This is a genomic window from Actinomycetota bacterium (assembly GCA_030682655.1).
In the GTDB taxonomy this organism is placed as follows: Bacteria; Actinomycetota; Coriobacteriia; order Anaerosomatales; family JAUXNU01; genus JAUXNU01.
Genome location: JAUXNU010000151.1, coordinates 1 through 98,599, shown reverse-complemented (window position 1 = coordinate 98,599; position 98,599 = coordinate 1). Strand labels below are relative to the sequence as shown.

Here is a 98,599-nt window from a genome sequence, read left to right as displayed (position 1 = left end):
CTCGAAGAGCTGGGCGTCGACATCGTCCTTGGACACGGGTACATCCATGCTTCGGCACCGCATGGTCTGCACTCTGCGAACGTGACCCTGGACTTCCCGAGCGTCGGCGCGACGGAGAATCTCCTGACCGCTTCGGTGCTTGCGTCTGGAACGACTGTGATCGAGAACGCGGCGCGCGAACCCGAGATCGCCGATCTCGCGGCTTTCCTGAACGGCATGGGCGCGCGGATCGAAGGGGCAGGCTCGCCGGTGATTCAGATCGAAGGCGTGGACCGTCTGCACCCTGCTGACCACCGCGTTGTGGGAGACCGCATCGAGGCAGGTACGTTCGTGATCGCCGGAGCGATCGCCGGGGGTCCCGTCAGGGTACGGGGTTTCGATCCCTCGCACCTCGACATACTGCTTGCCAAGCTTGTGCAGGCGGGGTGCACTGTCGAGCGGCACGAGGACGGCGTCACCGTCGCTCGCGGCGAAACACTCGCTGCTGTCGATGCACAGACCCTGCCGTACCCTGGGTTTCCGACCGACATGCAGGCGCAATTCATGGCGCTCATGACAGTGGCCGAGGGAAGCTGCGTGATTACCGAGAACGTCTTCGAGAACAGGTTCATGTTCGCCGATGAACTGAGCCGTATGGGCGCGGACATCCGCATCGAGAGCCATCACGCGCTCGTGAAGGGGGTGACGCGACTCTCGGGAGCGCCCGTTCGCTCCCCCGATCTTCGAGGAGGCGCGGCGCTTGTGCTTGCGGCACTGGTTGCCGAGGGCTATACGCAGGTCGCCGACGTCCACCACATCGACAGGGGATACGAGCGATTCGTCGAGAAGCTGCGGTCTATCGGAGCCGACATCGAACTGCACGAGGACGACGAGCGACCGTGACGAGGGACATGACAGAAGGGGACCGCCCGATGCTGGACAAGCATGCAATCGAGGAGATCATCCCGCACAGGACTCCCTTCCTGCTCGTGGACCGCGTCGAAGACATGGTTCCCGGCGAGCGGGCGGTCGGCTTTCTGGACGTTCGGGAGGACGCATTCTGGGTCCCGGGCCACTTTCCCGACTACGCCGTCATGCCAGGCGTTCTCGTCGTGGAGGCGATGGCGCAGGTCGGTGCGGTTGCCCTGCTCTCGCTTGCGGAGAACCGAGGGAAGCTTGCGTTCTTCGGCGGGATCGATGGCGTCAGATTCAAGCGGCAGGTCGTTCCCGGCGAGACGCTGCGCATGGTCGTCGAGATCACCAAGCGTCGTGGGCCGATCGGATTCGGCACCGCGAGGGCGTTCGTTGGCGAAGAACTCGCGTGCGCTGGCGAGCTCATGTTTGCGATAAGATAGCGTGTCCCTGACTGGGGAGACAGGGCAACGACCTTCCCGACCGTCCGAACTGAGGGGTACTCCACATGGCACTCGATCAGCGTCTCGCCGACGGCACCGCAGTCCTTGGTGTGGTTGGCCTCGGCTATGTCGGCCTTCCGCTGGCTGTCGAGATGGGCAAGGCGGGACATCGTGTCGTTGGGTTCGACGTCTCGACGGAGAAAGTCGGTCTCGCCGGCGCGGGCACGAGCTACATCCCCGATGTCTCTGTCGAGGATCTGACCGCGCTCGTTGAAGCCGGCCTATTTGAGGCGACGACCGACTTCGCCCGCGTGTCCGAGTGCGACGCTTTGGCGATCTGCGTGCCGACACCGCTCGACGACATGAAGGAGCCCGACACGAGCTACATGGAAAGAGCGGCTGAGTCGATCACCCCGCACCTGCACGCTGACATGCTCGTCACGCTCGAGTCGACCACCTATCCAGGCACGACCGAGGAGATCATCCAGCCCATTATTGAGCGGTCGGGGCTGACTGTCGGCACCGATATCTACCTTGCGTTCTCACCTGAGCGCGTCGACCCCGGCAACAGGACGCACCAGACCAAGAACACCCCGAAGGTTGTCGGCGGGGTCACGCCAGCGTGCACCGCTCACGCTGTCGCACTATACGAGCGCTTCATCGACACAGTTGTACCTGTCAGTTCCACCCGCGCAGCCGAGATGACCAAGCTGCTCGAGAACATCTTCCGGAGCGTGAACATCGCGCTCGTGAACGAGCTTCTGGTGCTGTCCGAGCGAATGGGCATCAACCTTTGGGAAGTAATCGACGCGGCCAAGACGAAGCCGTTCGGCTTCATGCCGTTCTATCCCGGCCCAGGCCTTGGCGGTCACTGCATCCCGATCGATCCGTTCTACCTCTCGTGGAAGGCCCGTGAGTACGACTTCCATACGGAGTTCATCGAGCTATCCGGCAAGACCAACGAGTTCATGCCGTACTACGTCGTCCAGCGCCTGATGGACGCTCTCAACGGGCACCGCAAGGCACTTGGTGGTTCGCGCGTGCTCATCCTTGGCGTGGCGTACAAGAGCGACATCGACGACATGCGGGAGTCCCCGGCCATCAAGATCGCGGAACTGCTTCTCGCCAAGGAAGCCGACCTGGTCTTCCACGACCCCTACGTGGCGCGCTTCACCGTTGCCGGCGCGGAGATTCCCCGTGTCGACCTGACTGCCGAGGAACTCGCCGCCGCAGATGCGATTCTGCTGGTGACCGATCACTCGAACGTGGACTACGAGCTTGTTGCCTCCTCGGCGGCGCTGGTTCTCGACACGCGCAACGCTTTGAGAGCCCACGATGGCGACAACGTGGTCCGCTTGTAGGCAACGAGTCCTGCGTAACGGCTTCGTCACGGATGGTGCGAGAACCGCTCCGCTTATACAGACTGTGAAGGGATTCTCGCCCACCGAGGGGGAGTGGTCGCCCCGCAAAGGTCCTGGTCCGCCGCCGTGAGATGTGGTGTTCCTGTGACCGGGGGGCGCAGCGGCCATCAGATGCGTACAATCATCGACTGAGGAGACATGGGCAAGCACTCGGCGCGAGACAGCAAAGGTCTAGGCGGGCCACGCACGTCACACCGCACTGCGCGGCTCGATGACGCGCGTCCGGCTCCACCGCGTTCGCGCAAGCGAGGGCCTCTCGAGGAGTCGCCCGAACTGCCCGTTCACCGACAGCGTCGCAAGGGTCTGCGCAAGCGCGTGCTCGCCATCATCGGGCTTGCGCTGCTCGTGCTCATACTCGCCGGTGGCGTGTGGGCGTACGCCTTCATGCGCTCGATCAACAACGAGTTCCAGGACGATGTCGTCAAAGACGACAAGCTGGCGGAGGTTCTCACGAAGCCGGAGCCGGCGAAGCCGTTCACGATCCTTCTCCTTGGCAGCGATGTCAGGCCGGATGAGGAGGCAGCGCGCGCGGACACGATCATCGTGGCCAAGGTGGATCCCGAAGCGAAGCGCGTCTGGATGATCTCCATCCCGCGCGATACCCGGGTCGAGGTCCCCGGCTATGGAATCGAGAAGATCAACGCCGCCAACTTCCATGGCGGACCGGCGCTGGCCGTCGAAACCGTCGAGAAGTTCCTCGGCGTTCCGATCAACCACTACATGGAGATCGACTTCGAAGGCTTCCAGAGCATCGTCGACGCGCTTGGGGGAGTCTACATCGACGTCGACGTAGAGATCGATGACTGGAAGGCGGCGAGCCACAGCAAGCACCACAAGGCGAGCCACATCGATCCCGGATACCAGCTTCTCGACGGCGAGTACGCGTTGACCTACGTGCGAAGCCGCAACTTCCCGGACTCGGATTTCACCCGGATGCAACACCAGCAGGCCTTCTTCAAGGCGCTTGCGAAGCAGTCGACCCGTTGGGACAACCTGTTCAAGCTTCCCGGGGCCATCCGCGAGTTTGCGAAGGCCACAACAACCGACATGAGTGTTGGCAAGATGTTCGGGGTGGCGAGTGCCTTGCGAGGGCTCGCTGTGGATAGCGTGCAAACGGCCACCCTCGTGGGCGAGTGGCGGACCCCGTACGTCTGGACCGACGAGGAGCTCAAGGACCGTCTGGTGACGGCGTTCAAGGAAGGCGGGGACATCGAGACCGCCAAGGAGCCCGACCAGGCGAGTGAGATCAGACCGCAAGACGTGACGGTCACCATACGCAACGGCGGGGGCATCAGCGGAATCGCCGCACAGTGTTCCGACACGCTCAAGACCGCCGGGTTCGACGTGCGTGGGGTCGGCAACGCGAACCAGTTCGTCTATGACGAGACGCTTGTCGTCTACCGGGAGGGCGACGCTGCGGCCAACGCTGCGGCCAACGCTGCGGCTGCCGTGCTTCCGGCGGCCAAGGTGATTTCGAGCAGAGGGATGTATCTGTTCAACACCGACGTTCTCGTCGTTGTCGGAAAGGACTGGCCGGAGGCGTATGCCGCCGCCGGTGAGAGGGCCATCACGCAGTAGGTCACGGGTGTCGGCAGGGTGCTTCGCTCTCGCTGCTCGGAACGCCGCAGGCTATCGATACGACCGACGCACGATCTCTCCAAGAAGGCCGATGACGCGCCTGGCGAGTTCGTCGCGGCTGAACTCGCGCTCCGCGAGCGCTCTGCCCGCTGCCCCCATTGCGAGAGCCGACTCCGGATCGTCGGCGATCTGCTCGATCGCGTCGGCGAGTGCTGCGCCATCACCCGGTGGGACGAAGACACCGGCGCTTTCTTCCTCGACGAGTTCGCGTGTCCAACCCGGGGAGTTCACGATCATCGGACGACCGGTCGCGAGCCCGTCGAAGAACTTGTTGGGCGAGTTCGTCGCCAGAATCGGCAGATCCTTGAAGAGTGTCATCAGGACATCTGCTGTTCGGAGCAGGCGGGGTACCTCGCGTTTAGGAAGAGTCCCGGCCAGCACGAGGTTGTCGAGCCCGCCGTCCTCCTTGGCCTGCAAGAGGGTTGGAAGCGACTTGCCGTCGCCGGCGATGAGGAACACGATGTCGTCCCGTCCGCGCCCGGCAAGGATGCGGGCGGCTTCCGGCACCGAGTCTTCGAGCGCGTTGGTGGGTGCTATGGCCCCGGCGTAGCCGACAACGAACTTGTCGCCCAGGCTGAACCGCTCGACGAGTTCGGGGTCCTTGTCGCCGGGCTCGAAGAGGTCGAGATCGCAGGCGTTCGGAATCATGTGGACCCTTTCGGGGGCGATTCCGGTCGAAACGACCCCGTCGACCATACCGGGAGAAAGGGCGATGATCGCCTTCGCGCGCCGGTAGAGGAAGCGCTCGAGTGCGGTGCCAAGACGGGCGAGCAGGCTGTTCGGCCTGATCGCGCCTATCTGGATGGCTGCCTCCGGCCACAGATCGCGGACCTCGAACACGAAGGGCGCGCCGCGCAATGCCGCTGCGATCCAGCCGGGAATGCCGACAGTGAGCGGTGTCGATGTGGCGAACACCACATCAGGCCTGGGTCCGGTGACCGCAAGCCATGTGGCCCCGAACATGAACATCGCGAACGACCAGATTCGACGCGGGTAGCTCATGTAGTTCGAGTAGGTGATGTGCACAGAGCGCACGTCGATGCCGTCGATGGTCCCGCGGACGAACATCTTGCGTGAGTACTCCTCGGGCAGGCGCGAGCTGCTCGTCACCATGGTGACCTGGTGCCCGTCGTCCACCATGCGCCGTGCGAACTCGTATGAGCGGATGAGCCCAAGCGAGGAGTCCCGCGTCGCGAAGAACTGGTGGACGTACAGGACTCGCATGGCTACAGGTCGTTCGAGATCTGCAACCTGCCCCGGCCAACCGCCATGTACTCCAGCCCCGCCAAGGAGACGGCATCCGCATCGAGGATGTTTCGGCCGTCGAAGATGATGCCCGGGTCGGCCATCACGCTGCGCACACGAGACCAGTCGAGGCCTACGAACTCGGGCCACTCGGTGACGAGCACAGCAGCCGAGGCACCCTCGAGCGCTTCCCACACAGTGTCGACCCGGCTCGCGCCAGCGACGGGTATCTCGGCCGCGAGGGGGTCGTAGATGACGACATCGGCACCCTCCTCGGCGAGCAGGGGAACTATGTCGAGGGCGGGGGACTCGCGCACGTCGTCGGTGTGCGGCTTGAACGACAGGCCGAGGACGGCGACGCGGTGTCCGGTCATGTCGGGGATGCGGCGACGCAAACGCGTCACCGGGAGCAGGCGCTGGCGGTTGTTGACCTCGATGACGGCTTTGAGCAGGTTGAACTGGTAGCCGTGGAGTGTCGAGATGAAGTCGAGGGCGCGGGTGTCCTTGGGGAAGCACGAGCCGCCGTAGCCGATGCCTGCGCTGAGGAACTGCGAGCCGATTCGGGCGTCGAGTCCGATTCCATGCGAGACATCGTCGATGTCGGCGCCTACACGGTCGCACAGGTTGGCGATCTCGTTGATGAAGGAGATCTTGGTCGATAGAAACGCGTTGCTCGCGTACTTGATCGTCTCCGCGCTTGCGATGTCGGTTGCGACAATCGGGGCGTCGATGTCGGAGTACAGCGACTTCATGTCCTCGACGGCCTGCGGGTCCTCGGCGCCGAGCACGATGCGGTCGGTCTTGAACCAGTCTTCGACGGCGTGGCCTTCGCGGAGGAACTCGGGGTTGGAGCAGTACCGGATCGGCACCGCGGCATCTTGGAGGAAGCGTGCGCGGAGGTGCATGCCAGTCCCCGGAGGGACGGTGGACTTCATGACGAGCGTGATCGGCTTGGTCGCTGCCTTGGCGATCTCGGAGACCGCTGCCCGCACGTAGCTCAGATCGGCTGCCCCGTTGTCGGCCATCGGCGTACCGACAGCGATGATCACGATATCGCCCAGAAGCTCTGACCATCCGCCCTCGGGGGTTGAGAAGCTCAGGTTGCCGTCCGCAAGGCCTTTCGCCAGCACGTCTTCAAGTCCCGGTTCGTAGATCGGGCTCTTACCGTCGCGCAGCATGGCCACCTTGGACTCGTCGATATCCACGCCGGTCACATCGTGACCGGAAGCCGCGAGACACGCAGCCGAAACCAGGCCGACGTAGCCGGTGCCAACCACCGTCACTGACCAGGGCATTCGTTTCTCCATCGTCGGTTTCTCGAGGGCGCCAGGCGCCCCGGCTAGGGTATCACAGGGGGTAGGGGGTGTCAGCCGGGTGGTAACGTGTTTGCGGATAACCCGCGCGCCAGCGCTTACAGAGTACGGCAACCGCGCGCGTCGGTGTTGATGCGCGGGTTATCCACGTCCTGTGATCTCCCGTGCCGCTAACTCATGAAGGTGACCAGCCGCTCTGTCAGAGCCTCGGTGTCGTGGAGTTCGCACTCCCACACAACCAGAACCGTCCATCCGGCCTCGACGAGACGGCGGGCGTTCGCGGCGTCTCGATCCCGGTTTCGCTGGATCTTTGGAATCCAGTAGTCCTGATTCGACTTGGGCTTGCGTGTTCCCTCATGGCAGTCGTGGCCATGCCAGAAGCAGCCATGTACGAAGATCGCCTTCCCTCTTCCGACGAACGCAACATCAGGCTTGCCGGGAACATCACTCCGGTGAAGACGATAGCCCGTGTACCCGAGCTCCCGGAGGACCTTGCGCAGCTCCAACTCCGGCAGCGTGTCCTCACTGCGGATGCGGCGCATGTTCTCACTCCGGCTCATCGCCATGCGCGGTCCCTAGACGGCGAGATCAAGCGGCAAGTCGGACACGTCCTTCAGACGGTCACCGTCAACCATGACGGTTAGCATGTCAGCGGCGTCTTGCATGTCGAGTAACTCGAGGGTCTCCCGTAGCTCATAGAGCGCGAAGTGGTATACGCAATCGACGTCGCCGGTGCCCAAGGCAATGGACGCGAGCCTACTGGGAGTTGGCTCTGCAGTCACTACGACCACGTGCGGCAGCCGCCCCTTGCGATTGCGGACCAGGTTCAGCGCCTCTGACCTCGCGTTCTGTGCGCGGTCACTGCGGATGGTCCACTTGCAGGAGATGCTCGCATGCAGAAGGGGGAGGCCACCCTCCCTGCGCCTCAGACTCGCCAGTGTCGCGACACGGTCGTTCACCAGCAGGTGAGGGGTGTTGATCGTCTCGTCATCTTCCGTGTCTCTGACGATGACGACATCCGGAGTGATTGTGTAGTCACTTCCGAGCGCCGCCGCCAGCTCCGGGTCGCTCTTGGCGGCGTTGTCGAGGGCAACTAGATGGGAGTACTGCTCGTAGCGGGCGATCTCGAGCCGGTTGCGGCCTCTAACGTGCTGCACCTCCCATCTTCCGGGTCTCAGGTGTCCGAGCTTGAGGAATGTCTGCCTCACATAGTCGGCGCATAGCGACTCAAACTGGTGCCCGGAGGTCTGACCCGCTGCGCGTTTGCCAACGGTCTCTGCCTTCAGCAGATCCGCAATCCCCTTCGCAATCTTGATGCTCGTCTGGTTTGAGCCGTCGCTGTTGCTCGGTCGCCCTTGGAGGTCGACAGTCAGGCACGATTCCAGCAGAGCCTCGTGGAAAGCCCTCCTGGCCATGGCGAACTCAGCGCGTTCATACATCAGGCGACCTTGAAGCTACGTCTTGTGGACAACGCCTTGGCTATCTGCCGAGCCACGGCTTCCGCGACGGGCGGTGGGAAGGCATTGCCGATCTGCCGATACGTGGCTGTCTTGCGCCCTGCAAACTGCCAGTCATCAGGGAAGCCCTGCACTCGCGCGGTCATCCGCGTGGTTAGACGCGGCATACCCACGAAATCGGGATCTGGAGCTGCGTCCCACAATCCGCGTCCGTCCACACCCAGAGACTCCCAAGCGTGGCGGGCGCGTGTCGGACCGAGATCGGGTCCACCGTGCTTCTTGGACCCGCCGACTAGCGTCGGTGCGATGCTGTTCGCGCGCTTGCGCCATTCGTCAACAGCACGCCAGCCGTTTGCCCCCATGAGGTCGTGCAGGAGTTCACCCACTGTTGAGGGTTCGACCGTGTGGGGTACCGGCCATTCGAATCGATTTGCGATGTCCTTCCGGATCCCAACGAATACGACCCTTGGCCGCAGCTGAGAGACACCAAAATCGGATGCGTTGAGCAGACGCCACCCAGGCACATATCCAAGGCTGCTGAGTTGATGTTCAACCTTGTTGCGATAGTCGTCGAATACTGCGTCCAGAAGGCCGCGGACGTTCTCGAGCATTACGGCGGCCGGGCGGCACTCGTCGACTAAACGAATAGCCTCTGGGAACAAGTCACGCTCGTCGCGGGCGCCCAGCTGCTTGCCAGCCTTGGAGAACGGCGGGCATGGCACGCCACCCGCGAGAAGGTCCACGCCCTTGTACTCGGTCGCGTCAAACGCGCACAAGTCGCGCTGGATGACGTTCCAATGGGGCCGGTTCGCCCGAAGAGTCTCGCAAGCAACCGGTTCGATCTCCACTAGCGCGGAATGGTCGAACCCAGCCATCTCCAATCCAAACGCTTGGCCACCTGCTCCTGAGCAGATCTCAACCGAGTTGAAGTTCAAGGCGTGCTCCCCTTCCGCTGCATCCAGGTCAGATCCCAATCTAACTATCGTAGCAAGACTAGAGGGCTTGTCACGAAGTGGCATTCATTGGCCCAGCATATACGAACACATGTTCGTTTGCCAGCTTCCAACGGGTCCGCGTGCTGGACCGCGTGCTGGACGGTGGTTAACCCGGGCGTTATCGACGCGCGTGGCGCCTGCAGGGGACGGAGCGAGGGATCTACGGGATGGAAATCTCCACTTGTCCGCCACAAACCTGAGTGCCCCGCAAGATTGCGCCCCCAGATGCGCGACGGTAGTATTCGTCCTGTCGTATCAGCCGCGGCCGTCTGGCCGCGTTGTGCTGCAAGGGGGATCCGCGTGAGTGAAGGTGACTCCAAGAGTCGCACCGAGGGCGAAGCCAGCGAAGGCACGCTCTCGGGGATCGTCGGGTTCTTCAAGACCCGCGCAGGCATGGCCGTTCTCGCACTCGCGTTCGTGGCGTTGGTCGGCGCCGGTATCGCCCTGGCGATGCGGTCGGGAGACACCCCAAGCGGCTTCCCGAGTTCGCTTGAGTCCACCGACGGCACCGGCACAGCGGGTGCGGACACGACCGCCACGCCGGGCACCGACCCGGCGCAGATGGCCGACAATCCCGATGGCACCTCCTCGGACGGCAAGATCACGCCTCCACCCGGAGGGCCTCAGAACCAGCCCATCGCCAAGGAGGGCAGCGAGCTTGCAACGCTTACCGCGCCGCCCCCCAAGACTCTCGGGCTGCTGAAGCTTCCAGAAGGCTTCACATCGGCGGTCTATGAGATGACGTTCTCCCCCTACGGGTGGGGACCGGGCGGACCGACAAGCGGTCATCTTGTCGCCAAGATCGAGAAGTCGGTGGGCCGTAGCGGTCAGACGGACGAGTTCCGCGACATGACCGGCGCGAACGCCAGCCTTTGGACATCACCGATGGCTGCCGAGGTGATTGAAGTGGGCGGTACGTACGTCGGGACCGTCGAGGTTCGAGCCCGCGGCGATGTTGGTGCACTGTTCCTCACGGACGTCAAACCCAAGAAGTAGCGTCCAGCCGCATTGCCGGACTGGCGGGCTGGCGACGCGGTAGCGCGGATGGGCCGCTCGCGGATACACTGGACGGGCGAGCCCGACCGACAGCGGAGGACACACCGATGAGTGACTCGCGCGATGCGGCGCTGACGTTGAGCTGCGCTTGCCTGAAAGCGGCGCCCCGCCATACCCGACGAGTCGCCCCAGTTCTCCTGCACTTCGTGCTCCTGACAGCATTGCTCGTCTCGCTCGTCTGGGCACCGCCCGGTGCTGTTGCCGCGACCTGGCCGGACGGTGTAGCCAAGGTCGAGGTATCAGCCGAGCGAATCGCCGGACAGAACCGCTACGACACTGCGGTTGCGATCGCCAAGAAGGCGTATCCGGGATGGGCAGGCGTCAGACACGTGATCGTCGCCTCGGGCGAGGACCGTGCGGCGGCGGACCCTCTTGCGGCGGCAAGCCTCTCCTGGGCCTACGACGCGCCGCTCCTGCTTGTGAAGGCATCAGACACTCCGGCCGTCGTGGAATCGGCGCTGCGAGACATGGTCTCGGTGAACACGACCGTGACGGTTCACGTCGTAGGTGGCTCAAGGTCTGTGCCTTGGGCACGCATCAAGGAGATGCGTGCCATCGTGGGACGCGGCAGAATCGAGCAGCCCTGGCCGAACGGTACCCGTTATGACCTGGCACGGGGCATCGCGCTGCGAGTACGCGACATCGCGGCTCAGACCGGTCGCACCCGGCCCGGCACCGTGTTCGTTGCCAATGGCGCCGACGCAAACACGTTCTTCGACGCACTCTCCCTGTCTGCCGTATCTGCGGCCAGGGGTGTGCCGATTCTGCTTGTGGCTCGTGATTCGGTTCCCGGGCCTACCGCCTCGGCTCTCAGGTCGCTTGCGGCGACTGACGTGGTCGTGGCAGGCGGCACCGCGACGGTCTCGAAGACCACTGCCAGCGCCGTTCGCGCGAGTGCGCGTTGGTCAGGCGCCAACCGGTACGCAACCTCGGCCGAGATAGCGCGGGCAGCCGTGAAGCGCGGTCTCCTTGGGACAGCTGACGTGGCACTCGTGGCCAAGCTGCCCGATGCGGTGACGGGCGCTGCCCTGATGGGCCGCCTTGGTGGACCGCTGCTCCTTACTGAGACGCGGAACATATCGCAAGACCCGGCAAGGGTCCTTGGCGGGGCGTATGGGCCGGTTGGCCGGTGTCTGGTTCTGGGCGGATCTCACAGCGTCTCGAAGAGTGTGATGTCGGAGCTTGCAGGGGCGCCGGCAGCGCCGTTGTTCCTGTCGCCGGATTCGCGGACGGCCAAGAAGGGTCGAGTGAAGACCCGCCTTGGAGTCAACACCACGACGGTGGCGCTTTACGCCGGCACCAAGCTCGTGGGAACGAGGACGGCCGTGCCGTTTGCGACGGTTGATTTCGGGGCCATGGAGATGCCCAAGGACGGCGGGACGTTGAAGCTGGTGGCCGGGAATCCGGACGGCAAGAGCGGGTCGTCGACGAAGACGATACGACGCTTGTCGTATCCGGCGTCGACGAGCATCGTGATCGACAAGTCGGATTTCAGGCTCTACTGGGTGAAGAACGACGTGCTCGTGAGGGCATATCCGATAGCGATCGGCCGCGACGGCATGGAAACGCCGCCGGCGCTATGGAAGATTCTCGCGAAGTACCACACGAGCCCGACCAGCGTCTATGGACCGAGGAAGATGCGTCTGTTCCGGAAGAGCGGCTCCCGCTACGTCTATACGGCGTATGGGATACACGGCACCAACCAGGAATGGGTCATCGGCACGAAGGCGTCACACGGATGCATTCGCATGTACAACAAGGACGTGCTCGAGCTGTTCCCGCAGGTACCATTGGGCACGCTCGTTCAGACGCGCCAGTAGCCGCTTTGGCCGGAAGGGGCGCGCGATGCTATACTGCGACGTTGAACGGCCTGAACGTGTCGAAGTCGTAGTCTATTCGTAGCAGATTGGGTGAGTATGCTTTCCACTCAGGCGACACAGCGCCGTCTCTGGCGTCTCGTTAGGTTCGCGTGTGTTGCGGTTCTGATCTGCGCCACGCTTCCGACTCCCGCCCTCGCTGACCCCATCCGCCCCGCTTCGCTGCACATCGCCATCGATGCCGGACATGGCGGCGGCTACTCGGGCGCCTACTACGGTGGGACTGCCGAGAAGACTCTCAACCTGGCGATAGCCAAGAAGGTCGCCGCGACTCTCCGCTCGCGCGGATACCGCGTAACGCTCACGCGGTCGGATGACACCAAGGTCTACCGGGGCGGCGGCATCAAGACCTGGCTGTGGGACTCCAAGCTTGACGCCTACCGCTACTCCGATTGGCCAGCCACCGACTCGACCGACCGGCTTCGGCAGGATCTGCAGGCCCGTTGTGATGTCGCCAACGCGTCCGGCGCCGACCTCTTCGTATCCATTCACAACAATGCCGCCAGTTCCTCGGCTGTTGGAGCGGAATCGTACCGCGCGCCGAACGATCCCTTGGGAAACCAGTTCGCCGAGGACGTGCAAGACGAGCTGATCGACGCGACCGGTGCGTCCGACCGGGGTGTCCACTCGGCGAAGTTCTACGTGATCCGGTGGAGCAACATGCCAGCCGTGCTCGTCGAGTGCGGCTTCATGTCGAACTCGTCCGAGCTGTCGCGGCTTCGGTCGTCGTCGTATCAAGGCAAGGTCGCGCGCGGCATCGCCGACGGAATCGAGCGGTTCGCCGACAGGACTGTCGACGAGACGTTCGATCGCTGGTGGGGCGCGGACCGGTACGAGACGGCAGCCGCAGTCTCACGGGCCGGGTGGGATCGCGCTCCAGCGGTCGTCCTTGCGTCGGGAGTCAAGTTCGCCGACAGCCTCGTGGCCGCACCGCTCGCCACCAAGCTTGGGGGCCCGATACTGACGACCGGTGGCGACAAGCTGCCGAACGTGATCGCCGGCGAGATCAAGCGACTCGCACCCTCGCGGATAGTCGTCGTGGGCGGCCCGGACTCGGTGCCCGACAGCGTGGTGCGAGAGGCCGCGGCCGCGGCGGGACTCGATGTGAGCAAGCCGGCGCAGGTCCGCCGCATCGGGGGCAGGGACCGCTACGAGGTGTCCATGAACGTCGCCCGCGAGATGAGCAGCGAGCCTTCGACTGGGGTCGTTGTCGCATCTGGCGAGGTCTTCCCCGATGCGCTCAGCATCGCGGCCAGCGCCGCGCAGAAGGGCCAGCCGATACTGCTCGCATCGCGAGCCCGGCTCGCCCCACAGATCAAGGACTACATCGTCGGCGGCGACAAGCAGCGGCCGGTCACGGTCGTGGGTGGCACGACGACCCTGCCCGAGGCCGTGCTCGAGGGTATCGAGTACACGCGACTGGCCGGTGCCACGCGCTACGAGACCAACTGGGCGGTGTTCAACGCTCGCTACGACGAGGCCGCCCGGTTGAGACCGGTCATAGCGTCGTCCCAGGTGTTTCCCGATGCGCTTGTCGTAGGACCTCTCGCGGCTCGCGAAGGGCGGCCGATACTCCTTGTGGGCAAGAGTGCCATGCCGGGGTATGTTCGCCAGTGGGTCTACAATCGGCGTGCCGAGGAGATCGATGCTGTCGTCGCGGGTGGACCCGCTTCGATCTCGGCGTACATATCGAAGATGTTCGTGAAGATGGAGATGAACAGCTACTGATGGCCAGAGGCTCGCTTCGGCAGGCTCGTGGCCTCTGCTACCTGGAAGGACCCGGCTTGTGAGGTATCTCAGATATGACTGTAGTCGTGGTCGTGTGCGGCTTCTCCGCATCGTCCGCCTTGCACTTGCCGTCGCATTGTGCGCCGGCATCGGGATGACGGGTCCTGCTCCGGCGGTTGCGGCCGCATACCCCGACTTCACCTTCACCGGCTTTGGCTGGGGGCACGGTATCGGTATGAGCCAGTGGGGCGCAAAGGGCTGGGCCGAGCACGGCAAGTCCTGGGAGTGGATCTCTACGTACTACTTCCCGGGCTCGTATCTGGGCACGATCGGCGACCCAGAGATGTCCGTCTACCTCGACACATCACACGCGTTCAAGACGAGCTACACGCTCCGACCGTCCACAGGCAAGCTGCTCACGGTCGCCGGTACGGCTGGCCAGGCAGATGAGGCGGTCACCTTCACTGCCGCGAGCGGCAAGGTCAAGGCGACCGGCAGCAAGGGGACGAGCTTCGGCACGCTCGGCGACAAGGTGCGCGTGACCACCAACGCCTCGCCGAGGATCATCCAGGTCGCCGAGAAGTCCGGCTACCGCATGCTCGAGAACCGCTGGTACCGCGGCGACATGGAGTTGCGTGCCGGCACGAGCACCGTGCAGTTGCGCAATCTCCTCGGCATGGAGGGCTACATCAAGGGCGTCATTCCCGGCGAGATGGGGAGCGCTTCCTGGGACATGGATGCACTGAAGACGCAGGCCGTCATGGCGCGCTCGTACGCGTACTACGCCTACAAGGTGAACCGCGCGGTCGAGTGTGATACCGATGATCAGGTCTACGTGGGATACAGCTCAGAGAACGATACGCTGAACAGTGCTGTCGACGGGACGGCCGGCAAGGTCGTGAAGCACAGCAAGGCGCCGTCCACGTACGACAACGTCGTGCAGACGTTCTTCCACTCGAGCTCAGGCGGGCATACCGCCAAGATCGAAAACATATGGACGGGCACGGGATTCCCCTCGACGTCGTACCCCTACTTCGGTGGAGTCGACGATCCGTATTGCGATGACGCCGGAAGCCCGAACGACCCCTGGCCATCTGTGACGAAGGACGGCATGCAGATCGCCAAGGCCATCGCACCCAAGATCACGGGGGAGCCCTCCGGGGCCGGGAGCACGGTATGGGTGAAGTCGATCTCGATCTACCGCTTCCCGGACTCGGGATTCGTGAATACGGTGACCTTGACCTGGTCCAACGGTGCGAAGTCAACCGGAGTCGGCGGCTACACTCTTTCGAGCGCTCTTGGACTGAAGAGCCGCAAGTACTACGTGGGCGTACCGTACGATCGCATCGCCTACAGCGACCGCTACACAACCGCGGTCGAGGTCTCACGCAACCTGTATCCGACGGGGAGTCTGCCGCAAGCGGTCGTCATCGCCAACGGCGCTGATGCCAAGTATGCTGATTCGCTCACCGCGTCCGGGCTCGCAGGACTTGCAAAGGGGCCGGTACTCCTCGTCTACGCCGATGCGTTGACCAAGGACATGATCTCGGAGCTGACAAGGCTCAAAGGCCTTGGTGCGACGAAAGCCTACATCGTCGGGGGGACGGCCAGCGTCAAGCCGGTCGTTGCGAGCACCATCGCGTCGGTCTTCGGCTCTGCGAACGTTGAGCGCCTGGCCGGCAGCACGCGGTATGGTACCGACCGTTATGGGACCGCTGCGAGCGTTGCCATGAAGATGAAGGCGCTCGGAGCGGACGGGTCGATGGTGCTCGTAGCATCCGGCGAGAAGTGGACTGATGCGGCCATCGCGAGCGCGACGTCGGCCGGATCGGGACGCCCCGTCGTGCTGATCGCCTCGAGCAGACTACCCGCCGGTTCGGGGAACGTTCTCCGCGACCTCGGGGCCACGCAGTGCGCAGTCTTCGGCGGACCGAACACTATCGGTGACGCGGCGATGAAGCAGCTGTTGGCCGTGACGGGCGAGACTGCACCGGCGAAGCGGTTTGGGACGACAGGTACTCGCTACGACGTCGCGGTGCAGGCTGCGCGGTGGTGTCAGAGCTCATTCGGGTTCGTCGTCACCAAGGTGTACGTAGCGACCGGGGAGAGATTCCCGGACTCCGTTACCGGCGGCGTGCTCGCAGCGGCGAACAAGAACCCGCTGGTGCTGACGGCGACTTCGTCGCTGCCCCGCGCGACAGAGCTATACCTCGAGAGCTGTGCCGGCACGTGCGAACGTCTTGTGATCGTGGGCGGGACAGCGTCAGTCAGCGATGAGGTCGTGCGCCGGATCGCACAGGTGCTCGACTAGGTTGTCCTATCTCCGAGTCGTCGCGACATTTCGGGGTCCGTTGTCGCCCTGATTGGGGCGGCGCATCGCTTCTGCAAGGACTGCCCAAGGTTCAAGCAGAAAGAGCGCCGCCCCATGACCAATGATGATGCGCTGTACTTGTGTCGTCTGGAGTTGGACTTGAGAGCGATGCCAGATGGGGCAGCTCTCGCCGTGACTTGCCTAGTACATCGACTCTGCGATGTCGAGAAGCTCTCTGTATTTCAGCTTGTCGCTTGCCATGTTGTAGAGCATGTTTCCGTCGACCCAGACTACCGAAGAGCCGTCTACTCTGAGACCGCCTGAGAAGGTCCCATCTGCGTTCTCGGTGAGGGGAATGTTCACTGGGTCATGCGCAAGAGCTCTGAGGCCGTGCACCGACACCTCGATAAGGTACGTTGGCGATTCGTCCAGCGACATCAATCTATCGAGCTGAGCTGCCGCTTCTTCCGCACTGGCAAAGGGCGCCTCCGCGATCCAGAATGACTCATAGTGAAGGTCAGCGGATTTCTTCGACGTGGGCAGCTCCTTCCCCCCGTCAACATCTCGCACAACGACCTTCTTCAGCTTGCCGATCGCCTTCGCGGGCACCTTTGGCTTGAACGCAATCTGTTTCTGGGCCTCTTCGACCGTCGCAAACTCCGGAAACGTCTCATTGCCGGTCGGCTCGTACTTCGATGCTGAGGGGGCAGCTGGGCTGGACCCGACGTCCGCGGAGCCGCTTCCGCAGCCGACAATCGATACGACCAGAACCATTGCCGCCAAGACTGCTAGCTTCTTCAACTCACGCTGTCTGTTCACTTCGAGACCTCCAGAACTCGGGCTACTGTATGATGCAGTTCCACGCGTTCCCGCCTACCGTGAACGGGCGGTAGCCGATGTCATTGTCGTAGTATGCGATGGACGTCCAGTTCGCGTGCGTACCGGACAGCTTGCGATTCATCAGTCCGGAGAACGCTGAGTGATTATGATCAGTCACCAGCTTCCGTTCTGAGGCTGTGATGGGCTGTCCGACGTACCAGCCATACGGGGCCGAATCCACGCGACAAACGCCGTTGAAGTACACACACCAGTCACTGGGGGCACCGGTGGACGTCTGGTAGTTTGCTATCTTCACCGTATGCCACGCGCCGATGCTGGCCCTGCCGTGCTCTCGATACACTTGAGTGACCACCTTTGGATAGTCCTCATAGGCATGGAAGAACACCGGGCGCTGATCTCCGCTACCGGAGTAGATTGTGAACGCACCCTTGCAGAGACCGGCTTCGATGTAGTCATCCATCAGCCCTTCCCAGCCATCTGGGTTGATGTAGAACGAACTGACGTGATGCCCGCCAGGCTCATTCTCGGTCGTGAACCAGTTGTAGGCCCAGATGCTGCCCTGCATGCCCGCATACGACTTCGAGTACTGATAGCCAAGCACGTAGTGTGGCAGGCTCTCCTCCGCGAATGCATGCGTCACCGAAGACGCAAGCAGCAGAACAACGAGATGCAAGACGACAATAATGCGACGACTCATGGTTCCTCCCTTCGCTTGGACTGATACCCTTGGACTGATACCCCCCCCCGCATAGAATACGCCGATGTGGCGCTTGGGAATAGCCCTGTGCTTGAGTGAGATGCCAGTGAGATGCCAGTGAGATGCCTATTCGAGCGCGCTCTTTGGCGTGCCAAACGCTCTTGACCGAACCGATGTCTGTGCCCTTGGCCGATGGGCGTGCATCATTCTGAGAGAGCGGACCAAGCTGGAGTACATCAGCCGCCGCGACGGCAACGGGATGCTCGTTCGGCCGATTCAAGATCCTCGAAGCATCAATGGAATCGGCCTCACACAGGACGCATCCCTATGCCGTCGACTAAACCAGGAGCCCCCATGAGCTGCGCCCGACGGCCGCGTTCTGGAGCAGACGCTCGAATCGTGCAAGGTTCGCAGTGCGGTCTGCCCGTTCGGTGACGGCGCGGCGGTTGGGTTCGATGTGCTTCCCGGTCCGTGCTCGCTCAAGCGCGCCGATGAGAGCGTGCGCAAGAGTCTCCGGCGTTGGGTCGCCAACGAACGCCGCAGTATCCGGCGAAAGCCATTCGTGCAGCGTGGGGATGTCCGCTACCACCGGGAACGCGCCCGCTGCCATTGCTTCGAGCAGCGAGATCGGTGTTCCGTCAGACTCGGCTATCGACACCCAGACCGCGCTGTGTCCTAGATCCTCGGCGAGTGACTCGGGAGGCAGGAACCCGGGAAACTCGACGGCGTCGCCGATGCCGAGTCGCGCCACGGCTTCGCGCAGGCGCGGCTCCTCGGGCCCGCGGTCGTAGATGACGAGGCGCGCATCCGGGAATCGGTCAAGGACAGCCGGCATTGCTTCCACTGCGAGGTGCACGCGGTACAGCGGCTTGAGCTGCCGTGACGAGATGATGCGCGGTGCGCGATCGGCTTCGGCGAGCGGGACGAAGCGTTGTGGGTCGATGCCGTACTGGAACGTCACGATGTGCTCCGCAGGCGCTCCGACACGCACCAGCTCCTCGGCCATGTGCTCGGAACAGGCGTGGATGGTGTGCGCTCGCTGCAGCGCCTCGGGGAGTCGACGCAGATAGTCGTCGGGCAGGCGGTCGCGGTGGTAGACGTCGGATCCGTAGAGCGTGAGCACGACCGGCGACGGGGACAGAAGCGTTGCCGCGACCCCGTCGCTCATGAGCATCTGTACGTTGACGACATCGAAGCGCTCGCGCTCGAGCACCCGCCCGATCCTGCGATCACGTATGCCGAGGAGAGTGCGGTCGGAGAGCTTGAAGCGACGACCCTTGAAGGGGCGGACGTTGATGGTGCGCACGCCATCGACCTCGAAGCGGTCGCGGTTCGTGATGACCGTGACTTCGTGGCCGGCGTCGACGAGGTATTCGACGAATACGCGCGTATGGACGCTCCTCGAGACGGTCACGACTCCGATTCGCACTGGTGAACCTCCACGACGACCTCGGTCATGCGGCTAGCGGCGCAGGCGTGCCATGCCGCGGGCCGCTAACGTGCGGACGAACGCGCGCTCCTCGGCACGTACTCCACCGAACGCCACGAGCAGTGTCCCATAGACTGCCACACCGATGCAGACCTCGGCGATCAGCGCCCATAGCGTTGCGGGAAGGATGAGTGTGGTGCCCCAGACGACGGCCCCCATGCCCGCGGACGCGAGAGCGATGCGCACGAGGGATTCCCAGGGCAGCAGCCAGCGCATGTAGCGCCTCGACTGCAGCCAGGTCATGAAGAGGAGTATTCCGTAGGCGGCAACCGTGTTGATGGCCGAGGCCATGTAGCCGATTCGCGGCACCAGCACGATGTTCGCCGCCACGTTGAAGGCCGCTGCCACCAGAGTATTGACCATGATGAGCCGGGTCTTCTTGTGCATGCCAAGGCCCGTGCCCGCGATGTTCGCGAGCTGGCCGAGCATTGAGCCGGCAGCGACGATGGGAAGGACCGCGTACGCCTCGCGATAATCGGGGCCGGTGAACACTCGCATGAAGACCTGAGACGTGATCGTGAGCCCCGTCAGGAGGGGGAGCGTCAGCAGGGCAAAATAGCGCGTGAAATGGGTCTGCATCTGCTCCGCGAGACGCTGGCCCCGCTTCTCGTAGGCTTCGGTGAGCGACGGCATCATCGTGAGGATGAGCGGCATGGTCACGAGTTGCATGATCTTGTCGCCGAGGCTGTAGGCGACTGCGTATAGGCCGACCTCGGACGGCCCGCGAAAGGCCTGGATGACGAAGCGATCGAGCACGGCCAGCGCCCAGCCGGCTAGCCCGACGGGCACCAGCGGTGCGCCGTAAACGAGCATCTCGCGAAGCAGTGGCCGGTCGAGGCCGTGGGGGACGATGTCGCCTTCCTCGCGGACGGCCCGCAACATGAATGGCAGGAAGACCAGATTGCCGATCGCCGCTCCGGCGAAGATTCCAGTGGCGCCCCAGCCTGCGAGCACGAGTCCGACAGAGATCGCTGTGACGAGCAGCGTGACGCCGATCGAGAGCTTCGCGTACGAAGCGGAACGGTTCGCCGCACGGAGCACCTGCAAGAGAAGCCCCGCCCATGTGAAGGTGATGAAGTAGAACAGCGACATGGGAATGAGGCGCATAATCGCTGCGTCGATGTGTGCGGCACCGAGCCAGACACCGATCGCGCAGGCGAGGGCGAAGGCCACCAGCGACGTGAGCCCCGTCCAGATCACCGTGCTCAGAAACGCGTCCACCTTGCCCTTCTTGTGAGAGGGCCAGTAGAAGCGGACGGTAGATGACTGCAGCCAGCCCACCGAAACGGCGGCGACGAGCGAGGCGATCGGGCTGATCAGGTAGAAGGCACCGTAGTCGGCCTTGTCGATCCAGCGTGTGAAGATCGGGGTGGTGACCAGCGACGTAAGTGCCGGGATGAACCGCACGGGGATGTAGCGAGCGGCGTCGGAGCCGGCGGCACGCAATGCGCGCTCGAGAAGTGAGGTCTCAGGCTCCTCGGCGAGCCCGGTCGTGTCATCGGCGACGTCGGGTGCGTCGAGCGGCTCGGTTGCGTCGATCGGGCCCTGGTTCGGGTCTGGGGTCGTCACTCGTCCTCCACGTGTGCCGTGCATACCCGCCAAGGATAGCGGTTTGCCCGAAGTCGCGTCCTTAGGTGTTGCGCAACCGTTTGCCGAGGTCCGCGTAGAGCTCGACGAGTTTGGAGCGCTCGGCGTCCCAGTTGTACCGGGTAGCGGCTGCGCGTGCACTGGCCTGCAGCGCAGGCAAGTCGGCAACGACCTCTCGCACAGCGCGGGCGATGTCAGCGGGATCGGACACATCGCATATGCGTCCGATGTTGGTCTCGCGCGTGATCTGGGCGATCATGCGCATGTCGGAGGCCACGACCGGGGTACCGGCGGCCATCGAGTCGAAGAGCTTGTTCGGGGCGGTCAGCCGGTAGCTCTTAGAGAGCGGCTCGATCAGGACCGTCGAGACATGGCATTGCGCGAGCCGGGGGATGACCTCGGCAGCCGGCACCGCGCCGGCGAATCGCACCCGGTCGCCGAAAGGCTCGGCGGCCGCGCGCATGAGCGCTTCGTAGTCCGGCTGTGCGATGGGGCCGATCAGCTCGACCACATGATTGGCGGGCAGGTGGGCGAGGGACTGGATCAGCTGTACGGCTCCTCGGCCATGCTGGAAGACCGAGACGGCGGCGATGCGGATCTCTCCGGCGGCGTCGCGACATCCCCAGTCCCACGCGAGTTCTTCGTCAGTCCAGTAGCGCGGCACGTTCAGAAGGGTCATCGCGGTTCCGCCGAAGCGGTAGCGCGAGACGATCTCGTCCGTGTACGCCGGCGAGGCCGTGATCAGCGCGTCCGCGTGACGCAGCATCGTGCCCTCGTAGCGCACGAGCACCCGGCGCTTCGCATGCACCTTGTCGCGGGCGTGGCCGCTCCACAGCTCGTGGGAGTCGTAGACGACCAGACTGCGTTTGGATCCCAGCCGTGATGCGGCCAGACACGGGAACAGCGAATCGATGTCGTGTGCGTGGTAGACGTCGGCCGCCTCTGCGCGCAAGGGTGCGATGATGCTCCAGTAGGGGATCCGGCTTGTCTTGCGGATCCGATGCACCCGAATGCCGGCGACACTCTCTCCTGCAGGCACGTTCCCCTTAAGGTCGGCGACCACCGTCACCTCGTGGCCGGCTTCGACGAGAGCCTCGGCTTCGCGTCGGACTCGCCGGTCGTGGGTGAAGGCGTTATTGAGGCGCATGCAGATCCGCAGTTCGCTCACCGGCGCGTCACCGCCCCACTTGCCGAGGAGATGCTGTCGAGGACGCCGGCCAACTCGCGTGCCTGTCGGCGTCTATCGTACCGTGCGACGGCCTCCGGGTCGGGCGAGGGAAGCGCACCCGACGTCTTCGCGGCTGCGAGCTCGCGCAGGGCCGCATCGAGCCCGGGTGCGTCGTCGGTCGAGAGCACGAAGCCGCCGCCTGTCTCGCCGATGACGCGGGCGGGAAAGCCGTCCGTCGGGCCGATGACCATAGCGGTCATGCCGAGGCCGAGGTACTCGTAGAGTTTGGCGGGCGCGGTCGCCTCGGCGCCGGGAAGGTCCTCGACGAGTACCAGGCCGACGTCTGCGTGGGCCACGATCGCCAGTGCCTCGCGGTGCGGCCGGTACGCGTGGAAGTGCACGCGGTCACCTAGGCTGAGCCTCTCCACAGCGGTCTCGACGGATGAGGGCCACGTCCCGACGATGTCGAGACCGATCCGCGACGCCGGTCCGGCTTTGGTCGCGCACCGGGCCATGGCCTCGAGGAGCGGTGTCGGATCGGACTGCGCGAAGTAGATGCGGCCCATGAACGCGATTCGCAGCGGTGCTGCCGCATCGCGTGCCGGTTGTGGAAGGTCGCCGGGATCGAAGCCGTTAGGGATGATTTCCACACGTCCGGCCCCGAACGCGCGGGCCTCGTCAGCGATAGCGAGCGAAGTGCACGTGACCACGGTCGCCGCCGCGAGCGAGCGGCGTTCCTGCGCCCGGGAGATGGCGCGATGTAGGGGTGAGGGCACGACCGCGCCGGGATTCCGGTCCCAAGCGTCGCGCATATCAGCGACAAGCGGCACGCCGAGCCTGCGCGCTACATCCGCACCTGCGACGACGACCGAGTACGGAGGCCCGGTGGCGATGACGGCCTCCGCGCCGGAGTCGCGCCCCAGTCGTACTGCGGCGTCGGTCGCGGGTCCCTTCCAGAAGACGGCGTCGTCTGGTACGGTGACCCATCGTGCGAGGCGTCGCGAAAGCGACGGCTTGTGAAGCGCCGGTGTGCCTACGGCGGTGCGCTCGGGCGTGGCGTCGCGGGAGCTGCCGGCAGCTATCTCCTTGGCAGGTTTGATGAGCCGGGAGATGGCCGAGGAGACATGGCGGGCCGGTGTTCTGACGACCCGCACGGAAGCGGTCTCGGACGCGAGCGATTCGTCCAGCGGCCTACCGGGTACGAGCTCAGCGGCCACGACGACCGGTGTCCAGCCAGACTCGGGCAGGTAGCGGCTGAACTTTGCGACGCGCTGGACGCCCCCGCCTCCCGTCGGCGGGAACTCGTAGGTCATAATGAGGACGCAACGTGACATAGGCGGAGACGGCCCTCGGCCGCGAGGAGTTGTCGGTGACGCGCGGGTAGCTGCGCGATTCGGTCTGAGGATAGAAGAGAGGTTCGCTGTTGCGCAAGTCGGCTGAGGCAGGGTCTGCGGGGGATATTGCGACTCCCCGCATCGTCTCGACCGAGACGCTCCTGTGGCTGCTCGGAACGGTGATCGCAGGTGCGATCGCCGGCTACGCGGTGTCCCGTGGGACGACACTCGCGGTCGGGCTGCTCGGCATCGCCGCCGCCGGCCTCATCCTCTGGCGCTTCGAGATCGGTACCGTGCTGATGGTCGTGACGCTGCCGCTCGACATGTACGGCCGTGTGCTCTCCTCCGGCTCGGTCACCATCACCGCGTTCCATGTGATGCTCGGTCTCACGCTCGTCTCGTGGGCTGTCGCTCTCGCATGGCGCGTCGACGCCAAGGTGCGGTTCTCGATCGTCGACATCGGCATGGCGCTGCTGGTGCTGGCCGCGGTGTGGTCGTTGCCTTTCTCGCTCGATCGCCGAGACACGATCGTCGCGATTATCCGGCTTGCCTTCTTGTGGGCCTTCGTCCTGCTCTACGCCAACGCCATGAGCAGCCGGCGCGTGTTCGGCTGGGTCGCCAGCGCGCTGATGGTCACCGGAGCCGCGAGTTCGGCGTTCGCTCTCGCGCAGTACTTCTTGCCGGATTTCGACTACGGCAATGTCATCCAGGTCAGGCAGGGTGGCGTCGTGATGCGTCGCGTGGGCGCTCTGTTCGACGACCCGAACTACTTCGCGGGCTTCGCGAGTCTTGCATTCATCGTCGCGCTTGGGTACCTGCTCCACGCGCGCAGATCGCGTGTCGTGGCACCGCTGCTGGGATGCTGCGCTCTTTGTGGTGGCGCGGTGCTGGTTACCTTCTCCCGAACGGGATGGGTCGGCGTCGCTGTCGGGGCTGTGGTGCTCGTCATGACCGCGCCGCCCAAGCGCCGCCTGTGGCTGGTCATCCTTGGCGGGGTGCTCGTCGCTGCGGTGTTTGCGGCACGACCAGAGGCGATCATCGAACGCATCGCGTCTATCGGTGACGTTGGCGGGGACAACTCCATCGGCACCCGCTACTACATGGTCGGGTCCTCGGTGGAGATGATCCGTGACTACTGGACGTTCGGGACAGGGCTCAGCGCATACGATGTCGCGTTCCCGGCGTACCGTGCTGCCGGGACGCTGTCGGGCGTCATTCGCCCGCACCAACTCCCCCTCGCGCTGTGGGCGGAGATGGGGATGGCTGGCATCATCGCCGAAGTCGTGCTTGTGTGGACGCTGGTCAGGACGTTCGTGCGGCGCAGGCTGGCGTCCTGGACCGTTGCCGAATCGTTCGCTGCGGCGGGCCTCGTGAGCCTACTGGTGCAATCACTGTTCCAGTACTATCTATACTTCGACTACCTCTGGCTGTTCGTTGCCTTTGCGATTGCGGCAAATCGCCTCGCCGCTCGAGATGAGGAGACCGATCGTGTCAACTGAGACCACCGTTGCCAAGTGGATCGAGATCATACGCCGCCATTGGTGGGTCGTCGCTGTCGTGGCCGTTGTTGCCGCCGGAGTGGCCTTCGCCGTCGGGTCGAGCGAGACCATCACCTACCAGGCCAAGGCGACCGTGCGCGTGGACAACGTGAGCATCGCGAGCTACGCACGGTTGCCCAAGCCCGATGAGGTGATGTCGTTGGCCAAGACCGCCGAGTTGGCGGAGAAGGTCGCCGCAGTCGTCGGAGAGGATGCCGCGACCGTGAAGTCCGGGCTCAACGCGTTCACGAGCGGCAATCCCCAGGACAAGGTCGTCGTCACCTTCACCGGCCCCGAGCAGGACACCGCCAAGGAGATTGTCGACGCGGCTGCCACGGAGGTTGTTGCCGCCGAGAACGAACTTGCCCGGCCGGAGTATGAGCGCCTGCAGGCGCTCATCGACTCGTCGGAAGAGGCTATCGTGCAGCTCGAGAAGCACTCCTTGCCGGGCCAGACATCCGCAGCGAGTGCGTGGAACATCGAGCGCGCAATGCAGACGGATCAGGCCGCGCTCGACTTCATGAAGACCGCCTACACCTACCCCGGGGAGCCCTCGGTGTCCAAGACCGCAGTTGGGTCGAGCGCGGCGAAGAACGTCGCCGCGGGTGGACTCCTCGGTCTCTTCATTGGTGTGGTGTTGGCGGGCCTGCGCGAGCGCATGAGGCGTCCTCGTGCGGGCGCTGCGGGCTAGGCGACAGTGACACGCCCGGCGGACTCAGCGTCGCTGCGCGGCCTGGTGTTCACCAGGCAGTTTCCCAACCCCTCTCAGCCTCATCGAGGGACGTTCGTTGTCGAGCAGATGCGCGCGACCGACACCGATGTCGCGTGGCGTGCCATCGCCCCGGTGCCGTGGGTGCCGCGGGCACTTTCCGGGGTGTCTGGGCGACCCTATGTGACTGGTCCGGACACGATGTTCGGCTGGCATGTCGACCGCCCAAGGTACCCGGTCTTGCCGCGCCGCGCTCTCTATGCGACCGTCTCGGCGTCGATGGCGCGTGCGTCGGCAGCCGCTTTCGCGCGTGCGCTCGAAAGACACCGCCCCGACTTCGTTCACGCGCACGAGCTCTACCCGAGCGGCGCGGCGGCAGTCTCCTTGGCCGGTCGGACTGGTGTGCCCGTGATCGTCACCGTGCACGGTTCCGATCTGTACTCCAACCTCGCGAAGCCGTCATGGACGGCCGCTCTGTGCGATGCAGCGTCGCGCGCCGCAGCGGTGGTGTGCGTCGGGACGCAACTCGCCGAGGACTGCGTTCGCGAACTGGGAATCGCCCGAGAGCACGTCCGGGTGATCCCGGACGCATTCGACGACGGCATCTATGCTCCGTACGTGCGAGAGACGCACGGTGGACCCACGCGACTCCTCTCTATCGGTCGGCTCGTGCCCGAGAAGGGCCACGACCTGCTTCTCGAGGCTGTTGCCCGGATCATCACAGACGGGTCTGACATCGAGCTCCAAATCGTTGGAGGCGGCGCTCTCGAAGGGGACCTGCGCGTGAAGGCTGCCGCGCTCTCACTTGGTGATCACGTGAGATTTCTCGGTGCTCTCACAGGAGAGGCCATGTTGGCGGCCATGCATCGCGCCGACCTCTACGTGCAGGCCTCACGTCGCGAGGGGTTCGGACTGGCGCTCGTGGAAGCTATGGCGACGGGATTGCCGGCGGTTGCCACGGACAGCGGCGGCCCCGGCGAGATCCTGACGCCGGAGACGGGCGTCTTGGTCGTGCCCGGTCGGGTCGACGCCCTCGCCGAAGGGATCGAGCAGGCGCTCGATAGGCTCGGGACCTTCGATCCCGAAGCGATCTCACGCAGTGTGACCGCGCGTTTCGGACGTGCCGCTGTCGGCGCACAGCTGCTGGGCCTGTACCGCGACGTCGCCGGCGGGAAGGGGGCTTCCGATGGGTGACGTGCGTCCCTCCGTCGCGATGGTGCTCTCGAACGACGGTTCCGCCGACCCGCGGGTGGAGAAGGAAGCCCGTGCGCTCGTCGACGCGGGATGGGACGTGACCGTGGTCGCGTGGGACCGCTCGCAGACCCTCCCCGCCAAGGAGACACGCGCCGGTGGTTGGCGACTCCACCGAGTCGGGCCGGTCGCGCGTCATGGAGCGGGCCTGGGCAACCTCGATGCATACCAGCGGTTCTGGTCGGGGGCGACGGATGCCGTCGCGGATCTCGCTCCCCATGTCGTGCACTGCCACGACGCCGACGCCATCCCGGTCGGCACGCGAGCCGTGCGGCGACTCGATGGGGCGCATCTGGTCGTGGACCTGCACGAACTATATGCGCAAAGCAAGATGATCCCCCAGCGAGGCTGGAAAGGCATTGCGGCACGCGGGGCTGTGAAGTCGTACGAGCGCCGTGGCGTGCGCAGGTCTTCCCTCGTCGTCGTTGCGAACCCCGGACAGGTGTCTCTCGTCGCGGGTCTTGCCGAGGACGATCCACGGCTTGCGATAGTCGAGAACGCCCCCGAGCGCGATCGTTTCGAGCCCGCTAGCCGTCAGCGCGAGGCCGGCGATCCGTTCAAAGTCTGTTTCATCGGCCAGAAGCGAAGCGTGTCGCAGCTCGAGGCGCTCATGAGGGCGATCGAGCCGCACGCCGACATGAGCGCGCTGCTTGCAGGCGGAGGCACGGCGGCCGACGATATCGAACGGCTGGGAACCCGGTACGAGCGCGTCGAGACGCGCGGTCGGGTCGCCTACGACGAGATTCCCGCGCTCTACGAGGGATGCGATGTGGTCTATGCCGTCTACGACACGACGTACGGCAACTACCGGACGCACTTCCCGGTGAAAGCCATGGAGGGCATGGCGCTCGGCGTGCCGGTGCTCGTATCGAAAGGCACGTGGGTTGCTGACTACGTCGAGCAGCATGGCATCGGTCTTGCGGTCCGGGAGGGCGACCCCGACGGCATCGCGGACGCCCTTGTCCGGCTGCGCGACGATCCCGACGAGGCGGCACGCATGGGCGAGCGCGGCCGGGGAATCGTGGATGCGGGACTGAACTGGGAGGCCGCCTCGGCGCGCCTCATACGAGCCTACGAGGGTCTGCGCCCGTAGCCTTTGGAACCGGAGGACGCGATGGAAGCTCAGCGCCTAGACGTACCGGAAAGCGACCGAGCGCGGTACCTCGCGAGTGGGGCGCCCGTCCCGCGCGTGGTGATCGTCGCTGGCTCCGGGCTTGGTGCGCTCGGCGAGCTTGTCGAGGACGCACATACGATTCCTTTCGGCGACCTTGCGGGATTCCCGGCGACGGCCTCCGGTGTCGCGGGTCATGCGGGACGCATCGTCGGCGGCAGTGTGGATGGGGTGCCCGTCGCCGTGTTCCAGGGCCGAGTCCACCAGTACCAGGGTGTCAGCGCACATGGCGCGGCCTATCCTGCGCGGTTCGCTGCAGCGATCGGCGCGTCCACTCTCATAGTGACGAACGCGGCCGGAGGCGTGAGCGATCGCATGCGCAGTGGGGACATCGTGCTGATCTCGGACCACATCAACCTCATGGGTACGAACCCGCTCATCGGATGGCCCGGTCCCGAGGGCGGCGTGCCGTTCGTTCCCATGCGTGACGCATACGACCCCGGGCTGCGTTCCCTGGCGCGCGATGCGGCTGCCGAGGAGGGTGTGGCGCTTGTCGACGGGGTGTACGCGGGACTCCTTGGCCCGAGCTACGAGACGTCGGCCGAGGTCGCGTACCTGCGAAGCGTCGGTGCGGATGTCGTGGGGATGTCGACGGTCCCGGAGGTCACTTGTGCGCGGGCGCTCGGATTGGCCGTTCTCGGCTTCTCGCTTGTCACGAACGTTGCGGCGGGCGAGGGTTTGTCGCACGAGGAAGTGCTCGAGGCTGGTGCGCGCGCCGAGGCTGCACTCACGCGGCTGATGCTTGCTATACTACGCGAACTGTAACGCTGACCGCAGGGCGACGAGACGTCGCTCGCGAGTAGGGAGAACTGAAGTGGACTACGAAGTCAAAGATATGGGTCTGGCTGCGGCTGGCAAGGCGCGCATCGAATGGGCCGACGCCGACATGCCGGTGCTGGCGAGCATCCGCGAGCGCTTCGAGGTCGAGAAGCCGCTGGCCGGCATGCGAGTGAGCGCGTGCCTGCACGTGACGACCGAGACCGCGAACCTGATGCGCACGCTCAGGGCCGGCGGCGCCGACATCGTGCTTTGCGCCAGCAACCCGCTCTCTACGCAAGACGACGTGGCCGCCGCGCTCGTGCAGGAGTACGGCATCCGCACCTATGCCATCAAGGGCGAGGACAACGACACGTACTACGCGCACATCAACTCCGCAATCGACCACAAGCCGCACATCACGATGGATGACGGTGCCGATGTCGTGGGCCGCATCCATGCTGAGCGCACCGAGGCGCTCGGTGACATCATCGGCGGGACCGAGGAGACCACGACCGGTGTCATCCGCCTGAAGGCCATGACTGCCGACGGTGCTCTCAAGTACCCGATCGTGAGCGTCAACGATGCCATGACCAAGCACCTGTTCGACAACAGGTACGGCACCGGCCAGTCCACGATCGACGGCATCATTCGCGCCACCAACAGGCTCATCGCCGGCCGTACGGTGGTCATCTCCGGCTATGGCTGGTGCGGCAAGGGCGCTGCGATGCGCGCCAAGGGTCTGGGAGCGAGCGTCATCATCTGCGAGATTGACCCGCTTGCGGCACTCGAGGCCGTAATGGACGGCTTCCGTGTCATGCTGGCGGTCGAGGCCGCCAAGGAGTGCGACATCTGGATCACGGTCACTGGCGACATAAACGTCATCGACACGCCGATGTACGACGCCATGAAGGACGGGGCGATCATCTGCAACTCCGGTCACTTCAACGTCGAGATCAACATCGCGCACCTGCGCGAACACGCCGTGTCCGTGCGTGAGGTGCGCCCGCTCGTGGAGGAGTTCGTCCTCGAAGACGGCCGCAAGATCTTCCTGCTGGCCGACGGACGTCTCGTGAACCTCTCCTGCGCTGAGGGGCATCCTGCCAACGTCATGGACATGAGCTTCGCGAACCAGGCGCTTTCCGCTGAGTACATCGTGGCCAACGCAGCGTCTCTCGCGCCCGGCGTCTACCCGGTGCCCGAGGAGATCGACCAGGGGATCGCAGCTCTCAAGCTCGCAACGATGGGTGTGAAGATCGACACTCTCACGCCGGAGCAGCAGAAGTATCTGGCGTCTTGGCAAGAGGGCACCATCTAGATCGGTGACGAACCGGAGACCGCATGTCTCCGATGACAGATTCCGTACGACCAGGCAAGGAGCCGCAATGAGCATCGAAGACCGCATTCCGCGCACGATCTGGTGGGAAGACGGGAAGGTCAGACTGATCGATCAGTCCCGCCTGCCCCTTGTTGGCGACATTCTCGAGTGCGACACGCACACCGGCGTGTGTTGGGCCATCAAGGGCATGGCCGTGCGTGGCGCTCCGGCGCTCGGGGTGGCAGCGGCGCTCGGAATCGCGGCGTGGGCCCAGAACGAAGCCGAGGACGACTGGAGTACCGAGCAGTTCCTTGGCAGGCTCGAAGAGGTCGTGCAAGAGATCGTCGAGACCAGGCCGACCGCGATCAACCTGCTGTGGGGTGCGGAGCGCCTCAGGCGGCTTGCGTGGGGCAATGACGTGCTCCCCGTCTCCGACCTGCGTGCCATGCTCCTGGCAGAAGCGGAGAAGATGCTCGCCGAGGACGAGGAACGCAACCGCAAGCTTGGCGAGCACGGTGCCGAGCTGATCGAGCCGGGATCGAAGATCCTGACTCACTGCAATGCGGGGTCCTTGGCAACGGCGTACTTCGGCACCGCTCTCGGAGTGATCTACACGGCCCACGAGCAGGGCAAGATCGATCACGTTTGGATCGACGAGACGCGGCCGGTCATGCAGGGCGCCCGCCTGACGGCGTGGGAGCTCATGATGGCGGAGATCCCGTGCGCGCTCATCACCGACAGCGCGGCGTCGTGGGTCATGAACCTGCGCGATGAGGACGACAAGCCCTTCGTGGACGCGGTCATCGTCGGAGCGGACAGGATCGCGGCCAACGGCGACGTCGCCAACAAGATCGGAACCTACGGACTTGCGATTCTCGCGCACGAGCACAACATCCCGTTCTACGTGGCGGCACCGAGCTCGTCGGTGGATCTACTGACTTCTGATGGGAGCACCATTCCCATCGAGCAGCGCCCGGAGGAGGAAGTCACGGGTGTTACGTGGTCCTCGACGTTCGAATCTCCCACGCCCGAGGCGACCCGCGCGCTCGACGCGCTCACGGAGTTCGGTGACTACGAATTCGACCTGCCGCGGGGCCATGAGCTGCTGGTCACCCGACGCGGGGGTGCGTATCAGCTGGACGGTTGGGCCCGGATGGCGCCGTTGAACGTTCCCGTGTTCAACCCGGCCTTCGACGTCACGCCAGCTCGCTACATCACCGCCATAATCACCGAGCGCGGCGTTGCGCGACCGGACTACGAGATGTCTTTGGCGATGCTGTGCATGGGAGCGGGCGGCATCAACGAGGTCACAATAGACGGGTAGCCTCGTGGACGCTGCCGAACTTGCGCGGATCATCCTGTCCTTCGTGGCGATCGTCGGCGTGGGCTGGCTATTGCGCCGGTTCGGGGTCCTGAAAGCCGAGGACGCCCGCCCGATCAACAACGTCATCATCTACGCGGGATTGCCCGCGATGATTTTCCGCGCGGTGTACAACGCGTCGCTCGATCGGCAGCTTCTCGGCATCGCGGCGGTCGCCTGGGTCTGTTTCATCGCGATAGCGGCGCTCGCGTGGCTCGCGTGTTCTGCGCTGAAGCTGCCGCGCGTCGTGTGCGGGGGGTTCGTGCTTGCCGCGGCTCTCGGCAACACCGGCTATATCGGGTACCCGATCTCGCAGGCGGTCCTCGGCGACGCGGGCCTGGTGCAGGCCATCTTCTACGACGTGTTCGGCACGGTCGCGGCGCTCCTGTTCGTGGGCCTGTTCATTGCGGAGAGGTTCGGGTCGAGCGGGGAGCGCCCGATCAATCCGATCCGCGAGGCACTTGCGTTCCCGGCGGTCATCGCGCTTTTCGCAGGACTCCTTCTGCAGCAGGTCGCCGTTCCGACTTCTGTAAGCAATGCGATAGACGCGCTCGCCACACTGGTCGTGCCGCTCATCATGATTTCGGTCGGAATATCGCTGAGGCTGGGCACACTGCGTGAACATGCACTTCCCCTGGGTGCGCTCGCGCTGCTGCGCCTTGCGGTGGCGCCGGCCGTGGCGTGGGGGGTCGGCTCGTTCGTTCTGAAGGACCCGGCGGCTCTGAGGCTCGTCGTGCTCGAAGCAGGGGTGCCGTCGATGATGCTGACGCTGGTGATCGGTGCGCGATTCCGCCTCGATACGGACTTCATCGCCTCGGCGATACTCGTCACGACTGTCGCGTCCATCGCGACGATTCCGCTTTGGCAGGTGCTCGTCTCCTAGCGCCATGTGCCGGGAGGCTGCGTGAGCCTGCTCGAGGGTCTGCTCGAGACCATCTGTCCCACCCGGTGCGCAGGATGTGAACTACCGGGCTCATTGCTCTGCCTTTCGTGCAGAAACGCCGTCGCGTCCATCAACCCTGGGTACCCGTGCCCCCGGTGCGCTGCGCCATTCGGCTGGCTCGTGTGCACCGAGTGCTGGAACCAGGAGCTCGCGTTCGACGCGACGTGTGCGGTCGGCCTCCTCGAGCGTCCACTGTCCCGCGCCATCACGCTGTACAAGGACGGCGGCGAGCGCAGGCTCTGCCGCGTACTCGGTGAGCTGCTTTGGCACGCGGTCGAGTCCGCATCCCCGGGTTTCGACGCCCTGGTGCCCGTGCCCGCGTCGCGCGCGGCAGTCGTCCGTCGAGGCTTCGACCACGTCGCCCTCATCGCGCAGGAGGTTTCCCGCGCGAGCGGCATCCCCATCGTCTCGGCGCTTGAGCCCGGTCGCGCACGCGATCAACGCGGACTTGGCCGAGGAGACCGCCGCGCGAACATCGGCGGCTCGTTGTCGCTCGTGCCTGGCGCGCGCGTGCCCGCGAGTGTCCTCCTGCTCGACGACGTCATGACGACGGGGGCCACGGCAGACGCGGCCTCCAGGGTCCTGCGGTCGGCAGGCGCCGAGGCCATCGTGGTGGGGGTTGTGGCCCGCGCATGGTAGAATCCACGGTGCTTTCACTCGGGTCTGTGGTTGCGGGTCGCGCAAGCGATCCTAGTCCATGGTAGACGCGGCCGAAAGGACCCACGTAAGCCGGCGGTTTCGGCCGTCGCGCGAGCATGGCGCGTCTTAGGGGTAAGTCGTACCGTCCGGTCCAGCCATCCTGGCTGGCGGGCGAGAGGGCCGCTAGTGAGATCGCATCAAGCGAAAGCTCCGGTATGCGAGTGTGGGGTCAAAGACCAGGTCAGCCGGGTGAAAGCACCGAGACTGCCGTACGAAGGGAGCGAGATGCGCCGAATCGCGCTAGCAGTGCTGGTCGTGGTGATGTGCATGGGTCTGGGTGCTGTTGCGGGCTGCACCAAGAGCGAGCCCGTGGTCGTACTCGAGCCGCAGGTCGCACCCCCGACGATAGGGACAGCGGGCGTCCTGCGCGCTACGGTCGATCTCGACTACCCTCCCTTCGCGGGCACGGACAAGGGTCGCCAGGCCGGACTGGACATCGATATCGCGGGCGCGCTCGCTGCTGAGCTAGGACTTGAACTCGAGGTAGTCAACGCCAAGGACTGGGGTCTGCAAGAGTTGAAAGCGGGGAATGCCGACATCGCGATGTCGGTGCCGTTCACCGAACGTGCGATCACGGAATCCACTTTCGCAGGCACATACATCGACAATGGCCCCGGCTTCTTCGTTTCCGCCGAGGAGACAGGCTCGGTGGTCGAGACGCTCACGATCGACTCGGTCGGCGGCATGACTATCGGTGCGCAGAAGGGCTCGGAGGCGTTCTGGGCTCTCGAGTACGAGTACGGCGAGGGTGCCGCAGAGGCCTTCCCGACCCTTCGGGAGGCGCTCCAGGCCCTGTCGGACGGTTCGGTGGACGTCGTGTGCGGCGACGCGGTAGTCGCGGCCTACATCGCCCGGGACTACCCGACCGTGCGCTATGCCGGGCAGGCGGGCACTGCGACCGCTCTCGGAGTGGCGGTGGCTGTCGAGAACACGGAGCTCGAGGGGGCCGTGCGTCAGGCCCTGGATACTCTTGCCGCAAACGGCGTCCTAGATACGCTCCGCAAGAAGTGGGTCGGGGAGCTTCCTGAGTTGACGGTTGAGGAAGCATCGACGTCGTAGGAAGCCCGCCGTTTCTGTCGGTGCATAGAGCGCGGGTGTTTCTGCATATGCCGCCCGCGTTTTCACATCATTCACTCGATGGTGTATCGTTCGTAGTCGGTTATTCGTGGGCGTTCACACGTAGTGGAGTTCGCGTGGAGGCACAAGTCCTAGAGGAGGAAAGATGGAGAAAGCACGGAAGTTTCTCGCTCTTTCGCTGATTGTTGTTCTGGCGCTCGCCGTTCTTGGCGTAGCCGGTTGCAGCAGCGACGAGGGAACCAAGACCGAGGAAACCACCGAAGAGGCAACCGGCATCATGAGTGTCGATGACCTCAAGTCCGGCGACAAGGTCGGCGTGCAGTCCGGTACGACGGGCGAAGCATGGGCCAAGGAGAATCTGGTGCCCAAGGGCGTCGAGGTAGTGCCGTACAACGACGTTCTCGGTGCGTTCCAGGCACTGCAGGCTGGCGACGTGGTCGGCGTCATCAACGACATAACCATATCTCTCGACGTCGCCAAGGATCAGACGCTCGGCATCGAAGTCGTCGAGGAGATCGTGACCGACGAAGGCTATGGCTTCGCATTCAACAAGGAGAATTCCGCACTGCGTGACGCAATCAACTGGGGTCTGCAGGAGTGCGTGGCCGATGGTAGCTACGCCGAGATCTACGAGAAGTGGCTTGGCGAGGCTCCGATGTCCCTTCCGGACGCGAGCGGCTTCACGAAGCCGGCCGCCGAACTCAAGCTGATCGTTCCCGGCAAGATCATGGTCGGCTCGGACACATCGTTCCCGCCGTTCGAGAACGTTGAAGGCGACAAGATCGTCGGCTTTGACGTTGATCTCGCAACTGCGATTGGCGAGAAGCTCGGCGTTCAGGTCGAATTCAAGACATACAACTTCGACGCTCTGGTACCTGCGATGAAGGCCGGGGCGGAGTTCGACATGATCGCGTCGGGCATGACCTCCACGGGCGACCTGGGAGCGGAGCGCTCGCAGTCAGTCGACTTCTCCGAGATCTACATCTGGAACAATCAGTCGCTTACGGTGAAGAAAGCCGACTAGCACGTATCGGTTTGCTGGACTGCGGGGTCGGCGGTGTGACCGCCGACCCCGCAGTCTGATTGTCGACCCGCAGAGGCAGGTCCGTTGACTCGCAGGCAGCGCAGAACCCTCACCGTCGCAATCGCCGCGCTGGTTGTCGGGGTTCTAGCATGGCAACTGCTGACGATGCAGCGCCCCGACCGCGTGTTCTTCCGCAACACCGAAGCCACACGGGCGGCAGAGGCTCGCGAATCCGTGTATCGGCTCACCGAGCCCGAGGCGACCATCGGCCGCCTCGGAGACGTGCGCATCACTTCCGGCATCGAGAGCGGCGTAGTCGCGACTCTCGAACGGGTGCCTGCCGAAGAGGCCGGGGAGCAGCCGTCGTGGCGCGTTGTGGCGAGCGGGGAGAGCACACAGGCCGTCCGATTGAACGGCGACGTGTTCGACCAGGCGCCCTTGAGCGACGGCGATGTCCTGGTAATTGGGGACTACGAGATTCGCTTCGGCACGGGACCCGAAGGCTTCGCAGCGTTCTACGACTGGTGGGAGTCGTCCACCGTGACGCACCAGTTCCTGTCGCCGCAGGTTGCGCAAGAGTCATTCCCCATCATAGCCAAGGCGTTTCCCGTCTCCCTGGCCATCGTGCTCGTGTCTTTCGCTTTCGCGATTCCGTTCGGTCTGATCCTGTCGTTCATGAAGATGGCGAGGACGCGGTGGGCGCGATGGCCGGCGACGATCTACGTCGACATCATCCGAGGCACACCGCTATTCCTGCAGATTCTGCTCGTATTCTTCGGACTCCCGCTGATGCCGGCCTACAAGACGCTTACCGAAACGGTACCCTGGCTCAACCAGGCGGGCCTCTTCGGCATCACGAACACACTGTACATGCGTGCATACGTGGTTCTGAGCCTGAACTCCGCGGCGTACATGGCCGAGATCTTCCGTGCTGGCATCCAGTCGATTCACAAGGGCCAGATGGAGGCCGCGCGCTCTCTCGGGATGTCGACGCCGCAGGCCATGGCCTACGTCATCATTCCGCAGACCGTTCGGCGCATTCTGCCGACGATGATGAGTGAGTTCATTCTTCTGTTCAAAGACACCGCCTTGCTCGCTGCAGTCGGTTTGGCGGAGATGGCGCTCAAGGCCAAGGAGATTTCGGCCGCCAAGTTCAACACGACGCCATACATGCTTGCGGCAGGCTTCTATCTCGTGGTGACAATTCCGCTCGGGCGCTTCGTCGCTGGTCTCGAGAGTAGGCTCGCTGAAGCGGAGGGTGGCGGGGGCGGCGCGCGAGAGGCGCTCATGCCTGAACCGATCGAGTCCGAGCACGCGATAGCGCCCGGTGATTCGACTCCGAAGACTGTGGGTGATCGCCCGTGAGCAGTACGGTGAACTCCGAACCGGTGGTGCGAATCAAGAACCTGCATAAGCGCTTCGGCGACCTCGAAGTGTTGCGCGGAGTCGACATGGACGTCACCAAGGGCGAAGTGGTGGTTATCCTTGGCCCGTCAGGGTCGGGGAAGTCGACGTTGCTGCGATGCGTGAACCGGCTAGAAGAACCCACCGGCGGGGAGGTCTGGCTCGAAGACATCCAGGTCAATGCCCCAAAGACCGACATCAACGAGGTGCGCGAGCGCATCGGCATGGTCTTCCAGTCCTTCAATCTGTTCCCGCACCTCACTGCCAAGGGCAACGTCATGCTCGCGCAGCGTAGGGTGCTCGGCCGTTCCAAGGAGGAGGCCGATCGCATCGCGATCGAGCAGCTCGAGAGGGTCGACTTGGGCGACCGGGTCGACTACTACCCGTCGCAGCTCTCCGGAGGTCAGCAGCAGCGCGTGGCAATCGCGCGGGCGCTTGCGATGGATCCACACGTGATGTTGTTTGACGAGGTCACCTCGGCGCTCGACCCCGAGCTCGTTCGCGGCGTGCTCGACGTCATGAAGGAACTTGCTCGCGCCGGAATGACCATGCTCGTCGTGACACACGAGATGGGCTTTGCGCGCGACGTCGCGAGCCGCGCCGTATTCATGGACGAGGGCGTGATAGTCGAAGAGGGCACGCCGTCCGAAGTCTTCGACAACCCCCAGAACGAGCGCACCAAAGACTTCCTCGGCCATATCATCTGAGCTGGTGTGCTGGCCATCTCCGGCGGATTCAACTAACCTTTCCCGCGCACGCTCGTGTGCATCCGCTTGTCGAACGCGCGTGCTCCATAGCGTCGGGGCATGGGTATCTTCTTTGTCAGGACCGGTAACCAAGGAGGGCTCACATGAAGATGATCGTGAAGGGACGCCATATGGCGGTCACCCAGCCGATTCACGACTATGCCGAGGAGAAGATCGGCCGCTTGGGCAAGATCCTCGACCAGGACACGATGACGGTCGAGGTTGAGATCTACCACGAGAAGAACCCTTCGATCGAGAAGAACCAGATCGCCGAGGTCACTGTGTGGATCACGCGCGGGCCGGTCATCCGCGCCAAGGAAGCGTCAATGGACATGTACGCCGCCATTGATCTTGTCTCCGAGAAGCTTGAGACGCAGTTCCGCAAGTACAAGGGAAAGATGGCCGATCGTCACTCTCCCAAGGCCGCCATACCGCCGGTGCCCGCGCCGGACATCGGCGAGCCGGAGGCCGAGGAGCCAGCCATCGTGAAGACGAAATCCCTCGAGCTCAAGCCCATGACCCCCGAGGAGGCGATCCTGCAACTGGAGCTCCTTGGCCATGATTTCTTCGTGTTCACGTCGGCCGAAACGGAGACGGTCAGCGTTCTGTACCGACGCAACGATGGGGACTACGGCTTGATCGAGCCTCAGCTGAGATAGCAGGAGCGTTTGTCAGGGGCGGGGTGCCAGTCGGCGTCCCGCCCTTTTTGGTGCCGTGAGCTTAAGGAATGTGACCGCGCGAGGCTGTCGTTTCGGTTGACTTTCCCTTTGTCGCCCGAATACAGTGGGGCGAAGAGAATGCGCCCTCGGGGCTATGCGCAGACTGAATGGAGACAGCTAGAGTAGTAGTACATGAAGCAGGGAGCACTTGTGGACCAGGCATTGTCGCACGTCTCCATCGAGGAAATCGAAAAGCTTCTCGGGCAAGTCGCCGAGATCAAGGCTGCGCGCGTTGTGGCCTCTCCTGAGGGGAATATCCAGGAAGTCCACATCCTGGCGCTTCCGACCAAGTCGCCGAAGCAACTCGTGCGCGACATCGAATCCACGATCATGGCGCGATTCGGCATCCCCATCGATCACAAGAAGATCTCGATCGCGCAGCTCGGTCAGGACTCTCTCGCGCCTGAACCGAGCGCAGGGGTCGAGGCTCGCGCGCGCATCGTGACCATCAACGCCACCGTCACCGGTGTTCACGCGACGGTGTCCGTGACACTGGAGATCGAAGGCGATCACTACGTCGGGGATGTCGCCGGTCCGGCAAGCCGGACGGGCAGGCAGCGCCTTGTGGCGCTTGCGACCCTCAGCGCGGTCGAGCAGTATATTCATGGCGCGCACAGTTTCGCGCTGGAGGACGTAACCATCACACAACTCGGACGCGAGCATGTTGCTGTGTCTTGCGTTACGCTTGTCTCTCCATTGGGAGAGCAGTCGTACGCGGGATCCGCGCTCGTCCGGCAAAATGAAAACGACTCAATTGTCCGGGCCACGCTTGATGCAATAAACAGGCGTCTTGGCTTCTTGACAACCTCATAGCCCAGTTTGGGCCGACGCCGTGGTAATCGGTTTGAACACTGTCAGCACTGAAATGAGCGGAGCGGACAGGGTTCTTCCATCACTAGCGGAATGGGAGAAGACCGTGAATCCCGAGAGGGGGTCTTCTCAACATGAAGCGTATGATCGTTATTCTCAGCTCTCTGGCCGCTCTTGTTCTTGGTGGCGGCGCGTCTTTCCGTTGGTAGCTCGTCCCTGTTTACACGGCGTCGGCCCACCGAACTTCCTGTGATGAGTGCGCCGTTGAAGAACAGAGTACTCTCTTACACTGTGCTGGTTTCCATGGTCGCAACCGTTGCGGTCGCTGCTGTTGCACGCGACGGCGCAGTCCCTGACTGGCGGCTGACGCTCTTTCTCGGGGCACTGAGTTTCCTGGCGGAGTGTTTCGCGTTCCGTATCCCGTTTGGCGGGTCGGTCTCCCTGGCCTTTGCCATCGAGTTCGCTGCGGTGTTGCTGGGCGGACCACTCATGGGGGCAATAGTTTGCGTCTGCTCCGCCATTCCGCCTCAGGACATCGTGGCGCGTAAGCCGCCACTGCGCATGCTCTTCAACGTTAGCCAACTTGCACTGTCGGGCGTGGTGGCGGGCTTGACTCTGAGTGCGTTCGGGGTGGCGCCACTGCTCTTGCAGCCGACTCCGGCGCTGTCGCTCCAAATCCTCGTGGCCGCTCTTGCTGCGGCTGCTGTTCAGGCTCTCACCAACATGCTACTCGTGGCGGGCGCGATTTCGCTGTCGGCGGACGTACCGTTTCGTGAAGTCTGGCGGCAGAGCTTCTCGTCGTATTCAGTCAGTCTCGTCGTTCTCGCGCTCCTGGGTATTGTGTTGGCCCAATTGCTTCTGCTGGCTGGGCTCCCGGGAGCACTCCTCGTGGTCGTTCCCTTTGCTGTTTCGAGGCAGACCTTCCAGGTGTACAGGCACTTGTCGGAGTCCTACCGTGACACACTGCGCTCGCTCATCGCTGTTCTTGAGGCGAAGGATCCGTACACTCGCGGACATTCAGAGCGCGTCGCCTTCTATGCAAGGCAGATTGCAGACGGGCTCTCGCTAGGTCCCGAGTCGGTGCAGACTATCGAACTCGCTGCGCTCTTGCACGACATCGGCAAGGTCGGCGTCAGCGTCGCTACGCTTACCAAGCCAGCGGCTCTAACTTCGGAGGAGTATGGAGAGGTGAAGCTCCATCCCCTCAGTGGCGCCCAGGTGCTTGAAGGCATCGACTTCCTGGCGGAGGTTGTTCCCCTCATCGCCGCGCACCATGAGCGAATGGATGGTAGCGGATATCCGCTCGGACTTGTTGGTAGTGGGCTCCCTGAGGGTGCGAAGGTGCTCGCCGTGGCCGACACGTTCGACGCCATTACGTCGGACAGAGCCTATCGGCGGGCACTTCCGTTCTCAGAGGCAGCTGATGTAGTCCGCCGGGCGGCCGGTGACACCCTCGACCAGTCTGTTGTCGAGGCGCTCCTGGTCAGAGTCGACGCTGATGTCCTGGCGCGCGTACTTCGCGGGGATATCCGATGGGAGGCTCGCACATGACCCGACGTGCCCTGATCGCAACAGCCTTTCTGGTTCTCGGTGTTGGTGCCGTGGCCGTTGCCGCCAAGGCTGGCATCAGGCTCGCGGACTTGCCCGAGATTGGTCTCTTCGCTTTGTCGTACGCACTGGTCAGCGCGCTGCCGCTTCGCTTGTCGCGAGGAGGTGTCCTCCAGGCAGGTTGTGGTATTGCTGTAGCCTCCGTTCTTCTGCTGGGCATGCCTGCTGGTGTCGCCGCAGCGGGCGGAGGTGCAATCCTCTCATTCCTGCTGGGAATGGCCCTAGAGAGACAATCCGGCTTGATGCTTCTAGACTTCTCGAGGATTCCTCTCCTTGTCTTGGGCTTCGGCTACGCCGCAGAGGGACTCGGGTTTCCCCAGCGGCTACTTGAACCGAGTGTGCCTACGATGCTAGTCGCCCTAGTCCTGGCCGCTGCTTACGTTCTGGCCGATCTTGCATCCTATGCAGCACTTTGGGCTTTCGGTGAGGGTGAGGCTGTCTGGTCGTCCGTCAAGTCTCTCGTGCGGCTAGTTGGCGCAATGTACTTGGGGCAGGTCTCGGTTGGAATTGTTCTCGCTATCGTCTACCCAACCATGAACGTGGCGGGCGTGGCGGTGCTCGTCACTCTGATGATGGTAATGAAGCACGCGTTCGCCCTGCTGCTGCGGATTCGAACCGCGTACACGCAGACAGTCGGCGTTCTGGCCAGGCTTGCTGAGTTTGAGAAGATTGAGTTCAGTGGTCATGCGGAGAGAGTGGCGGAGCTTGCGACTGCCATGGGCAGGCGTCTAGGCCTGCGCCCGAAGCACCTTCAGAGACTCGGATTCGCCGCCTTGCTGCATGACATCGGGAAGATTCAGGACAGCGCCGGTGCGCATGACTGCCATTGGGAGACGGGTGCCAGAATTGTGGAGGGTGTTGAGTTCCTGGCAGACCTGGGGCCTGTCCTTGCGAATCACCACGCTGACTTCGAGGTGATGCAGTCGACCGGTGTTGACAGACTGCTCTCCCAGGTGATTCGTGTCGCGTCCGACTTCGATGAGTTCGCTGGAGGATACAGCGCCCCACAGGCACGCGCTGCGGATGTGCTTGGGGTGATTCGCGCAGGCTCGGCCGAGAAGTACGACCCGCGCGTCGTTGGGGCACTTGAGCGAGTCCTGTCTGCGGAACTGGACTGAGCTCGTGGAACTGCTCCTTCTGGGAATCCTTGTTGGCGTCGGAACGGGACTGGTCAGGTACCGGAGCATCGGTGGACTCGCGACGCACACTCTTAAGGGCGAGCGAGTGGTAGTCCTTGTGATGGTCATTCAAGGCGCCGTCCCAGTACTCGGGCGTTTCATGGGCATTGGTGACGGTGCAATCACGGCGCTCTGGGTGCTCATGACCACAAGCCTGCTGTTGCTTGCGATTGCGAATTCCGATCGCTGTTGGATGCTGCTCGCGGCCTGCGGGTTGGTTCTGAACATTGTCGTCGTGTCCGCAAACGGCGGCATGCCGGTTGACCTCTCGAGAATCGTGGACAGCCGGGTTACGACTGCACGGGCTAGACTCGACGAGTCGCCTATCCACGTGGAGGCCGACGAGAAGACGAATCTGGCGTTTCTCGGAGATCGGATTCCTGTGCCGCTAGGCCGTACCAGGCGTGGGCTTGTGAGTATCGGGGACTGCGTTCTCGCCATCGGGGCGATGCTCGTGGCGTACGACATGATGAAGGTTGCCGAGCACCCGTAGGGCGCGGGAGCCTCTGTCTACCTGACTGGGCGCCGAAGTGCTAGAATCCCTTTACCCCTCAGGTGACTCCCAGGGTGGAGGGCACATGCGCGAGCGGCTCAAGCACGCAGGAGTACCTGATTTCGGCCACATTCTCACACGCAGGAGGCTCGCTCGATCGATCGAGTGCACTCGTCCCCGCGTTCTGATCCTAGAAGCGCCGGGGGGATATGGGAAGAGTGTGCTGGCGGCGCAGATTGCATCGTCGGGTGAGTTCGGGTGTCCACTTTGGCTCGACATGCACGGAGAGCGCGTCACCGAGTCCGGCATCCTACGATTGCTTCTACGGGCCCTGGATAGTGGTGGACTGGCGGATTGCACGGATGATATCGATCCGAATGAGCTTGCGTGTGACTATCGGGAGCGAATCGTACGTGCGGTGCGCAGGTGCGATTCCGGTCTCTGTGTTGTCATCGATGACCTCGCGGCAATTGAGCTATCCGAGGGGCTTCTGGCCCTGCCGGAAATGGCGGCAACGCATGCGTCGCATGCGTTATCGATCATAATCACGTGTCGGCAAGTTCCTGATGACATACATGGCGTATTGCACCGGGCGATGCTTTTGCAGGCTGAGGACCTACGGTTGAGTCTGGAAGAGGCGTTGACCTTCGCAGGTATTCTTGGGCTTGATGCCCACGATCCGTCGTTCGTGCATCAGGTGTGGGAGGCTACAGCAGGGCAGGTCGCACTTTTCGGCCTGGTTCTCCGTCATGCGATCCTCCGGGGTACTTCCGAACTTGATGAATGCGGCTCCATCCGCGGCCTCAGTAGTCTTGTGATGCATTTGGTCTGCAGTCAACTGGATGACGAATCCCAGCTGTGCCTGTACGCGATGGCGCTTCTGCGTGACGGTTCATCGCAGGAGTTGCGATGTGTTCTGGGAAGACGCGAGCTGCCGAACCTTCGCAACATTGGGAGCTGTCTGCCCCTCGTGTGCGTGGGGGGGACAGCAGCAGCTGACCCCGTCGGTCATCGGTTCGTCGTGCATGACATCGCCCGATCGATTCTTGCCGGTGACCAGTGCGTCGAACGTCTGGGTGCAGAAGCCGCCCGGGTGTGGTCAAGCGCTCTAGAAATCCTGACAGCGCGAGGTGACTCCGAGCGCGCTGGACGACTGGTTCTGCAATCAAGTGATTGCGAGCGTGCGGCGGACTGGCTGGCAAGCTTCGGTGAGCGGTTGCTCTCCTCCGGACATCACCAACTGCTTCGTGAGCTGCTTGATGCCCTCCCACCGGGAGTGCTGGTGCAGCGACCCGCCCTACTGGTCCTGGAAGCCGCACTTCTGAGAGAGACCAACATGATTGACGAGGCGCGGAGCAAGGCTGTCGTCGCCAGGGCGCTTGCGGATTCGATGGGTGACGTCGCGACCACGGTTGATGCTCTGGACGTGATTGCGCGTGCCGACATGGACATGGGACGATTCGATGCCGCGCGAAGGACCCTAGCTGAGTTGCTGGGATTGTCGAACTCACAGGACGGCTCCTTTGACCCGCGTCGGGAGGCCAGGGTTCATCTGACTGCCGCTCTTGCCTCGACCTACCTTGGAGATGGACTTGCGGCGTCGGAACACCTCGCCAAGGCGGATGGAATCGCCAGCGAAACGATGGACGAGGGTCTCAGGTGCAAGGTCCATCTGCATGCGGCGAACAAGACCGCCCTGCTTGATGGTCACTTCTCAGCAGCGGGGAGACTCATGGCGGAGGTGGCGAGGGCACGCGCAGCACCGCTTTCGACGCGTGTTCTAGCGACGGGCAATCTAGGCGTGTGTCTGTGCGAAGCGGGCAGACTCGTGCGATCTGTCCAACACGCTGAACGAGCACTTGAGATGTGTCGCGGGCACGGGTTGGAAGTGTATGTGGGTGCATTCGACGGTGCCAGGGCGGGTGCGATCTTCGCCTTGGGTGAGCTGTCGGAGGGGATTTCGCTCATGAGGGAGTCGATTGTGCGAAGTCTCGAGCTTGATGACACTCATGCTGCGGCCTACAACCAACTGTACTGCTCAACCATGAGCCGTGCGCTGGGTGACGCGGAAGCCGCATTCTCTGATGCGGAGATTGCAGCGGAAGCCTTCTCAGCCGGCGGGTTCTTGGTGCACGAGTCACTCGCGAAACTGGAGATGGCTGCGAGCCGCCTTGCGATGGGAGACAAGCTCGGTGCAGCCACTCTGGCAAAGCAGGAGCGAGCGACAGCCTCTGCCGCCGATGCAGCCTACCACGTGCTCCGCGCCGACATGATCCTGGCGGAAGTCGCCTGTCGCGAGGGTCGCGTGACCGAAGCCGTCGCTCGCATTCTTGTGCACGAGGACTACATCCTCACCGAGAGCTCGAACTGGCAGATAGCGATGTACATCCGCGCGTTCCCGTCTCTCCTTGGCGTGTTCGCGAACGCGATCGACCCTGACCTACTGCCCGCTCATCTGCTTCGCATGGTCTTGCCGAGGGATGCCGAAGGCGCACTCCGCGCCGCGCGCGAGATCATGGACTCCGGGCGGTGGGCGCGGCTCGCGGTTCGCATCCTTGGCGAGAAGGAGCTGGCCAGATTCCTGGAGCGAGATGCGCTTCCGCGCTGCAGCGTGAAGATGTTCGGCGGCTTCGATGTGTCGATCGGGGAGCGCGTCGTTGGCGAGCGTGAGTGGAAGAAGCGCAAGGCGCGACTGCTGTTCGCGATGCTAGTTCTGCAGCAGGGGCGTGACGTTCCGCGTGACCAGGTCCACGACCATCTTTGGCCGGAAATGGATGCGACGCGCTCGCGCAACAACCTGTACGTCGTGTGGAGCGCGATGAAGGGCACCCTGACGCCAGGCGCTGGCAAGAACGATCCGTGTCCGTACGTCCAAAGCGTTGGGGGCGTGTGTCGCGTCGTAGGAGAGCTCGTGGAAAGCGACGTTGCGGAGTTCGAGGCGCTGCGCGCTGCGGCAGCTGCGGCTGGGCGGGCGGGAGATGCGACCAAGGCCCTCGCCGCGTACGAGCGCATCTCCGAGATATACCGAGGAGACCTTCTCCCCGGAGATCTCTACGAGGACTGGTTCAGCGAGTTTCGCGATCGCTATCGGCACGAGTTCGGAGACGCGATGCTCGCCGGAGCGCGCCTGCACGAAGCCGGAGGAGAGCCGGCGCAGGCACTGGGCCTTCTGCGACGGGGACTCCGGTACGACTCATGGCGCGAGGATATCTACCAGGCGGCACTGCGTTGTCAGATCGCGACCGGGCAGCGAAGCGCAGCCATCGACACGTACTTCGCATGTCGCAGCCGGTTGGTCGATGACCTGGGCATCGACCCTTCCTCGGAGACCACGCGCCTCTACCAGCAGGTTCTTGCGATGGAATGCGTCGCGTCCGAACCCGAAGAAATCGTCGAAAAGTGAGAGAACGTAAAGAGTCTGGATAGACTCACTTGCTACGTTGGCTGTGTCGGACGGGCATGCGGTTCGGCGACGGCGGTCAGAGCGGTTCGCCGGGTTCCCCGTGAGGGACATCGGCGCGGCGTGTGGTTTGGCCAGCAGGTGAGGAGAGGGAGACTCCTGAGGGGCACCGTGCATTCGGCCACAAGGCCCACCCGTGCGACCCGAGGGGCTGCTTGGAACCGCCGGATGCAGGCGGATCGCGGCGCGATCCGCCTGCATCTTCGTGCGCTCTCGAAACGCGAGTCGGGCCACACCCTGTGCTAGAATCTCTTGTGCTTCTCACCCCGCCGATCACCCGTGTATAGAAGGTGCGCATACATATGGCAAACATCCTTGCCAAGCTGCTAACGCTGGGAGAAGGACGGCAGCTCAGGCAGTTCGAAGGCTTGGTCGAGCAGGTCAACTCGCTTGAAGCCGAAATCCACGTTCTCTCCGACGATGCGTTGCTGGCCAAGACCGCGGAGTTCCGTCAGCGCGTGGACAACGGCGAGACACTCGACGACATACTCTGCGAGGCATTCGCAGTCTGTCGCGAGGGCGCGGTCCGCTCCCTCGGCATGCGACACTTCGACGTCCAGCTCATCGGCGGGATGGTGCTCAACAGGGGCATGATCGCCGAGATGAAGACCGGCGAGGGCAAGACGCTCGCTGCGACTCTGCCCGTATACCTCAATGCCTTGTCGGGCAAGAGCGTTCACGTCGTAACGGTCAACGACTATCTGGCCAAGCGCGACTCGGAATGGATGGGCAAGGTCTACCGGTTCCTTGGCCTGGAGGTCGGCCTCATCCAGTCGCAGATGGAGACGTCGAAGCGCTTGTCCGCCTACGCCGCCGACGTCACGTATGGCACGAACAGCGAGTTCGGCTTCGACTACCTGCGCGACAACATGGTCGTCCAACCGGACCATCGCGTGCAGCGAGGCCACAGCTTCGCCATCGTGGACGAGGTCGACTCGATTCTCGTCGACGAGGCGCGCACGCCGCTCATCATCTCCGGCGCAGGCACCAAGTCCGCCGACGCGTACAAGAACTTCGCCAAGGTCATTCCTCGGCTGAAGGACGAAGACGACTATGAACTCGACGAGGCCAAGCGGACTGTCGCACCGACCGAGGACGGCATCAAGAAGGTCGAGGACTGGCTCGGCATCGAGGACCTCTACTCCGATCCTTCGGGCCAGATGGTCAACCATCTCCAGCAGGCGCTCAAGGCGCAGTTCCTCTTCAAGAAGGACGTCGACTACGTCATCAAGGACGGCGAGATCCTCATCGTCGACGAGTTCACCGGCCGCCTGATGTACGGACGCCGCTACTCCGAGGGTCTGCACCAGGCCATCGAGGCCAAGGAGAAGCAGCACGTCCGCGAGGAGAACCAGACGCTTGCGACCATCACGCTGCAGAACTACTTCCGCATGTACGACAAACTCGCCGGCATGACGGGTACGGCGGTGACCGAGGACCAGGAGTTCCGCGAGATCTACAAGCTGCCCGTCATGGTCATCCCAACCAACCAGCCGATGATCCGCGACGACCGCAACGACCTCATCTACCGCAACACCGAGGCGAAGTTCCAAGCCGTCGCCGAGGAAGTCGTGGAGCGCCACGAGACCGGCCAGCCTTGCCTTGTGGGCACGATCTCGATCGAGAACTCCGAACGCCTGTCGCGCCTGCTCACCAAGCGGGGCATCACGCACAAGGTACTGAACGCGAAGTTCCACGAGCAGGAAGCGCACATCGTGGCGCAGGCAGGTCGCTTTGGCGCCGTCACCATCGCGACGAACATGGCTGGCCGAGGAACCGACATCGTCCTTGGCGGGAACCCCGATGCGCTCGTCGACGACCTGCTCGTCGAGCGTGGCATCCCTGCCGAGGACGCGACCGAGGAACAGCGTGCTGAGGCGTTCGCGTCTGCGAAGCGAATCTGCGATGCGGAGCACGTCAAGGTTGTGGAAGCCGGCGGGCTGGGGATCGTCGGCACCGAGCGCCACGACTCGAGGCGCATCGACAACCAGCTGCGTGGCCGTTCCGGTCGCCAGGGCGATCCCGGCCTGTCGCAGTTCTACCTGTCGCTCGAGGACGACCTCATGCGACTCTTCGGCGGCGACCGGATGGACCGCATCTCGTCGATGATGGAGCGCACGCAGATTCCCGAGGACATGCCGATTCAGGCGGGCCTAGTCTCCAAGGCGATCGAGAGCGCCCAGCGCCAGGTCGAGGCGATGAACTTCGCCGCACGCAAGCACGTGCTCGAGTACGACGACGTCATGAACAAGCAGCGCGAAGTCATCTACGGCGAGCGCAACCGAATCCTCGACGGCAAAGACATCCACTCCCGCGTCACGGAGATGATGCAGGAGACGATCACGCAGGCCGTCCTCGAGTTGTGCCCGGAGAAGGTCTATTCCGAGGAGTGGGACTGGGACGCCCTCGCGAGTTGGTTCCGCGATCTCACGGGAATCGATGGCGTGGTTGAGCGGCATCGCGCCGAGGCGGGGGACAACCCGCACGAACTGGCCGACGCGCTCGCCGAGGCAGCTTTGGAGACGTACGCCACCAAGGAGACCGATCTGGGCGCCGACTACGTACGTCAACTCGAGAGGCAGGTCATGCTCCGTGTGATCGATACACGCTGGATGGAGCACCTGCTCGAGATGGACTACCTAAAAGACGGCATCGGGCTGCGGGCGATGGGCCAACGCGATCCGCTCGTGGAGTACAAGACCGAGGCGTACGAGATGTTCGGAGACCTCGTCGCGACCATCAACGAGGACTTCCTGCGCACGATCATGCACATCCAGGTCGTTCGCGAGACGGCGCCCACGAGCCCGGTGCGCGATGTCTCGTATTCCGCGCCGTCCGAGCAGTCCATTTTCAGCGGCGCGACGCAAGCGGCAGAGCAGGCGGGGGTCAGCGGGCCGTCGCCGGAAGCGATAGCAGCCGCGTCTGCTGCCGCCGGAGGTCGCGCGTCCGTAGCAACCGTCGTCAAGGACAAGGACGATCCGTTCGCCGACGTGGGACGCAACGATCCTTGCCCCTGCGGCAGCGGCAAGAAGTACAAGAAGTGCCACGGAGCGACGGCGTAGCGGCACTGAACACCGTGCCGGAGATGCATACTCATCGGTATGCATCCATGGTATGCTACCTGCATGACAGAACGAGTCACCATCACCCTGCCCGATGACCTTGTCGCCGAGATTGACACACTCGCTGAGGCCTCCGGCTGCTCGCGCTCGAGCGTCATTCGCGAAGCGTCGGCCTCGTGGGTCGCCGGTGCTCAGGCTGAAGCCGCCAAGACACGCCGCCAGCACGCCGTCAACGACACACTCGCGTTCCTTGACGAGTTAGCAGAGCTCCCCGTGCACGATGAGCGCGCCGTGGGGGAGATCCTGCGCGAGATCCGCGGACCGCTCGATGGTGCACCGGGCGGCGACACCAGCGGTGAGGGTGGCCGCGCGTGAGCCCCGAGGTACTCGTCCTAGACGCGTCCGTCGGCGTGAAGTGGCTGCGGCGGGAGCCGGGTTCTGACGAGGCGCGAGAGCTTCTCGCGCAGCACGCCGAGGGCGTCGTGTGTGTGGTCGTCCCGGTCATCTTCGTCCACGAAGTGCTCGACGTGACACGCCGTCTCTACGGCGTCGCTCGCGCTTGCGGCCTGTGGGAACGCCTCGAGCACGACGAGATCACGGTTGTCGGGCTCGACTCCCGACTCGTTCGCGAGACGCTCGACATGGCCGAGGTACTCGGCTGCACCTTCTACGACGCGGCGGCTCCCGCGCTCGCTACGCGCGTGGGTGCTGTCCTCGTGAGTGCCGACCGGCGGGCGCATGGAGCGGTGGAGAGAGTGCGGCTCCTCGGCAGGTGAGAGGCTGCTACGCAGATTTCGTGCCTGGTGCGCGCACGTGCGATAGATTTCAGTCTTCCACGTACCGAAGACCGATGCCGTGCGTGCTACAATCCGTATGCTCCACACCCCTTCAGTGCGAACCAGTACAACCACTATGAGCAGGGAAAACGTGATCCAAGACCGAACAGTAGACATCTCGGCACTGCGCGAGCGCGTGGTCGCCATGGAGGAGTATCTTCGCGTCGAGGAGAAGCGCCCCGAGATCGCGCGTCTCGAGGAGCAAGCCGCTGTGCCCGGCTTCTGGGATGATGCCCAGGCCGCGCAGGCGCTCATGTCGCAGCTCTCGGCCGTGCGCGAGGACGTCAAGGCGTACGACGAGATCTGCTCGGCGCTCGCGGACATCGAGGTCGCCAACGAGCTTGCGCTGGAGGGCGACGATGACATGGCTGCCGAGGTCGAGGCCACCTTCTCCGGACTGCGCAAACGCGTGGACACGCTGGAACTTGCGTCCTGGTTCGCCGGTGAGTTCGACGCTGGCGACGCCATCGTAACCGTCATTCCGGGCGCGGGCGGACTCGAGGCTCAGGACTGGGCCGAGATGCTCATGAAGATGCTGTTCAAGTACGCGGAGTCGAAGAAGTGGAAGGTCGACCTCCACGATGCACCCCAGGGTGTCGAGATCGGCATCGAGCGTGCTCTCTTCACGGTGCACGGACGGAACGCCTACGGCATGCTGCTGTCCGAGATGGGCGTACACCGGCTCGTTCGCATCAGCCCCACCGATGAGAAGAAGCGTCGGCACACGACGTTTGCCAAGGTCGATGTCTTGCCCGTGCTCCCGGACGAGATCGTGGTCGACATGAAGGAAGAAGATTTACGCATCGATGTCTACCGATCGAGCGGTCCCGGTGGTCAGTCTGTCAACACGACCGACTCCGCGGTCCGGATCACGCATGTCCCCACGAGCATCGTCGTGACCTGCCAGAACGAGAAGAGCCAGATCAAGAACCGCGATACCGCGATGAAGATCCTCAAGGCGCGGCTTTACGATCACGAGAAGGCGAAGCGAGAGGCCGAGCTCGACGAGCTGCGGGGAGAAAAACAGGACATCGCCTTCGGCAGCCAGATAAGGAGCTACGTCCTCTATCCGTACCAGATGGTCAAGGACCACCGCACGAGTGTTGAGACTGGAAACATCAGCGCGGTGCTTGAGGACGGCGATCTCGACGACTTCATCGTTGGGTATCACCGGTGGCGCGTCGGGCGGGAGCAGGCGGCGTCGGTTGGGAACGAGAGTTAGATGCTTCTGCGCGCAGACTTGCACACCCACACTGTTGCGTCGGGGCACGCGTACTCGACGGTCACCGAGCTTGCGTCGGCGGCGCGGGCACGCGGCCTCGAACTCATAGCCGTCACAGATCACGGGCCATCGGTACCGCAGGGTGCTCATCCTTGGCATTTCTGGAACCTGAAGGTCATTCCGAGCGTGCTCGACGGCGTTCGCATACTCAAGGGATGCGAGGCCAATCCCTCGCCCGACAGCGACAACGGCATCGACATCCCCGACATCGTGCTCGAAGCACTCGATTTCGTCGCGGTCGGCTTCCACCCGCTCACCGGCTTCGACGATCGGGACCGCGGTAGGAACACCGAGGCCCTGTTGCGCGTGCTAGCGCACCCGCTCGTCGACATGATCACGCACCCGGGCAACGAGCAGGAGTTCCCGCTCGATCTTGAGGCGGTTGTTGCCATGGCGGCCCGCCACAGAGTCATCATCGAGCTCAACGACCACAGCTTCGACAGCATGGGCGCGCGCAACGGTTCGGCCGATCGCGAGCGCGAATTCGCTGCTGCCGCGCGTGATGCGGGCGTCCCGATCGCCATCAACTCGGACGCTCACTATCACCTTCACGTCGGCCGCTTCGACGCTGCGATCCGCGTTGCCGAGGAGCTTGGCCTGACCGAGGACCGGATCGTCAACCGCGATGCGGCTACCGTCCTTGGCCATCTGAATGCGCGTCGAACGAGGCCGTACCTGGACGCTGGCGGCGTCTGGACGAGTGCGGTCGAGAACCGGGGGGTGAGTGATGGTACCAATCCTTAAGCGACTGCGTCCGGGCCTCGTGCTCAAGCACCGCCCGGTCCGAGACTACGCGTGGATGACTCTCGGCATCCTGATCACCGCATGGGGCCTCAACGCGTTTCTCATCCCGAACCGTCTCGCCGCCGGCGGTGTCTCCGGACTCGCCACGGTGTTCTACCACCTCGCCAAAGCGCAGGGGCTGAACCTTCCCGTCGGCATTCAGATGCTCGCGATGAACCTCGTCCTGCTCGCGGTCGCCATACGCGCGCGCGGGTGGCGCTACGCTGCCAAGACGATCTACGGCATGGTGGCGCTTTCGGTGGCCATCGATGTCCTCGCGCCCTTCACGCCACACCTCGCCGCCGGAGACAACCTGCTGGCGGCCCTCTACGGCGGTGCGCTTGCCGGTGTCGGCATGGGGATGGTGTTCAAGTCAGGCGGCAACACAGGCGGGACCGACATCATCGCGCAGCTTCTGTCGTCGAAGGTGCCGCTCGGCGTCGGCCAGCTCATGCTGCTCGTCGATGCGGGCGTGACAGTGGTAGCCGCGATCGTGTTCGGTCCGGAGCTCGCGCTCTACGGCGCGGTAGCGATCTTCGTGATGAGCAACGCGATCGATCTCGTGCTCGAGGGCCTGCGTGTCGAGAAGGCAGCGTTCATCATCTCGGAGCATTCCGATCGCATCGCTGAAGCGATCAACAACGACCTTGGCCGAGGAGCCACAGCCATCTCGGCGCGCGGAGTCTACTCGAATCAGCCGCGCGAGATGATCTTCACGGTGGTGTCGCGCACGGAGATCGACGGGCTGAAGGCGATCGTGCATGCGGTCGACCCGACGGCACTTCTGATAATCTCAGACGTTCACGAAGCGATCGGCGAGGGTTTCAAAGAGATGGGAGTGTGACACATGGCCGAAGTGCCCGATGTCAGTGAGATCGAGGGCATGGCGGCCCGCATGCGCCGCGACATAGTCGAGATGCTCGCGCAGGCGGGTTCCGGGCATCCCGGCGGCTCTCTGTCCGCAGCCGACATCGTCGCGACTCTGTACTTCGGTGTGATGCGTCATGACTCCGCACGACCGGATTGGACCGAGCGCGACCGGTTCGTGCTCTCGAAGGGTCACGCCGCCCCGGTGCTCTACGCCGCTCTCGCCGAGGCGGGCTATTTCGGCCGCGACCATCTGGCGACCTTGCGCCAGCTCGGTTCGATCTTGCAGGGTCACCCCGACAGCAAGAAGACGCCAGGCGTCGAGGTTTCGACCGGCTCGCTCGGTCAGGGGCTGTCCATCGCCAACGGCCTCGCCCTTGGGTTGCGCGCGAACGGCAACCCCGCTTGCGTGTACTGTCTCATCGGCGACGGTGAGATGCAGGAAGGGCAGGTCTGGGAGGCAGCGATGCTCGCTGCGCACTACCGCCTGGACAGCGTCATGGCCATCGTGGACCACAACGGGCTTCAGATCGACGGCGCCTGCGAGGACGTCATGTCGCTCGGCGATATCGAAGCCAAACTCGGCGCGTTCGGCTGGAACGTCATCGGCTGCGATGGGCATGACGTAGAGGCGCTGCTGGCCGCCTTCGCCGGGGCCGCGGCCACGTCGGGAGTGCCGTCGGCGATCGTCGCGCGGACCGTCAAGGGCCGGGGCGTTTCGTTCATGGAGAACAACGCGGACTGGCACGGCAAGTGTACGAACGAGGACCAGACCCGCTGCGCGCTCGACGAACTCGCGTGCGTGCTCGCCAAGGAGGATGCAGCCGATGTCTAAGCGGGCCACCAGAGAGGCATTCGGTAAGACGCTCGTCGAGCTGGCCAAGGAGGGCGTGGATGTCGTCGCCGTTGAAGCCGACCTTTCTAAGTCCACGACGACGGCTGTGTTTGCGGCGGCCTATCCCGACCGGTTCTTCAACGTCGGAGTCGCCGAGCAGAACATGATCGGCACGGCGGCCGGGCTCGCCGTTGCCGGCAAGGTCGCGTTCACCGGCTCCTTCGCGGTGTTTGCGACTGGCCGTGCGTACGACCAGGTTCGCAATACCGTGTGCTACTCCGGACTTGACGTGAAGCTTGCGCCGACCCACGCGGGGGTGACCGTTGGCCCCGACGGCGGGTCGCACCAGATGCTCGAGGACCTCGCGCTCATGCGCGTGCTGCCCGGAATGCGCGTGCTCGTGCCGGCCGACTTCAACGCGGCTCGTGCTGCGATTCGCGTCGCGGCGACCACCCCAGGGCCCTTCTACATCCGCCTTGGGCGTGCGGGCGTATCGGAAATCTACGCCGAGGACTTCAACTTCGAACTCGGCAAGGCGTACGTGCTGCGGGAGGGTAGCGACGTGACCCTTGCAGCATGCGGAGTGATGGTCGAGCAGGCGCTGCTCGCGGCGGACACTCTGGAGACTGCGGGCGTCTCGGCGGAGGTGATCGACGTCGCAACCATCAAGCCTCTCGATATGGAGACGCTGCTGTCCTCGGCACGTAGGACAGGCGCCGTCGTCACGTGCGAGGAGCATTCGATCATCGGCGGCTTGGGTTCGGCGGTCGCGGAGCTGCTCGGTGAGTCCGCTCCGGTTCCGTTGCGCCGCATCGGTGTCAGAGACGTGTTCGGGACCTCCGGCGACCCCGTAGCCCTCATGGCGCACTTTCGGCTGACCGCAGACGACATCGCAGCCGCCGCGCGGGAGATTGTCACGGTGACCTGACCGCGGTCCTGGCGAGTCGCGATCGTCATCGGCAACCCCTTGTTCGTCCTCGACAGGGCGCATCCTGTCATTCCCTGAGGTCGCTAACCACTTCGCATCTGCGGCAACCATTATCGTTCATTAGAAGGGGGCGAATCCGTCTCCTATGTGGTGTGCGCGAAAACGGTGGTTGAACTGGGACGCAAAGCGCTTCATGAGCGTCTTTATGGGAGTCGGGAGGGGCACGCTCGCATTGCGCCCCTGACTCTTGTTTGCGCTGCGCTCGCGTTTGCTGCCGTGGCATGGTCACCCTCGACCGCTACGGCAGCGCCCCCCGCCAACCCCCGCTTTGCGTACGCATCGGCGCCCAATACGAACGAGGTCATGATCAACTGGGAACCACTGGCGACCTTCACCGGCACGGAAGCACAGGTCAAGTACCACATCTATCGCGCGACTGCCGCGGTAGGTCCCTACTCTGAGATTGGTGTCTCGACTGGTCGGTACACGATTTCGTACATCGACAAGGGCACGGTTGCCGTGCCTCTGTGGTACAAGACCCGCTACTGGTACCGGATCGCTGCAGAAGACGCAGGCGGGTTGAACCTGACACCGCAGTACATGACCGGAACACCTACAGGCGTGACCGCTGAGGCACTCATGTCTCCCACGACCGGCCCGCCCATCGAACCGCGTGGACTCGAGGTCACCAGCACGGTCTCGGGCTCAACAGTGCAGAAAGTGACGTTGAGCTGGCTGGCGGTGACAGGACCGAACGTACTGCGCTATGACGTGTGGCGTTTGACGGAGAGTGGCAGTGACGGGACCTACATCGGCTCGACCGCGAACGGCACCACCACCACGTTTGACGACACAGTGTCAGGTCTCGAGGTCGAGCGCCACTACTGGTATCGCGTCGCCGCGGTGGCAAGCGACGGCACTGTCGGAGCGAAGAGCTTCGAGATTCACATTCAGCCGATGGCGAACACCGTCTTTGACCCCCCGCACTCAGGGGCATCGCCGACAGGAGACTCGTGCCTGCAATGCCACGACCCGCATGTCGCACCATCCCCTACGTATCTGCTGAACATCGAGGCTGGGAGCGAACAGGAGTTCTGCACCAGTTGCCACGACGGAACGGGATCGAGATACGACATCTGCTCGGACTTCGTGAACGCGTCCGTCAATTCGAGGCATCCCGTTGATTTTGGTGGGTGGATAGGCGGCGATCTCACCTGCACCGACTGTCACAACCCGCACGGCGACCCGTCGGTATCGGGGTCATACAAGCTCCTGTCGGCCTACGGCGAAGTCGACTCGATCGAGTACTGTCTCGTCTGCCACAATCCCTCCACCCCGGACGACTCGACCTACACCGAACGCACGAGGGACATGACGGCGTTCCGCAATTCGTCGCACAATGGTCCGGGCATCGCCGATCCGCCGTCCGGGACCGGCATCAAGTGCCGGACGTGCCACCTGCCGCACAGCTCGCCCAACGAGGATCTTCTCATGTACTCGGGGTACCGCGTGTGCCTCCCGTGTCACTCGAATGCGCCGGAGGGCGCGAGCCTTGGCTCACCGGACATCTACGCGCGCATGACTGCATCGAGCAGGCTCGACGCTCACCACGACATCCTCCGGCGCGACCAGATCCAACCAGGCGCCGGCGCGGTGTACTGCGAGAACTGCCACAACTCCCATGCCGCGTCCTCGGCAGCGCCCTGCATCAACCCGTACGACCCCGCACCGTGGAACCCCTACCCGAACACGGTTGCACCCGCGTTTGCGGCGATCACAAACCTGCCAAAGAACTCGTTCTGCTTCGAGTGTCACGACAACTCGCTGCCGAGTTCCATCGATACGACGCCCTGGGTCGATCCACCCGTGTGGAGCGATTCGGACAACAACGGGAACACGACAAGCGACCTGGCGAACATCACGTCGAACTGGGCGTCGCAGCGTCATGGCAAGGGATCCACGATCAACGAGAACGTGTGGCCGGATGTCACGACATTGTACGGGGCGAACCCCGAGATGCCGTGCAGCTCTTGCCACGAAGCGCACGGCGCGGTGAACCTGCATAATCTCCGGAGTGACATCGCGGGACGCACGGGGCTGATGGTCGTCAACATGCCCCAGGTGACAGGCGGCTCCGGCTACGACACCCGCTTCTGGTGCATGGGATGTCACAAGGATGCGAACGCGACGCACACCTCCGGGGGCAAGACCTGGGCGACCTTTCCCAAGGACTGCTCGCGTGGTGGCACATGCCACACTCATACGAATAGCGCTGGTCAGTTCTAGCCGCGGCAGCGTGCGCCTAGCAGCGCAGGGTTGTGGAGATTACGTGCCGGTTGCCGTAGCCTCCTCTTGCGCCCCACTCTTCCGGTGGGGTATTTGCTAAGATTGGCCATCGGGGTCTCGTACAGGCCCTCCGTGATGCCACCCGTAGAAAGCGATGCGCCACATGATCAGCATGCGCGGCGTTGAGAAACAGTACTCAGCCGACAAGCCTGCTCTTGCAGACATCGATGTTGAGATCGAACGAGGCGAATTCGTCTTCCTTGTCGGTCACTCCGGATCAGGCAAGTCGACCTTCATCAAGCTGTTGCTTAGGGAGATCATGCCCACGCGCGGGCAGATCGTCGTTGCCGACCAGGATCTCATTCGGCTCAAGAGATGGAAGATCCCGTACCTGCGGCGCAACATAGGCTGCGTGTTCCAGGACTTCAAGCTGCTTCCCAACAAGACGTCCTACGAGAACGTCGCATTCGCGCTTGAGGTCATCGGCAGGTCGAGGCACGTTATCCGCACGCAGGTCCCAGAAGTACTGCGTCTCGTCGGCCTCGAGGACAAGATGGAGAGCTATCCCGACGAGCTCTCGGGCGGGGAACAGCAGCGAGTTTCGATCGCGCGAGCGTTCGTCAACCGACCCCCGCTGCTTTTGGCCGATGAGCCGACAGGTAACCTCGACCCTGCCACGTCGCTCGGGATCATGAGTCTGCTCAACCGGATCAACAAGACCGGCACGACCGTGCTGGTAGCTACCCACGACCGCGAGATGGTCGATTCCATGCGCAAGCGCGTGATCGCCCTCGAGGGCGGTCGCGTCATTCGAGATCAGAACCGGGGAGTATACGGCTATGGCGACTAACGCAGGATACTTCCTCAGGGAGTCTGTTCAGAACTTCAAGCGCAACTGGGTCATGAGTCTCGGTGCCGTGATCACGATCTACCTGTCGCTTCTGCTGGTCGGCGTCTCGCTTGCGACCGGCTACATCGTCACCGACATCGTGCAATCCGTGGAAGACAAGGTGACCATCCAGATCTTCATCAAGGACGGTGCGGCAACCGAAGACGTGCAGACTCTCCAGCAGTGGCTCTCCTCGGACGAACTCGCCGAGGGCGTCAACTACACCACCAAAGAGGAAGCACTGGACAAGTTCAGGGAGCAGATGGCACAGAGCCCCGAGATCTTGGACCAGCTCGAGGAAAACCCGTTGCCGGCCTCCCTCGACGTGACACTCAAGGACCCTCGCGAGGTCGAGAGCATGGTCGCCAGAATCAAGGCCAACGGCTTGTTCGTGAAGGTCGCAGACAGGCCCGATGATCCGGAGGAGTCGCTGAAGTACGGACAGCAGGTCGTGAACAAGCTCTTCGCGTTCACCAATGTCATCCGTATCGTCGAGATCGTCTTCATCGCGATGCTCGCTGTCGTCAGCCTCATCTTCATCAACAACACCATCCGTCTGGCCATCTACGCGCGTCGCAAGGAGATAGGAATCATGCGACTCGTGGGTGCGTCGAACTGGTTCATCCGCACCCCCTTCCTAATGGAAGGCGTGATTCAGAGCCTCATCGGCGCGACGATGGCGATACTAACGGTACTCACATTGCAGGCGGCGATCATGCCCCGTTTGCGTGAGGCGCTGCCATTCCTGCCGGTCGACGTCACGGGCGGGACGATCGCTCAGATCTCTCTGATCCTTGTCGGTGCGGGAGTGCTCATCGGCCTGGCTGGCTCAGGTTTTGCACTTCGGAGGTATCTGAAAGTCTAGCGCCGCCCCACAACGCGCGACGCCGTCCAAGGAGTCTCACACCAATGAGCCGCATAATGCGTGTCGTCCTGTCGGTCGTGCTCGCGCTTGTCATCGCTACCTCCGCGTTCGCCGGCGGGGTGGTCTTTGACCGAGCGGTACCGACCTGGCCCGAGGTCTTTGGGGTGCAGCCGCAGCAGTCCTCACTTGGCGAGAAGATCGAAGAGGCCGAGCGGTTGCTTGACTTCGAAGCACTCGAGCCGTCCAGCGAGGAATCCAGGACCGCCGGCGCGATCTCGGGTCTGCTGGACTCTCTCGGCGACCCGTACGCGATGTACTTCAACCCCGACCATTTCCGCTACTTCAACGAGCAGACGGACGGCGAGTTCCACGGAATCGGCGTCACCATCGCCGAGCGCGACGGCGCCGTGTACGTGGTGTCGGTCATCAAAGGCACCCCGGCCGAGGAGGCCGGTGTCCAGCCCGATGACGAGATCGTCAGCATCGATGGTGTGACGCGTGCCGAGTGGGCAGTCGACGAGGTCGTGAAACGCATCCGTGGTCCCGAAGGCTCGACTGTGACAGTTGAGATGTACAGACCCGAGACGGATAAGAAGCTCACGTTCGACATCGTGCGCCAGAAGATCGCAATCCCTGATCTCATGACCCGCATGGAAGGCGACGTTGGATACCTGCGTCTCCTTGGCTTCAACATGCGTTCCGCCGAGGAGGTCCAGAAGGCGATCGAGGATCTCGAGAAGCAGGGCGCAAAGGGCTTCGTGCTCGACCTGCGCGACAACCCGGGTGGGCTCCTCCAGTCCGCAGTCGACATATCGTCGCTGTTCGTGAAGGACGGCGTGATCGTCCGCGTCGACGAGCGCAATCGTGCGGAAGTCGAGCATCGGGCGACCGGGGACATGACCACCGACAAGCCGCTAGTCGTGCTCGTCAACGGCAACTCGGCATCGGCGAGCGAGATCGTCGCCGGTGCCCTACAGGACTACGGCCGGGCGAAGCTCGTGGGCGAGAAGAGCTTCGGCAAGGGGAGTGTTCAGACCGTCGAGAGGCTGTCCTTCGGCGGTGGGGTGAAGTTCACCATCGCGCACTACCTCACGCCCAAGAAGCGTGTGATCGACAAGGTGGGCCTGTCGCCTGACATCGAAGTGAAGATGGAGGCGAAGAAGCAGGCCGATCCGAAAACTGACACACAACTGAGGAAGGCCCTTGAGATCGTTGCGAGCGAGTTCTAGCGCGGACCTGAGTCAGTCCTCGTCGTCCTCGTCGTCCATGATGACGAAAGACGCGAGGTCGAACGGTGACTCTTCGAGCAAACGCAGCTGTCCGCGTGCCACGATGGCGTTCTCTGCGTCGGCGTCTGAGCGCAAGGTGAGCGTCGTGCCATCTCCGAACAGCCGCATCACCGCGACGTCGCCCTCGACGCAGAAATCGAGATAGCGGAAGCTCGCGACGTTCAGGAAGAGACACCCGTTCACGGCGAGAGTCGCGGAGTCTCCGTCAGCCATCAGCTTGACGAGAGTTGCGCTCCCCTCGGCGACGGTCTGTCCGTCGATCTCATACTCGTAGTCGAGCGCCTCAAGTGTTTCGAGGGCGCGAATCATGTCGCGGGGATTCGTCAGCGTACCGTTCCCGATGAGGCATGGTGCAAGTGGTCGGTTGTGATCCATACAAAACTCCCGGTTCGGTGGACGCTTGTGGGGTGTTTCGATAGTACCACCCGTTGCTCCTGCCCGCGCGGGCCATCTTGCGGTAGTCTCGCACTGGATGACTTGCGAAGGGGGAGCACGTGGGCCGACGAGACAAGCACCTCAAGAAGGCACGCCAGAGTGGGTTGGTCGTTGGCCGCATAACCATGAATCGCAAGGGCTACGGGTTCGTGGAGGCGCCCGAGGGCGACGTGTACATCGCTTCCCGGGACGTGCGTGGAGCGATGCACCGCGACATCGTCAGCGTCCGGACGCAGGCCGGGCACGGCCGCATGGGACGATCGGGCGTTGTCGTGAAGGTCGTCGAGCGCTCCAACGAGACCCTTGTGGGCCGCTTCGAGCTTTCCGGTCGCATCGGCGTGGTCGTTCCCACCGACGCACGGATCCGGCATGACGTGTTCGTGGCGTCGCAGGACAAGGGCGGTGCCAGGACCGGCGACATCGTGGTGGTGCGGCTCACCGCGTATCCGTCGCGGTCCCAGTCTGCTCAGGGGGTCGTCGAGGAGGTCCTTGGCCAGGAAGGTACTCCGGGGCTCGAGATCGAGATCATCATCCGGCAGCATGGCCTGCGGACCGAGTTCCCGCCCGAGGTGGCCGAGGAGGCCGCCGCCGCGCGTCTCGATGTCGAAGCGGCGCTTGCCGAGTCGCTTCGGGAGGACGTCCGCGACTGGTTCACGATCACGATCGACCCGGTGGACGCGCGCGACTTCGACGACGCCATCACCATCGAGCGCATCGAGGGCGGAACGCGACTCGGCGTGCATATCGCCGATGTCAGTCACTACGTGCCGTGGGACTCGTGGCTCGACCGCGAGGCGCGCAAGCGGGCCACGTCGGTCTACCTCGTCGATCGGGTCCTCCCGATGCTGCCCGAGGAGCTCTCCAACAACATCTGCTCGCTCAATCCCGGCGAGGACCGCGTGTCGTTCTCGGTCGTCATGGATCTCGACCGGCACGGCGCGGTGCGGTCGTATCGGCTCTTCCCCTCGGTCATGCGCTCCAATCGGCGCTTCAACTACGACGAGGTTCGCAGCTGGCTCGAGGGCGAAGCACCGTTCCCGGATGCGGAGAGCGAGCCGGTGCTGCGTGAGTTCGCCCGCGTCGCTGGTCTCATCGGTGAGCGTCGGGTCGCGCGCGGAGGACTCGACTTCGAGACGGTCGAGGCGAAGGTCAAGCTCGCCGAGGACAACATCACACCCGTAGAGGTCATACTGCGCAAGCGGACCCAGGCCACGAACATGATCGAAGAGGCCATGATTCTCGCAAACGAGACGGTGGCGCGTCACATGGCCGGCGCCGGCGCCCCCATGGTCTTCCGCACCCACGAGGATCCCGACCCCGACGCGCTCGCGCAGGTCGCGGTCATCCTCAAGGAGTTCGACTACCCCATCCAGGACGTGCACGGCGCATCGCCGCAGACCTTCCAGAAGATCATCGCATTCTCGCAAGGCCGCCCCGAGGCTCTGCTCATCAACTCGCTCATGCTGCGGGCGCTCCAGCGCGCGCGATACGTCGACTACCTGGCGCCGCACTTTGGCCTCGCGAGCCAGGCGTACACGCACTTCACAAGCCCGATCCGCCGCTACCCGGACCTGATCGTGCACCGTCTCCTGCGCGCGCAGCTCACTGCCGCGCTCGATGACGAGCCGACAGCCTCGATGGCCGAGGAGCTCGAGTGGCTCACGGATCACTGCTCTCAGATGGAACGGGAGGCTGAGTCCGCCGAGGACGAGTCGGTTCGCGTGAAGCTCACGCAGCTCATGGGCGAGCACCTCGGCGAGGTCTTCGAGGGCATCATCACCGGCGCGCAGTCCTTCGGCCTGTTCATCCAGCTCGACAACACCGCCGAGGGTCTTGTACACGTCCAGGCGATGACCGACGACTACTACCGACTCGATGCGGAGCACTTCATGCTCATCGGAGAGGACCACAGGCGCACCTACCGTTTGGGACAGCGCGTGCAGGTGCGCATCCTCAACGTGAGCGTCGCCGAAGGGCGCATCGACATGGAACTCGCGTAGGCACCGGTCGGCTGCCGATGTCGGATTCTTCGCGTATGCTGTCGTGTGAGTCACCACGATTACCCCAGAAGGAGATACCCCATGCGTTCCCAGTCGCTCGACTTCCTGCGCAAGCTTGTCGAAGCCCCTTCGCCGTCCGGCTACGAGCAGCCTGCAGCTGCGGTCTTCCGCGACTACGTCACTCCGCTCGCCGACGAGGTCACCACGAATGTGATGGGCTCGGTCCATGCGGTCCTGCGCGGAAGCGCGGGTGGTCCCTCCGTCATGTTGGCCGGTCATATCGACGAAGTGGGCCTCATGGTCACCTACATCACGGACGACGGCTTCGCCGCCTTCAAAGCTGTGGGAGGCATCGACGCACACCTACTGCCCGGCAAGCGCGTCCGAGTACATGCCAAGGAAGGCCCGCTTCTCGGCGTGCTTGGGCGCATGCCGATCCACCTGCTCGAAGAAGACGAGCAAAAGCAGGTCACGAAGATGCACAAGATGTTCATCGACCTCGGGCTTCCCGGAGACGAGGTCAAGAAGCGTCTGCGTATCGGCGATCCGATCACGTTCGATGTCGGTCTCGAGCTGTTCGGGACGGACATGGCCGTGTCGCGGGCGTTCGACGACAAGATGGGTGCCTGGGCAGCCGCAGAGGTGTTGCGGCTCGTGAAGAAAGCGGGCGGCGCGAAGGGCGACGCTATCGCCGCGGCCACCGTGCAAGAGGAGATCGGTCTACGCGGCGGGACGACTTCTGCGTACGGGATCGATCCGGTCGTGGGCATCGCGATCGAAGTCGGTCACGCGACCGACTACCCAGACGTGGACAAGCGCAGGTACGGCGAGGCGAAGTGCGGCTTCGGCCCCATCATCACGCGCGGCGCCAACGTCAATCCAAAAGTCTTCGAGCTGCTCGTGGAGGCGGCGGAGTCCGCGAAGATCCCGTACCAGATCAACGGCGAGCCGCGCGGAACAGGCACGGACGCCAACGCCATCCAGCTCTCGCGCGGAGGCAAAGCCGCAGGCCTGGTGAGTGTCCCGCTCCGCTACATGCACACGCCGAGCGAGGTTCTCAACCTGAACGATCTCGAGAACGCCGCGAAGCTGCTCGCTGCCTTTGTGCGACGTCTCGAGCCGGACACCGACTTCACGCCGTAGCGCGCGTATCGATATCGTGCTGCGGGCTGTCGCTGCGGACGGTCAGGGTAGAATGTTGGATGCACAACCGACTCGTCCTCCGTCCCGGAAGCATCGTCCTATGCCGCGTCAAGAGAAGAACATAGCCAACAACAAGAAGGCCCGTCATGACTACTTCATCGACGAGGTCTTCGAGACAGGCATCGTGCTTACCGGCACCGAGGTCAAGTCCCTGCGCGCCAACGGCGCCTCGCTGCGCGAGTCCTTCGCAACCGTGCGCCAGGCCGAGGTGTGGCTGCACAACGTACACATCGCGCCGTACAGCCACGGCAACAGGGCGAATGTCGACACCAACAGGCCGCGCAAGCTGTTGCTGCACAAGAAGGAGATCCGCTATCTCCTTGGCCATGTGAAGGAGAAGGGCGTCACGCTTGTGCCCGTGAGAATCTATCTGAACGAGTCGAATCTGGTGAAGGTCGAACTCGGACTTGCGCGGGGCAAGAAACTGTACGACAAGCGTGCGACCATCGCCGAGCGCGATCAGAAGCGCGACACCGAGCGCGCTCTGCGAGAGCGCCAGAAGGGCTAGCGGGCCCACCCATCGGCCCGGCGGCCCGATTCTCAGGCGCAGTTGATGCTTCCCGGGGTATACTCACTCACGCGGCACACGCCGTGTGCACTTTGACAATGTCGTTCGTGCCGCCACATGTGGGGGCGACTGGTTTCGACACGATACGTCTGAGGGAAGAAGCAGGCCGAGGTCGCCTTACCTCGTTAAACAGGGGCAAGACGCCTTCAAGCGTCGACAATAATTATGCACTCGCTGCCTAAATAGCGCAGCGACGTCGCCCGGTAGGCGTCCCCGCTACCGGTAACGACGTCATTCAGGGGACTACCGGACGGCCGACGGTGATAGGCCGCGAGGGAAACCTCATCACCTAGGAAGAGCCACGTGGGTCACCGATCGTCGGCTCGACCGAATGCCAACAGGTGACTGAGCCTGGAGATGCTTCCCAGGGGTGTGTCGTGGACCGGAGTTCGATCAAATAGGGTCGCCCCGGCTGGTAACAGTCGGGTGAAAAGAGGGCTCAAACGGTGAAACCTAAGGCCGACAAGGCTATGGCAACGCCGTCCCGTGAAGTCGAAAGGCGTAAGCGGGCTAGAGACTCATAGGCACCTACGGCCGCGAGGTCACGGTGTACTAGGGTGGAAGAAGTCGTGTTCGAGTTCTTCCACAAACGCCCTCCTGCCCGGGAGACCCCGACTGATGCCATCAAGGTAGCAGAGGGGTCTGACATTCCAGGTAGAAGGAATAGTCCACGTCCGACCGAAAGGTCGGGGAGCGGGTCTCCGCGCCTCCACCAGTCCACATGTCGAAGGGTCCGGGATTCCCGGACCCTTCGTGTTTCCCGATTCCTGCGGTTGGAGAGGCCGTGGCCGTCTGTCGTCCGGAATATCGTGTACGGGCTGGTAAATGAGGGAATCATCTGATAGACCTCGGAGAGAGGCACCCGGGGGGAGTGCGTATTTCATGGAAGACCAACAACCGTCCGCAGGGCATGATGCACAGCGCGCGGACGGCAACATCTCATCGCATGGCAGGGGGTTCCACGAGTTTCTCGAGGGTCTCCCACTTCCCGCATGGGCGGTCGGCGAGACCGGCGGTCTCATGTACGCCAACGCGGCATGGACCGAATTCACCGGGCGTGGTATGGACGGACAGCTTGGCGACGGTTGGCTGGATAGCGTGCTTGCCGAGGACCGCTCCGCGTTGCGTCACGCGTACCAGCGTGCCATCAGTTCACGGGTGCCGTTCACCGCCGAGTTCCAGGCGCGACGGTCAGATGGACAGTTCCGGTGGCTCACGTGCTTCGGCTGTCCGTATGCCGGACCTGACGGCAGCCTATTGGGTGTCCTTGGCATGTGCATGGATCTCACGGAGCGCAGGCAGCGCGAGGAGCAGCTGGCGTTCATGGCAACCCATGATTCGCTGACCGGGCTACCCAACCGGCGGATGTTCGACAATGCGCTTGAGCGGGTGGTCCAACGGGCGCGACGGGGCGACGGGGGCATGCTGCTTCTGCTCGACCTCGACAACTTCAAGGGCTACAACGACACTCTCGGGCACCTCGAAGGCGACCAGGCGCTCATCAACTTCTCGCTCCTGTTGCAGCGTCATCTTCGTGCGGGCGATCTGTTGGCACGAATCGGAGGCGATGAGTTCGCCGTGCTTCTTGAGCGAACGACCCTCGACGAGGCGCAGGAGATCTCAGAACGTATGCGTCGCGCTGCCGCCGAGGAGGATTTCGTTTCCGGGGCGCGCCGTCATGAGCTCGGGATGAGTGCGGGGCTTGTGCCGGTCGACGGGAGGCTCGACGTGCGCGCGCTCGTGGACGTAGCGGACGCGGCGATGTACGAAGCCAAGGAGACGGGTCGCAACAGGATCGTGCTTCGCACTGACTACGAGCCCGGACCGACGGATCGCGAGCGCATGGCGAGTCGCGTGAGGGACGCCCTTGGCCACAAGCGCTTCATGCTCTACTACCAGCCAGTCATCCGTCTTGCGGACGGCCGTGTCGCATACTTCGAGTCGCTGGCGAGGATGATCGACGCGGACGGCTCGCTCTTGATGCCAGGGGAGTTCCTCACGACGATCGAGCGCCTGGGACTGATGCCGCGACTGACGAGAATCGTCGTGGCGATGTTGCTCCAAGCCCTCGTCGATCACCCTTCGGCGGTCGTGTCGATGAACATCGCCGGCGGCGATCTCGACGACGAGTCCTTGCCGCGTTTCGTCGAGCAGGAACTGCGACGTCGCAACATCGACCCTGGTCGGATCGCGTTTGAGATGTCGGAGTCGTGTGTCGTGGCGAATCTCGCCTCGGCCAGGTACTGGATCAAGCGGCTGCACCCGCTCGGGTGCCGGTTCGTGCTCGATGACTTTGGCGCCGGACTGGGTCTCTTTGGGCTGCTGCGCGAGCTCGACTTCGACCAGGTCAAGCTGGACGGTTCGATCGTGCGGGAGCTGTCGGCGAACGGCGAGAGCCGCCAGTTCGTGACTGCGGTACGCTCGCTGGTCGAGTCGCAGGGACGCACTGCGGTCGCATCGTGGGTCGAGACAGAGGGTCTCCTGCAGGGAGTGAGGGACGCGGGATTCACGCTCGGCCAGGGCTATCACCTGGAGATGCCCGGTCCCGACCTCGGCGAACTGATCCGGGTCTACGGCACATGCGCGCGTGTCTGAAGCGGCATCCTTCCGGCAACGCTGCGCAGCCGGTACCGTCTTGCGTGTGGGCATGGGATAGAATCCCGATGTAGTCTCGCGAAAGGACTTCCATGCCAGGGGGCACGCGCTACGGCTTCACTGCCGAGGAGTGGCACCGCTGCCGCGACGAGATGCGATCGGTGCTGGCTGAGATCGCGTGCGAACGGCAGACCATCACCTACGGGAACCTCGTGACGCGCATCTCCGGGCGGCGCATGTCGCCTCGCTCCTCGGCGTTGTCGGTAATGCTCGGCGAGGTCTGTCAGATGGAGGACATGGCCCGCGGCACCATGCTGGGCTCCGTTGTCGTACGGGTGTCCGACGGCATACCCGGTGACGGATACTTCCGCCACGCAGAGGAACTCGGGCGCGACACGTCGGACCGGGTCTCGTTCTGGCGCCGTGAGGTCGAGAAGGTCTGGGACGCCTGGGCGGAGTCGGAGCGATGACTCAGGCAGTGATCGACTTCGCCTCGAGTCTGCCTCCCTATGTCAAGTACGTCGTTCTCACGTTGGTGCCGTGGGTTGAGCTGCGCGGTGCGATAGGGCTAGCTGTCCAGCAGGGCGAGCGGCTGTACCTGCCGCTCATCCTCATCACGAACGGACTGATCTTCTTCCCGACGTTCTTCATTCTGGAGCGGGTCTACGAGCATATTCCCGAGGGCTCTTGGCTCCATCGCAAGCTCGAGAGCGTCCGCAAGAAGGCGCATCCCCTCGTCGAGAAGTACGGCGTGCTGGGCCTCGCCGTGTTCGTCGCGATCCCTCTACCGGGAACCGGCGCCTACTCGGGGTCGGTTGCCGCGTGGATGCTCGACATGGACTGGCGCAAGTCGTTCCTCGCTGTCGGGCTTGGCGTTCTCGGTGCGTTCTTCATCATGTGGGGATTCTACGAGGCGGTAGCCGCAGGCGTGAGCTTCTTCTGAGGGGACACGGGAGCATGAGGAATGCACTCTCCGTGAGTCGTGACCTCGTGCGTGCCGTGCTGCGTGGCGGCTCGGGGCTCGCGGTCGGATTCTCGCTCGTGCCTGAAGATGCCATCGCCGGCGTGATGTGGGGTCATCTGGGGCAGCTGCGGCTTGTCGCCGCATGCTGCGATATCGAGCTGGACTTTGCCTTCGTTCCCGCCTGGGAACCCGGCGCGACCAGCCTTGCGGAGGCTGTCGGTTCCTGCGGGACCTCGGTGTTCTGGACGGTCGCCGGCCCTCTCGGACGAGTGGCGGCCGAGAGGGGCTGGTCGCAGACGGTGGTCGACACCGCCAGACACGCGCCCGATCTGGCCGACGCTCTCGACCGTGCGACCGAGGCGGCGGCGAGCGATGTCGCATCGGCTCCCCCCGGGGCGGTGGCCTGCGTGATTGCCGAGGACATCGCGGTGCTCGATGGCCCGCTGTACGCGCCCGACCACGTCCTCGCCGAGTTGCTTCCGCGTCTGGGTCGGCTCGCCGCTTCTGCGTTGGAGCGCGGGATGGATCCGGTGCTGCACTCCGACGGCGACACACGCGTCTTCATGCGTGCAATCGCGAGTGCCGGGTTTCGGGCGCTTCATGTCGGGGGAGTGAGCTACGATACGTTCGAGACCATCTACGCGTCGGCCCGTGCCGCCGGTCTCGCGGTCATCGGAGGATTGCCCGGCGATGACCTACGTTCGGGTGCGCCGCAGGCGATTCGGGCGGGCGTGCGTGCAGGTGTTCTTGCCGCCGCACAAGGCCTGCTTCTTGCCGATGACGGAGGTTTGACGACTTCAGAGGAGGTCGCGGCGCTGGTCGCGGCTGTCGAGGCATCCCGTCGGCCTGCGGTATGGGAGGAACGTCCGTGAACGGCAGGTTTGCTGAGTACCAGACCACGGGGCCGGCCCGACAGGGGCGCGTTCGGTCTGCTTCCGCGATCGACTACGCTGCAGCGGTGGTGATTGGCGTGATCGTCTTCCCGTTTCCCATCGTTCGGGCCTACGTTCCCGTCTGGGTGTTCGTCGTCTCGATACTCGTCGTCATCGGCATCGCGCATGCGCTATACGTTGCGCTCACATCAGTCCTCCTGGGTCGAACTCCAGGCATGTACCTGTTCGACCTAGGATTCGACGATGAACGCCCGGGACTCTTCCGCGCTCTCATGTGGGGCTTCGGTTCCGCGGTCGTGTTCTGGCCGTCTCTGCTAGTGGGGGGTCTCGCACACCCTGAGACCGGCGTTCTCGCGAGATCGTCCGGTGTGCACGTGCGGGCTACCGGAGGATAGCGTCTCGCCGGTATCCGGTTGCGCTCTTCGGACGTTACGACCACGAGAGGGGCGTTGCGGTCGAAAGGAGGGACTCCTCTATGCGCAAGATAGTGGCTCTTGCACTCGTGTGCGCGCTCATGGCGCTCGTTGTGGCGCCAACGGCGGCTTTTGGTGCGGATCAGCTCCGCACGCAGCTGAAGCTCAAGGACGGAAGCTGCCTGGTCACGCCCTAGCCTGTAGGCTGAGAAGTGCGACGCAGGTGCGTGGCCGATGCGGGGCCGGAGCCAAGACCGGTCCCGCATCGCTGTTTCGGCGTGTTTCTCGCGACAGGGAAGATGCTGTAGGTGAGGCACAGGTTGTTGCGTCGTGTTCCAACCCCTCCGAAACGAAGGAGAGCGGGCGCACCCTCTCGTGGGTATACTCCGTTGTACCGGACGAGGGAGATGATGCTTCATGTGGTCCGGAAGACTGCTTCGTCGACTGGGCAGATCGGCGACACTCGCCGCGTTCGTAGCGGTCATTCTGCTCTCGCTCGTGGGCATCGGCTATCCGTCCGACATCCCGATCGCGACAATCCCGGTAGGCGATGCCCCTGTTGCGATTGCCGTGAACCCCGTGAGTCATGCGGTCTACGTCGCCAACTACTACGGCAATACCGTGTCGGTCATCGACGGCGTGTCCGACTCGGTGGTCGCGACGGCCACGATGCCAGAGAGTTTCTCGGTCCCGATTTCGATCGTGGTCGACTCGCTCCAATCGCCTGCCAAGGCCTTCGTAGCGAACTTCTGGGCGGCGTGCGTCGCCGTCATCGATGAGTCAGCGCCGGGCGCCCCGCCCGTTGCGGTGGACACGGGGGCCGTTCACGCCTCGGGTCCCCGTGCGCTTGCCATCGATCCCACGCTGTCGCCGCCCAAGGTCTACGCCGCCAACTACGGTAGCGGCACAATCGCGGTCATCAACGCAACCACCAATGCAGTCGTCGGTCATATCGCGGTCGGTACGGCTCCACGGGCTCTCGGGATGTTCTCCTCGGCAAGCAGGCACCGCCTGTATGCGGCGGACGCGAGCGCGAACACAGTCACAGTGATCGACCCGACGACGGACACGGTGATCACGACGATCGGCGTCGGAGCGGCGCCCAAGTCGATCGCCGTAGATCCGGCGACCGGCTACGCGTACGTCTCGAACGAGACCGGCGACTCAGTCACGGTCATCGACGACACCGACGCCGTTGCTGCCACGATTCCGGTCGGCGATCGGCCTGTGGGTATTGCGGTTGACTCCGCCAACAGGCGTGTGTTTGTCGCCAATTTCTACAGCGGTACGGTTTCGGTGATCGATGCCGACACGAACACGGTCACCGCGACGATTCCTGTTGGCACGAATCCCTACGCGGTCGCGTTTGACGCGTCGGACGGCAAGGCCTTCGTCACGAACTACGGATCGGCGAACGTCACGGTGATCTCCAACACTCTCGCGACCACGACTGTTGCCACCGGCGTGCGGCCATACGCCGTCGCCGTCAACGAGGGTATCTCGCCGCACAAGACCTACGTCGGTAACTGGACGGGTGACAGTGTGACCGTCATCGACGAACCCGCGCCTGTTGCGCTCGGCTTCGTGACGCCGTCGGTCGCCCATGCCGCGGCACCACCGGCTGTCGCTGTTGCGGTTGAGCCTCTGCCGGGCGATGCGACAACATCGACCCAGCCCGTCATCGAGGGGACTGCCGAGGATCTCAGGTCGCCGTATGTCTCGAACATTGTTGGGGTGTACTACCGCCTCGACAACGACGTCGCCTGGCAACGTGCCGAGATCGTGGAGGGGCTGGGGAGTCCGTCCGTGCGATGGCGCGTTGCGTCGCCCGTGGTGCTCGAGTACGGGACCCACAAGGTTCACGTGGCCGCGCTCGACCAAGCGGCCGCCGTGAGTGCGACCTCGGAGTTCGGCTCGGGTTTTGCCGGGCAGGCGTTCGGCGGAAGTGCCACGTATGGCTTCACGGTGACCGAGTATGTAGACGTGCAGACGCCCGTGGTTCGCGATACGGTCGCTGTTCCCGCCGTGGCGAGCGTGGGTCAGGACGTGATGCTCTTCGCCACTGCCGATGATACCGCCTCTGGCGCGTCTACCATTTCGTCCGTCGAGTACCGCGTGGACGACGGAGCGTGGACCCCAATGAGCGCCATCGATCTGGCGTTCGACGAGCCGGTCGAGCCTGTGGCTGCGGTCGTTCCCGCGTTCACCACAGCGGGGCTGCACACAGTGGAGATTCGGGCGACTGACGCTGCGGGCAATACCTCCGGAATCGTATCGACTGGACTTGTCGTGTTCGATTCTGCCGGTTCGGTATCTGGGAACGGGAAGTACATCAGTCCGGTCGGGTCGTTCGTCGAGGAGCCGGCACTGTCGTGTCAGGCATCGCTCAAAACGGATGTCGAGTATCCTGCGGGAAGCACCGTGCCGGAGGGGCTGTTCCGGTTCGAGTCGCGCGAGGCAGGGGTCTTCTTTGGCGCGACGTCGTTCGACTGGATGGTTGTGGCAGCAGGCAAGGCATATGTGTCCGGGAGTGGGCGTGCCAAGGACGGCAGCGCCGTTCGATTCACCTTCACCGTTCGAGATGGTGGCACGCGGCGCGCACCCGACTACATTCGGTTGAGGCTTGTCTCGCCGGACGGGTCACTGCTCTACGATAGCGCGCCCGGCACCGTCGACCTACTTGAGCCGGTGAACCAGCTCACTCAGGGCAACATCTCGCTATAGGTGACACTTCTGGGTCACAGGGTACGAAAGCGCATCGCACGTCTTTCGGCGCCCACCGGTGTGGTGGGTTCCGAAGCTTCACGGCTCGATACACACCGGCGTTCCGAGTGGCGTGGCAGCGAACAGCTCCTCGGCGTCGGCATCAGACATTGCGATGCACCCATCAGTCCAGTCGTCCGCCGTCCCGCCACCGTGAATCATGATCTCGCCGCCGAGTCCGGTGTGCCACGGAGGACGTTTCATCGCGCGGATAGCCCGCACGATGTCGGTGTACTCGCGCCGCGAGATGATTCCCGCTGCGCTGCCGCGTTCGGCGTCCTCCTCATTCGGATACGAGAGTCCGAGCGTCCGGTGGTAGCGAGTCTCTGAGTGTCGGCCACAGACGTAGAAGTCGCCCTCTGGAGTTCGACCGTCGCCCTCCTTCAGCTTGTCCGCTATCGGATCACGTCCCAGGGCGATGCGGTACGTCTTGACACGTGCACCCTCGGACATGACGGTGAGCGTGCGTAACGACTTCGATATCACGATCTCAGGATTGATGAGGGTTGCGGGTAGCTCTCCAACGACTGTGCCGAGGACGGGTTCAGGCGTCTCCGTGCGCGCAGGAGCGAGCGTGTCGTCGTGCGACTCGGGACCGGTGTCCACATCCGCGCCTTCCGGGACGGAACGTTCGGTCTTGCGAACGGGTCGTGCGAGCAGCACGACGACGAACACCGCGAACACGCCCAGGGCTATCGTAACCACTCTACGCACCATGCATCACCGTTCGTCAGTCTACCGCGCCGCTGCCAGCCGCGCAGGGCTATACTCGCGCCGGAGGGGCTTGTAGGGCCGGCCGCGTTGAGCGGCGATTGGACCTGCCATGGACGAACGGGAGTCACGCGCGCTCGATGCATCAGTTGAGTTTCGTCTTCTATACGAGAACGCCCCGCTGCCATACCAATCTCTCGACTCGGATGGCAACATCATCGCAGTGAACCCGGCGTGGCTCGAAGGTCTCGGCTACTCTGCGGAGGAGGCTATCGGGCGCTGGTTCGGGGACTTCCTCGCCGAGGACCAGGTTCCGAAGTTCCGCGAGCGGTTTCCCCATTTCAAGGAGGCCGGAGAGACCCACGGCGCCGACTTCGCCATGAGGCGCAAGGACGGCGCCCACGTTCGCTGGATGGCCAACGGGCGCATCGCGCACAACGATGACGGCTCCTTCAGGCAGACGCACTGCATCTTTGTGGACGTTACGTGTGAGCGCGCTGCCGAGGAACGCGCCGCCGTCATCAACCGGATTGCGCGGATCTTCATGAAGGGGACAGACGCCGAGGCGCACTCAGCGGTCCTGAAGGAGATTCTTGAGGCTACGGGGAGCGAGATCGGGGCACTCGGTCACATCGATCGCGATGGAAACTCGATAGTTCCTACGTTCGCGGGGGACGTATGGGATGGGTGCGGCGTTGCCGCGAAGTCGATCGTGTATCTCCGTGACGAGTGGGGAGCTGCGACCTGGGCTGAGTGTCTTCGGGATGGACTGTCGCGCTTCTCCAACGAACCGGCGCGTGTTCCGGATGGGCACATCCCGGTGAAATGCCACGCTGTGGTGGCCATCAAGGATCACGGCGAGGTCATTGGCCAAATCAGTGTGGCCAATCGCCCGGACGGCTATGACGAGCAGGTCGTCGCCCTCCTCGAGTCAATCGCCGAGTCAGTCGGTCCAGTACTTCGTGCCCAGCTTGAACGCGGCTGGCGCGAGCGCGATCTCGAGGAGGCGGTGCGTGAGCTGGAGCAGGTGAAGGGGAGTCTGGAGCACATCATCGAGGAGCGCACCAGCGATTTGCGCGGGTCTATCGACGAACTGGTCCAGGCGTTGCACGCGAAAGACGAGTTTCTCGCGTCCATGAGCCACGAGTTGCGCACGCCGCTGAACTCGATCATCGGATTCAGCGGCGTCATGTTGAAGGGTCTGACTGGAGAGCTTTCCGAGGAGCAGCTCCGCCAACTCGACATGGTCAACCGGGCAGGTGTGCATCTGCTGGCGATCGTAGACGACATGCTTGACCTGTCGAAGATCGAGACGGGTCACATGCGGCTCGTCCCCGAGGAGTTCGACATCAACGTGCTCATCCAGGACGCTGTCGAACCGTTCCGCGCCTCTCTAGATGAGAAGGGCGTCAAACTGACCGTGCACGAGTGCGCCGCCCCGGCGGTCGTGTTCACGGACCGCGGTCGAGCCGGACAGATTCTGTACAACCTCCTGAGCAACGCCGCCAAGTTCACGACCGCCGGGGGGATCGACATCGACGCCGAATGCTCCGAGGACGGGGTCGTGTTTCGGATCGCCGACTCCGGGGCGGGAATCGCCGCGAACCAGCAGAATGCGATATTCGAGCGGTACTACCAGATTCGAACGCCCGAGGTGGGGAAGCCGACCGGCACAGGTCTCGGTCTCTCGGTCTCCCGTCTCCTTGCGCAGGTCCTGGGGGGTGACCTCGTGCTCGTGCACAGTGAGCCTGGCATCGGTTCGCTCTTCGAGCTTCGCATTCCCGCTCAACTTCCCGACTCAGAGGGGATCTAGGGTCCCTCTGAGTCGCAGCGCCGACGCGCTGCCATGCAGCGCCGGTCGCGCAGCCGGCAGCACGGTGCATTTGCGGGCGTGAACGTGCCTTTTTCCGTAGGCGGCACGCATGATAGGATGAGTGCGTCGCGCAGCTTGTTTCGGCGCGTGGAAGATGCCTGTTCCGTGCCCGATTTCTTCGGGCATGTCATCTGGGAGGGTGCTCGTGGCTCTGGAGGGCAACCTCAGAGACTTCTCGCTCGAGGACATGTTTCGGCTTCTGTCGTCCGGTCGCAAGACCGGGGCGCTGTACATGGAGCGAGCGGACGCTGGAGGCAAGGTCTGTTTCAAGAAGGGCCGTGTGTTCTTTGCCTCGAGCAACTGGAACCGCGAATCCCTTGGACGCCGCCTGGTCAAGGCGGGCGTGATCTCGGAGAAGCAGCTGCGTCAGGCGCTGGGTCTCCAGAAGATACAGAAGAAGGAGAAGGCCAACCGCAGGCTTGGCCAGATTCTTGTTGACGAGGGATACCTTGAGGGCAAAGTCCTCGAGAACTTCATCCAGGAGCAGATCAATGACACGCTGTTCGACCTCTTCCGCTGGGAGGACGGTGAACTGCGTTTCGAGGCCGACGAGACCTGCGAAGACGAGGACATCGGCATATCGGTGTCCGTCGAGAACATCATCATGGAATCCTCGCGACGGCTCGAGCTGTGGAACCGCATACGTCAGAAGATCCCTTCGATGGACACCCGGTTCATCATGGCGTCGGCTCCTGGTGACAAGTCCATGGAGATCCACCTCAAGCCCAAGGAGTGGATGCTCCTCTGCTACCTTCATGGAGGGCGCACCGTTCGCGAACTCGTGGAGCTTGCCGGCTACAACGATTTCGAGACCGCGAAGATTCTTTACGGCATGTACTCGGCAGGGTTGATCGAGAAGCTCGGAGCACCTGACGAGGCAGCGGTGGAATCATAGGAGAGGCTATGCCCGGCGATGGCGCGAGCCTTTCGAAGAACCTGACCCCTGCGGAGTTCACCCGCTTCAGGGACTACATCCATCAGCACTCTGGCATCTACCTGGAAGAGATGAAGGTCGATTCGCTGCGCATCTCGCTAATCACGAGGGCGACACGCTTCGGGTTCTGTACCCTGGACGAGTACTACCGGCTACTGACCTCTGACGAGGCCGAGTTCAAGGAGCTCATGAACCTCGTCACCATCAACGAGACCAGCTTCTTTCGCTTCCCGGCTCAGTTCGACGCTCTTCGAGACATGGTGATCCCCGAGATCGTCGACGGCAAGTCAGATACTCAGCGCACGTTTCGAGTCTGGTCGGCAGGGTGTTCCACGGGTGAGGAGCCGTACTCGATCGCGATGACCCTGCTCGACTCCGGTCTCGAAGGACTCGGATACGACGTTCAGGTGCTTGGCACGGACGTCTCGACCAACGCGCTGCGAAAAGCCAATGAGGGCGTGTACCCGGCGCGGGCGCTTCTGAGCGTGCCGCACGCGGTGGTGACGCGGTTCTTCGAGCCGACGGCCACGGGTCACCGTGTGACGGACCGTACTCGTTCGCTCATCGAGTTTCAGTACCACAACCTCATCAAGGAACCGTATCCGCTCGGCCTGATGGGCAACTGGGACGTCATCTTCTGCCGGAACGTGACAATCTACTTCAAGCTCGAGTCGACCCGCCGTGTCGTGCAGAACTTCTACAACAGCCTCAATCCCGGTGGCTATTTGTTCATCGGGCACTCCGAAACGCTCACCAGTATCTCTGACCAGTTTGATCCGGTGGAACTGGGCGGGGTGTTCCTGTACCGCCGACCCCAGCTGCGACGTCGAGGTGCCGCCCTGCTCCCCGAACGAGGAACCGCACGCAATGAGCTTCGTGCCTCAAGGCAGACGGAAGCGGATGTGGAGGTGCGTCGTGCCAGCGTCGATTCGAAGCGCGAGCCGCGCTCCGTGCCTTCTGGTGTGGTACAGGAATCGGTCGAGGGCGACCTGCAGGAACCGACCCTGTTCGATCAGGCCCGCGCTGCTTCGAGCGACGGTCGTCCGCGTGATGTTCTGGGCATTGTGACGGACATGCTCGACGCGGATCCGGATGACCCGCAGGCGTTCCTCATGGCTGCCTACGCGCACGCCGACCTCGGTGACCTGAGCGCTGCTCTCGACGAATGCAAGAGCGCGCTCACGAGGGATCCACTGCTGTCCGCCGCGCGCTATATCCTCGGCATCATCCACATGCGTCAGGAGGAGCCGGAACGGGCTATTGCAGAGCTCAAACGGACGGTGTACTCCGATCCTGACTTCGTGCTCGCACACCTGAACCTCGGCAATCTGTACCGTGCGGCGGGACAGATCGAAGACGCATGCCGCTCGTATGAGAACGCTCTACGGGCGCTCTACAAGAGCCCGGCCGGGGAGTGGACCGTGTTCCTTGGAGGCTTCAAGCCGGACCTGCTTGCGAAGACCTGTGAGCGGAGTCTGCTAGAGTGTCGGAAGAGGGCTGACAACACCTAAAGACTGCCCGCGAATCGGGCGATAACCACAGGTACGGATGTGTGCACGCAGAGGGGAGTCTGGTATGGCGAACGCGCGCATACTCGCGGTCGATGACAGTCCGACTATCCTTGAGATGATCAAGGCGATTCTTGTGTCCGGCGGCTACGAGGTCATCACTGCGGCCGACGGCGCGGAGGCACTTGAGACTGCCCGGGCCGAGATGCCGGATTTGATACTCCTGGACGTGATGCTGCCCAAACTTGACGGGTATCGCGTCTGCCGGCTCCTCAAGTTCGACCAGAAGTACAAGAGCATTCCGATCATCATGCTTACGGCCAAGACCGAGGAGCAGGCGATGGCGACGGGTATCAGGACTGGTGCCAACCAGTACCTGACAAAGCCGATCGAGCCCGAGACGCTCTTGGCGGCGGTCGCCGAGGAACTCCAGAAGACGCAGGGCTAGGGGGCGCCAAGATGGCAGAGACCATCACCAACCGCGTTCTCGATGCGCTCGTGGGCGCCGGACTAGTGACCGTCGAGCAGCTCTCGGCGATTGCGGAAGCTGCTACTTCGGGTGGCAAGACCCCGGGCGACGTGCTGCTCGAGCGTGGGATGATCACCGCAGGCGATCTTACGAATGTCCTCGAAGACGAGCTTGGTATGCCTGCAGTCGACCTATCCAGCTACGCACCGGACGAAGAGGCGTTGAACCTCGTGCCGGTCGCGGTCGCCCGCGAACACAACATCCTTCCGTTGTTCGAGATCGAAGGGATGCTCACGGTCGCCATCGGTGACTCGCTCGACGTGTTCAAGCTCGATGACCTCGGGACGCAGTTGGGCTACGAGATAGAAGCCGTTCTCGCCGACTCGGCATCCGTTCGGGGAGCGATCGTGGACTACTACGGTGACATGACCGACGTGCCACCCGCAGCTGCCGAGGTCGAGCCGCTCCCGACGCCCGAGGAGGTGTTGGAGGAAGAGGCTGATATCGATATCGCCGACTTCTTCGAAGCGCCTGCCGCAGAGCAGCATGACGAGGTGCTGGTTGTCGCCGAGCCAATCTCCGATACCGGTGTCGCCGAGGCGGAGGCCGCGTCGCTGGCGGTTGCAGAGACCATCGAACAAGTCGTGGAGACCGACGCGCCAGCCGGACCTCCTGCCATCGACCTGGATGTCCTGGCCGTCGCGGATGCGAAGAAGACCTCGGTGCTTGTGACCGAGATTCTCGAGCACGCCGTGAAGCGCGGCGCGAAGCGCGTGCATATCCTGCCGTACAAGGACGACTTCTTCCTCGTCTTCAGAGTCGCCGGCCGTCTCGAGAAGGTCGCAAGCGCGCCGCTCTCGCTACAGGCGGCGCTCATCGAGGGGATCAAGAACTTCGTGCGCCTGGGAGCGGTCCCTGCGTCGTTGCCGACTCTCGGTCGACTCAAGACCCACATTGCGGACAAGGATCTTGTGCTCACAGTGTCATCGGTTCCCACCGTGGCCGGTCAGCGTATGGTGATATCCCTTTCGGCCGGGACTTCCGAGCCTCGTGAACTTGGCTCCCTTGGCATGAACGAGGCGGAGACGCGGGCACTCTACGCGATGGTGGAGCGGGGTCGCGGCATCCTACTCGTGTGCGGCCCTGTGGCGGGTGGGCGAAGCGCCACCTACTATGCACTGCTCTCGCACGCTGCTCGCGCAGGCAAGACGGTGTACTCGGTCGAGCGCTCGATCGACCATGAGATTCCGGCCGTCGCGCAGGTGCTGGTGAACCCCGGTTCGCCGGTGAGTGCGGCGTCATACTTCGCTGCCGGCATGCGTCAGGACACGGACGTGATGGCGATCGACCCCATCCAGTCGGTCGAAGACGTTCACCTGGCCGTTGAAGCAGCGGGCATGGGCAAACTCGTCATCGCGACGTTCTCGGGCGGCGACATCGTCTCGGGTGTGCGCCGGATGCTCGATCTCGGCGCCGAGCCCGTTAGCCTTGCGGCGGCCCTCACGCTGGGCGTTGGCCAAAGGCTGGTCCGCCTCAACTGCCCGAACTGCTCTCAGGAGAGCCGGAGTGCTCTTGCGGACACGATCCCCGGGGCGCCTTCCGGCATGATGATCCGCAGTGGGACCGGCTGTCCCAACTGTCGCAAGTCAGGTTTCCAAGGAGCCACGGGCATCTTCGAGGTTCTGCCGTTCACCGAACCGGTGCGCGCAAGAATCGCACGCAACACCTCTGCCGAGGAGATTGCGGCAGCTGCCCGGTCGGCCGGGATGCGGCCGATGGTGGCGTCGGGTCTGGCGAGAGTCCAGGAAGGCCTGGTCAGCCCAGAAGAGCTGAACCGCGTGCTGCGGTTTGCTGAATGAGAACGGTCGCTACATGACACCCAGCCGCAAGAAGGACACCCAAGCCCAGAAGGCGAAGACGAAGAAACGTTCCGCAGCCACAGATACTGACGAGCCGGTCGAGCGGGACGTTTCGGCCGACGACGCGCCCGTCGAGGCCGCGACCTCCGAAGACCCGCATACCGACGAGTCACTTGCTGCGGAGGCCCTTCCGGTAGTAGTGACGGCACCAGGCGGTCCGGGCATCGAACGCATCGTGGCGTTCCACCTGGCGGGCCAGCGCTATGCTCTGCCGATGGAGGTAGTCCAGGAGATCCAGCAGATAGTCGCGTTTTCTGAGGTTCCCTCGCAAGGCGGGCCCGTCGTCGGGATGGTCAACCTGCGCGGGGTCGTGATTCCCGCTGTCGACATGCGTGCACTCATTGGCATGCCGCGGGAGGGGTACACGCTGGAGACCCCGATGGTCATCGCTCGCACTGATGACGGCCTTGTCGCGCTCATCGTCGACAGTGTCGATGATGTCATACAGGTGCCGGACGGTTGCCTGCAGCCCGTATCACCCATGCATTCGCTGGCCGATCGCATGCTCGGCGTGTGTCAGATCGCAGGTGATCTTGTGTACCTGCTCGACATCGCCCGCATCGTCGCGCTCGATACCGGCCTGCCGGACTGAGGAGACTCATGGGCGAGGAAGCGACACAGAACGCGCTCGATAGGTCCCTGGTTGCCAGGGCCAACGAGATCTTGCAGCAGCGCGCGGAGTCTCTGGCGCTCGAGGCGCTATCGGAGGAGACGATCGGTTCGATGGGGGTGTTGCTGTTTCGCCTTGGCGAGGAGTGGTACGCGGTCCGCGTCGATGATGTGAGGGAGATCTACCACGAGTACTCGATAACCCCCATGCCGGGTGTTCCAGACTTCATCCTCGGCGTCGTAAGCATTCGCGGAGAGATAGTCTCTGTGACCGATCTCGCGAGAATGATGGGGCTCGGACAGGTCTCGAAAGGCGAAGCGGTTCCGCCGGCGATCGTGATCCAGAACGATGAGTGCGCGACATCGATCGTCGTTGACGAGATCGGCGATATCGCGGATGTGCCCGCAGGCAGCGTTGAGCCTCCGCTATCGATAATCGACAGGCAACATGCGGAGTTCATCGCCGGCTCTCTCCATCTCGGGGAGCGGCTGGTAGGACTCATGAACGTGGAGCGCATCCTTGCGCCCATCGGTGCGAGTGATTGACGTCTAGGGAGGACGAAATGTTCCAAGGGTGGATACATAAGTTCCGCAGCAAGTTCCTGTATAAATACTCCCTGGTGAACGTCGGGCTCGTTCTCGGCCTCAACGTTGTGCAGTGGGTCGTTGCATGGCTCGTGTTCAAAGACGCGCTTGCCGATCGGGGCCAGCTAGGTGGCGATCTCATCATTGTGGGGGCGTCGGTGGTCGGTCTCGGCGTGGCCTGGATCGCCCTGTTCCTGGTCATCGGGGCGCGCTACATGAGACCGCTCGACCACGTCGTGGAGAGTGTCCGGGCCGCATGCCAGGGTGAGATCGGTCGCAAGGTCGAGGTGGACAGCGAGGACGAGTTCGGCGTGCTCGCGCGCTCGTACAATCAGATGCTCGACTTGATCGTGTACCTGATCAGGCAGACGCAGGAGTCGTCGAGGCGACTCGCGCAGTCGTCGAACGAGATCCTGTCCGCGACGGAGCAGCAGGCTTCCGGCGCGGCCGAACAGGCGGCTTCGATCAGCGAGACGACGGCCACGATGGAGGAGCTCGCGGCCACGTATCGGCAGATCGCCGAGAACGCCAACCAGGTCGTGAACATGGCGGAGGCGTCCCTCGGAAGCGCGGAATCCGGGCAGCAGGCCGTGTTCAACACTCTGACCTCGATGGAGCAGATCAAGGTCCGGAGCCAATCCTCGGCGAACAAGATCCTGTCGCTGGGCGAGCGCAGTCAGCAGATCGGTCAGGTGCTTGAGATCATCAACTCGATCGCCAACCAGACGAAGATCCTGGCGCTCAATGCGGCGATCGAAGCAGCGCGCGCCGGCGAGGCGGGCAAAGGCTTCTCGGTCGTCGCCATCGAGATTCGCAAGCTCGCCGAGTCGGTTGTGGACTCGACCAGTGAGATATCGACGATCATGACCGAGATTCAGAGTGCGGCGAACGATCTCGTCATCGCCACGGAGCAGGAGCTCAATCAGGTCCAGGCCGGCGTCGACTTGGCGCACGTCACCGGGGAATCGCTTGACCAGATCCTCGAGATGATCGAGCAGACTACAGTGGCAGCCAAGGAGATATCGGGTGCCACCCAGCAGCAGAAGAGTGCGACGGACCAGGTGGTCAAGGCCATGAGGGAGGTTGCCGCGGTGGCGCAACAGACCGCCGCCGGCGGTCGCCAGGTTGCGAGCTCGGCGGAGCAGCTTTCAGCCATCGCAAAGGAATCGAGCCAGGTGGGGGCGGCGTTCCAGATCGTCGACTAGCGCCCGAGCTTGGAACAGGAAGGTTGCAGCATGGTCGAGTTCGACCGCAGCGTGTTCATCGCGAAGTTCCAGGAAGAGGCCCAGGAGCTTCTTCAGCGGCTCAATGAGAGCGTGATCGAGCTCGAGAGCTCGCATGACAATCGCAATCTCATCGACCAGATGTTGCGTGATGCCCACACGCTCAAGGGCAGTTCGCGCATGGTCGGGCTCATCGAGATCTCCGACATCGCACATCGGCTCGAGGACATCATGGTGCGCATCCGCGACGGCGGCATGGCCTATACTCCCGAGCTCAGCGATCACTTCTTCGAGGCGCTGGACGCGATCGTGTATCTCTCCGAGAACGCCGGCAAGGACATCGAGATCGCGATCGACCTTGCGGCTCTTCAGGCGCGATTGAGCGCGGTTTCGGCCGAGGAAGAGAGCGCAGAGGAGGCCGAGATCGAAGCCCAGCTGGCGAATTCCGGCTCGGCCGACGACGCGGGCGTGCACCCGGCCAGCGATGGGCCGCCAGCAGACGGCGACCACCTGACGCCCCGAGCGAACGGTGCGACTGCTGGGTCCATGTCAGCCCAGGCGGAGGCCAAGCTGACAGCGAAGGTTCAGCAGACTATTCGCATCCGAACGGGTCAGATCGACGGCCTTCTCAATCTGGTTTCGGAAGTGGTCATCTCTCAGATCAAGGCCGAACAGCACGCGTTCGAAGTCCGGCAATCGACGATGGAGTTCTCGGAGATCTGGCAATCGTGGTTGCGCCTCAAGTCGGCTCTGACTTCGATGCACATCGACGACGAGGCGCTTCTGAGTCAAGTCATGGATGAGGTCAGCGATCTCGATCGGCTTCTGTCCGATCGACGCCGGGCCCTGGCTGTGACGGCCAAGGGCTGGGCCGAGGACGTGTCCCGAGCCTCGGTCGTGGTGAATGACCTCCAGGAGCAGGCCATGCGCCTGCGCATGTTGCCCGTCTCCACCGTGTTCTCGACCTTCCCGCGCGCAATGCGCGACCTCGCCCGCTCCTTCAAGAAGGACGTCGAGCTGATTCTCGAGGGAGCCGACACCGAACTCGACAAGAAGGTCCTCGAGGAGATCAATGATCCGCTGGTCCACATCATGCGCAATGCTGTGGACCATGGGATCGAGCCCGCCGAGGAGCGCGTGCGTCTTGGCAAGCCGGCGAAGGGCACCATCAGGATGTCCGCGCGCCAGGAAGGCGATCACATCGTCATCGAGATCGCCGATGACGGTACGGGCATCGACCCGGACAAGGTCCGTACTTCGGCGGTGCGAAAGGGCTACATCTCGGAAGCAGAGGCCTCGTCGATGTCGGACCGTGAGGCCCAGTACCTCATCTTCGAGAAGGGATTCTCCACCAGCGCCATAATCACTGAGATCTCCGGTCGCGGCGTTGGGATGGATGTCGTTCGCGAGTTCATCGTCGAGAAGCTCAAGGGCTCTCTCGATGTGGTGAGCATACTCGGCGAAGGCACGACTTTCAGGCTAACGATTCCGCTTACCTTGGCCATCATCCGCGCACTCATGCTGCGCGTCGGGAATCAACTGTTCGCGTTGCCCACGGCTTCGGTAGAGGAAACGACTCGCATCACTCCTGACGAGATCATCAAGGTCGAAGGCCGGGAGGTTATCCGGCGTCAGCGTCGAACGATTCCGCTCATGCCGCTCGGCGACATCCTCGGCGTGACTCACACGGGCCACGGAGACGGCAAGATCCCCATCGCCACGATCGGGTTCTCCGGCCACCGAATGGGCTTCATAGTCGATGCCCTCGTTGGCGAACAACAGATCGTTATCAAGTCGCTCGGCTCGCACCTCAGGAAGGTCGACAACGTGGCGGGAGTGACGATTCTCGGCGCGGGTGAAGTAGTGCCGATCCTCAACGTCCCCGATCTGATGGCCAGCGCCCGTCGCAGGACCACGCGCCGCGTGGGCACCAAGGCCGCCGATGAAGCCGCAAGGCCGAGGCGGATCCTTATCTGCGAGGACTCGTTCACGACTCGTGAGCTGGAGCGATCCATTTTCGAAGCCGCCGGCTACGACGTTGAGGTTGCGATGGATGGTGCACAAGGGCTGGCGAAGCTCAAGGAAGGGCTCGTGGTCGACGCCGTGGTGTCGGACGTCCAGATGCCGAACATGACCGGGTTCGAGTTGACCCGTGCCATCAAGGGCGACCCGAGCCTCACGGACATTCCGGTCGTCATCGTGACGTCGCTGGAGCGAGACGAGGAGAAGGCCGAGGGCATTCAGGCCGGCGCCGACGCCTACATCACGAAGTCGGTCTTCAACCAGGATACGCTGCTCGACACAGTCGAGAGACTCATCCGATGACCGGGACGGAGCGTTGCCGCACGTGAACGCGTCTCAGAAGATCCGCGTCCTCATCGTCGATGACTCACTCGTCGCGCGCGAGATGCTCGCGCAGATCCTCGCGACGGACGCGGACATCGAGGTCGTCGGGACGGCTCGCGACGGGCGCGAAGCTGTCGAAGCCGTGCCGCGACTCCGGCCGGATCTCATCACCATGGACATCCACATGCCCCGGATGGACGGGCTCGAGGCTACCGAAGAGATCATGGCCTACCACCCCACCCCGATCCTTGTCGTTTCGTCGTCGGTGCACGGCGAGGGAATGGGTCGCGCTTTCGACGCGCTCAAGATGGGGGCGCTCGAGGTAATCAAGAAGCCAGAGCCTCGCGATTGGGCCGAGCTTGAGAAGATCGGCCGAGAGGTCATCCGGAAGGTGAAGGTGCTGGCGGGCGTCACGGTCATCACGCACATACGAGGCCGCCGAGGAGACCGTGCATCCATACCTCCGACGATTCGTATCACGGAGCCGGTATCGACGCGGTCGATCGTAGCGATCGGCTCCTCGACCGGGGGACCGACCGCTCTGCTAGCCGTCCTTGCCCCTCTTCCCGCCGAGCTGCCCGTCCCGATAGTGATCGCCCAACATATTGCCGAGGGCTTCATCCCCGGCCTGGTCAGCTGGCTCAACACTGGGACGAAGCTGCAGGTCGAAGCTGCACAGAATGGCCTGGCGGCCTCGCCGGGAGTGGCCTACCTGGCTCCGACCGGGTTGAACCTGGTCATGGACAAGGGGACGATGCGCTTCGCCCGTCCCGGGACAGGTCAGCTGTATGTTCCTTCGGCAGACACGCTGTTCGCGTCGGTTGCCAGTGCATATGGTAGCCGCGGGGTTGGCGTCATCCTCACTGGCATGGGAGCCGACGGGGCAATGGGCCTGAGGGCGATGCGCGATGCGGGGGCTGCCACGATCGCGCAAGACGAGTCGACGTGCACCGTGTACGGAATGCCCAGGGCTGCGGTCGAGGCTGCTGCTGCGGGGACAGTCCTGCCGCTCCAGGAGATAGCCGAACGGGTCATGTCCGATCTTGAGACGCGCGCCAGATGACGTGACCGTAGTCACACTTGGCGCGTGATTGGGTTTGCCATCACCCGTGTTTCGCCGTTCGCACCGCTCACACGGGCCGTTGGCTGGGTTTTCGCTTTAGGTTTCTGTCACATCGAACGATGCTCTTCATGTACGCCGGATCTGCCTTTCACTGTCGGCCGGTACCGATAGGCGATTCCGCAGCTGCGATGAGAATCGCGCGTAAGGGGTGAGGTTTCGTGCCATTAGGCCTGTATGCCTGTCGTTGTAACGGCGCAGTTGACTCTGTGGTCGACCTGGAACAGGCGCTGTCACGCGTTCGGGAGGAAGCAGCGATCGTCCGCATCGTCGACGACCTGTTCGATCCCGATACGCAGTCAAGAATCGAGCGAGATATCGGGAACGCCGGACTCGACTCGATCGTGCTTGCGGGCCATTCCCTCGAGCACTACACGAGGAGCCTTTCCTGGCAGTATCTGAGGGACCGTCTCGTGGCCGCGGGCCTCAATCCCAACAAGATCGTCGTTGCGAACCTTCTAGAACAGGTCGCACTCGCTCATCCCGATGACCCAGCTGGGGCCACCGCCAAGGCGAAGGCCCTCATCGAGGTCGCGGTGATGCGAGCGACGATGGCCCAGGCGGTGGAAGGGACATCCATCGAACCGCGGCGCAACGTGATGATCCTCGGGGTGACGGCCGAAGCGCTGGTCGCAGCGCAGCGACTCCTCCAGCTGGGGTATGGCGTGGTGCTTGCGGACCGCCAGGAGGGGTCGAAACGTGCGTGCGCGACCCCCGCGATGAGGGCCACCGCGTCGTACGTGCTGGGGCACGCATCGGCCGAGTTCGTCGACAATGCACGAATGGTCGACGGCGAAGGGTGGCTGGGCGACTATCGCATCACGCTCGGCATCGACGGTGACCAGGTCGACTACAACGTTGGAGGGCTGTTGCTCGCCCGGCCGGACAGTCCCGACTGGATCGCCGAACTGCGCCAGCACTTCAAGGTCGATATCGACGAGGACGGCAACGCGCGGTCTCTCAACCCAACCACACACCCGGCCGAAACCGTTGACGCCGGAATCATGGTGGTTCCGATTCGTAGAGAAGGCAATCTGGAACGCGACAAGGTCGCTGCCGCCGATTCGGCGGCCATGGCGCTCGTGCTGCGGCTCTCGCAGCCTCGGATCGTTCACTGTCACGACGTGTCCGCGGTGGACGAAACACTGTGCGGCGGATGTGCGTCATGTGTTCGGACGTGCGCGTTTGGCGCATGCAGCATCGGAGAGGACGGCTTCTCCCATGTCGACGTGCGCCGTTGTCGGGGATGCGGCAAGTGCGTCGTGTCATGTCCGGTCGGTGCGCGCGACATCGTCAACTCCCCCCACGACTACCTGATTGCTGCTGTAAGGGCGCTTTCCGAGTCCGATGCCTCCGGGGACCAGGTCCTTGGCTTCCTATGCGGGGGATGCGGATATCCCGCGGCCGATGAAGCGGCGAAGCACGTCACCGAAACGGGCGAGAGCTACCCGGCCACCTTCATGCCGATCCGCATTCCTTGTGGCGGCAGACTCGACACGCTCTATGTTCTTGAGGCCTTCAAGGTCGGCTTCGATGCGGTTGCCGTGTTCAGGTGCCGCGAGGGGCGCTGCCACAACCTCATCGGCAACCTCGACATGGACCGGCGCATCAACTTGTTGCGAGTGGTCCTGCGATCGCGTGGAATGGACGACTCGCGGCTGCGGATCATCGACATATCTCCGTTCGAGGGTGGTCGCTTCGTAGAGCAGGTCAACGAGGTCTACCACACGGTTTCGACACTGACGAACGGGAAAGGGGGTCCCCAGTGAGCAAGCCACGTTTGGCGCACGTCATCCTTGGCGGATGCGAAGGGTGCTATGTGTCCCTGCTCGATGCCCACGAGGGACTTGTCGATCTCCTCGATTTGGTCGACATCGTGTATTCGCCCTTGACCGACACCGGTGAGATGCAGGAATGCGAAGTCGTGATCGTTGAAGGCGCGGTGACGACGGAGCATGACGAGGTCGCGCTGCGAGAAGCCCGCGAGAAGGCCGGTACCCTCGTGGCGGTGGGGTCGTGCGCCGCACTTGGCGGAATAGGTGGGCTGCGCAATCTGTATTCGTCATCCGACGTGCTCGAGAGCGTCTTTGGCGAGGATCAGCCTTCCGAGGAGCTTCCGAAACTGACATCTCGCGTGCACCCTCTGTCCGACTACGTGGAAGTGGATATCTCGGTTCCGGGCTGCGCTCCCAAGACAGAGACCATTCTCGCGGCGCTTGGGGCCGCGATCGCGGGGGAGCTGTTCGAGATGCCTCGCCGCAACATGTGCGACGAATGCACCCGGGAGAAGGTGGCCTTACTGCATCACTCGGCGGAGTTCGTCTCAGATACGGTCTACAGCCTTATGGAACTTGACGAGATCAACCCGACGCTCTGCTTCCTGGAACAGGGCGTCATCTGCATGGGACCCATGACGAGAGAGGGTTGCGGCGCCAGGTGCATCACGGCCAACGTCCCGTGTCGGGGCTGTCAGGGGCCCAGCCGAGTGGAGTTGGAGCAAGGTGCCAAGATGATCGATGCCCTGGCAGCGTTGCTGCCACCGGGCGCGATCATGTACCTCGATGATCTGATTGGGACGGGATACCGGTACACCCTGCCGATCTCTGTCTTCCCTGCCGTCTACGACCAAGATGGGGGTGATTCGGATGACTGAGACTATCCGACTGCCCGCCGTCAAGCGGATCGAGGGTCACGGGCGTGTTTCGCTATTCGTTGGTGACAGCGGCTCAGTCGTGGGTGCGCACTTTGAGATCACGGAGTTCCGCGGCTTCGAGAAGATGCTGCTCGGTCGCATGGTGTGGGAGACCCCGCTGATAACCAGCCGCATCTGTGGCGTGTGCCCGGTCAGCCATCACCTTGCGGCGGTCAAGGCCGTCGACGCGATGTACCGCGTCGAGATCCCGCGGGCTGCCCGGTTGCTTCGCGAGGCGGTACACCTGGGCGGGCTTAGCCAGGACCACGCACTCCACTTCTTCTTCCTGGCAGGGCCGGATTTCCTCACCGGTGACGGGTCGGGAAGCAGGGATATCCTCGGCGTCATCTCGGCCCGTCCCGACCTGGCGCTGAAAGCCATCGGGCTGCGCAAGACCGGGCAGCACATCGTGAGGACCATCGGGGGACGCGCGAGCCATCCCGTCACGGCGATCCCCGGTGGCATGAGCAAGGGAATCACGGTAGAGCAACGGGACGAGATGCTCGCGATGGTGCGCGAGGGGATGGACGACGCGCTGTTCGCCGCCGAAATCGCGCATGAGTCGACAGAAAGGCTGCTCGCAGAGAATCCGGCGTACGCTTCCGACCCCGTGCATATGATGTCGCTTCTCGGGGAGGGAGATGCTTTCGAGCTCTATGACGGTACGGTCTCGGTGATGACCCCTGAGGGGCGCATGACCGAGCGCTTCGATCCGGAGTTCTATGCGGACCACGTCTCTGAGCGCGCGCTCCCGTACAGCTACGCGAAGTCGACCTACCTCTCCATGAAGGGCCCCGAGAACGGTACCTATCGTGTGGGTCCGCTTGCACGCATCAACATGGCAGAAAGCATGCCCGGCCCCCACAGCACGGAGCTCCTTACCGCGTTCCGCTCTCAGCTTGCGCGACCGGCTCACGCAGTGCTCGCGTACCACTGGGCACGCATGATCGAGCTCGTCGCGGCCTATGAGCGTCTCGAGCAGCTGCTTTCCGATGACGAGATCACGTCGGACGTTGTGCGCGTCAAGGTAGAGCGTGGCAAGGGCGTCGGGATGTCCGCGATCGAGGCGCCTCGGGGCACTTTGATCCATCACTACGAAGCGGACGATGTCGGTCACGTCACCAAAGCGAACCTGATCGTCGCAACGACGCACAACACGGCCTCACTCGACGACGCTGTCTTCCAGGCGGTCAAGGGCGTTTCGCGCGACGAAGCCCTCGACGATTTGACCGTGCGGAAGATGGAGCTAGGCATTCGCGCACACGATCCGTGCCTGTCGTGCGCGACTCACGAGATTGGGCGCATGCCGCTTGCGGTGGACCTGATCGGTCCCGACGGGACGATCCTCGCATCGAGGGGGTCGGTCTAGTGAGCGAGTATCAGGACGCCTTCGACCGGCACGTGCGCACGCGCCTCGAGTCGTCTTTCGGCAAGGCGGTGGCGATGCTGATTCTCGCGTCAGCCTCGAACTCGGCAAACGCGCCCATGGTGGGTATGGAGCGCGAACACTATGTCGGGCTGTGCTCGGCCATCTGTACGGATCGCCGCGTCGTGGACATGTGGGGCGCTGCGGGTGCCCACGACACGCTGGAGCAGTGGAAGAAGGTCATCGGCGACTAGGGTTGTGCTCCGATCATGCGCAAGACCTCGGAGGCTGCCTCGTGCGAGGCAGCCTCTGCTATTGCGGACAGTCCCTCGGCATGGCCCATCTCAGGAGCGGCCACGCTGACGAGCCTGGCAGCTGCAGCGCACGCGTAGAGCGCTTGCGACAGGGCCAGCAGTCCGGACGGGTCGAGGGCGTGAGCGTTCGACCCGGAGGCGTCAGGGACGACGTCGGTCACCGCGACCAGGGGAGCGGCTCGACGCTCTGCATCTATGAAGATGACTTCGTCAGCGGCGGCAACGTCCTCGGCAAGCACGACATCGAGCTGCGGCTGGGACACGAGCGTCACTTCGGCGCCGAAGCACCCCTCGAGTAGCTCCGCCACGCGCCGCGCGACACCGTCGTCACCCCGCGCCTTGTTGCCTATGCACAGCACCAACGTTCTCGACATGTCGAAGAGTATACGCGGCGGGGGAGGTCGTAGCCGTCCCCGGTTCCACGGGTATACTGCGTCACATGGAATCGCTTCCGATCGGCATATTCGACTCCGGCCTCGGCGGACTCACCGTCATGCGCGAGGTGGCCAGCGCCCTACCCGCCGAGGACATCGTCTACTTGGGCGACACCGCGCGCTGCCCGTACGGTCCCCGCGACCTCGACGAAGTCCGCCGGTTCGTGCTGGAGATCGGCTCGTGGTTGTCGGAGAGGCCTGTCAAGCTCATGGTGATCGCCTGCAACACGGCGACCGCGGGCGGTCTTGCTCTGGCGCAGACGGCGTTCGACGTGCCGGTCATAGGCGTCGTTGAACCCGGCGCTCGCGCGGCGGTACGCACGACCGCCAATCGCAGCGTGGGCGTCATCGGCACGGTCGGCACGATCGAGTCGGGCGCCTACAGTCGCGCGGTTCGTGCTATCGATGCCGGCGTCACGGTCTTCTCCGTCCCGACGCCCAAGTTCGTCGACGTCGTCGAGGCAGGTCTGCGGATGGGCCCCGGCCCACTCGAAGACTGGCTCGCAGAATCCGCCGATGTCTACATCCGCCCGTCCTTCCACGAGCTTGCCCGCGACTACTTGGACCCGCTCAAGCGTTCGGGCATCGACACGCTCGTCCTTGGCTGCACACACTTTCCGCTGCTCTCGACCGCGATCCAGCAGGTCGTGGGCCCGCGGGTGAAGCTGATCTCCTCGGCCGAGGAGACTGCGCGCGAGGTTGTCGAGACGCTCACGTCGCGCGGTCAGCTCGCCAAGGAGGGTCGCGCCGGTACGCACTCGTTCGCCACGACCGGCGATGCGACCGAATTCGCCCGCTTCGGCTCTCGCGTCCTGCGCTCGCGCATCGCGCAGGCCGATCGCGTCGACCTCCGCGATCTCGCGGCGCTTCCGGCCGCGAGTCTGCTCGCTCTGCTCGCAGACCCCGCGACCCTGGAGGCCGCATGCGACTGACGGTCCTCGGCTCCTCGGCTTCGTACGCCGGTGCCGGACAGGCCACGGCTGGCTACCTCGTCGAGGTCGGCGACGTGCGCGTCCTGCTCGACTGCGGGCATGGGGCGCTGGCCAACCTTGCAATGGTCACGGATCCTCTGGGGCTCGAGGCGGTGTTCGTGTCGCACGGACACATCGATCACTTCGCGGACATCTACGCGCTGCAGGCTCTACTGCGTTTCGCTCCGGAGGGCCCCGCCGCGCCGTGCACTCTCTACGTGCCGTGCGGCCTGTTCGGGCGCATGGGCGCCGTGCTGACCGATCACGCCAGAGAGGAACTCGTGCAGGCCTTCGATGTGCACGAGCTTGCTGCCAAGGAGAGCGTTCTCCTTGGCGGACTGAGCGTGACGCCATATCCCGTGGATCACATGGATCCCACCTTCGCGCTCGTGGTCGAGGCAGATGGCACTAGGCTGTGCTACACGTCCGACACTGCGCCTGGCGAGGCCGTCCTGGAGGCTGCACGCGGATGCGACCTGTTGCTGGCGGAATGCACCCTGCCGCAGAAGTACTCGGGAATGGCGGCGCACATGACCGCAGCGCAGGCGGCCGGTCTCGCCCGTGACGCCGGCGCGAAACGGCTCGTGCTCACCCACCTGTGGCCGACCAGCGGCCGGGACACGTTGCTTCGCGAAGCGGCAGCGATCTTCGACGGTCCCATCTCGGTCGCCCGGGAGTTCGAAACCCATCAGATCGGCGGCTCGGGCCGCCAGTAGGAGAGGACGCACATGCAGCGCACAGACTCGCGTGACGCAGGAGAGCTTCGTCCCGTCAAGGTCACGCGGCGCTACCTGAGACACGCTCACGGCAGTTGCATGTTCGAACTCGGCGACACCCGGGTCCTCTGCGCCGCCAGCGTGAGCGAGGGCGTCGCTGGCTGGCGACGGGGCAGTGGACTTGGATGGGTGACCGCGGAGTACGCACTCCTTCCAGCGTCCACGCACACACGCTCCCGCCGAGAGGCGACCACCGGAGGACCGCGTGGGCGTACGCACGAGATCCAGCGCCTTATCGGGCGGTCGCTTCGGTCCGTTGTGGACATGGCTGGGATGGGCGGGGAGTGCACCGTCAACGTGGACTGCGACGTTATCCAGGCAGATGGAGGAACCCGCACCGCTGCGATCACAGGCGCCTACATCGCGCTCTACGACGCCTTCTCGACCTGGCGCAGCGCGGGCAAGATCAGCGAGATCCCGCTCATGGAGTTCGTCGCTGCGACTTCGGTCGGCCTCGTTGACGGGGAGCTGCTGCTCGATCTCGACTATGCCGAGGACAGCGTGGCCGAGGTCGACATGAACGTTGTCATGGACGGCTCCGGTCGATACATAGAGGTCCAGGGCACCGGCGAGAAGACGCCGTTCGATAGGGGACGCCTGGTCGAGATGCTAGACCTTGCCGGTGCCGGCATCGAACGCCTCGTCGGCATGCAACGCGCGATCTCGGTGGAGGACGGCGATGTCTTCGAACTCTGATACGACCGTCAAGCGCGTCGTTGTCGCAACGAGCAACCGCCACAAGGTGGAAGAGATCGCCGCGGCCCTTGCATATACGGGGTGGAGCTTCGTGGCGGCCTCCAATCTCTGCGGCTGGGAGTCGCCTCCCGAGACAGGGGAGACCTTCGAAGAGAACGCGCTCATCAAGGCGCATGCGGCGCACGATCTCTTTGGCATGCCGACACTGGCCGACGACAGCGGCCTCGAGGTCGACGCGCTCGACGGGGCGCCCGGCGTGCACTCGTCCCGCTACGCGGGTGAATGCGCGACCGACGCGCTGAACAACGAGCGACTCCTGACCGCACTCTTCGGCATACCTGCCAAGGACCGCACCGCCCGGTTCCGCAGCGTGATCGCCTTCGTCGATGGCGATGGCGAGCCGGTGTTGGCATCAGGGGCGTGCGAAGGGCGCGTCGCGGAAGCTCCGCGGGGCGACCTGGGATTCGGCTACGACCCTCTGTTCCTGCCGGACGCCGCTCCGGGTCGAACGATGGCTGAGCTTGAGATGAGCGAGAAGAATGCGATCAGTCACCGTGGTGCCGCGCTCAGAGCGTTCGTGGCCGCCCTTGAGGCCGCCACGACCCGAGGTGCCGAGGAGACTGCGTAGGGCGTCCATTTGCCCGAAGGCACTGACCTCCCTATACTTGGCGGTGCCCTCGGGCGGACGGCCCGCGAGGGCGTCCATCTGGGGCAGGTCGGGCCGTGGCGCAGCTTGGTAGCGCACCTGCTTTGGGAGCAGGGGGCCGCCGGTTCGAATCCGGCCGGCCCGACCAGATATGCGGCGGTAGTTCAATTGGTAGAGCCTCAGCCTTCCAAGCTGATTGTTGCGGGTTCGAGTCCCGTCCGCCGCTCCATGACAAGACGCCGTCACGTAGACGGTCACATACGCGCCCGTAGCTCAGCTGGATAGAGCGGGAGACTTCTAATCTCTAGGTCGGGGGTTCGAATCCCTCCGGGCGTGCCAGCACGGGTACACGAGGAGCCCGAACCTGGGCTCCTCGTTCGTGTCAGAGGGTCATGCTAGCCTGGTCTCGCGGGGATGAGGAGGGCGAGCGACATGGCCGAGGAGCTCTACGCGCACACGCCAGCCGAGGGCAGTGAACGGTGGCACCTGCTTGACGACCACCTCGAAGCGGTCGGTCGAATTGCCGGGGACTTCGCCGAGCCGTTGGGGCTTGGAGCCGTCGCACGCCTGCTTGGTGAGCTGCATGATCTCGGCAAGGCGTCTCCGGAGTTCCAGGGGTACCTGCGAGATGCGCATGAAGGACACCCTCATCGGAGAGGGAGTGTGAATCACAAGATCGCGGGTGCCGTGAAGGCGGCGGGAGAGGCTGACCTACTCGCCCTTCTGATTCTGGGGCATCACGGTGGTCTGCCAAGCGCGGCCGAGGCCAAGGCGACACTCAGAGCGTTTGAACAGGGCGGCGTGCCCGGTGAATCACAGGACTACTCCGTGCGAAGGCCTGATTTGACTACTGCTGAGGCTGCGAGACTCGAGCTAGGCGGGCTGACATCGAGACTCGAAGCTGAGCTGGCGCTACGGCTGACGTACTCGTGTCTTGTCGACGCCGATTCGTTGGATACGGAATCCCACTTCAAGCCCGCCGTCTCCGCAGATCGTCATGATGTCGTGAGGCTCAAGGAGCTGATTCAGCTCCTGACGCGGTCTCAGGATGCACTGATGCAACGTGCCCCGGACACGGAAGTCAATCGTGTTCGGCGCAGAGTGTACGAGGAGTGTCTGGCCGCCGCAGAAGCGCCGCCAGGGGTCTTCAGTCTGACAGTGCCAACTGGAGGAGGAAAGACGCTCTCCTCTCTCGCGTTTGCCCTCCGGCACGCACAGGCCAACGGCCTAGAGCGCGTGATTTGCGCAATCCCGTACACGAGCATCATTGAGCAGACGTGCGATGTGTTCAGATCGGCTTTGCCCGCTGCACACGCAGTACTCGAACACCACAGTGCGATAGATGAGTCCGGCGCGAACGGAGCCGACGACCAGTGGCGCGTTCTCGCCTCGGAGAACTGGGACTCACCGGTCGTCGTGACAACCACGGTGCAGTTCTTCGAGAGTCTGTTCGGCAACCGGCCGGGCAAGTGCCGCAAGGTTCATCGGATGGCCCGCAGTGTGATCGTGCTCGACGAGGTGCAAACACTTCCAGGCAGGTACCTTGAGCCGATGGTTGACGCTCTCCGTGCACTTGTCGAGCGGTATGGAGCCAGTGTCGTGCTGTGTACAGCAACTCAGCCAGCCCTTCAGGAATCGCTTGACTTGGTGCCTGGGTTCGCGTCGATCCAGGAGATCACCTCCACTACGGCCATCGATTTCGAGAGGCTTGCTCGCGTGGAATACCACATCGACTTGGAGCCGGTGGAGTGGGCCGACGTGGCGTGTTGTGTTCGCGACCACTCGCAATGTCTGATCGTTGTGAACACTAAGAGTGACGCAATCTCGCTTCTTGAGGCACTTGATGACCCAGACGCGCTGCACTTGTCCACGCGACTCTGCCCGGAGCATCGGACGCAGGTCTTGAACGCGATCAGAGCGCGCCTGAAGGACGGTGTTCCATGTCGCGTCGTAAGTACCCAAGTTGTTGAGGCCGGCGTGGATCTGGACTTCCCGGTTGTCTACCGTGCAGTCGGTCCGCTCGACCGCATTGTCCAGGCTGCAGGGAGATGCAATCGAGAGGGCACGCTCGAGTTCGGACACGTTCACGTCTTCAATCCGAACGAAGGTTCTCAACCGCGTGGGGCCTACAGAACCGCCGTGGACCATGCACTCATGTGGCTGGGCCGCGATGGATTGGATCTTGGTGACCCATCAAGCTTTCCGGACTACTTCCGGTGCGTGTACGGCGACCTGAACACCGACGCGAAGAACATCCAGGAACTCCGAGCCGCGTTTGACTTTCCGAAAGTGGCGGACCGGTTTCGCATGATTGATGAGGATACAGTGTCGGTGTTGGTCTCCTACGACCTTGAGACTGTCGAGCGCATCTGTGGCGAGATCGAGGTTCTGCAACACGTGGATCGACGGCTCTGGCGACAGATACAGCGGCACAGCGTCGCACTACGGCGCCGGGACTTCGACAAGGCCATGCGCGGCGGCTTGGTCTTCGAGGTGGCTCCCGATTCGGCGCTCTATCGCTGGTTTGGCGAGTACGACGAGGTCAAGGGACTGACCGGAGCCGGACCAGATCCGGCCGATCTGATCCAGTAGGGACACGCATTGGAGGGGAGGACCGTGTATCGAAATCCAGTTCAAGTGAAGGTATGGGGGGAACGCGCGTGCTTCACGCGGCCGGAGATGAAGGCCGAACGAGTCAGCTACCCGGTGATGACGCCATCTGCAGCTCGGGGCGTGCTCGAGGCGATCTTCTGGAAGCCCGAGTTCGAGTGGCACGTGACGAGCATTGCGGTGCTCAAGCCGATTCGCCACTTCTCGGCGGTGCGCAACGAGGTCAACAGGCGAGCGAGTCCGCAGAGCGCAGGGTTCGACATCAGCGAGACCCGAACACAACGGCACACACTCGGGTTGCGAGATGTCGCATATGTGATCTCTGCTGACGTGATCGTTGCGCCTCACGTTGGGGAGGACGCGGCGAAGTATCGTGACCAGTTCAGGCGGCGTGTCAACAAAGGACAGTGCTTCAATCAACCGTACCTGGGATGTCGCGAGTTCGTCGGCTACTTCGGCAATGTGGATGGCAGCGAATCGGCGATTGACCTGTCGGAACCGCTGGGCCTGGTGCTGCTCGACATCGAGTACAAGGCTGAGCCGCCGCACGAGCCTCATTTCTTCCAAGCCGAACTCGTGCGTGGAGTACTCAACGTGCCGGACTACAGCTTCAATACGAAGGGGGGTGCCGATGTTCCTGCAAAGGTTGGAGGCTGACGCTGACAGAATCGTCGACATGCCGCCGCCCATGTATGACAAGAAGCCGGTCAAGTGGGTTGTGGACTTGACGGCAGACGGCGGCTTCTTGGGAATCGTGTCAACCGCTGCGGAGGGCGAGGCGCGTGATCGAGGCAAGCAGCACCTCGTTCCGTTTGTGAAGCGCGCTTTCGGAATCCGACCGATCCTGCTCGCAGACACACCCGCCTACACCTTCGGAATCGACCCTGCCGATACTCGCGCGGCGGAGAAGCACGAAGCGTACGTAGGACTCCTGCGCCAGTGTGTCGAAGCAACTGAATCAGCCGCCGTACGGGCCGTTCTCATGTTTCTCCAGGGCAATCTCGACCGGGGGCTGCCAGCGGATGCGGGGCGTTCCGACCTCGTCACATTCCGCGTGGGTGGCGAGTTTGTTGTGGACACACCCGGTGTTCGGGACTTCTGGCGGGGAACTGTTGAGCCGGCGTCCAAGTTGCGGGAGACGACCATAGGTCAGTGTCTCGTCTGCGGGGAGCGCAAGCCGATTCCCTTGACGACCCCCGTACCAGTGAAGGGCATTCCGGGGGGCAATCGTCTGGGACCGCGCTGGTGAGCGCCAACGTTCGTGTGTTCGAGTCATACGGACTCCAGCGCGGCGCGACGTGCGGCGTTTGCCATCAGTGCGGGGAGCGTTTCGGAAAGGCGCTGAACGAACTGCTTGGCAATGAGAAGACGCACCTGGTCGTCGGTCCAACCGTGTTTGTGTTTTGGACCATCAAGGAGACCGATTTCGACCTACTCAGTTACTTCTCACGGCCTACAGCCGAGGACGTTAAGGCACTCTTGACCTCGTATCGTCGTGGTCGAGACGCGGGATTCCCCGACGAGGATCAGGTGCGATTCAACGTGGCCGTCCTGAGCGCCGGCGGAGGGCGTGCGATCGTTCGCGACTTCGACAACACGACGATTGAGGTGGCCAAGCGCAGACTCGCAGAGTGGTTCGCGCTCACTGCCCAGGTCAACGAGTGGGGGGAGTCTGGACAACCCCTCGGACTGTATCAACTTGCTGCAGCTCCATTTAGGGATCCAACCAAGCAGATGCCCCCGCATCTGCCGACCATCCTCGTCAAGGCCGCGCTCTACGGCTCCAGACCACTCCCGTTGTGGCCGCTTTCTCTTGCGCTCAGTCGCTGCAAGGTCGGCGGGACTATCGTGCGCGGCCGCAAAGTCAGCGCCGTCACGCACGCGCAAGCCGCGCTACTCAAGGCTGTTCTTGCATCATCGACTCCTGGAAGGGAGGACTACATGTCGAAACTCGATACATCTGAAACGTCCGTCGCCTATCTCTGTGGCCGACTCTTCGCAGTTCTCGAGGTTATCCAGCGACGTGCAATCCCGGGAATCAACGCAACCGTTGTCGACAAGTACTTCGCGTCGGCGTCGACCGCGCCGGCGAGCGTATTCGGGAAGCTGCTCTCTGATGCCCAGCCTCACCTCTCGAAGCTCCGTAAGTCGAGTGAGGGAGCCTACCAGGCACTTGAAGCGCGGCTCGAGGAAGTACTTGCGCCGATCGAAGAGTTCCCAGCCACACTGTCGCTGCGCGACCAAGCGCTCTTCTCGCTAGGCTTCTACCACCAGCGTGCGACGGACCGGGCGGCTCGCAAGGCCGCCAAGGAAGCAGCGAATGCCGATGCTACCCAGACGGAGGAGTAGGCATGTCAGAGAGCCGAATTCACACCGACCCTGAACGCAGGCACGACTTCGTCCTGATCTTTGATGTCGTCGACGGTAATCCGAATGGCGATCCCGATGCTGGCAACATGCCTCGCGTCGATCCCGAAACGATGAACGGTCTCGTCACAGATGTGTGCTTGAAGCGCAAGGTGCGCAACTACGTCGCCGTCCTCAAGGAAGGTGAGGCAGGCTACGGGATCTACGTCAACGATTCCGGCATCGCGCTGAACACGCTTCACCAGCGCGCGTACGAAGAGGAAGGCATCAAGTCGTCTGGCTCCAAGCAGAAGCGGGAGGATGTCGATGCCGTGCGGAAACGCATGTGCGATACGTACTTCGATGTGCGCATGTTCGGCGCTGTGATGACAACGGGCGTCAACTGCGGCCAAGTTCGCGGGCCGGTGCAGATGACATTCTCGCGGTCGGTAGATCCCATCGTGCCGATGGATGTTTCGATCACTCGGGTAGCCATCACCAAAGCCGAAGATGCGGGGATCGTGCTCGGCGACGATGGCGAGGCTAGGGGCGGGAAGACCACCGAGATGGGCCGCAAGGCCCTTGTGCCCTATGGTCTGTACGTTTGTCATGGCTTCTTCTCTGCCCCGTTCGCCGAGAAGACCGGCGTGACCTCGGATGATCTCGCGCTCTTCTGGCGGGCGCTACGCGAGATGTGGGATCTTGATCGCTCGTCCAGCAGGGGAATGATGGCGTGCCGGGGGCTCTATGTGTTCAGCCACACCAACAGGTTGGGCAATGCGCCGGCCCAGGATCTCTTCGACTTAGGAAGCGTCAAACAACAAGTAGGAGATTGGCTGGTGATGTCGAAGTAAGATCGTATGATCAACGAGCATGCGATCGGAGAGCGCTATCGGGCGCTCGCGGGAGAGTTCGATGAGAGACGTCGACGCCTGTGGGCG

At 63.5% G+C, this 98,599-nt stretch carries 86 protein-coding genes, 3 tRNA genes and 1 other RNA gene; 76 read left to right on the top strand and 14 right to left on the bottom strand.

All coding sequences use genetic code 11. The annotated features are described in order from the left end of the window. The 4 genes from Q8K99_09960 to Q8K99_09945 form a co-directional block, all read left to right on the top strand. On the top strand, positions 1-882 hold an 882-nt coding region (locus Q8K99_09960; protein MDP2182874.1), incomplete at its 5' end, for a UDP-N-acetylglucosamine 1-carboxyvinyltransferase. 29 nt (positions 883-911) lie between these two features. Next, positions 912-1,334 carry a 3-hydroxyacyl-ACP dehydratase FabZ gene (gene fabZ / locus Q8K99_09955; protein MDP2182873.1) on the top strand — a complete coding sequence of 141 codons (423 nt, stop codon included), beginning with the start codon at positions 912-914 and terminating at the stop codon, positions 1,332-1,334. 65 nt (positions 1,335-1,399) lie between these two features. Beyond that, positions 1,400-2,695, top strand: coding sequence for a nucleotide sugar dehydrogenase (locus Q8K99_09950; protein MDP2182872.1), 1,296 nt, complete (start codon positions 1,400-1,402; stop codon positions 2,693-2,695). A gap of 198 nt (positions 2,696-2,893) precedes the next feature. Continuing rightward, entirely contained in the window at positions 2,894-4,333 is a 1,440-nt protein-coding gene (locus tag Q8K99_09945) for an LCP family protein (protein ID MDP2182871.1), read from the top strand. A gap of 51 nt (positions 4,334-4,384) precedes the next feature. Here the strand turns inward: Q8K99_09945 and Q8K99_09940 are convergent, their stop codons facing one another. The 5 genes from Q8K99_09940 to Q8K99_09920 all read right to left on the bottom strand — a co-directional run bounded on the left by Q8K99_09940 (position 4,385) and on the right by Q8K99_09920 (position 9,343). Then, positions 4,385-5,617 (bottom strand): glycosyltransferase family 4 protein, encoded by a 1,233-nt coding sequence (locus tag Q8K99_09940; GenBank protein MDP2182870.1) that lies wholly within the window; start codon positions 5,615-5,617, stop codon positions 4,385-4,387. 2 nt (positions 5,618-5,619) lie between these two features. Then, positions 5,620-6,933 carry a UDP-glucose/GDP-mannose dehydrogenase family protein gene (locus tag Q8K99_09935; GenBank protein ID MDP2182869.1) on the bottom strand — a complete coding sequence of 438 codons (1,314 nt, stop codon included), beginning with the start codon at positions 6,931-6,933 and terminating at the stop codon, positions 5,620-5,622. Positions 6,934-7,121: 188 nt separating this feature from the next. Further along, entirely contained in the window at positions 7,122-7,517 is a 396-nt protein-coding gene (locus Q8K99_09930) for a very short patch repair endonuclease (protein ID MDP2182868.1), read from the bottom strand. Between the two features lie 9 nt (positions 7,518-7,526). Beyond that, the gene (locus Q8K99_09925) at positions 7,527-8,390 is read right to left on the bottom strand and encodes an NgoMIV family type II restriction endonuclease (protein MDP2182867.1); all 864 of its coding nucleotides are present in this window, start codon (positions 8,388-8,390) and stop codon (positions 7,527-7,529) included. Then, positions 8,390-9,343, bottom strand: a complete 954-nt coding sequence (locus Q8K99_09920) for a DNA cytosine methyltransferase (GenBank protein ID MDP2182866.1) — start codon at positions 9,341-9,343, stop codon at positions 8,390-8,392. Before Q8K99_09920 ends, Q8K99_09925 begins: the two co-directional genes overlap by 1 nt. A 360-nt stretch (positions 9,344-9,703) precedes the next feature. Here Q8K99_09920 and Q8K99_09915 point away from each other — a divergent pair, with 360 nt between their 5' ends. From Q8K99_09915 to Q8K99_09900, 4 genes are all read left to right on the top strand, one after another. Beyond that, the gene (locus Q8K99_09915) at positions 9,704-10,399 is read left to right on the top strand and encodes a hypothetical protein (GenBank protein MDP2182865.1); all 696 of its coding nucleotides are present in this window, start codon (positions 9,704-9,706) and stop codon (positions 10,397-10,399) included. Between the two features lie 107 nt (positions 10,400-10,506). After that, entirely contained in the window at positions 10,507-12,279 is a 1,773-nt protein-coding gene (locus Q8K99_09910) for a cell wall-binding repeat-containing protein (GenBank protein ID MDP2182864.1), read from the top strand. Positions 12,280-12,375: 96 nt separating this feature from the next. Next, positions 12,376-14,064: a cell wall-binding repeat-containing protein gene (locus tag Q8K99_09905; protein ID MDP2182863.1), complete on the top strand. Its 1,689-nt coding sequence runs from the start codon at positions 12,376-12,378 to the stop codon at positions 14,062-14,064. 94 nt (positions 14,065-14,158) lie between these two features. Beyond that, positions 14,159-16,375 (top strand): cell wall-binding repeat-containing protein, encoded by a 2,217-nt coding sequence (locus tag Q8K99_09900; GenBank protein ID MDP2182862.1) that lies wholly within the window; start codon positions 14,159-14,161, stop codon positions 16,373-16,375. A gap of 201 nt (positions 16,376-16,576) precedes the next feature. Here Q8K99_09900 and Q8K99_09895 read toward each other — a convergent pair whose 3' ends face one another. The 6 genes from Q8K99_09895 to Q8K99_09870 all read right to left on the bottom strand — a co-directional run bounded on the left by Q8K99_09895 (position 16,577) and on the right by Q8K99_09870 (position 23,490). After that, a complete protein-coding gene (locus Q8K99_09895) occupies positions 16,577-17,194 on the bottom strand; it encodes a hypothetical protein (protein MDP2182861.1) in 618 nt (205 codons plus the stop codon). 22 nt (positions 17,195-17,216) lie between these two features. Continuing rightward, positions 17,217-17,912 (bottom strand): hypothetical protein, encoded by a 696-nt coding sequence (locus Q8K99_09890; GenBank protein MDP2182860.1) that lies wholly within the window; start codon positions 17,910-17,912, stop codon positions 17,217-17,219. A 337-nt stretch (positions 17,913-18,249) separates the two neighbouring features. Continuing rightward, on the bottom strand, positions 18,250-19,341 hold the full coding sequence (locus Q8K99_09885; protein MDP2182859.1) for a glycosyltransferase family 4 protein: 1,092 nt from the start codon (positions 19,339-19,341) through the stop codon (positions 18,250-18,252). A 33-nt stretch (positions 19,342-19,374) separates the two neighbouring features. Next, entirely contained in the window at positions 19,375-20,970 is a 1,596-nt protein-coding gene (locus Q8K99_09880) for a lipopolysaccharide biosynthesis protein (protein MDP2182858.1), read from the bottom strand. Between the two features lie 61 nt (positions 20,971-21,031). Further along, positions 21,032-22,156 (bottom strand): glycosyltransferase, encoded by a 1,125-nt coding sequence (locus Q8K99_09875; GenBank protein ID MDP2182857.1) that lies wholly within the window; start codon positions 22,154-22,156, stop codon positions 21,032-21,034. Further along, positions 22,153-23,490: a glycosyltransferase gene (locus tag Q8K99_09870; protein ID MDP2182856.1), complete on the bottom strand. Its 1,338-nt coding sequence runs from the start codon at positions 23,488-23,490 to the stop codon at positions 22,153-22,155. Before Q8K99_09870 ends, Q8K99_09875 begins: the two co-directional genes overlap by 4 nt. A gap of 89 nt (positions 23,491-23,579) precedes the next feature. Here Q8K99_09870 and Q8K99_09865 point away from each other — a divergent pair, with 89 nt between their 5' ends. From Q8K99_09865 to Q8K99_09715, 31 genes are all read left to right on the top strand, one after another. Further along, positions 23,580-24,989 (top strand): O-antigen ligase family protein, encoded by a 1,410-nt coding sequence (locus Q8K99_09865; protein MDP2182855.1) that lies wholly within the window; start codon positions 23,580-23,582, stop codon positions 24,987-24,989. Then, entirely contained in the window at positions 24,979-25,719 is a 741-nt protein-coding gene (locus tag Q8K99_09860; protein ID MDP2182854.1) for a hypothetical protein, read from the top strand. The genes Q8K99_09865 and Q8K99_09860 overlap by 11 nt, the downstream gene beginning before the upstream one ends. Before the next feature lie 6 nt (positions 25,720-25,725). Further along, entirely contained in the window at positions 25,726-26,931 is a 1,206-nt protein-coding gene (locus tag Q8K99_09855) for a glycosyltransferase (GenBank protein ID MDP2182853.1), read from the top strand. Further along, a complete protein-coding gene (locus Q8K99_09850) occupies positions 26,924-28,081 on the top strand; it encodes a glycosyltransferase family 4 protein (protein MDP2182852.1) in 1,158 nt (385 codons plus the stop codon). Before Q8K99_09855 ends, Q8K99_09850 begins: the two co-directional genes overlap by 8 nt. A gap of 21 nt (positions 28,082-28,102) precedes the next feature. Beyond that, positions 28,103-28,924: a purine-nucleoside phosphorylase gene (locus tag Q8K99_09845; GenBank protein MDP2182851.1), complete on the top strand. Its 822-nt coding sequence runs from the start codon at positions 28,103-28,105 to the stop codon at positions 28,922-28,924. 49 nt (positions 28,925-28,973) lie between these two features. Next, the gene (gene ahcY / locus Q8K99_09840) at positions 28,974-30,233 is read left to right on the top strand and encodes an adenosylhomocysteinase (GenBank protein ID MDP2182850.1); all 1,260 of its coding nucleotides are present in this window, start codon (positions 28,974-28,976) and stop codon (positions 30,231-30,233) included. 67 nt (positions 30,234-30,300) lie between these two features. Next, positions 30,301-31,557 carry an S-methyl-5-thioribose-1-phosphate isomerase gene (gene mtnA / locus Q8K99_09835; protein MDP2182849.1) on the top strand — a complete coding sequence of 419 codons (1,257 nt, stop codon included), beginning with the start codon at positions 30,301-30,303 and terminating at the stop codon, positions 31,555-31,557. A gap of 4 nt (positions 31,558-31,561) precedes the next feature. Beyond that, a complete protein-coding gene (locus tag Q8K99_09830; protein MDP2182848.1) occupies positions 31,562-32,476 on the top strand; it encodes an AEC family transporter in 915 nt (304 codons plus the stop codon). A gap of 21 nt (positions 32,477-32,497) precedes the next feature. Next, entirely contained in the window at positions 32,498-33,175 is a 678-nt protein-coding gene (locus Q8K99_09825) for a ComF family protein (GenBank protein ID MDP2182847.1), read from the top strand. A 285-nt stretch (positions 33,176-33,460) separates the two neighbouring features. Continuing rightward, positions 33,461-34,294, top strand: a complete 834-nt coding sequence (locus tag Q8K99_09820; protein MDP2182846.1) for a transporter substrate-binding domain-containing protein — start codon at positions 33,461-33,463, stop codon at positions 34,292-34,294. A gap of 163 nt (positions 34,295-34,457) precedes the next feature. Beyond that, on the top strand, positions 34,458-35,336 hold the full coding sequence (locus Q8K99_09815) for a transporter substrate-binding domain-containing protein (protein ID MDP2182845.1): 879 nt from the start codon (positions 34,458-34,460) through the stop codon (positions 35,334-35,336). Positions 35,337-35,420: 84 nt separating this feature from the next. Beyond that, on the top strand, positions 35,421-36,701 hold the full coding sequence (locus Q8K99_09810; protein ID MDP2182844.1) for an ABC transporter permease subunit: 1,281 nt from the start codon (positions 35,421-35,423) through the stop codon (positions 36,699-36,701). Then, on the top strand, positions 36,698-37,447 hold the full coding sequence (locus tag Q8K99_09805) for an amino acid ABC transporter ATP-binding protein (GenBank protein MDP2182843.1): 750 nt from the start codon (positions 36,698-36,700) through the stop codon (positions 37,445-37,447). The genes Q8K99_09810 and Q8K99_09805 overlap by 4 nt, the downstream gene beginning before the upstream one ends. Positions 37,448-37,590: 143 nt before the next feature. Further along, the gene (gene raiA / locus Q8K99_09800; protein ID MDP2182842.1) at positions 37,591-38,145 is read left to right on the top strand and encodes a ribosome-associated translation inhibitor RaiA; all 555 of its coding nucleotides are present in this window, start codon (positions 37,591-37,593) and stop codon (positions 38,143-38,145) included. A 192-nt stretch (positions 38,146-38,337) separates the two neighbouring features. Beyond that, positions 38,338-39,018, top strand: coding sequence for a hypothetical protein (locus Q8K99_09795; GenBank protein ID MDP2182841.1), 681 nt, complete (start codon positions 38,338-38,340; stop codon positions 39,016-39,018). Between the two features lie 261 nt (positions 39,019-39,279). Then, positions 39,280-40,566: an HD-GYP domain-containing protein gene (locus Q8K99_09790; protein ID MDP2182840.1), complete on the top strand. Its 1,287-nt coding sequence runs from the start codon at positions 39,280-39,282 to the stop codon at positions 40,564-40,566. Beyond that, positions 40,563-41,741, top strand: coding sequence for an HD domain-containing protein (locus tag Q8K99_09785; protein ID MDP2182839.1), 1,179 nt, complete (start codon positions 40,563-40,565; stop codon positions 41,739-41,741). Before Q8K99_09790 ends, Q8K99_09785 begins: the two co-directional genes overlap by 4 nt. A 4-nt stretch (positions 41,742-41,745) precedes the next feature. Next, complete coding sequence (locus Q8K99_09780) at positions 41,746-42,294, top strand: DUF5317 family protein (GenBank protein MDP2182838.1); 549 nt, start codon at positions 41,746-41,748, stop codon at positions 42,292-42,294. Positions 42,295-42,379: 85 nt separating this feature from the next. Beyond that, a complete protein-coding gene (locus tag Q8K99_09775; GenBank protein MDP2182837.1) occupies positions 42,380-45,697 on the top strand; it encodes a BTAD domain-containing putative transcriptional regulator in 3,318 nt (1,105 codons plus the stop codon). A 359-nt stretch (positions 45,698-46,056) separates the two neighbouring features. Beyond that, positions 46,057-48,816 (top strand): preprotein translocase subunit SecA, encoded by a 2,760-nt coding sequence (secA, locus tag Q8K99_09770; GenBank protein ID MDP2182836.1) that lies wholly within the window; start codon positions 46,057-46,059, stop codon positions 48,814-48,816. Between the two features lie 63 nt (positions 48,817-48,879). Next, complete coding sequence (locus Q8K99_09765) at positions 48,880-49,191, top strand: CopG family transcriptional regulator (GenBank protein ID MDP2182835.1); 312 nt, start codon at positions 48,880-48,882, stop codon at positions 49,189-49,191. Next, a complete protein-coding gene (locus Q8K99_09760; protein ID MDP2182834.1) occupies positions 49,188-49,592 on the top strand; it encodes a PIN domain-containing protein in 405 nt (134 codons plus the stop codon). The genes Q8K99_09765 and Q8K99_09760 overlap by 4 nt, the downstream gene beginning before the upstream one ends. Before the next feature lie 154 nt (positions 49,593-49,746). After that, positions 49,747-50,874, top strand: coding sequence for a peptide chain release factor 2 (gene prfB, locus Q8K99_09755; protein MDP2182833.1), 1,128 nt, complete (start codon positions 49,747-49,749; stop codon positions 50,872-50,874). Further along, positions 50,875-51,678 (top strand): phosphatase, encoded by an 804-nt coding sequence (locus Q8K99_09750; protein ID MDP2182832.1) that lies wholly within the window; start codon positions 50,875-50,877, stop codon positions 51,676-51,678. After that, on the top strand, positions 51,662-52,561 hold the full coding sequence (locus Q8K99_09745) for a YitT family protein (protein MDP2182831.1): 900 nt from the start codon (positions 51,662-51,664) through the stop codon (positions 52,559-52,561). The genes Q8K99_09750 and Q8K99_09745 overlap by 17 nt, the downstream gene beginning before the upstream one ends. Positions 52,562-52,564: 3 nt before the next feature. Continuing rightward, positions 52,565-53,419, top strand: a complete 855-nt coding sequence (locus Q8K99_09740) for a transketolase (GenBank protein ID MDP2182830.1) — start codon at positions 52,565-52,567, stop codon at positions 53,417-53,419. Beyond that, positions 53,412-54,347 (top strand): transketolase family protein, encoded by a 936-nt coding sequence (locus Q8K99_09735; GenBank protein MDP2182829.1) that lies wholly within the window; start codon positions 53,412-53,414, stop codon positions 54,345-54,347. Before Q8K99_09740 ends, Q8K99_09735 begins: the two co-directional genes overlap by 8 nt. A 363-nt stretch (positions 54,348-54,710) precedes the next feature. After that, positions 54,711-56,633, top strand: a complete 1,923-nt coding sequence (locus Q8K99_09730; protein ID MDP2182828.1) for a cytochrome c3 family protein — start codon at positions 54,711-54,713, stop codon at positions 56,631-56,633. A gap of 163 nt (positions 56,634-56,796) precedes the next feature. Further along, positions 56,797-57,483, top strand: a complete 687-nt coding sequence (gene ftsE, locus Q8K99_09725; GenBank protein ID MDP2182827.1) for a cell division ATP-binding protein FtsE — start codon at positions 56,797-56,799, stop codon at positions 57,481-57,483. Beyond that, complete coding sequence (gene ftsX, locus Q8K99_09720) at positions 57,473-58,387, top strand: permease-like cell division protein FtsX (protein MDP2182826.1); 915 nt, start codon at positions 57,473-57,475, stop codon at positions 58,385-58,387. Before ftsE ends, ftsX begins: the two co-directional genes overlap by 11 nt. 44 nt (positions 58,388-58,431) lie before the next feature. Further along, on the top strand, positions 58,432-59,616 hold the full coding sequence (locus tag Q8K99_09715; protein MDP2182825.1) for a S41 family peptidase: 1,185 nt from the start codon (positions 58,432-58,434) through the stop codon (positions 59,614-59,616). 12 nt (positions 59,617-59,628) lie between these two features. Here the strand turns inward: Q8K99_09715 and Q8K99_09710 are convergent, their stop codons facing one another. Continuing rightward, positions 59,629-60,051 carry a hypothetical protein gene (locus Q8K99_09710; GenBank protein MDP2182824.1) on the bottom strand — a complete coding sequence of 141 codons (423 nt, stop codon included), beginning with the start codon at positions 60,049-60,051 and terminating at the stop codon, positions 59,629-59,631. A 119-nt stretch (positions 60,052-60,170) separates the two neighbouring features. Between Q8K99_09710 and rnr the strand changes: the two genes are divergently transcribed. From rnr to Q8K99_09655, 11 genes are all read left to right on the top strand, one after another. Further along, positions 60,171-62,111: a ribonuclease R gene (gene rnr, locus Q8K99_09705; GenBank protein MDP2182823.1), complete on the top strand. Its 1,941-nt coding sequence runs from the start codon at positions 60,171-60,173 to the stop codon at positions 62,109-62,111. A gap of 81 nt (positions 62,112-62,192) precedes the next feature. After that, positions 62,193-63,254 carry a M42 family metallopeptidase gene (locus Q8K99_09700; GenBank protein MDP2182822.1) on the top strand — a complete coding sequence of 354 codons (1,062 nt, stop codon included), beginning with the start codon at positions 62,193-62,195 and terminating at the stop codon, positions 63,252-63,254. A 100-nt stretch (positions 63,255-63,354) separates the two neighbouring features. Then, positions 63,355-63,822, top strand: coding sequence for an SsrA-binding protein SmpB (gene smpB / locus Q8K99_09695; protein MDP2182821.1), 468 nt, complete (start codon positions 63,355-63,357; stop codon positions 63,820-63,822). A gap of 128 nt (positions 63,823-63,950) precedes the next feature. Beyond that, positions 63,951-64,294, top strand: a transfer-messenger RNA (tmRNA) gene (ssrA, locus tag Q8K99_09690). Positions 64,295-64,764: 470 nt separating this feature from the next. Further along, positions 64,765-66,477, top strand: a complete 1,713-nt coding sequence (locus tag Q8K99_09685) for an EAL domain-containing protein (protein ID MDP2182820.1) — start codon at positions 64,765-64,767, stop codon at positions 66,475-66,477. 92 nt (positions 66,478-66,569) lie between these two features. Next, the gene (locus Q8K99_09680; protein MDP2182819.1) at positions 66,570-66,947 is read left to right on the top strand and encodes a hypothetical protein; all 378 of its coding nucleotides are present in this window, start codon (positions 66,570-66,572) and stop codon (positions 66,945-66,947) included. After that, positions 66,944-67,420: a small multi-drug export protein gene (locus Q8K99_09675; protein MDP2182818.1), complete on the top strand. Its 477-nt coding sequence runs from the start codon at positions 66,944-66,946 to the stop codon at positions 67,418-67,420. The genes Q8K99_09680 and Q8K99_09675 overlap by 4 nt, the downstream gene beginning before the upstream one ends. Before the next feature lie 32 nt (positions 67,421-67,452). Beyond that, positions 67,453-68,313 carry a hypothetical protein gene (locus Q8K99_09670; GenBank protein MDP2182817.1) on the top strand — a complete coding sequence of 287 codons (861 nt, stop codon included), beginning with the start codon at positions 67,453-67,455 and terminating at the stop codon, positions 68,311-68,313. Continuing rightward, a complete protein-coding gene (locus Q8K99_09665; protein MDP2182816.1) occupies positions 68,310-68,729 on the top strand; it encodes a hypothetical protein in 420 nt (139 codons plus the stop codon). Before Q8K99_09670 ends, Q8K99_09665 begins: the two co-directional genes overlap by 4 nt. 80 nt (positions 68,730-68,809) lie before the next feature. Next, positions 68,810-68,944 (top strand): hypothetical protein, encoded by a 135-nt coding sequence (locus tag Q8K99_09660; protein MDP2182815.1) that lies wholly within the window; start codon positions 68,810-68,812, stop codon positions 68,942-68,944. A gap of 220 nt (positions 68,945-69,164) precedes the next feature. Continuing rightward, entirely contained in the window at positions 69,165-71,471 is a 2,307-nt protein-coding gene (locus Q8K99_09655; protein MDP2182814.1) for a hypothetical protein, read from the top strand. A 78-nt stretch (positions 71,472-71,549) separates the two neighbouring features. On the opposite strand, the gene Q8K99_09650 is transcribed toward Q8K99_09655, so the two are convergent. Further along, positions 71,550-72,227 (bottom strand): L,D-transpeptidase, encoded by a 678-nt coding sequence (locus tag Q8K99_09650; GenBank protein MDP2182813.1) that lies wholly within the window; start codon positions 72,225-72,227, stop codon positions 71,550-71,552. A gap of 106 nt (positions 72,228-72,333) precedes the next feature. Between Q8K99_09650 and Q8K99_09645 the strand changes: the two genes are divergently transcribed. The 14 genes from Q8K99_09645 to Q8K99_09580 all read left to right on the top strand — a co-directional run bounded on the left by Q8K99_09645 (position 72,334) and on the right by Q8K99_09580 (position 89,119). Continuing rightward, on the top strand, positions 72,334-74,034 hold the full coding sequence (locus tag Q8K99_09645) for an ATP-binding protein (GenBank protein MDP2182812.1): 1,701 nt from the start codon (positions 72,334-72,336) through the stop codon (positions 74,032-74,034). A 205-nt stretch (positions 74,035-74,239) separates the two neighbouring features. Beyond that, complete coding sequence (locus Q8K99_09640) at positions 74,240-74,989, top strand: DUF4388 domain-containing protein (protein ID MDP2182811.1); 750 nt, start codon at positions 74,240-74,242, stop codon at positions 74,987-74,989. Positions 74,990-74,997: 8 nt separating this feature from the next. Beyond that, a complete protein-coding gene (locus Q8K99_09635; protein MDP2182810.1) occupies positions 74,998-76,539 on the top strand; it encodes a CheR family methyltransferase in 1,542 nt (513 codons plus the stop codon). 64 nt (positions 76,540-76,603) lie between these two features. Continuing rightward, entirely contained in the window at positions 76,604-76,984 is a 381-nt protein-coding gene (locus Q8K99_09630) for a response regulator (protein ID MDP2182809.1), read from the top strand. Positions 76,985-76,995: 11 nt separating this feature from the next. After that, positions 76,996-78,864: an ATPase, T2SS/T4P/T4SS family gene (locus Q8K99_09625; protein ID MDP2182808.1), complete on the top strand. Its 1,869-nt coding sequence runs from the start codon at positions 76,996-76,998 to the stop codon at positions 78,862-78,864. Positions 78,865-78,877: 13 nt separating this feature from the next. Continuing rightward, complete coding sequence (locus Q8K99_09620) at positions 78,878-79,516, top strand: chemotaxis protein CheW (GenBank protein ID MDP2182807.1); 639 nt, start codon at positions 78,878-78,880, stop codon at positions 79,514-79,516. 8 nt (positions 79,517-79,524) lie between these two features. After that, on the top strand, positions 79,525-80,079 hold the full coding sequence (locus Q8K99_09615) for a chemotaxis protein CheW (GenBank protein MDP2182806.1): 555 nt from the start codon (positions 79,525-79,527) through the stop codon (positions 80,077-80,079). Between the two features lie 17 nt (positions 80,080-80,096). Further along, the gene (locus Q8K99_09610; protein ID MDP2182805.1) at positions 80,097-81,323 is read left to right on the top strand and encodes a HAMP domain-containing methyl-accepting chemotaxis protein; all 1,227 of its coding nucleotides are present in this window, start codon (positions 80,097-80,099) and stop codon (positions 81,321-81,323) included. A 30-nt stretch (positions 81,324-81,353) separates the two neighbouring features. After that, complete coding sequence (locus Q8K99_09605) at positions 81,354-83,666, top strand: hybrid sensor histidine kinase/response regulator (GenBank protein ID MDP2182804.1); 2,313 nt, start codon at positions 81,354-81,356, stop codon at positions 83,664-83,666. A 22-nt stretch (positions 83,667-83,688) separates the two neighbouring features. Then, positions 83,689-84,750, top strand: a complete 1,062-nt coding sequence (cheB, locus tag Q8K99_09600) for a chemotaxis-specific protein-glutamate methyltransferase CheB (GenBank protein ID MDP2182803.1) — start codon at positions 83,689-83,691, stop codon at positions 84,748-84,750. A gap of 266 nt (positions 84,751-85,016) precedes the next feature. Next, a complete protein-coding gene (locus Q8K99_09595; GenBank protein MDP2182802.1) occupies positions 85,017-86,576 on the top strand; it encodes a hydrogenase iron-sulfur subunit in 1,560 nt (519 codons plus the stop codon). Continuing rightward, a complete protein-coding gene (locus Q8K99_09590) occupies positions 86,573-87,460 on the top strand; it encodes a F420-nonreducing hydrogenase (GenBank protein ID MDP2182801.1) in 888 nt (295 codons plus the stop codon). The genes Q8K99_09595 and Q8K99_09590 overlap by 4 nt, the downstream gene beginning before the upstream one ends. Continuing rightward, positions 87,453-88,868, top strand: coding sequence for a Ni/Fe hydrogenase subunit alpha (locus Q8K99_09585; GenBank protein ID MDP2182800.1), 1,416 nt, complete (start codon positions 87,453-87,455; stop codon positions 88,866-88,868). The genes Q8K99_09590 and Q8K99_09585 overlap by 8 nt, the downstream gene beginning before the upstream one ends. Beyond that, positions 88,868-89,119, top strand: coding sequence for a hypothetical protein (locus Q8K99_09580; GenBank protein MDP2182799.1), 252 nt, complete (start codon positions 88,868-88,870; stop codon positions 89,117-89,119). The genes Q8K99_09585 and Q8K99_09580 overlap by 1 nt, the downstream gene beginning before the upstream one ends. Here Q8K99_09580 and Q8K99_09575 read toward each other — a convergent pair. Beyond that, positions 89,116-89,538: a hydrogenase maturation protease gene (locus tag Q8K99_09575; protein MDP2182798.1), complete on the bottom strand. Its 423-nt coding sequence runs from the start codon at positions 89,536-89,538 to the stop codon at positions 89,116-89,118. The two genes, Q8K99_09580 and Q8K99_09575, sit on opposite strands and share 4 nt — an antisense overlap. 80 nt (positions 89,539-89,618) lie before the next feature. Between Q8K99_09575 and murI the strand changes: the two genes are divergently transcribed. The 12 genes from murI to cas7c all read left to right on the top strand — a co-directional run bounded on the left by murI (position 89,619) and on the right by cas7c (position 98,512). Continuing rightward, on the top strand, positions 89,619-90,545 hold the full coding sequence (gene murI / locus Q8K99_09570; GenBank protein MDP2182797.1) for a glutamate racemase: 927 nt from the start codon (positions 89,619-89,621) through the stop codon (positions 90,543-90,545). Beyond that, a complete protein-coding gene (locus Q8K99_09565; GenBank protein MDP2182796.1) occupies positions 90,536-91,300 on the top strand; it encodes an MBL fold metallo-hydrolase in 765 nt (254 codons plus the stop codon). The genes murI and Q8K99_09565 overlap by 10 nt, the downstream gene beginning before the upstream one ends. Positions 91,301-91,312: 12 nt before the next feature. Next, complete coding sequence (rph, locus tag Q8K99_09560; GenBank protein ID MDP2182795.1) at positions 91,313-92,056, top strand: ribonuclease PH; 744 nt, start codon at positions 91,313-91,315, stop codon at positions 92,054-92,056. After that, on the top strand, positions 92,040-92,684 hold the full coding sequence (rdgB, locus tag Q8K99_09555; protein ID MDP2182794.1) for an RdgB/HAM1 family non-canonical purine NTP pyrophosphatase: 645 nt from the start codon (positions 92,040-92,042) through the stop codon (positions 92,682-92,684). Before rph ends, rdgB begins: the two co-directional genes overlap by 17 nt. An 89-nt stretch (positions 92,685-92,773) precedes the next feature. Continuing rightward, positions 92,774-92,850, top strand: a tRNA-Pro gene (locus Q8K99_09550). A gap of 5 nt (positions 92,851-92,855) precedes the next feature. Next, positions 92,856-92,931, top strand: a tRNA-Gly gene (locus Q8K99_09545). Between the two features lie 33 nt (positions 92,932-92,964). Beyond that, positions 92,965-93,041: transfer RNA gene (locus tag Q8K99_09540), tRNA-Arg, on the top strand. Between the two features lie 93 nt (positions 93,042-93,134). Beyond that, positions 93,135-95,294 (top strand): CRISPR-associated helicase Cas3', encoded by a 2,160-nt coding sequence (cas3, locus tag Q8K99_09535; protein MDP2182793.1) that lies wholly within the window; start codon positions 93,135-93,137, stop codon positions 95,292-95,294. A gap of 24 nt (positions 95,295-95,318) precedes the next feature. Further along, positions 95,319-95,969, top strand: coding sequence for a type I-C CRISPR-associated protein Cas5c (gene cas5c, locus Q8K99_09530; protein MDP2182792.1), 651 nt, complete (start codon positions 95,319-95,321; stop codon positions 95,967-95,969). Beyond that, the gene (locus tag Q8K99_09525; protein ID MDP2182791.1) at positions 95,944-96,561 is read left to right on the top strand and encodes a type I-C CRISPR-associated protein Cas8c/Csd1; all 618 of its coding nucleotides are present in this window, start codon (positions 95,944-95,946) and stop codon (positions 96,559-96,561) included. Before cas5c ends, Q8K99_09525 begins: the two co-directional genes overlap by 26 nt. Continuing rightward, positions 96,558-97,661, top strand: coding sequence for a type I-C CRISPR-associated protein Cas8c/Csd1 (cas8c, locus tag Q8K99_09520; protein ID MDP2182790.1), 1,104 nt, complete (start codon positions 96,558-96,560; stop codon positions 97,659-97,661). The genes Q8K99_09525 and cas8c overlap by 4 nt, the downstream gene beginning before the upstream one ends. A 2-nt stretch (positions 97,662-97,663) precedes the next feature. Next, positions 97,664-98,512 carry a type I-C CRISPR-associated protein Cas7/Csd2 gene (gene cas7c / locus Q8K99_09515; GenBank protein MDP2182789.1) on the top strand — a complete coding sequence of 283 codons (849 nt, stop codon included), beginning with the start codon at positions 97,664-97,666 and terminating at the stop codon, positions 98,510-98,512. Positions 98,513-98,599 lie beyond the last annotated feature (87 nt).

What these genes read in the sequence shown, in the direction of transcription:
- Q8K99_09750 (MDP2182832.1), top strand. Translation starts at nt 50,875, where the DNA reads ATGCTTCTGCGCGCAGACTTGCACACCCACACTGTTGCGTCGGGGCAC.
- Q8K99_09700 (MDP2182822.1), top strand. Translation starts at nt 62,193, where the DNA reads ATGCGTTCCCAGTCGCTCGACTTCCTGCGCAAGCTTGTCGAAGCCCCT.
- Q8K99_09660 (MDP2182815.1), top strand. Translation starts at nt 68,810, where the DNA reads ATGCGCAAGATAGTGGCTCTTGCACTCGTGTGCGCGCTCATGGCGCTC.
- Q8K99_09945 (MDP2182871.1), top strand. Translation starts at nt 2,894, where the DNA reads ATGGGCAAGCACTCGGCGCGAGACAGCAAAGGTCTAGGCGGGCCACGC.
- Q8K99_09815 (MDP2182845.1), top strand. Translation starts at nt 34,458, where the DNA reads ATGGAGAAAGCACGGAAGTTTCTCGCTCTTTCGCTGATTGTTGTTCTG.
- Q8K99_09795 (MDP2182841.1), top strand. Translation starts at nt 38,338, where the DNA reads ATGAAGCAGGGAGCACTTGTGGACCAGGCATTGTCGCACGTCTCCATC.
- Q8K99_09745 (MDP2182831.1), top strand. Translation starts at nt 51,662, where the DNA reads ATGGTACCAATCCTTAAGCGACTGCGTCCGGGCCTCGTGCTCAAGCAC.
- Q8K99_09610 (MDP2182805.1), top strand. Translation starts at nt 80,097, where the DNA reads ATGTTCCAAGGGTGGATACATAAGTTCCGCAGCAAGTTCCTGTATAAA.
- Q8K99_09950 (MDP2182872.1), top strand. Translation starts at nt 1,400, where the DNA reads ATGGCACTCGATCAGCGTCTCGCCGACGGCACCGCAGTCCTTGGTGTG.
- Q8K99_09730 (MDP2182828.1), top strand. Translation starts at nt 54,711, where the DNA reads ATGATCAACTGGGAACCACTGGCGACCTTCACCGGCACGGAAGCACAG.
- mtnA (MDP2182849.1), top strand. Translation starts at nt 30,301, where the DNA reads ATGAGCATCGAAGACCGCATTCCGCGCACGATCTGGTGGGAAGACGGG.
- cas7c (MDP2182789.1), top strand. Translation starts at nt 97,664, where the DNA reads ATGTCAGAGAGCCGAATTCACACCGACCCTGAACGCAGGCACGACTTC.
- Q8K99_09785 (MDP2182839.1), top strand. Translation starts at nt 40,563, where the DNA reads ATGACCCGACGTGCCCTGATCGCAACAGCCTTTCTGGTTCTCGGTGTT.
- Q8K99_09850 (MDP2182852.1), top strand. Translation starts at nt 26,924, where the DNA reads ATGGGTGACGTGCGTCCCTCCGTCGCGATGGTGCTCTCGAACGACGGT.
- Q8K99_09565 (MDP2182796.1), top strand. Translation starts at nt 90,536, where the DNA reads ATGCGACTGACGGTCCTCGGCTCCTCGGCTTCGTACGCCGGTGCCGGA.
- Q8K99_09650 (MDP2182813.1), bottom strand. Translation starts at nt 72,227, where the DNA reads ATGGTGCGTAGAGTGGTTACGATAGCCCTGGGCGTGTTCGCGGTGTTC.
- Q8K99_09605 (MDP2182804.1), top strand. Translation starts at nt 81,354, where the DNA reads ATGGTCGAGTTCGACCGCAGCGTGTTCATCGCGAAGTTCCAGGAAGAG.
- Q8K99_09765 (MDP2182835.1), top strand. Translation starts at nt 48,880, where the DNA reads ATGACAGAACGAGTCACCATCACCCTGCCCGATGACCTTGTCGCCGAG.
- Q8K99_09935 (MDP2182869.1), bottom strand. Translation starts at nt 6,933, where the DNA reads ATGCCCTGGTCAGTGACGGTGGTTGGCACCGGCTACGTCGGCCTGGTT.
- Q8K99_09845 (MDP2182851.1), top strand. Translation starts at nt 28,103, where the DNA reads ATGGAAGCTCAGCGCCTAGACGTACCGGAAAGCGACCGAGCGCGGTAC.
- Q8K99_09685 (MDP2182820.1), top strand. Translation starts at nt 64,765, where the DNA reads ATGGAAGACCAACAACCGTCCGCAGGGCATGATGCACAGCGCGCGGAC.
- Q8K99_09890 (MDP2182860.1), bottom strand. Translation starts at nt 17,912, where the DNA reads ATGAGTCGTCGCATTATTGTCGTCTTGCATCTCGTTGTTCTGCTGCTT.
- Q8K99_09940 (MDP2182870.1), bottom strand. Translation starts at nt 5,617, where the DNA reads ATGCGAGTCCTGTACGTCCACCAGTTCTTCGCGACGCGGGACTCCTCG.
- ftsX (MDP2182826.1), top strand. Translation starts at nt 57,473, where the DNA reads ATGGCGACTAACGCAGGATACTTCCTCAGGGAGTCTGTTCAGAACTTC.
- rdgB (MDP2182794.1), top strand. Translation starts at nt 92,040, where the DNA reads ATGTCTTCGAACTCTGATACGACCGTCAAGCGCGTCGTTGTCGCAACG.
- rph (MDP2182795.1), top strand. Translation starts at nt 91,313, where the DNA reads ATGCAGCGCACAGACTCGCGTGACGCAGGAGAGCTTCGTCCCGTCAAG.
- Q8K99_09675 (MDP2182818.1), top strand. Translation starts at nt 66,944, where the DNA reads ATGACTCAGGCAGTGATCGACTTCGCCTCGAGTCTGCCTCCCTATGTC.
- ftsE (MDP2182827.1), top strand. Translation starts at nt 56,797, where the DNA reads ATGATCAGCATGCGCGGCGTTGAGAAACAGTACTCAGCCGACAAGCCT.
- Q8K99_09930 (MDP2182868.1), bottom strand. Translation starts at nt 7,517, where the DNA reads ATGGCGATGAGCCGGAGTGAGAACATGCGCCGCATCCGCAGTGAGGAC.
- Q8K99_09585 (MDP2182800.1), top strand. Translation starts at nt 87,453, where the DNA reads ATGACTGAGACTATCCGACTGCCCGCCGTCAAGCGGATCGAGGGTCAC.
- Q8K99_09910 (MDP2182864.1), top strand. Translation starts at nt 10,507, where the DNA reads ATGAGTGACTCGCGCGATGCGGCGCTGACGTTGAGCTGCGCTTGCCTG.
- Q8K99_09525 (MDP2182791.1), top strand. Translation starts at nt 95,944, where the DNA reads ATGTTCCTGCAAAGGTTGGAGGCTGACGCTGACAGAATCGTCGACATG.
- Q8K99_09905 (MDP2182863.1), top strand. Translation starts at nt 12,376, where the DNA reads ATGCTTTCCACTCAGGCGACACAGCGCCGTCTCTGGCGTCTCGTTAGG.
- Q8K99_09680 (MDP2182819.1), top strand. Translation starts at nt 66,570, where the DNA reads ATGCCAGGGGGCACGCGCTACGGCTTCACTGCCGAGGAGTGGCACCGC.
- smpB (MDP2182821.1), top strand. Translation starts at nt 63,355, where the DNA reads ATGCCGCGTCAAGAGAAGAACATAGCCAACAACAAGAAGGCCCGTCAT.
- Q8K99_09645 (MDP2182812.1), top strand. Translation starts at nt 72,334, where the DNA reads ATGGACGAACGGGAGTCACGCGCGCTCGATGCATCAGTTGAGTTTCGT.
- Q8K99_09715 (MDP2182825.1), top strand. Translation starts at nt 58,432, where the DNA reads ATGAGCCGCATAATGCGTGTCGTCCTGTCGGTCGTGCTCGCGCTTGTC.
- raiA (MDP2182842.1), top strand. Translation starts at nt 37,591, where the DNA reads ATGAAGATGATCGTGAAGGGACGCCATATGGCGGTCACCCAGCCGATT.
- Q8K99_09740 (MDP2182830.1), top strand. Translation starts at nt 52,565, where the DNA reads ATGGCCGAAGTGCCCGATGTCAGTGAGATCGAGGGCATGGCGGCCCGC.
- Q8K99_09820 (MDP2182846.1), top strand. Translation starts at nt 33,461, where the DNA reads ATGCGCCGAATCGCGCTAGCAGTGCTGGTCGTGGTGATGTGCATGGGT.
- Q8K99_09625 (MDP2182808.1), top strand. Translation starts at nt 76,996, where the DNA reads ATGGCAGAGACCATCACCAACCGCGTTCTCGATGCGCTCGTGGGCGCC.
- Q8K99_09925 (MDP2182867.1), bottom strand. Translation starts at nt 8,390, where the DNA reads ATGTATGAACGCGCTGAGTTCGCCATGGCCAGGAGGGCTTTCCACGAG.
- Q8K99_09870 (MDP2182856.1), bottom strand. Translation starts at nt 23,490, where the DNA reads ATGTCACGTTGCGTCCTCATTATGACCTACGAGTTCCCGCCGACGGGA.
- fabZ (MDP2182873.1), top strand. Translation starts at nt 912, where the DNA reads ATGCTGGACAAGCATGCAATCGAGGAGATCATCCCGCACAGGACTCCC.
- Q8K99_09615 (MDP2182806.1), top strand. Translation starts at nt 79,525, where the DNA reads ATGGGCGAGGAAGCGACACAGAACGCGCTCGATAGGTCCCTGGTTGCC.
- secA (MDP2182836.1), top strand. Translation starts at nt 46,057, where the DNA reads ATGGCAAACATCCTTGCCAAGCTGCTAACGCTGGGAGAAGGACGGCAG.
- Q8K99_09655 (MDP2182814.1), top strand. Translation starts at nt 69,165, where the DNA reads ATGTGGTCCGGAAGACTGCTTCGTCGACTGGGCAGATCGGCGACACTC.
- Q8K99_09630 (MDP2182809.1), top strand. Translation starts at nt 76,604, where the DNA reads ATGGCGAACGCGCGCATACTCGCGGTCGATGACAGTCCGACTATCCTT.
- Q8K99_09635 (MDP2182810.1), top strand. Translation starts at nt 74,998, where the DNA reads ATGCCCGGCGATGGCGCGAGCCTTTCGAAGAACCTGACCCCTGCGGAG.
- cas3 (MDP2182793.1), top strand. Translation starts at nt 93,135, where the DNA reads ATGGCCGAGGAGCTCTACGCGCACACGCCAGCCGAGGGCAGTGAACGG.
- Q8K99_09620 (MDP2182807.1), top strand. Translation starts at nt 78,878, where the DNA reads ATGACACCCAGCCGCAAGAAGGACACCCAAGCCCAGAAGGCGAAGACG.
- murI (MDP2182797.1), top strand. Translation starts at nt 89,619, where the DNA reads ATGGAATCGCTTCCGATCGGCATATTCGACTCCGGCCTCGGCGGACTC.
- Q8K99_09710 (MDP2182824.1), bottom strand. Translation starts at nt 60,051, where the DNA reads ATGGATCACAACCGACCACTTGCACCATGCCTCATCGGGAACGGTACG.
- Q8K99_09735 (MDP2182829.1), top strand. Translation starts at nt 53,412, where the DNA reads ATGTCTAAGCGGGCCACCAGAGAGGCATTCGGTAAGACGCTCGTCGAG.
- Q8K99_09775 (MDP2182837.1), top strand. Translation starts at nt 42,380, where the DNA reads ATGCGCGAGCGGCTCAAGCACGCAGGAGTACCTGATTTCGGCCACATT.